This window comes from Sphingomonas sp. AC449 (assembly GCF_979253475.1).
This window is the reverse complement of sequence record NZ_CEEDCZ010000002.1, coordinates 273502-387933: the sequence shown is the minus strand read 5'-3', so window position 1 is coordinate 387933 and position 114432 is coordinate 273502. Positions and strand designations below refer to the sequence as shown.

Sequence of the window (114432 nt, the reverse complement as noted above, 5' to 3'; positions counted from 1 at the left end):
CGACCCCATCGTCGCCGAGAACTGCGCGATCAGCTTGTCGTTCTTGTCGAGCACGCGCAGCACGCTGTCCGACTTGTCGACGACGACGTGATCCGCCTGCGGCTGCGTCGCATCGACGTTGAGCATGGTGAGCGTGGCCCGCCATTCGGGCGTGAGCTTCTCGTCATAGGCGCGCGATGACGGCAGCGCATTGGGGAACACGACCTTGGTGCCCGGCGCCAGTCGCGTGCCCGGCGCATTCAGTGCCATGATGACGGCCGGCGTCGTGTGGAACATCTCTCCCAGCTTCTCCATCACCGTTCGATAGCCGAGCGACGGCAGTTCGGCCTGCTTCGCCGGATCCTTGGGGAGCGGATTGACGAACGGTCCGGCCAGCATGTCGGGCGTCAGTGCGATCGTCACCGTCGGCCGCGCGGCGCGATAGGGATAAAGCGCGCGCATCGTCTGCGGATCGGACTTGCCCGTGATCGGCAGCCCCTTCGCTTCCTGGAACCCCTTGAGCGCGGCGACCAGCGACTGTCCGCCGCGACCGTCGAGCACGCCCGGCCCAAAGCCGAGATGATCGAGAATCACCTGCACATGCAACACGTTGCGATCGATCGGCACGGGGGCCGTCGATGCCTGCTGTGCAAACGCGGGCGGTGCGGCGCCCAGCAGACAGGCGGCAAGAACCGAGGTCTTCGTCAGAAATGCTGTCGTCATGCCATGGTCCCAAACCGTTACGCCTGTGGACCAAACGGTCGGCGCGTCGGTTGTTTCCAACGGCTTGGCGCGGCATGCCGAAGGCCGGCGGCGCAGCGTCCGCACCGCCCGGCCCGCACCCGGCTCAAGCCTTGGCGAGCACCTCGCCAAACGCCTTGATCGCGGCGACTTCGTCACCGTTCCAGACCGCGCCCGACACGGCGATGAAGTCTGCGCCCGCTGCGGCAAGCGGCGCCGCGTTCTCGGGCGTGATGCCACCGATCGCGACGCACGGCATCTCGAACAACGTCGACCACCAGGACAGCGTCACCGGCTCCGCCATATGCTCGACCGTCTTGGTCGTCGTCGGATAGAAGGCGCCGAACGCGACATAGTCCGCTCCGGCCTCGCCCGCTTCCATCGCCAGATGGCGGCTGCCGTGGCAGGTCACGCCGATCTGCGCATTGGGGCCAAGCTGCGCGCGCGCCTCGCGCGGATCGCCGTCGCCCTGCCCCAGGTGAACGCCGTCTGCATCGAGCCGCTTGGCAAGGCCGATATCGTCGTTGACGATGAACGCGACGTCGCGCTCGGCGCAGATCGCGCGCAGCGGCGCACCCAGCGCCGCCGCGGCATGCTGGTCGATGTCCTTCACGCGGAACTGGAACGCGGCCACCGGCCCGGCATCGAGCGCGCGCGCCAGCCGGTCGGGAAAGTCACCCCCGACGTCGAGCGGCGAGACGAGATAGAGCTGGCACGGCGGCCGTCGCATGTCGCGCCGGAAGTTTTCGGCGAAATTTGGATCGAGCGGGCCCAGCGGATCTTCTTCGGTCATATCGGCCCCCTAGCCGCTCGCACCTGCCGCGTCACCCCGGCGCAGGACCGGAATGACGCGCAGGCCGGCTGCGACTTATTCCTCGTTCTTGTAGATGCGGATGATGCGGTCGAGCATCGCCAGCGCCTCGTCGCGCGGACGCTGGAAGGTGTTGCGGCCAATGATCGAGCCGTTGCCGCCGCCATCGCGAATATCGCGCGCGTCCTGGAACACCGCATCCTCGCCCTTCGACGCGCCGCCCGAGAAGACGTTGATGCGCCGCCCGGCAAAGCTCGACTGGACGACGTGCTTGACGCGATCCGCCTGCTTCGACCAGTCGGCCCCGGCGTAAAGCGACTTGCATTCCTTCTGCTCGATATGATCGGTCGGCAGCTTGGTCTTGATGATGTGCGCGCCGAGCAACGCCGCCATGTGCGCGGCATAGGCGCCGACGTCGAGCGCGAGCTCGCCGTCCTTGGTCAGCTCGCCGCCGCGCGGATAGGACCAGATCACCGTCGCGATGCCGACCGACTTGGCCTCTTCGCTCAGCTCGCGGATTTCCTCGACAAGGTCGAAGAACTGATCCGCACCCGGATAGATCGTGAAGCCGATCGCCGCCGAGCCGAGCCGTACCGCGTCGGACACGGTCGCGGTGACCGCCTGGTCGATCGAGGTTGCCCAGCTGTTCGAGCTGTTGCACTTCAGGATCGTCGGGATCTGCCCCGCGAACGTGTCCGCGCCCGCCTCGAGCATACCGAGCGGGGCCGCATAGGCGCTGAGCCCTGCGTCGATCGCGAGCTGATAATGGTAATGCGGGTCGTACGCCGCCGGGTTGACCGAGAAGCTGCGCGCAGGGCCATGCTCGAAGCCCTGGTCGACGGGCAGGATCACCAGCTTGCCGGTGCCGCCGAGCTTGCCCTGCATCAGGATGCGCGCAAGGTTCGCCTTCACCGCCGAACTGGTGGCTTCGTACTTGTCGAGGATGGTCTTGATCTGCGGTGTGATCGTCGTGGTCATGGTTGTTCCTTCAAAGCTCGAGCCAGCGGCGCAACGCATCGTCGACGCTGGTCATGGTGGTGATGGGAATGGTGCCGACAATCTTCACGATCTCGTCGCGGGCGAGACTATCCAGCTTGTCGACCTGGATTTCGGCGGCGTCGTGAAGCCCGGTGTCCGGGGATGCCTCAAGGGGCACGCGGAACAGATTCGTATCGCTGGTGACACAGGTCAGCGGGCAGACGGAAACCGTCGCATGTTCGGCGAACACATCCGACTGGACGACGAGAAAAGGCCGCGGTTTTCGGGGGGCGTCGCCCCGCCCCGACCCGACCACGATCATGCCACGCAAGATCCTCACGCGGAGGGCGCCGAGATCAGGAAATCCCAATTCTCGTCCTGTACCGCGCGGTCGCGCGCGGCAGCCTTCATCGACTGCCGCCGCGCCTCCGCGAGAAAAGCCTCGTCGTGGCGCTCGACATAGCGTCGCACGGCTTCACGCGCGATATCGCTCTTGCTGCGCCCCTGGGTACGCGCAACCGCCGCGAGGCGTTCTTCGAGTTCGCTATCGAGCCTGACGCCGAGCATCCGAGTCTCCGTTTAACATGTTAAACATAGCTCGGATGCCGGCGCATTTCAACCGTGGAGCGCGGCGACCCCGGGAAGAGTCTTGCCTTCCATCCATTCAAGGAACGCGCCACCCGCGGTCGACACGAACGTGAATGCCCCCGCCACTCCGGCGTGGTTGAGTGCGGCGACCGTATCGCCGCCGCCTGCGACCGAAACGAGCGAACCGCCCTCGGTCAACGCCGCCGCGGTGCGCGCGAGCGCCACGGTCGCGGTATCGAACGGCGGTGTCTCGAACGCGCCGAGCGGGCCGTTCCACACCAAGGTCCGGCAGTTCTTGAGCACGTCACCAAGCGACTCGACCGCCGCGGGGCCGACGTCGAGGATCATCTCGTCGGCGGCGACCTCGTGGACGTTGATCGTGCGCGTCGCGGGGTTGGGCTTGAACTCCTTCGCGACGACGACGTCGTAGGGCAGATGGACGGTGCAATTCGCCTTGTCGGCGGCGTCCATGATCTGTTCGCAGGTGCTCGCCAGCTCATGCTCGCACAGGCTCTTGCCGACATCGACACCGCGCGCGGCGAGGAAGGTGTTGGCCATCCCGCCGCCGATGATCAGGTGATCGACGCGCGTCACCAGATGCCGCAGCACGTCGAGCTTCGACGACACCTTCGCGCCGCCGACGACCGCTGCGACCGGATGCTCGGGCTCGCCCAGCGCCTTCTGGAGCGCGTCGAGTTCGGCCTCCATCGCGCGACCCGCAAAGGCGGGAAGGACGTGCGCCAGACCCTCGGTCGAGGCATGCGCACGGTGCGCGGCGGAGAAGGCGTCGTTGACGTACAGGTCACCGAGGCTCGCAAAACGCGCGACGACCGCCGGATCGTTGGTCTCCTCGCCGCCGAAGAAGCGCGTGTTCTCGAGCACCGCGATGTCGCCGGGCTCAAGCGTCGCGACCGAGTCCTCGGCACCTTCCCAATCGATGTAGCGGACTTCGCGACCCAGCACTTCGCTGTACGGTTTCACGACCTGCGACAGCGAGAAGTCGGGGCTGGGCTTGCCCTTGGGCCGCCCGAAATGCGCGAGGACGAGGACGATCGCGCCCTTGTCCGCCAGTTCGCCGACCGTCGCGACGGTTGCCCGAAGGCGCGTGTCGTCGGTGACGCGACCCTCGGCCATCGGCACGTTGAGGTCTTCGCGGACGAGCACGCGCTTGCCCTGGATGTCACCCATATCGTCGAGAGTCTTGAAAGGCTTGGTCATGGTTTCTCGATCCTGATCTCGTCACCGACGGCGATCCTGCCGCCCATCAATACGCGGGTACACGCCCCGCCCCGCCAGTCGGGCGTGAGCGCGGCGAACAATCCTGGCGCCAGAGCCTCCATCCGTTCGCATGGATCGGTGTGCCGCGTCACCTCCAGCACGACGTCCGTGCCGATGCGCAGGCGCGTGCCGGCTATCTGGGGAAGGTCGAAGCCGTCGACGAGCAGGTTCGCACGACGTTCGTACCAGGGAATATCGCAGCCGACCTCGGCCATCGCGGCATCCCAGTCGACACGCTCGAGCAGCGTGACCTGACGCCGCCCCTTGCCGCCGGGCTTCACATAGCCGCGAAAGTCGCCGTGCAGGCCGGCCTCGACGGTGATCTCGACATGGTCGATGACCTCCATCGGCGCTTTCGCACGGGCGTGCCGCGCGATGCCGGCGATCGTGCCCGTCACGGCTTCAGCCATGGTCCGTTGCCCAATGGACACCCTTACTCCGTCCCAATGCCGTCACCCCAGCGGACGCTGGGGTCTCCCCATGGGCGCACGCCGCGGCCCGAACCGGGAGATCCCAGCTTTCGCTGGGATGACGGCTTGGAGCGGGATGACGGACTAGTGGAATGGAACGCAGCGTCCGTCCGCCTCAGATGAACTTCGCCATTGCGGTCGCGGTGTCGACCATGCGGTTCGAGAAGCCCCATTCGTTGTCGTACCAGCTGACGACGCGGACGAGCTTGCCGTCGATCACCGCGGTCTCGAGGCTGTCGACCGTCGACGACGCTGGCGTATGCTGGAGATCGATCGAGACGAGCGGCTCGTCCGACCAGTCGAGCACGCCGACCAGCGGGCCGCTCTCGGACGCCGCTTTCAGCACCGCATTCACCTCTTCGCGCGTCGTGTCGCGCGACGGGGTGAAGGTCAGGTCGACCAGCGACACGTCGGGCACCGGCACGCGGATCGCCGACCCGTCGAGCTTGCCCTTCAGTTCGGGAAGCACTTCGGCGACCGCGCGGGCAGCGCCCGTCGTGGTCGGGATCATCGACATCGCCGCGGCGCGCGCGCGGCGCAGGTCGGGATGGATCTGGTCGAGGATCTTCTGGTCGTTGGTATAGGCATGGATGGTGGTCATCAGCCCGCGCTCGATACCGATCGCGTCGTTCAGCACCTTGGCGACGGGCGCAAGACAGTTGGTGGTGCACGACGCGTTCGAGACGATCGTGTGCTCGGCGGTCAGCTGGTCGTGGTTGACGCCGTACACGACGGTCAGGTCGACGCCCTTGCCCGGTGCCGAGATCAGCACCTTCTTCGCGCCCGCGTCGAGATGCTTCTGGCAGCTCGCCTTGTCGGTGAAGAAGCCGGTGCATTCGAGGACGATGTCGACGCCCAGTTCGGCGTGCGGCAGGTTGGCAGGGTCGCGCTCGGCGGTGACGCGGATGCGCTTGCCGTCGACCACCAGTTCGTTGCCCTCGGCCGATACCTCGCCCGGATACTTGCCGTGGACGCTGTCGCGCTTGAACAGCCACGCATTCGACTTCGCATCGCCGAGATCGTTGATCGCAACGAGCTCGAGCGCGCTGTCAGCCTGTTCGAGCACCGCACGCGCAACGAGACGGCCGATGCGCCCGAAACCGTTGATCGCAACCTTGACCGTCATGGCTTTATCTCCGCTACGCCCGTGAGTCCGTTCCGGGCGCGCTGCCTTTGCGGGGCGGCGGGCCGCCCTGTCAACACCGTGGGTTGGTCTAAACTGTTCCAATCCAGGCTTGTCGCGCCTCCCTGCCATGCTATCTCGCATGGCATGTCAGACACACTTCCCGACGCGCCGACGGCCGTCGACCGGATCGACGCCGCGATCGGGCGAATCGAAGCTGCGATCAACGCGCGTGCCGAGAGCGGCGCGGCGCTGGCGCGGCGCCACGCTGCGCTGAAGGCACGGATGGCCGAGGCCGTCGCCGCGCTGGACGACGTCATCACCCGCAGCAGCGCCAACTGATGGCGCAGGTCATGCTCGATATCGGCGGCCGTCCGCACGCGGTTGCCTGTCGCGACGGGGAGGAATCGCGTGTCAGGATGCTCGGCGCGATGCTCGCCGAGCGCTGGCCGGTGGCCGATCGTGCCGCAGGCGGGCTCAGCACCGAGCGCGCGATGCTGTTCGTCGCGCTCATGCTCGCCGACGATCTCGACGAGGCGGCGCATCGCCCGCCCGAAGGCGCCGCGGTGAGCGAGATCGCGCTGACCCGGATCGCCGATCGGCTCGAGGGCCTCGCGCAGGCGCTCGAGCAAAGCCCCCTTGAGCAAAGCCCCCCGAGCGCCTAGATTGAGCATGGCGGGTTCTGCCCGGTACGAGCCTTTATTATCCCTGAGGCTATTCATCATCCATAGGGGGCTGTCCCTGTTAGGATCCTGGTCCGAAGCACATGGTCCCCACCTGACGTACCGTGCGTCAGTGGATAACCCGGCACACGGCCATGGTGGGCCCGCCACACCACCCCCTTTCGACGGCTTGCGTGCATGACCGACAAGAGCGTGCTCAGAGCCTCGCTACGCGCCGCACGAGATGCGTGCGCCCCAGTCGCTATCCCCGTGCCCTCGGCGTTCCTCGCGCGGCTGAAGCCGGGAATGACCATCGCCTCCTACGTCCCGTTCGGGGGTGAGGCCGATCCGTCCCCGTTCGCGCGCGCCGCGGTCGACGCGGGCTGCGTCATCGCGCTCCCGCACGTGGTACGTCGGTCGCTACCGATGCGCTTTCTGGCATGGGAGACCGAAGCCGCGCTGATCGCCGGCCCGTTCGGCCTCCACCAGCCTGCCGAGGACGCGGCCGAACTGGCGCCGGACATCATCCTGGCCCCGCTTGTCGGCTTCGATCGCAGCGGCAACCGAATCGGCCAGGGCGCCGGCTATTACGACCGCGCGTTTCTTGCGCACCCCGATGCGTGGCGCGTCGGGGTTGCGTTGTCAGTGCAGGAGGTCGAAATGCTGACGCCCGATGCGTGGGACGTCCCGCTCCACGCCATCGCCACCGAACGCGAATGGATCATGCTATGACGCCGACCTGGCGCAAACCCGTCGGGATGCTCGGCATCCTGCTCTTGATCATGCTCTGGTGCGTGGCGATCGTGAGCCTGTCGACCATCGTCGGCAGCTGGCACTGGCTGGCGCAGCTGGTGTTCTATCTGTTTACCGGCCTGATCTGGATCGCACCGTTGAAGCCGGTGCTGCGCTGGATGGAGATCGGGCGGTAGCCAGGCACCCCGCCCGCCCCTTGCCCGTTCGTCCTGAGTAGCCGTCGAGTAGTCGCCGCAGGCGGCGTATCGAGAGGGCGTATCGAAGGACACGTTGGCGCGCGGCTACGTTGCTTCGATACGAGCCCTCGATACGCTTCTGACGAAGCTACTCGGTCTCTACTCAGCACGAACGGCATGTGGGGGGAATGCTCGCAGCACTCAAAAATCTGGAAGGGATCTCGGCCACCCTGTCGAGGGTGGCGCGAGTGACGGGACTCGAACCCGCGACCTCCGGCGTGACAGGCCGGCGCTCTAACCAACTGAGCTACACCCGCTGAAACAGCGTGGAGGCGGCAACTAGGCGAGGGTTCGGATACCGTCAACCCCCCGTTTCACGTTGTTGCTCGGATGCGTCGCCGCGACGTCGATTTCGCCCCGTCTTGTTCTGTACCAGCGTGCCGTGCTCGAACAGGAACCCCGCGATATCGGGCTTCCCCGCCGCCCCCAGCACCGTCTGCAGGATGATGAGAAGCGGCACCGCGAGCAACGCCCCGAGCGTGCCCCAGACCCATCCCCAGAAGCTCAGCGAGATGAGGATCAGCAACGGGGAAATCGTCAGGCGGTGACCGACGATGAACGGCGTGATCGCATTCGCCTCGACCAGATGGAGCCCGTACATCAGCGCGGGCGGCAGCATCGCCATCCAGATGTCCGAGAACGTCATCAACCCGCCCAGCCCCAGCAGGAACGCGCCAATCACCGGCCCGAAATACGGGATGTAGTTCAGCAACGCGACGATCCCGCCCCACATCGCCGGATAGGGCATGCCGATCGCCCACAACGCGACCCCAGTGACGATGCCGAGCGTGACGTTGATCAGCGTGATCGTCCCCAGATAGGCGGAGACGTCGTCGACGACGTCTTGGATCACGCGCGCCGTCGCCATCGCGCCGTCGAAGCTGGTCCGCCCGGTGATCGTCTGCCGCCGCATGCCGGTCCATCCCGACAGGAAGAAGAACACGATCAGGATACCGAACAGCAGCTGGACGATCACCGCCGGCGCCGAGGTCGCCGCGAATTCGAGGATCGAGCTTGGCGCGGCAACGCCCGCCGTCGCCGGTTGCTTGATCGGGGTCGATGCGACCTGACGCAGCGTCCGGTTCACATATTTTTCGAGACTCGAATACAGGTCGAGCAAAGGCGCAAGATTGCTCTGGATCCGGTCGAGCCGCGTCGGCAGCAGGCGGAAAAAGTCGGTCGCCGGGACCAGGATCGCCGCGATCGCGATGTTCGCCGCGACGAGGAACACCAGGATGCACGCCAGCGCCGCGATCGCCGAAGGAACGCCGCGCCGCTCGAGCCATTCGAGCACCGGGATCAACGCGACCGCAATCACCAATGCGGTCGTCAGCGGCAGGAAGAATTCGGCGCCAGCCTTGAGCGCGAACGGCATGGCGATGACCAGCCCGACGCCCGCGGTCAGCGTCAGCGCGGCGAGCAACCGGTCGCGTCGCTGTGCGATCCGCATCGCGTCCTCGACGCCGACGCCGATCGGCAATCCGAACGCACCATCCGCGCCGCTGCCCGGTGACGAACCGTCTGCCACATCCCGGTTCTGGCCAACATCGGCGGACAAGGCCGGCTCTCCGGAAGATTCGTCGTTCGTCATGTCGCCACCCTCTGCTTCCCCCTCTCCTTGTCGCAATCGCAGCGGGTTACAAGCAGGGATAGAGGCGGCGACCACAGGCGACGATCAGCGCGCGGCGGGCACGCGACGCTTCCCCGCGCCCGTCATCGTCGCCGGATGGTGACACGCCGTCTCAGGCGCTCGCCATCGCACGGTCGGCAAACAGCGACTGAAGATCCTTTTTGAGAATCTTGCCATTGGCGTTGCGCGGCAGCGTCTCGCCGACGAAATGGATCGCGACGGGTGTCTTGAACGCCGCGAGCCGGGCGCGCACCCATGCCTGAAGCTCCGCCTCGGTCGCGTGCGTCCCGGGCGCCAGATGCACCACCGCCGCGGGCTCCTCGCCGAGTGTACGGTGCGGGATGCCGATCAACGCGCAATCGGTCACCGCAGGATGCTCGTACAGGACGTTTTCGACCTCGGAGGAATAGATGTTCTCGCCGCCGCGGATGATCATGTCCTTGGCGCGGTCGACGATGTAGCAGAACCCCTCCTCATCCAGCCGGGCAAGATCGCCGGTTCGCACCCAGCCGTCGATGAACGTCGCCGCGGTCGCGTCGGGCTTGTTCCAATACCCCTTCACGATCATCGGCCCGCGCGCCCATAATTCGCCGACCTCGCCCACCGGCAACACGGTGGCGCCGTCCTCGGCGACGATCTTCAGGTCGACCACCGGCGCGGGCGGACCTGCGCTGGTCGGGCGGTTGAGATAATCCTCCGCGCCGTGATGCGTCACCGTCGCCATCGTCTCGGTCATGCCCCAGCCATTGCCGGGCAGCGCGCCGAGTTCGGCATGGATCCGCTTGACCAGTTCGGGTGCGGATGGTGCCCCGCCATAGGCGACCGATTCGAGCGACGACAGGTCGTAGCGATGGCGGTCGGGATGCTCGATCAGCTGCCACGCGATCGTCGGCACACCCCCGGTCACGTTCACCTTCTCGCGCTCGATGATCTCCATCGCACGCACGGTGTCCCATTTGCGCATGAAGATCATCGTGCTGCCCGTCGCGATCACCCCCATCATCCCCGCCGAACAGGCGGTGACGTGGAACATCGGGATTACCGTCAGGCTGACGCGGGGTGTCGGTTCGGGTGGCGTTTCGCCGCGGCGCAACGCCGACCGCGCCCCCGAATACCCGCCCGTCATGATGTTCGACATCATGTTGCGATGCGTCCCGAGCGCCCCCTTTGGCGCCCCCGTCGTGCCGCTGGTATAGAAGATCGTCGCGTCGTCGTCGGGCGCGATCGTCGCGTCGGGGAGCGGCTGCTCGGGCAGCGTCGCCCAGGCCTGTGGTGCGCCGATGATCTCCTCGAGCGGCGACGCGATTCCACCAAGCGGCTCGGCCGCACGGCTGACGAGCACATGCTCGAGCAACGGCAGCGTGGCATAGGCGGTCTCGAGCCGGTGATGCCGTTCGTCGTCGGCGATCAGCACCCGCGCACCGGAATCGGCAAGCCCGTATTCAAGCTCGGCGCCCGTCCACCACGCATTGAGCGGCACCATGATCGCGCCGATCGCGGTGGCAGCAAAGAACGCGACCGGCCATTCGGGCAGGTTGCGCATCGCCAGCGCGACGCGGTCCCCGGGCCCTACCCCGAGCGCGCGCAGATGCGCCGCGAGCGTCGTGACCGCGCGCCATGTCGCCTCATAGCTCACGCGCTCGTCCTCGTAGATCGTGAACAGACGCTCGCCATGTCCGCGGGCCGCCTCGATCAGATAGCGCAGTGACGGCGGTGCGTTCTTCCAGATCCGCGTCTCCACGCCGCCTATCGTCACGACGTCCATCTCGAACTTGCTTCCGGCCGCGGTCAGCAACCGCTCGGTCTCGGTCATGGACATGACGGGCCAGCGCGGGTCCAGGGCGATGATCGGTTCTTGTACCAAGGCCGGTCCACTCCAAATATGAATTTCGGGTTTGGCTTATCGCCCAACTGGCAGTGGGTTTAGAGTTGATTTACGCCGCGCTCAAGGCAATAGCATGAACAATGTTCGAACCGGGGGTATGGTACATCATGAGGCATGCGCGATGACCGGCACGATCCTCGGCGATCCCGAACGGCATGGCTTTGATCCTGCACGCCTTACCGCGATCGATACGCTCCTTCGCGACCGATATGTCGCGTCGGGCCGGCTTCCCAACGCGCAGCTGCTGATCGCGCGCGACGGCGAGATCGTTCATTTCTCGCATCAGGGGCTCGCCCGCGAGGGGGGCGCGCCGATCGACGAAAGCTCGCTGTTCCGGATCGCGTCGATGACCAAGCCGATCACCTCGATCGCGTTCATGATGCTGGTCGAGCAAGGGCTGGTCGCGCTCGATACGCCCGTCCACCACGTCCTGCCCGAATTTAAGGGGATCGGCGTCTACAATGGCGGCGGCGCAGGCGTGCCGTTCGCGGTGAAGCCAACCGCCGAACCGATGCGGATGATCGATCTGCTGCGCCATACCTCGGGGCTGACCTACGGGTTCCAGAACCGCTCGAACGTCGATGCCGCGTATCGCGAGGGCAAGATCGAGAACTGGCACGGCAACCTCGATCTCGACGGTTTCGTCGGCGCGCTGGGGGCGCTGCCGCTCGAATTCTCGCCCGGCACGTCGTGGAACTATTCGGTCGCGACCGACGTGCTGGGGGCGGTGATCGAACGGATCGCGGGCGTGAAGCTCGACACGTTCTTCACCACGCGAATCTTCGTCCCGCTCAAGATGGACGACACGTTCTTCCAGGTCCCCGCCGACAAGGTCGATCGTCTGACCGACTGTTACACCGTCGCGCCGGGCAAGGGACGGACGATGCTCGACCGCGGCGAGAAGAGCGCGTGGAGCCGTCCGCCGACATTGTTGTCGGGCGGCGGCGGGCTCGTGTCGACCGCGCTCGACTATCACCGCTTCTGCCGGATGTGCCTCAACGGCGGTACGCTCGACGGCGCGCGCATCATCGGCCGCAAGACCCTCGACCTCATGACGCAGAACCATCTGCCCGGCGGGGCGGATCTCGCGACAATGTCGCAGTCGCTGTTCAGCGAGGCGGCCAATGCCGGCACCGGCTTCGGTCTCGGCTTTGCCATCACGATCGATCCCGCCAGGTCGATGATCGCCGGTTCGAAGGGCGAATATTACTGGGGCGGGATGTTCTCGACGGCGTTCTTCATCGATCCGGTCGAGCGGCTGTCGATGGTGTTCATGACGCAGGTTTCGCCGAGCAGTCTCTACCCGATCCGCCGCGAACTCAAGACGATGATCTATGCGGCGATGACCTGATTTGCCGACATCCAGATATTCCGTCACCCCAGCGAACGCTGGGGTCTCCCCGTTACGAGGAGATACCAGCTTTCGCTGGCATGACGTTCAAACCGCAGGAGAGAAGAATGACCAGCCCGATCCGCACCGAACGCCATGACGACGTGCTCGTCATCATCTCGAACAACCCGCCGGTCAACGCACTCGGCGCAGCGGTCCGCCAGGGGCTCGAAGCAGCGATCAAGGAAGGTGTCGCCGATGCGAGCATCACTGCGATGGTGATCCGCTGCGACGGCCGGACCTTCTTCGCGGGCGCCGACATCACCGAATTCGGCAAGCCGATGATCGAGCCCGGCCTGCCGACCGTCGTCGACATGATCGAGGCGTCGTCGAAGCCCGTCGTCGCCGCGATCCACGGCACCGCGCTCGGCGGCGGGTGCGAAGTCACGCTCGGCTGTCATTACCGCGTCGCCGTCCCCTCGGCGAAGATCGGCACGCCCGAGGTGAAGCTCGGCCTGCTCCCCGGCGCGGGCGGCACGCAGCGCATCCCGCGCATCGCCGGCGTGAAGCTCGCACTCGAGATGACCGCGAAGGGCGATCCGATCTCGGCGAAGAAGGCGCTCGACGCCGGCCTGATCGACAAGATCGTCGGCGAGGACAGCCTGGAGGCGGACGCGATCGCGTTCGCGCGCGAGATCGCGACCAAGCGCCCCCTGCCCCGCGCCTCCGAGAAGACCGCGCAGGCCGATCCCGACGTCGTCGCCGCGTTCAAGAAGGAAAATGCCCGCCGCTTCCGCAACTTCGACGCGCCCGCCGCCAACATCGCCTGCGTCGAGAAGGCCGCCGACGGCTCCAGCTTCGCCGAGGGTATCGCGTTCGAACGCGAACAGTTCATGGCGCTCATGATGGGCGTCCAGTCCGCCGCGCAACGCCACATCTTCTTCGCCGAACGCCAGGCCGCCAAGATCGACGACGTCCCCGCCGACACCAAGCTGCGCGAGATCAAACGCGTCGGCGTGATCGGCGCGGGCACGATGGGCGGCGGCATCTCGATGAACTTCCTGTCCGCGGGCATTCCCGTCACGATCGTCGAGATGCAGCAGGACGCGCTCGACCGCGGCACCGGCGTCGTCCGCAAGAATTACGAGGCGACCGCCGCCAAGGGCCGGATGAAGCCCGAACAGGTTGAACAGGCGATGGGCGCGCTGAAGCCCACGCTCGACTTCGCCGACCTCGCCGAATGCGACCTGATCATCGAGGCGGTGTACGAGACGATGGAGGTGAAGAAGGACATCTTCACGCGTCTCGACGCGATCGCCAAGCCCGGCGCGATCCTCGCGTCGAACACCTCCTATCTCAACATCGACGAGATCGCGGCCTGCACTAAGCGTCCCGAGGACGTCGTGGGCATGCACTTCTTCTCGCCCGCCAACGTGATGAAGCTGCTCGAGGTCGTGCGCGGCGACAAGACCGCGGACGACGTGCTCGCGACCGTCATGGCGCTCGCCAAGAAGATCAAGAAGGTCGCGGTCGTGGCGGGCGTCACCTACGGCTTCATCGGCAACCGCATGTTGATGCCGCGCCAGGTCGAGGCGACCAAGCTGTTGCTCGAGGGCGCGAGCCCCGAGCAGATCGACAAGGTCCATGTCGCATTCGGCATGCCGATGGGCCCGTTCCAGATGAGCGACCTCGCCGGCGTCGATATCGGCTGGCACCGCGACCCGAGCCGGATCGAGAACATCCGCGACGCACTCGCCGCCGAGAACCGCTGGGGCCAGAAGACCAAGGCGGGCTTCTACGATTACGACGAGAAGCGCACGCCGTCCAACTCCCCCCGCGTCGCCGAGATCATCGACGATTTCCGCGCCAAGTCGGGCGTTACCCCGCGCGAGATCAGCGACGAGGAGATCGTCGCGCGCACGCTCTACACGATGGTCAACGAAGGCGCACTGATCCTCGAGGAGGGCAAGGCGCAGCGCGCGTCCGACGTCGATGTGGTGTGGATCTACGGCTATGGCTGGCCCGTTTATCGCGGCGGCCCGATGTTCTGGGCGCAGTCGGAAGGCTTGCCGAAGGTCGTCGCTGGGCTCGAGAAATACGGGTTCCCCGTCGCCAAGTCGCTCAAGGACGCCGCCGCCAGCGGTGGCAGGATCAAGTAACTTCTACTCTCTCTCCCCTCGGGGGAGAGGGCCGGGGTGAGGGGCGGCCAAGCAGTGCTCCGCCCCTGACAGCCCCTCACCCCACCCTCCCCCCGCAGGGGAGAGGGAGAAAGGATGACCCGATGACCGACCTCGACACCTTCCGCACCGAAACCCGCGCCTGGCTCGCGGAGAACTGCCCGCCCGAGATGCGCAAGCCGGTGCGATCGGAGGACGACGTCTGCTGGGGTGGTCGCCAGTTCAAGCCATCGAGCCCTGCGCAAAAACAGTGGCTGGACCTGATGGCGGCCAAGGGCTGGACCGTCCCCGACTGGCCCAAAGCCTATGGCGGCGGTGGCCTGTCGCCTGCCGAGACCAAGATCCTGCGCGAGGAAATGGCAGCCATCAAGGCGCGCAACCCGCTCAACAGCTTCGGCATCTCGATGCTCGGACCGGCACTGCTCAAATATGGCACCGAGGAGCAGAAGCTCGATCACCTGACCAAGATCGCGCGCGGCGAGATCCGCTGGTGCCAGGGCTATTCCGAACCCAATGCGGGCTCCGATCTTGCAGGGCTCGCCACCTCGGCGGAGGACAAGGGCGACCATTATCTCGTCAACGGCCAGAAGGTCTGGACCAGCTACGCCGACAAGGCGGACTGGATCTTCTGCCTCGTCCGCACCGACAAGACCTCGAAGCAGGGCGGGATCAGCTTCGTGCTGTTCGACATGGCCACCCCCGGCGTCTCGACCAAGCCGATCCTGCTGATCAGCGGCAATTCGCCGTTCTGCGAGACCTTCTTCGACAATGTCGAGGTTCCCAAGGTCAACCGCGTGTACGAGGAGAACAAGGGCTGGGACGTCGCCAAATATCTGCTCGGGCATGAGCGCGAGATGATCTCGGGGATGGGGCTCGCCTCGTCGGGCGGCAACCCGCTGATCGACGGGGCGATCGCCACGGTCGGGCTCGGCCATGACGGCCGCCTCGCCGACCCGCTGTTGCGTGCGTCGATCGCGCTGTTCGAGGTGCGCGCCAAGGCGTTCGGGGCGATGTCCGAGCGGTTCATCGACGAACTGAAGGCGGGCAAGGCGCATCCCGCGCAACCGAGCATGATGAAATATTACGGCACCGAGCTGAACAAGTCGCGCTACGAACTGATGATGGCGGCGGGCGGCTCGGATGCGCTCGAATGGGACAGCGACCGCTCGCGCGGCGGTGCGATCCCGCGCTCGTGGCTGCGCACCAAGGCGAACTCGATCGAGGGCGGGACGAGCGAAATCCAACTCAACATCATCGCCAAGCGGATCCTCGAACTGCCGGCGTAAATTCATTCCCTCTCCCCACCGGGGAGAGGGTGCCGCAGCGAAGCGAAGGCGGGTGAGGGGCAGTGAGGCTCGGACGATCCGCCCCACCACCCCTCACCCCGCCCCTCTCCCCGGCGGGGAGAGGGAGCAGAAGGAACAGAAATGCCACTCTATCTCGACGACGACCAGACCGTCCTTCAGGACACGATCCGCGACTTCGTGGCGGAACACGCCCCCGTCAGCCATATGCGCGCGCTCCGCGATGCCGAGGACGAGACCGGCTTCTCGCGCGACCTGTGGAAGCAGTTCGCGGAGATGGGCTTTACCGGCATCCTGATCGGCGAGGACCAGGGCGGGCTCGGGCTTGGCCATGTCGAGGCGGGCGTCGTGCTCGAACAGATCGGTCGCAACCTGTCGCCCTCCCCCTTCCTGACCACCGCCGTCGCCGCGGTCGAGGCGCTCAAGGGCACCGGCCAGGCCGAACGCTGGTTCCCCGGCATCATCGCCGGCGAGACCGTCGCCGCGCTCGCGATCGACGAGGCTGCCAAGCACCGCGACAGCATCGCGATGACCGCCGAACGCGCCGGCAACGGCTTCAGGCTGACCGGCGCCAAGCGCTTCGTCGCGCATGGCCACACCGCCGACCTGATCATCGTCGCCGCGCGTACCGCAGGCGGCGCGGACGATGCGGACGGCATCACTCTGTTCGCGGTGCCGAAGGACGCCGCCGGGCTCAGCGCGAACGCCGAACGCCTTGCCGATGCGAGCCTCGCCGCGCGCCTCGACTTCGACGGGGTCGAGGTCGATGCCGACGCGGTGATCGGCGAGGTCGATGCCGGCCGCGCGCCGCTCGACCGTCTGCTCCGCGCAGGCCGGACCGGCGCGTCTGCCGAACTGCTCGGCGTCGGCGGCGGCGCGATGGACATGACGATCGGTTACATGAAGCAGCGCAAGCAGTTCGGCACGCTGATCGGCAGCTTCCAGGCGCTCCAGCACCGCGCCGCGCATCTCTACTCCGAGATGGAGGTCGCGCGCGCCGCGGTACTCAAGGCGCAGCAGCTGCTCGACACGGGAAGCGACCGCGCGGACGAGGCTGTCTCGGTCGCCAAGGCGATGACCGCGCTCGCGACGACGCTCAGCGTACAGGAAAGCGTCCAGATGCACGGCGGCATCGGCATGACCGACGAATATGACATCGGCTTCTACATGAAGCGCGCCCGCGTACTGGCCGAGCTGTTCGGCGACGCCAACTTCCATGCCGACCGACTGGCCATCGCCGCGGGCTATTGACGCTACGTTGTACCCCCGCGAAGGCGGGGGCCCAGACTGGGCTCCCGCCTTCGCGGGAGAGCATGGAGGTCAGATACGCGTGGATACTGCCGATACGTCCCCCGAAGCCCTCGCCAAGGGCCTTGTCGACCTGCTCGAGATCGAGGAGGTCGATACCGACCTGTATGTCGGCAAGCGCCAGCCCGGCGGTGTCGGTCGCGTGTTCGGCGGTCAGGTGATCGCGCAGGCGCTGCAGGCCGCGCAGCGCTCGACCGAGGCGCCCAAGGCGGCGCATTCGCTCCACGCCTATTTCATGCGCCCGGGTAACGAGGATTATCCGATCGTCTACCGCGTCGTCCGCGACTTCGAGGGCCGCAGCTTCGCGACGCGCCGCGTGATCGCGATGCAGAAGGGGCAGCCGATCCTCAACATGGCGGCATCGTTCCAGACACCCGAGGACGGCCTGCACCACCAGGACGTGATGCCCGACGTCGCGCCACCCGAGACGCTTCGCTCCGATCGCGACCTGCGGCTGGAGAATCTCGACGGCATCCCCGAGAAATTCCGCGCGCACATGCTCCGCTGGCGCCCGATCGAGGTCCGCCCGGTCAACCCGCGCAGCTGGATCGATCCACCCGCGCAGGCGCCGAACCATGCCAACTGGTTTCGCATCGTCGCGCCGATCGGCGACGACCCGGCGATGCATCGCGCAGTCCTGTCCTATGCCTCGGACATGGCGTTGCTGGGGACCGCGTTGCTGCCGCACGGCGTCAACTGGATCACGCCGGGGCTACAGACCGCCAGCCTCGACCATTCGCTATGGCTGCACGAGGATTTCCGCGCCGACGACTGGCTGCTCTACACCTGCGATGCACCCTGGTCGGGCCACGCGCGGGGCTTCAACCGCGGCAAGATCTTCTCGCGCGACGGCCGGCTGGTCGCAAGCGTCGCACAGGAAGGACTGATCCGGATGCGGCGCTGAGCCGACAGCGCCCCGCCCGCCCCCGGGACCGCGTCAGACCGCGGTCTTGCCATAGTCCTGACGCGTCACCGGATGGCTCGACGACAGCCCGCCATCGACGGCGATCGCCTGGCCATTCACATAGCTGGCATCGTCCGACGCGAGGAACAGCGCGACCTTGGCGAGTTCGTCGGGCTGCGCGCCGCGGTGAAGCGGATTCAACCGACCGACGCGGTGCATCTTGTCGGATTCGCGGGCATAATCAAACACCGGTTTGGTCATCCCCGTCTCGGTCAGGCCCGGGCAGATCGCGTTGACCCGGACGTTGGACCCCGACAATTGCTGTGCCGACACCGCGGCAAGGTTGATCACGCCGGCCTTGGAGGCGGAATAGGCGGGCGAACCGGCACCCGACCGGATCCCCGCGACACTCGCGGTCAGGATGATCGCCCCCTTGCCGCGCTCGCCGATCCGCGGTGCGGCATGCTTCACCGCGAGGAACGGCCCGATGAGGTTGACGCGAAGCACCTCCGTGAACAGCGCCACGTCGGTATCGAACAGGTTCGCCATCCCGCCCGAGATCCCCGCATTGGCGAACATCACGTCGAGCCCGCCAAAGCTGTCGCACGCCAGCGTCACGGTGCGGACGACATCCTCCTCGGACCCCGCGTCCATCCGGATCGCGCTTGCCGTCCCCCCCGCATCGGTGATCATCCGCGCCGTCTCGTCGGCGCCCTCGGTGAGGTCCGCGACGACCACCCGGCCGCCCTCCGCAGCGAACAGCAATGCCGCGGCCCGACCGATGCCCGAGCCCGCGCCGGTGACGACGATCGACCTGTCCTGAAAACGCATGATGCCCTCCGTTAAATCGTGACCCCGCCATCGAGGACCATCGTCTGTCCCGTCATGAAGCTGCTCGCGGACGATGCGAGGAACACGACCGCGCCCGCTATCTCGTGCGGCTCGCCGATCCGGCGCAGCGGCACGCGCGTATTCGCGGCCTCGATCCGGTCGGGGTGTTCCCACAAGGCGCGCGCGAAATCGGTCTTGATGAGGCCGGGCGCGATGCAGTTGACGCGGACGCCCGACGGCCCGAATTCGACCGCGAGATTGCGCGCAAGCTGCATATCGGCGGCCTTGCTGATGCAATAGGCGCCGATCACCGGCGAGCCACGAAGACCGCCGATCGACGAGATGATGATGATGCTCCCGGCGCCGCGCTCGATCATCTCCGGCGCGACCATCTGGATCAGCCAGTGGTTCGAGACGATGTTGTTGTCGAGGATCTTGCGGAACTGGTCATCGGCGATACCCGCCTGCGGCCCGTAATAGGGGTTCGAGGCCGCGTTGCAGACGAGGATGTCGATCCTGCCGAACGCCGCCCGCGTCTGGTCGACCAGCGCCTGCAATCCCGCCTTGTCGGAGATGTTGGCCGCGATCGCGATCGCGGTGCCATCACCGTGCCGGGCATTGATCTCGCCCGCCACACTATTGCACGCGTCCTGCTTGCGGCTCGAAATGACGACCTTCGCGCCGTGCTCGGCGAGTTCGCGTGCCGACGCAAGGCCGATGCCCCGCGACGATCCGGTGACGATCGCGACCATTCCGGTCAGGTCGAATTGCGACATCTGCTTGCTCCCTCTTCCGTCGATTGACGGCGTGAACGCCTACCGCTTCTCCAAACCCGTCGTCAGCGAAGACTGAGTCTCGCCAAAGGACGGGACGTCATGTCGCGCGTCTCACGCCCCCGCCTTGACCGCGAAACCCCAGGCCGCGTCCGCGAGACCGTGGATCTTCGCCACCGTCTTCTCCGCCTGCGCGCTCGACGCCGTGCCGTCGATGATCCGCCGCTTGATCCCCTGGACGATCCCCGTCAGGCGGAAGAGATTGTACGCGAAATACCAGTTGAGATCGGGAACGCCGTCGCGCCCCGTTGCCGCGCAATAGCGTTCGACGACCTGCTCGATCGTCGGGATCCCCGTCTCGTCCCCGGTCATCCCGAGCACGCCGGAGCGTCCCTCGGGCTCGGTCACCCAGCTCATCAGCAAGTACGAAAAATCGGCCAGCGGGTCGCCGAGCGTCGACAATTCCCAGTCGAGCACCGCGATCACCCTGGGCTCGGCGGGTGCGAAGATCATGTTGTCGATACGATAGTCGCCGTGCACGATCGACGTCCGCGTCTGCTCGGGCAGCGTACGCGGCAGCCAGTCGATCAGCCGCTCGACCGAATCCATCCGCTCGGTCTCCGCCGCGCGATATTGTTTGGTCCACCGCCCGACCTGTCGCTCGAAATAATTGCCAGGCTTGCCATAGGCGCCGAGCCCGGCCGCGACGTGATCGGTATTGTGAAGCGCGGCGAGCGTGTCGACCATCGCGTCATAATGCGCCCGACGATCGGCACGCGTCGCGCCGGGCATCGAACCGTCCCAGATGGTCCGTCCTTCGACCATCTCCATCACGTAGAACGCCGCGCCGATGACGCCGGGATCCTCGCAGAGCCCATATGGCCGCGGCACCGGAAAGCCCGTCGGATGGAGGCCGGCGATCACCGTATATTCACGGTCGACCGCGTGCGCGGAGGGCAGGATCGGCCCGAACGGTTTACGTCGCAGGACGTACGCCCGCCCGGGCGTGTCGAGCCGGTAGGTGGGGTTCGACTGACCGCCGGCGAACTTGGCGTATGTCAGCGGCCCGGCAAATCCGTCGACGTTCGTGTCCATCCAGGCCGTCAGCCGGTCGAGATCGAGCCGGTCCTTCTCGCCGACCGCGATCGTACCGACCATCGTGCTGGCTGCGTCGCTGCTCATGCGAAGGTGATCACGCTGCGGGTCGTGTCGCCGCGCCGCAGTTCGTCGAACGCGTCATTGATCCGCTCGAGCGGCATCCGGTCGGCGATGATCGTGTCGAGATCGAGCAACCCGCGCATGTAGAAGTCGACGAGCCGCGGAATGTCGACGGGAAACCGGTTCGACCCCATGAACCCGCCCTGCAGCCGCTTGCCCGACAACAGGTCCATCGCCGAAAGCCCGACCTTCTCGCCGAGCGGCATCATCCCGAGGATCGTCGCGGTCCCGCCGCGGCGCAGCACCTTGACCGCGGTCGCGGCCGACTGCGCCCGGCCGACCGCCTCGATCGCGTGATGAACGCCGCCTTTGGTGATCGCGACGACCTCGTCGGCGGCGGTATCCGACAACGCGTCGATACTGTGCGTTGCGCCGAGCTTTTCCGCCATCGCCCGCTTTTCAGGGACGGGATCGAGCGCGATGATCTTGCCGGCGCCGGCGATCTTCGCCGCGTTCACCGCCGCGAGCCCGATGCCACCGCAGCCGACGACGCACACCGTCTCGCCCGGCGTCACGTCGGTGGTGTTGAACACCGCGCCTGCCCCGGTGGTGATCGCACACCCCAGCAACGCGGCGCGATCCATCGGCATGTCGCGGTCGATCGCGACGCACGCATGTTCGTGAACCAGCATCATCTCGGCATAGGCGGACAGGTTGAGCATCTGCGCGATCGGCCGGTCGCCAAGCATCAGCCGCGGCGCGGCGCCTTTGGGACGACGCACCGAAGCGTCGATGCAGAGCGCCATGCGCCCGGTGACGCAGAATTCGCAGTGGCCGCAGAACGCCGACAGACACGTCACGACATGGTCGCCGACCTTGACCATGCCGACCTCGTCACCGATCGCCTCGACCACGCCGCACGCTTCGTGGCCGGGGATCGTCGGCATCGCATGCGGATAGGCACCGTCGACGAAGTGCAGATCGGAGCGGCAGACGCCCACCGCCATCGTCCGGATCAGGACCTCGCGCGGGCCGGGCTTCGAGACGGTGACGTCCTCGATGCTGAGCGGGGTATTGGCTTCGAAAAGGACTGCGGCTTTCATGGGTCGATGCGCTCCGGATCAAGACCGTCATCCTGACGAAGGTCAGGACCCGGAGCCAAGGTCGTTGCGCTTTTGGCTCTGGGTCCTGGGTCGAACCCAGGATGACGAAGGCAGACTAAGTGAAGGCGTTGCGGGTTTACCGGCTCACCCCGATATCCCCGCTCGATACGCCACCCTTGCGGAAGTCGCCGTATTTCCCGAACTCGTTGCGCGCGATCGAGCGGTTGTGGACTTCGTCCGGACCATCGGCGAAGCGCAGCGTCCGCATCGCCGCCCAGTCGTGCGCCAACCGGAAATCGCCCGATACGCCGCCGCCGCCATGCGCCTGGATCGCGTCGTCGAGGATCCGGAGCGCCATGTTAGGCGCGGCGACCTTGATCATCGAGATCTCGATCTGCGCGGACTTGTTTCCCGCCTTGTCCATCATGTCCGCCGCCTTGAGGCACAGCAGCCGCGTCATCTCGATATCGATCCGCGCGGTGGCGATCCGCTCCTCCCACACCGAGAAGTCCGCGATCCGCTTGCCGAACGCGACGCGGGTCAGCAGACGCCGCGCCATCGCCTCAATCGCGGTCTCGGCCACACCGATCGTCCGCATGCAGTGGTGGATGCGCCCCGGTCCAAGTCGGCCCTGCGCGATCTCGAACCCGCGTCCCTCGCCGAGCAGCACGTTCTCGACGGGCACGCGGACATTCTCGAGCACGACCTCGCCATGCCCGTGCGGCGCATGATCATAGCCATAGACCGACAGCATCCGCTTGATCGTCACGCCGGGCGTGTCCATCGGCACGAGGATCTGGCTCTGCTGCTGGTGACGCGAACCCTCGAGGCTCGTCTTGCCCATCACGATTGCGATCTTGCACCGCGGATCGCCGACACCCGACGACCACCATTTGGTTCCGTTGATCACGTAATGATCGCCGTCGCGCACCATCGACGTCTCGATGTTCGTCGCATCCGACGACGCCACCGCGGGTTCGGTCATCAGGAACGCGGACCGGATCTCGCCGCGCATCAGCGGCCCCAGCCACGCCTCCTTCTGTTCGCGCGTGCCATAGCGGTGGAACACCTCCATGTTGCCCGTATCGGGTGCGGAACAGTTGAAGCATTCGCTCGCCCAGCTGACCTTGCCCATCTCTTCCGCGCATAACGCATATTCGAGATTGGTCAGCTGCGTCCCTTCGAACGCGAAGGAATCATCGACATGCGTCTGGCCCGAATGCGGCGGCATGAAGAAATTCCAGAGCCCTGCAGCCTTGGCCTTTTCCTTCATCTCCTCGATGACCGGAATCACCTTCCAGCGCTCGCCCTCATGCGCCTGCGCGTCATAATCGGACTGTCGCGGACGGATGTTCTGGTCGATGAAATCCCGCACCCGGTCGCGAAAATACGTCTCTCGTTCGCTCAAGGTGAAATCCACGTGCGGCCTCCTTCGCAATCCCGTTTCATGACCCGGGTAAACCATACCGCATCTTCGGTAAAGCATCGAACGAGGCGTCAGACACGCCTTTTACAAGCCACGGCGAAAGCACCTAAAAAGCACTGTATCTTCAAATTGAAACTGTTAGGGTGTTTCGATGAAGATTCCGGCAGCGGCAGGCGACGAGGGCGAACAGGGCACGAAGCGCTTCCGCGCGAAACGTGACGCCATACTTGCCGCAGCGGCAGAGGCGATCAACGAACAGAGCGCGAAAGGCATGACGTTTGCAGACGTTGCGCGCCGCGTCGGCCTCAACACGACGAGCGTTACCTATTATTTCAAACGCAAGGAAGACCTTGCCGCCGCAGCGTTCGAGAACACGCTCGACTATCTCCTGCGCATGCTCGACGAGGCGATGGAGGAAGCGACGCCGCGCGAACGCGTCGCGCGCTATCTCTCGCTCAACATGGCCCGGCTCGGGCGCGTGCAGCGCGGCGAGGAAAAGTCGTTCGCCGTGCTGTCCGACCTGCGCGCAACCGAGGATCCAATCCGCAGCCGGTTGATGGCGGGATGGCGCGAGGTGTTCCGTCGGACGCGGCTGCTATGGGGTCCATCGACGGGCCGCGCACAGACCGACATCCAGAGCGCGCGTGCGCACGTCCTGCTCGAAAACACGTTCTGGCTGCCGATCTGGCTGACGCGGTACGAGCCTGACCAATATGCGCGCGTCGAGACGCGGCTGATGGACGTGTTCGCGCACGGGATCGCGGGCCCCTCGGCGCGCTGGTCCCCCAAGCTGATCGACCTGAGCCACGACGATGCCGAACCGGGGCGCGAGGCCTTCCTGCTGGCGGCGACGCGGCTGATCAACGAGCTCGGCTATCGCGGCGCCTCGGTACAGAAGATCGCGTCCGAGCTGAACGTCACCAAGGGCAGCTTCTACCACCATCTCGATGCGAAGGACGACCTGGTCATCGCCTGCTACAAGCGGAGCTTCGACACGATCGCGGATGCGCAAGCGCGTGGCGAGGCGCAGGGCGGCACCTATTGGAACCGGCTGTCGAGCACGCTGGCGACGTTGCTCGACGTCCAGTTCGCCGAGAGCGGCCCGCTGCTTCGCACGACCGCGCTCAGCGGCCTCCCGCCCCGCGTGCGCGATGCGATGGTCGAACGGTCGAACGGGATCGCGCGGCGCTATGCCGGCATGATGATGGACGGCATCGGCGAGGGATCGATCCGTGCGGTCGACGCGCTGATCGCCGCGCAGGCGCTGATGGCCCTGCAGAATGCGGCGTTCGACATGCGCAAATGGGCAGCGACGATGCCGCGCGAAAAAGCAATCCAGCTCTATGCCTCGACCATCCTCTACGGCCTGTTCGACGAGCGCATGGGCCAGGACTGACACGGCACGTCCCCATGACCGGTGGTTTGACGCGGACCGGGCATCCGCCCGCCCCGCGCCAATCTGTCAGTGTCCTCGCGCGGCGGTCACGATGTCCTCGTCCCGCTTGAGCAGCACGCCTGCACGCCAATAGTGGAACAGCGCCCAGGGCGTCATCATGACGACGATGACCAGCGCATAGCGAAGCGAGTCTTCGCCAAAGCCGGGCTTCAGGATGTCGCTCAGCCAACCGACGATCGTCGGGCCGAGGCCCAGCCCGATCAGGTTGATGACGAGCAGCGTGATCGCCGCCCACATCGCCCGGATCCGCAAGGGGGCGAGATGCTGGATCAGCGCGAAGCTCGGTCCCAGATAGGAATTGGCGAAGATCAGGTAGATGAAATAGCTGCCGATCGCGATCGCGGGCACGTCGATCATGTAGAACGCCAGCGCAAACGGCAGCGCGAGCGCCTTCATCACCAGCACCACCCAGGACTGGACATGCAAGCCGTGACGCTTGGCGAGCACGTCCGCGATCTTGCCGCCTGCCAGCGCGGAGATGGCGCCGAACAGCGCCCCCGGCAGCGCGATATAGCGCGACACGTCGAGCATCGAGATCCCGAGCGAGCGTTGCATGAAGCTCGGCCCCCAGCCCGTCAGCGCATACCCGATCATCGACGTGAGCGTCACACCCATCACCAGATGGCGCGCCGGCGCGCTCGCCCACATCGATGCAAAGCCCTGCGCGATGCTCGGCATCGCCTGTTGCTCCGCCACGCGACTGACATCCGACAGGCCGCGCCGCGGCTCGACCATGAACAGCCGGACCACCACGGCAAGGACGATGCCGGGCAGCCCGACGGTCATCATCGCGATCCGCCAGCCATAGGCATGCGCGACGACACCGCCGATCAGCGTGCCGAACCCCGCCCCGAGGACGACGCCGAGCGAATAGACCGCCATCGCGCTGGCACGCTTTTCGGGTGGATAGAGATCCGCGATGATCGAGTGACTCGGCGGGCTCGACCCCGCCTCGCCGATCCCGACACCGATACGGAACAACATCAACTGTGTGAAATTCTGCGCTAACCCGCACAATGCGGTCATCGCGCTCCAGATCGTCAGGCTGACCGCGATGATGTTGCGACGACTGGTCCGGTCGGCAAGCCGAGCGACGGGAATGCCGAGCGTCGCATAGAAGATCGCAAAGACGAGCCCGGATAAAAGCCCCAGCTGCGTATCCGTAAGGACGAGATCCGCCTTGATCCGCTCGAGCAGGATCGCAAGGATCTGCCGGTCCATGTAACTGAAGAAATAGGTCAGCGTGAGTAGGGTGAGCGTCAATCCGCGACGCTTCATGGCCAATGCGTCTGCGATCTCGGGGTGCGTCTTGAACGCTGTCGCCATGATCATCCTCTCAACTCGTTACTGGCCTCGCGACCTGCTTGGACCATACCCGATGCAGGAAAGCGAGGCCAGTTGTCGAGAAAATCAAAATCGTTGCGACAAACCGACTTTTGCGGTGAAGCCCAGCGGCGATGCCGTGAACGGATCGTAATTCTGATCCAGTCGGGCAAAGGGCGGGGCACGATCGAAGATGTTGAGCGCGGACAGCGAGATCGTCGATCCCGTCGGCAACGCGATCCTGAGCGTTGCGTCCATCGTCTTGAACGCACCGATCTCCTTGCCCCCCGTGACCGAAGCACCGGCCAGCGCGCCGAAGTTCGGCCCGAAGATCGCCGCCCCGCGCTGGTCGGTGTAGCCATCGATATAATTGAACTGAAGCCGAAGGCTGGCGATGTCATAGTCGCCCTGGACGTACCAATTGCCCTTGATCTCGGGCACCGGATAGGCGGTCGTCTGGTAGTTGAGCAGTCCGACGCCGTTGAACGCCGGCTGCACGACGACCCCCTCGACCGTCACGTCCTTGGTCTTGTATTCGATGACATAGGTGCCCGTCGCGCCGACGGTGACGGTCGCGAGCCCGATGTCGCCGCGATAGGTCGCCTGGACGTCGAGACCCGAGGTCGTCACGTCCGCGCTGTTGACGTACACCGTCCGCAACCGCTGCACGTTGGCGACACCACAGCCCGCACCGGTGAAGGTGAACCGCTGCTGGAGCGCCGCAAACGCCGCATTGCCGCAGTTCGCGATGCCGCTCGCGCCGAACAGCGCATTGACGATGCCTTGCGTTGGCTCCTGCTCGATCGGCCCCTTCAGGTCATAGCGGAAATAGTCGACGCTTGCGTTGAAGCCGCCGATGTCGACGATCACGCCACCGCTGTACGTCGTCGCCTTCTCGGGCGACAGATTGGGGTTGCCGTTGATATCGACCGCGCGGAACGACGTACCGATGATCTGCAGCGCGGTCAGGTTGCCCTCAAGCTGCTGCGCAGGCGGGCCGCGGAACGTCGTGCCCGCACCGCCGCGCAGCGCGAGCCACGGCGCAACCTGGACACGCAGGCGCCCCTGCGGGTTGAACGTCGATCCGACCGCGCCGCCATAATCCTCATAGCGCGCCGAAAGCTGCGCGTTGACCGCCTGGAAGATCGGCAGCTGCAGTTCGGCGAACAGCGCCTTCACGTCGCCGACCGACGACGCATTCCGGTTGGTCCCGAGAAAGCCGAGCGCGCCCGTCTGCGGCGTGCAGGTCGCATTGGGGTTGAGCGGCGAGCCGGGGCAAGGGTTGGTCGCGAGGTTGCTGTCCGCGTTGTAGTTCACCGAATAATGATTGCGGCGATACTGGCCACCGATCGCGAAGCCGACATCGCCACCGGGAAGCCGCAGCCCGGTCCGCCCGCCAAGGACGAGGTCGCCGACGAACAGCTTGGTGTCGTAGACGGTGCGCGTCGTGCGGAAGAAATTGTCGACCGTCGCAACGTCGTTGACCAGCCCGGCGCCCGGAGTCGTGCTCAGGCCGTTGGTGCCGCGCGATCCGGCATAGGCGGGATTGGCCTGCCCGGTGACGGGGTTGACCGCGACCGCGGTCGAGAAGGGATTGAAGAAGGTACAGCCGTTGGTGCCCGCGAGCGCCGCGATCTGGGCAGCGCTGAGCCCCGCGCGCGAGGCGGTAGTCGCGAACGCGCAATTCGCGCCGCCAAAACCCGCGATCGCGTTCTGGAGCAGGTCGCCGAACGTGTCGGTCCCCTCATTCTCGCGATAATATTCCGAATAGGTGCCGCTGGCGGTCAGGTTGATGCGGTCCGTGACTTCCCAGGACAAGTCGGCGGTGAAGCGCATCGAGTCCGACTGACGCTTCGAAAACGCCGATCCGCGATCATTGTCGCCCCCCTGGAAGACGGGATTGCCACCGAGCAATGCGGGCCGGAACAGGACGGGGAACGCCAGCGCAGGCGCGAGTGGCGCTCCGTTCGCCGTGAGACACCCCGCCGCAGTTCCATAGGTCTGGCAATAATCACGCAGCGCGGGCGCGTAGGTCGGCACCTGGAAGAACCCTGAACCCCCGCCGGCGGCGTTGGCCGAAGGCGGCAAGGTCGGCAGATAGGTCGGCGACGTGGTGATCCGCGTCGAGGTCGACCCATACAGCGCGCTGGCGGTGAACTGCAGCGAGCTCGTCAGGTCGATCGCGAATTCGGCATAGGCCTGATAGCGATCCTCGGGCTCGACGAGATTGCCGAACTGCCCGTAATTGTTGAAGCACCGATCCGTCGGCACCGCGATCGTGCCGACCGCGGTCGGCGTCGGCGTGCTTGACCCGGGCGTGCTGCGGAATCCGCCGAGCGATTCGCACCCGAGATCGCGGATGAAGTTGACACCGTTCGACGCGCCGGTCGCGCCATAGCCGGTGAACAACCGGCCGGTTGCGGGGTCGACGAACGGCACCGTCGCGTTGAAGTCGAAATTGCCCGGGTTGCCGCCCCCCGTCCAGCCGCCCTGCGGATTGTTGGCATAGGGCTGGATCGTGAAATCGCGGTCGGTGGTCCGCAGTTCCGACCGGTGCTGATATCCGAACGAGGCGAGCATGCGAAAGCCGTTGCCGCTATGGCCATAGCTGATCGCGGTGCCGTAATCGCCCTTGGAGCCGTCGATATAGCGATAGTCGCCGGAGACGAGGAAGCCCTTCTGGTCGGTGCGCGTGATGAAGTTGACGACGCCGGCGATCGCATCCGAGCCATAGGTCGCGGCGGCCCCGTCCTTCAGCACCTCGACGCGCCCGATCGCACCCGACGGGATCAGGTTGATGTCGACGATCGGGATGCCGCCCCCGACCGGCACCAGCCGCTTGCCGTTGAGCAGCACGAGCGTGCGCTGCGGGCCGAGCCCGCGCAGATTGACCGACGCGACGCCCTCATTGCCCTGGCTGCGGCTGTCGAACTGGTTCGCGTCGCCCGTGACGCCGTTCGATGTCGGCAGATTCTTGAGCAGCTCGACCGCGGTGGGCGCGCCCTGTTTGGCGAGCTCGTCCCCCGAAATCACGTCGACCGGCGCGGCAGCATCCTCCGACGATCCGCGGATCAGCGATCCCGTGACGATGATGTCGGGGCTGCCGTTCTGCACGGCATTCGACGCCGCCGCATTCGACGAACTGCCGAGCGTCGCGTCGGCGCCCGTTTGCGCCCCGGACTGCCCCGCCGAGCCGACAGGTCGCGGATCGCCCCCGACCTGCGCCACAGCCGGCGAAACGAGTGCACATGCGAGTACGGAAAATGCGCACGCGACGAAATAGCGCTGCTTGGCCACATCTCTCTCCCTGTCCGGCCGGAGCACTGATGGCCCGTACCGCAACTTCGAATAGATGCCTCGCAGCGACGATCGTCAAGCGGTAAAAGCGTAGCAAATTGCTACGTAATATTACGGATCCAGGGCCGAACGACAGCCCGTGAAACGTCCGGGTCGGCCAAAACCGCTCTTCGAAATCCTCTGAGTGTCGATGGGTGGGACGCTGCGCCTGAACCGATCCGGGAATGACGTGCATTCCGCCTGGATGTGCGACTGATGTGTGCAGGACGTTGGGAAACAGAAGGACGGCGGAAGGTCCGGCCATGCCGGCCTTCCGCCTTATCCCCTCTCCAACCTCGTTACCGGGCGCGACCTGTTGGCCTGCATGCCCCTGGAATGGCCGGACATCGATCATGTCGACGGCACATTGCCTCCGTCACTTCGCTTCGCCTACGAAACTGAAGTTCGGGTATGCGGGCTTCATGGCAGCTTTGCAAACGTGTTGCAAAGGAAGTTTCGGCAATCTGGATCATCCCCGACCAAAGTCGTGGCCGCCGCCTCGATATTGCCCGTGCTGCACGCTGCTAGGCCTGCGCGCTGGGCCGCGCGGTGGCCCGGCGGTGCCAGTCCGTGAGATTGTCCAGCTCGCCCGGCACGGGGATGCCCACGAAGGTCGCGAAGTCGATCGTGGTCAGCAGCACGATGTCCGCGATCGTGTACCGCACGCCGTCGAGCCACGACCCGCCGCTCAGCGCGTGGTCGAACTCTGCCATCGCCGCCAGCACGCGCGGGCGCTGCGTCTCGCCGAACTCGGTATATTGCGGCTTCACGATCCGCGCGGTCCACGGATGCGTATGCTGCCAGACGAGCCCGAGCGGCGTCATCAACCGCATCTCGCCGCGGCGCGTCCACATGTCGACCTCGGCGATGTTGAGCGCCCCCTGCCCGAACAGCGGCGGGTCAGGATGCAGCGCCTCGAAATAGCGGCAGATCGCGACACTCTCGGTCAGCACGCGGCCATCGTCGAATGCGAGCGCCGGCGTCTGTCCATGCGGGTTCACCGCGAGATATGCCGCCGCCTTGTGCTCGGCCTTCGGAATCGAGACCTGCGCCATCGGCACCCGGACGTGCTTCTCGGCGAGGAATATCCGGACCCGGCGCGGATTGGGGGCCGGTGACGCGCTATCGTAGAACAGCATGGGCAAGAGCCTTCACGATTCGGGTTTTCGAACATGGCGTATGGCATTCGCGCGATAATTCGCATAGCCAGGGATCGATGACGACCGCCGCCGACATGCTCGCCACGGGCTTTGCCACGCTCCCCGATCTGATCCGCGCGCATCGCCGCGAACGCGGAAACTCGCTCGCACTCGCGGATTCCCGCCATGCGATCGACTATGCGACGCTCGACCGCCTGATGGACCGGGTCGCCAGCGCGTTGCGTCGCGACGGCGTTGCCAAGGGCATGGCGGTTGCGATCGTCGCTGCGCCGTCGGTCGAGTATATGGCGGTTTTCCTCGGTGCGGTACGCGCGGGCTGCGTCGCGACGCCGATCGCACCCTCCGCCACGCCCGAAGCGATCGGCGCGATGATCGCCGACAGCGGCGCGCCCATCGTCTTCGTCGATGCCGAGCAGGCGGACGTGCTTCGGCCGATGCATGTCCCCGCGCGGCCTATCTTGCTTCCGCCCCCCGGCCCGACCGATGCCGATCCGCAGGCCCCGTCCGGGCCGCAGCGGTTCGAGGCGTGGCTGGCCGCGGAGGATGCGGTCGCGCCAGACGTGTCGATCGTCCCGGAGGACGCGTTCAACATCATCTACTCGTCGGGCACCACGGGGACGCCGAAGGGGATCGTCCAGAGCCACGCGATGCGCTGGGCGCATATCGCGCGCAACGCCGCGGCCGGGTTCGACACCGCGGTCACGATGATCGCGACGCCGCTCTATTCGAACACGACGCTGGTCAGCGTGCTGCCGACGCTTGGCTGGGGCGGGACGGTCGTGCTGATGGGCAAGTTCGATGCGCGCACCTATCTCGTGCTTGCCGAGCGTCACCGTGCGACGCACACGATGCTCGTTCCCGTCCAGTATCAGCGGATCATGGCGCTGCCCGATTTCGACGATTTCGACCTGTGCGCATTCCGCTTCAAGACCAGCACCAGCGCGCCCTTCTCCGCCGCCCTCAAGGCCGATGTCGTCGCACGGTGGCCCGGCCTGCTCGTCGAATTCTACGGCATGACCGAAGGCGGCGCGAGCTGCGCGTTGAACGCAAGCGCGAACCCGACGAAGCTGCACACCGTCGGCCAGCCGATGCCGGGACACGAGATCAGGCTGATCGACGACGACGGCAACGAGGTCGCGCCGGGCGAGACCGGAGAGGTCGTCGGCCGGAGCCCTGCGATGATGAATGGCTATCATGGTCGGCGCGAGGCGACGCGCGAGGCGGAATGGTATGATGCGGCGGGCAACCGCTACATCCGCCACGGCGATGTCGGGCGGTTCGACGCGGACGGCTTCCTGACTTTGCTCGACCGCAAGAAGGACCTGGTCATTTCCGGCGGCTTCAACGTCTATCCGTCCGATCTCGAGGCGGTATTGGCCCGCCATCCCGACGTCGCCGACTGCGCGGTGGTGGGCATGCCGTCCGAGGCCTGGGGCGAGACGCCGGTGGCGATCATCGTTCCGCGGACGCGCGATGCCGACCCCGCCGCGATCCTCGCCTGGACCAACGCGCAGCTCGGCAAGACGCAGCGGCTGGCGGGCATCCACGCCGTCGCCGAGCTGCCGCGCAGCGCGATCGGCAAGGTGCTGAAGCGCGAGCTTCGTGACCGGTTGCTGGGCGCATGACCAGTCTCGGACAGGCCATCGCGGCGCTCGAACCCGTCGACGACGGCTGGCGCGGGAGCATTCCCGACAACTGGCTGCAGGGGCGGACCGCCTATGGGGGCTTTTCGGCCGCGCTGGCGCTGCACGTGGCGCAACGGTCCGACTCCGACCTGCCGCCGCTGCGTTCGGCACAGATCGCGTTCATCGGTCCCTTGTCGGGCGCGATCATGCTGCGCGCCAGCCGGTTGCGCCGCGGGCGGAATGCCGCGTTCATCCAGGTCGACGTGGAAAGCGCCGCAGGTCTCGGGCTGCGCGCGACGTTCGTGTTCATGCGTGCGATCGAATCGGTGATCGATCACCGGACGGGCGCGACCCCCGAGTTTCCCGCACCCGATTCCGAAACGGCAACCTATCGCGGGCATCGCGGCGTCGCCTTCTCGCAGAATTTCGACCTGGTGGACCGGCGCGACGATGGGGTCGGCGCGGCCGAATGGCTGCGCTGGGCGAGGCTTGCCGATCGTGACGGGCTCGACCCGATGGTGGAACTGATCGCGGTGGCGGATTGCCTGCCGCCCTCCGCGCTCAAGCTGCTCGGCGGCCCCGCCCCGCTCAGCTCGATGACCTGGCTGCTCAACATCCTCGGACCGCAGCCGACGACGCGTGACGGCTGGTGGCTGCTGCGTGCGACGACCGACTATGTCCATGCCGGGAGTTCGAGCCAGACCATGGCGATCTGGAACGCCGACGGGCTGCCGATCGCCGAACAGATGCAGAGCGTCGCGATCTTCGCCTGAATCGCGCACGGAGCCATCACTCCGGCGCGCACTGAACCTGCACTGGGACAAGTTGCGACACTTTGCCGACGGGGTGACATAGCCATGCGACAGCCAGCGCCCAGACGTCGGACATTCGATGGGGATCGCCCCCACCCGACCGGAGATCGCAGATGCGCAAGACCATTTTGACCCTGGCGTTTACCGCCGGCACCATCGCGGCCACCGCCTGCGCCGCGCAATCCGCCCCCACGGCACCGAACAGCCGCGCCGACACCGCCGCCGCCAATCGCGCCGCATTGTCGGCGACGCTCGCCACACAGACCCAGGAGACCACCGCCCCGGCTCGCCCGGAGATGATGAATCGCGGTCCGCAACGGCGCGGTGGCGCGATGCGCGCGGTAACGCGCGCCGAGGCGATTGCGGACGCCGATGCGCGGTTCGCCCGGATGGACTCGGACGGCGACGGCATCCTGACTGCGGCGGAGCGACGCAGCTTCCGCGAAGAACGGCGTGAGGCGATGCGCGAGCGCCGCGAACAGCGCATGGCGGCGCAGGGCGGGGCTGCGGGAGCGGATCACGCCAATGCTCGTCGCGACGCTGATCGGGGCGCACGGGGCGGCATGGGCCGCGCAGACCGCCAGCGCGCCGGCGCCGGCCGCGACGACGGCGTGGTGACCCGCGCCGAGTTCAGCGACCGCGCCGCGCAACGCTTCGACCGGATGGACGCCAACCGCGATGGCCGCCTCGACGCAAGCGAGCGCCCCAGTGGTCGCGCGATGCGTCGTGGTCCCGGCCGCGGTCGGCACCATGCGATGGGCGCGACCGCTTCGCCGACTCTGGACGAGGCCGATCGGGCGGATGCGGCCACGACCGGCGAGTGACACCCACGCGTCGGACGGATCGAATCCGTCCGACGCTTCACATGGACACGCACCATGCTAGACGTCGCCCCCATGGGAGACATGCCGCATCTGTTGCTCGTCGACGACGAGCGTTCGATCCGTGAGCCTTTGGCTGCCTATCTGAGCAAGCAGGGGTTCCGCGTCACGCAGGCGGGCGATGCGGAAAGCGCGCGGACGCGGCTGACCGCCTATGCGATCGATCTCGTCATCCTTGACATCATGATGCCGGGTGAGGACGGGCTGAGCCTGTGCCGGCACATCGCCGCGACCAGCGACGTCCCCGTCATCCTGCTGACCGCGCGTGCGGAGGAGACCGACCGGATCATCGGGCTCGAGATGGGCGCCGACGATTATGTCGTGAAGCCCTTCTCGCCACGCGAACTTGCGACGCGCGTGAAGGTCATTCTCCGCCGTGCGACGGCAGGCGGTGCACGGCAGCACGCCCCCGAGGCCAATTCCTACGCCTTTGCCGGCTGGGTGCTGAAATCGGGCGAACGCGCGCTCGTCGATCGCGAGGGCGTCTCGGTGCCGCTGTCGACCGGCGAATACAACCTCCTGCTCGCGCTCGTCACGCGACCGCGCCAGGTCCTGACGCGCGACCAGCTGCTCGACCTGACACAGGGGCGCGAGGCCGCGGCGTTCGACCGCGCGATCGACAACCAGGTCAGCCGCCTGCGCCGCAAGATCGAGGCGGATGCGAAGACGCCCGAACTGATCAAGACCGTCTGGGGCGGCGGCTATACGCTCGCCGCCGAGGTCATCCGCCTTTGAGCCGGTCCCCCGCGATCCGCACCCGCCCCTGGCCGCGCAGCCTCGCGGGCCAGATGGCGCTGCTCATCGCGATCGCGCTGTTCATCGCGCAGGCGATCAACTTCACGCTCATCTTGCGCGACCGTGCGGAGTTTCGCCTCGCGCAGGCGACGCGTCCGGTCGCGACGCGGATCGCCGATGCGCTCGACCGCGAGGCGCATGGCGGCCGCGTTCTCACCGCAGACCGCGGGCGGATCCGGCGCCTGCCCGCCAATCCGATCAGGCACGGCACGACCGAACGCCATCCGGAGGTCGCCGCGGAGCTTCGCCGTCAGCTTGCTGATCAAGGCGTGGTGGTGGGGCGGATCGATACCGGGCTGCGCCCCGAGGACGATGACTCCGACCGGTCGCGGCACCGGAACGGCCAGAAGGCATCCGATACCAGCTCGGCGGATCACCGGTCCGACCGGCAGGGCAGCACGTTGCTGATCGCGGTCGAGCAGCCTGGCCATGGCTGGCTGGCGATCACCGCGCCCTGGCCGCAACCGGGCTGGCGACTTCTGATCGCGGTGCTGACACAGACCGCGATCCTCTACGGCGTCGTGCTGCTTCCCGTGCTCTGGATCGTGCGGCGGATGTCCCGGCCGCTGCGCGACCTGCGCGAGGCAGCGGAGCGCTTCCGCCCGGGCGAGCCCGGCGTGCCGCTGTCGCCGCACGGGCCTGACGACGTCGCCGCGTTGATCGTCGCCTTCAATGCGCTGCGACTGCGCATCACGGCGATGCTCGACGAGAAGGATCGGATGCTCGGTGCGATCGGCCACGACCTCCGCACGCCGCTCGCGGCGTTGCGGGTCCGCATCGAATCGGTCGACGACGATACCGATCGCGCGCGGATGACCGAGACGATCGCCGAGATGAACCGCACGCTCGACGACATCCTGTCGCTCGCGCGGCTGGGTCGCCCGAGCGAGCCGCCGACCGATGTCGATCTGGCCGCACTGGTCGACGCGGTGGTCGAGGATTTCCGCGATATCGGCGACGAGGTGACGTTCGTCGAGGCGGACCGGCTGCGGATGCACCTGCGGCCGTCGCTGATCCGTCGCGCGGTCCGCAACCTGATCGAGAACGCGGTCAAATACGGTGGATCGGCAGAGGTCCGCGTCGAGGCGGACGCGCGTTCGGTCGCGATCGTCGTCGCCGATCAGGGACCCGGGATCCCCGAGGACCGGATGGGCGACGTGTTCGATGCGTTCACCCGGCTCGAGACGTCGCGCAATCGCGAAACCGGGGGGATCGGGCTGGGGCTAGCGCTCGCCCGCGCCATCATCCGCGAGGCCGGCGGCGAGATCCGCCTGGTAAACCGCGTGGGCGGCGGGCTCGACGCGATCATAGAATTACCGCGCTGAGGCTAGGCCGGGCGCGCACGCCTGCCCCGATCCGTCATCCTGGGCTCGGCCCAGGATCCAGAGCCACGACCGCTACGTCGTTGGGCTCTGGATCCTGACTTTCGTCAGGATGACGGAGTGGGTGTGCAGGCGTCAGTCCTCGACGATCTGGCTGTTCGTCCGCGTATCCTTCATCCGCAGATACACGACCAGCGAAACCGCGATCATCCCGGTCACATACCAGTAGAAACCGCGCTCGAAGCCGGCATCCTTGAACTTCAGCGCAACGACCTCGGCGGTCCCGCCGAACAGCGTGTTGGCGAGCGCATAAGGCAGAGCGACGCCCAGCGCGCGGATATGCGCGGGGAACAGCTCCGCCTTCACGACCGCGTTGATCGACGTATAACCCGTCACGATCACCAATGCCGCCATCACGAGCAACCCGGCATAGATCGGGTTGGACGCAGTCTCGAGCGCGGTGAAGATCGGATAGGTGAACAACACCCCGGCAATGCCGAACGCGATCATCAGCGGCTTGCGCCCGACCCGGTCCGACAGACCGCCCGCGACCGGCTGCAACAGCATGAACACGAACAGCGTGGCCGCGTTGATCTGGCTCGCCACTTCGCGGCTGAACCCGCTGGTGTTGACCAGGAACTTCTGCATGTAGATCGAGTAGGCATAGAAGGCGAGCGTACCGCCTGCGGTCAGCAGCATCACCGTCATCGTCTCGCGCGGATGCTTGGTGACGAGCTGGAGGAAGCCCGACTTCGGCTTGCCGTCGCCCGCCTCGGACTTGGCGTTCTCGAAACTCTGCGTCTCGGCGAGCCCGCGGCGAATGTAGAACACGACCACGGCCAGCACCGCACCGATCGCGAACGGAATGCGCCAGCCCCAGGAGTCGAGCGCCGCTTCGCTCATCGTCGACTGCAGCACCAGCAGCACGCAGATCGCGAGCAACTGGCCCGAGATGAGCGTGACATACTGGAACGACGAGAAGAAGCCGCGGCGATCCTTGCCCGCCATCTCGGTCAGATACGTCGCCGACGCGCCATATTCACCGCCGACCGACAGCCCCTGCATCAGGCGCGCGATCACCAGCATGATCGGCGCGAACACGCCGATCGTCTCGTATCCCGGCGTACACGCGATGATCAGCGAGCCTGCGCACATCAGCGTGACGGCGACCGTGAGCCCCGCCTTGCGGCCGTGGCGATCCGAATAGACCCCCATGATCCACGCGCCGATGGGCCGCATCAGGAAGCCCACCGCAAAGATCGCCGCCGCGCTCAGCAACTGAGCGGTGCGGTCCGTCGACGGGAAGAAATGCGGCGCGAAATACAGCGTGAACGCCGAATAGACATACCAGTCGAACCATTCGACGAGGTTGCCGGTCGATCCGCCGATGATCGCCTTGAGGCGCGTTTTCTGATCGGGTGCCATCAGTTTGCGCCCTTCCCGGCCTGCGTGGGATCAAAGCCCCGTTTCTTCAGCAGTGCGTTGACGTCCGGATCACGGCCGCGGAACGCGCGATACGCTTCGGCGCGATCGGTCTCGTTCCCCGTCGACAGCAGGATGCGCGCGAACTTGTCCGCGGTCGGCTTGTCCCACGGGCTGCCCGCTTCTTCGAACGCCGCGAACGTGTCGGCATCCATCGTCTCGGACCACAGATAGCTGTAATAGCCCGCTGAATAGCTGTCGGACGAGAACAGATGCTGGAACTGCGGCACGCGGTGACGCATCACCAGCTGCTTGGGCATGCCGATCTCGGCAAGCGTCGCCGCCTCGAACTTGTCCGGATCGATCACGCCGTCCGCGACGGTGTGGATCTTCATGTCGACGATCGCCGACGACAGATATTCGGCGGTCGCAAACCCCTGGTTGAACGTCCGCGACTTTTCGATCTTGTCGAGCAGGTCCTGCGGCATCGCCGCCTTGGTCTGGTAATGCCGCGCATATTTGTCGAGCACGTCGCGGGTCAGCAGCCAATGCTCGTTCACCTGGCTCGGATATTCGACGAAATCACGCGGCGTGCCGGCGAGCCCCGGATATTCGACGTTCTGCAGCATCGCGTGGATCGCGTGGCCGAATTCGTGGAACAGCGTCTGCGCATCGTCGAGGCTGATCAGGATCGGCTCGCCGGGTGCGCCCTTGGCGAAGTTGTTGTTGTTCGACGACAGCACGAGCTGTGCCGGGGCAAGGCCGCGCTGGCCGCGATAGGTGTTCGCCCAGGCGCCCGACCGCTTGCCCGTCCGCGCGAAGTCGTCGCGGTAGAACAGCCCGACATCCTTGCCGGCCTTGTCCGTCACACTCCACACGCGCATGTTCGGCTCGAACACCGGAACGGTCCCGGTGATTTCCTTGAAGGTCAGCCCGTAGAGCCGGTTGGCGGCATAGAGCGAACCCTGGATGATGTTGCCGAGCTCGAAATACGGCTTCAGCTGCGCCTGATCGAGATCGTAGCGGCTCTTACGCACCTTCTCCTGATAGAAGCGGTAATCCCACGGCTCGATCGTCAGCGACGCGCCGGCGATCTTCTGCATGTCGGCCACCTCCTCGGCGACGCGCCCCTTGGCGGCGGGCCAGACGCGCATCATCAGGTCCATCGCCGCGGCGGGCGTCTTGGCCATCGTGTCCTGCATCCGCCAGTCGGCATGCGTCTTGAACCCGAGCAGGTGCGCGCGGTCGGCGCGCAGCTTGACGATCTGCGCGATCGTCGCGTTCGTGTCGTTCGCGTCGCCATTGTCGCCGCGGTTGACGAACGCGCGCCACACCTTCTCACGCAGCGCGCGGTCGGTGGCGTAGGTCAGCACCGGATCGACCGCGGAGCGGGTGTTGACGATCGCGTAGCCCGGCAGCTTGCGCTCGGCCGCCGCCGCCTTGGCGACCGCCTTCACGCTGTCGGGAAGCCCGGCGAGCTGTGCCTCGTCGGTGACCGAGATCGCCTTGCTCTCGTCCGCGAGCAGCTTCTCGCCGAATGTCGAGAACTGCGTCGCGAGTTGCTGGTTGTACTGCGACAGCTGCGCCTTCTGCGCGTCGTTCAGCTTGGCGCCCTGACGGACATAGCTGTCGTAGATCCGCGTCACGAGCCGGATCTGCTGTGCGTTCAGCCCGCTCGAATTGCGCGCGTCGTAGATCGCCTGGATCCGCGCGAACAGCGGCTTGTCGAACGTGATCGCATCCGACGCGGCAGAGAATTTCGGCGACCATTCGCGGTCGAGCTTCTGATACGCGGGCGTGTTCATGTTGCTGGTCATCACGCCGAACAGCGTCATCACCTGGCCATAGCGCTTGCCGACCAGCTGCATCGGCACGATCGTGTTGGCGAAACTCGGCTTGGCCGGATTGTCCGCGATCTTGCGATATTGGGCCGTCCGCTCGGCGAGCGCGGTCTCGAACGCCTGTGGGAACAGCTCGGGTCGAACCTTGTCCCAGGGCGGCACGCCGCCGGTCGGGCCCGTCCAGTCGGCGAGCAGGGGGTTGGCGGCGGGCGCGACGGGCGCCGCACCGGTTTGCGCGATCGCGGACGTAGACGCCATCAGCGCAGCTGCACTGAAGACGAGAGGTAGAAAATGCACATGGTTCTCCCGGACGATGTTGGCCGCAGCATAGCAATAAAGTTGCGTGGCGAAACCCCGTGCACCGGCCGCGTCGAAAAGCGGGCGGTGCGCGAAGTCGTCGCGGCGCGGTTAATAGGGCGTCATCGAATAGGGACGCGCAGCCTTGCTCGTCGCCCATTTCACGTTGGGTTTGGCTTGCATGACGAACCGCAATTCGCCGCCGGCGAGGATTTGCGCGTGGGTGACAACGCTTTTCGCGAGCGGTTTTCCGTTCAGCGTGACGCGCCCGACATAGGCGTTGGCAGGCGTCAGTCCGTCCGCAACCATCGTGAACGTCTTGCCGCCGGGGACCGTCAACACCGCGCGATCGACGAACGGGCGGCCGATGACATATTCGCCGGTGCCCGGCGCCACCGGATAGAAGCCGAGCGCGGTAAAGACGAGCCACGCGGACATCTGGCCCAGATCGTCATTGCCCGACAGCCCGTCCGGCGTCGGCTTGTACTGGCTCTCGACGATCTGCTTCAACCGCTCCTGCGTCCGCCAGGGTTGTCCTGCAAAATCATAGAGATAGGCGACGTGATGACTGGGTTCGTTGCCATGGATATATTGGCCGATCAGCCCGGCGATATCCTCGGCATGGCTGTAGTCGATCTTTGAATTGTCGTAGTCGAACATCGCGTCGAGCTTGGCGACGACCTTCCTGTCGCCGCCGAGCAGGCGGAACAGCCCGCCCTGGTCGTGCGGCACGAACCAGGAATATTGCCAGGCATTGCCCTCGGTATAGTCCGATCCGTAATTGATCGCGGTCGGGTCGAACGGGACGCGAAAGCTGCCGTCGCTTTTGCGCGCGCGCAGGAACCCGGTCTTGACGTCGAAGCTGTTGCGCCAGTTGCCCGCGCGCTTCTCGAACCGCGCGGCGACGTCGTTCCGTCCCAGCGCGCGGGCCATCCGCGCGATCGTCCAGTCGTCATAGGCATATTCGACCGTCTTCGACGCCGCCTCCGGCTCCTTGTCGATCGGGACATAGCCCTGCGCGATATAGTCGCCGAGCCCGCCATAGGGGGCATAGTCCGCGCTCGCGACCATCGCGTCGAGCGCCGCATTGCCATCATAGCCCTGCACGCCCTTCAGATAGGCATCGGCGATGACGGGAACCGCATGATAGCCGATCATCGTCCACGTCTCGCGTCCGGCGAACTGCCATACCGGCAGGATCCCGTGCGGGCTGAACGTCCGGCTTGCGATTAGCGACCGGACGATATCGTCGCTGGTCCGTGCGGGCTGTACGAGCGTCAGCAGCGGATGCTCGGCGCGGAACGTGTCCCATAGCGAAAACGTCGATCGGACGGTGTAGCCGTCGGCCTTGTGCACCTGATCGTCCGGACCGCGGAACCGGCCATCCGCATCGCTCCAGACGCTGGGGGCGAGCAGGCTGTGGTACAGCGCGGTATAGACGTTCGTCCGCATCTTCGGCGCGGCGGCGATCGCGACCGCGTCGAGCGCCTGGGTCCAGGCGGACCGCGTCGCGGCGCGAACCGCGTCGAACCCGCCCGGTTCGCTGTCGAGATTGGCGATCGCGCCCGCCTCGTCGACCCCCGACACCGCGACGCGCACCTCGAGCGGCGCATCGAGCGGCCCGAAATCGAGCCGCGCCTCGAGCGCGCGACCGAGCAGCTCGGGAACCGCATCGGTGCCGCGCCCCGGTCCCTGGAAGCCCCTATACGGTACGTCCGTCTCTCGGTTGACGAACGCGTGCGCGGTGATCGGCTTGGAAAAGCGCATGGCGAAGAACAGCTTGCGCCCCGGCGCCCAGCCGCGGGTCTCGCGCATCCCGGTCAGCGTCCCGTCGGCGCGCAGCCGCAGCGACGACCAGAGGATCTTGCCGGGATATGCATAGAGCGAACTGCGCAGGTCGATGATCAGATGCGCGGCGGTTGCCGCGGGGAAGCGATAGCGATGCACGCCGATCCGCGTCCCCGCGGTCATCTCGGCACGCACCTTCGCGTCGTCGAGCGTGACCGCATAATAGCCCGGCTGCGCGATCTCGCTGGCATGGCTGAACCGCGACCGGTACCCCGTCCCCGGTTTTGCCGGATCCCCCGGCTCGAACGACGTCGTGTCGCCCGACATCGGCATCACCAGGATGTCACCCAGATCGGAATGCCCGGCGCCCGAGAAATGCGTGTGGCTGAAACCCTGGATGGTCGGGTCGTCGTAGCGATAGCCCGCGGCGTGCGCATAGCATTTGCGGATCTCGCACCCGGTATCGGTGTCCGGGCTCAGCTGCACCATGCCGAACGGCGCGCTGGCGCCCGGGAACGTATGCCCCTCGCCGCCGGTGCCGATCATCGGGTCGACGCTGTCGTACGCCGAAGACCGCGCCGCTGGTGCGGCAGCGGCCTCCTGTCCCGCCGCTGGTGCGGCCGCAGAGACGGCGACGGCGAGCGGCACCATGCTCGCCAGGCCGCGCCAGGAGAACCGCCGTGTTCGATCCGCCTGCCGGACCGTAGCCCTCAGGCTATTCGTCACCCTCGTCGTCATCGCCATCCCCCACATCGCCACCGGGGGCCATTGCAGCATCCCTGCGCTGCTTGTCGGCCATATCGGCCGCCTGGATCAAGCGCTGACCCGTTTCGCGCGCTGCCGCGGGGCTGAAGGTGATCGCCACGCCATCGGGGCCGTCCAGCGTCACTTCGCCGCTTTCCGCGGCGGCAACGCCCGGCGTGTCTTCGGATTTCATTCTATCGATCATGTGACGCTCCCGACTCGGTTTCGGCCTTGCCATACAGATAGTCCGGGACGAATTCGCCGATCTTGGCAAGCGCCGAGAAGTCGATGATGTGTCCAGCATTTGCCTTGAAAGTCAACAAGTTGCGCTCGCGCAGCATCCGCAGGACACGATTCACATGGACCCCGGTGATGCCGCAGGCCTCGGCTAGGTCCGGCTGCGTCATCGGCAGCGTGAACCGACCGTCGCTGGCCAGCCCGACCATCTGCAACCGCGTATAGATCTCGCAGAACAGGTGCGCGATGCGGCCTTCCGCGCCCAGTCGTCCGATCCGGAAGATCCATTCGCGATGCTGTGCGGCATCGAGCAACGTGCTGAACCACAGCATCCGCGTGAGATGCGGGTGGTTCTCGGTGATCGTCTGGAGCGTGGCATGTTCGAACAACGCGACCTTGACCGGTCCCAGCGTCGCGACGTCGTGATCGAGCCGCTTCATCGGGAAGGCGTGCAGGTCGACGAAATCGCCGGGGACGTGCACCGCGACGAGCTGCCGTAGCCCGTCGCGATCGTCCATGTAGCGGCAGATGAACCCCTCGAGCAGCAACGTGCTCGTTTCCACGGGTTCGCCCGCGCGGACGAGCCGGAACCGGCCGGGCATCGTCTTGACGTCATGGACGCTGTTTTCGAGGATCATGGCCTCGTTTTCGGTCAATTCATCCCGACCGCGACCTAGTAGAAACTTACCTGTCAGCATCCCCATCCCTTTGCGGTCGCCATCGCCCGTCCACCCCTGCCTGTAAGCCGCCGGCTGTCTACGCCTGCCTGTACGAATTGAAGTATGCCGGCTGCAAGTTTTCTGACTGATCGAGGTCAACGACTCCGCTCACAGATGAAACCTTGTGCGTCGTGGACTGTTCGGCGTCGGCATGTATCTCCCCCAGACACAAAATGACCACCCTCTCGCCCAGGCGTTCATCGCGACGGTTCAGGCTACCGCCTTTCCGTGCGTCGGCGCCAAATCCGCGCTCGGCCGCGGGCAGATGGACATCGTCGTCGCCCGCGATGTGCGCTCGGCCTGGGACGATCTGCGGATCCTCCCGATGCTCGCCGACACGGTACGAAAATACCAGAAGGATCGCGCCATCTTCCGCACGATGGTGGTGCTGTTCGAAGGCCCCGAGCAGCTGAGCGAAGAGGAATTCGAGGCGCATCTCTGGGCGCGCGCGCAATCGCTCAGCGACAAGGACGAATGGCTGGGCAACCGCCCCGATCCGTCGGTGAGCGCCGATCCGGATGATCCGCATTTCTCGCTGAGCTTTTCGGGCGAGGCGTTTTTCGTCGTCGGGCTTCACCCCAATGCGAGCCGCCCCGCGCGGCGGTTCCAGACGCCGGCGATGGTGTTCAACCTGCACGACCAGTTTGAGGTGCTGCGTACGCAGCAACGTTATGACAAGCTGCGGACGTCGATCCTCGATCGCGATCTGCAACTGGCGGGGACGATGAACCCGATGCTCGCGCGTCACGGCGAGTCGAGCGAAGCGCGCCAATATAGCGGCCGGGTCGTCGACGACTCGTGGAAATGTCCCTTCAAGCGGAGCAGCGCACATGGTTGATACGATCGCACCGCGCTCCGGCGCCGGGTTCACGCTCGATCGCGGCCAGACACTGACCGTGATCGATCCCGAAGGCCGTCAGGTCGCAGATCTCCTCGCGTACAGCCGTGCGGACATTCGCGAAGTGATCTCGTCGGGGCGTACGCTCGATTACGCCAGCCGACTGTACCTCACGACCGGTGACCGGCTCTATTCGAACCGCAGCAACGTGATGCTCGACATCATCGGCGACGACGTGGGGCGGCACGATTTCCTGTTGACGCCGTGCTCGCGCGAAACCTTCGCCATCATCTACGGCGATACCGATCCGCACCGCGGATGCTTCGGCAATCTCGCCGAAGCGCTGGCGCCTTATGGCGTGGAGCCCGACGCCATCCCCACCGCGTTCAACTGTTTCATGAACGTGCCGATCGACGGGTCTACGGGCGCGTTCACGGTAGAGCCGCCACTCAGCCGCGCCGGCGATACGATCACGTTCCGCGCCGAGATGGATCTGATCATCGGACTGACCGCGTGCTCGGCGCTGCAGTCGAACGGCGGATCATTCAAGCCGATCCAGTATTCGATCAGCTGACCGTATTTTTCGGTACAGCTATAGCAGCGCGTCCAGCAGGCCGATCAGCGGCTTGTCGGCAGGCGGCATCGGCAGGTCGTGCATGTCACGCGGATAGACCCACCGCAGCGCGTCCGCCTCGAGCGCGCGCGGAACGCCCGTCCACTTCCGCGTGACGAACAGCAGCAGCAGCAGATGCCGGTCGCCCAGCGGCGCGCTCGCGAAGACCGCCGGCGCGAGGCACGCGTGCGGCACCATGATCGCCAGCTCCTCCTCGAGTTCGCGGATCAGCGCGTCTTCGGGCGTCTCGCCCGGCTCGATCTTCCCCCCGGGAAATTCCCAGAGCCCGGCAAGCGATTTTCCCGCGGGTCGCTGCTGCAGCAGCACGCGGCCATCCGCGTCGACCAACGCCGCCGCGACGACGGGCAACAGCGCAGTATCATTGGCCATTCGTTAAGCTCCTGACTCTATTACGACGCGGCATGAGACCGAAACTCCGAAGCGTAAAGCCAGTCTGTGCCAGCGTCCTGCATGCGGCCACCACGCTGCTCTCGAACCTTCGTGGCGCGACGGCGGTCGAATACGGCCTGATCCTGGCTCTGGTCGTGCTCGGCATGATGACGGGGCTTGTGGTGCTCGCCGACAGCACCTCGTCCCTGTGGAACATGCTTCACACACGGGTCGCTGCCGCCCGCTAAGCATACGAAAGATTTGCGGTTTTAAGAATTTCTCAACCGCTCACGCCTAGGGATCGGATTGCTGTTCCGGTCGATCCGGGCCGGCCGGGTGACTGAAGCTTTTTAACGATGGAGACCGGAATGCAGATGATCCGCAAGCTTTTCAAGGACAACAAGGGCGCGACCGCAATCGAGTACGGCCTGATCGCCGCGCTGATCGCCGTCGCAGCCATCGCCGCGATGCAGGGTCTGGGCACGAGCCTGAACAAGACCTTCAACAACGTCAGCAGCAAGATGACGGCTGGTTGAGCCTCTGCGATCCTTTACCGGATTGCACAGCGAATGGGCGGCGGATCGCAGGATCCGCCGCCCATTTTCGTTTGGACGCCCTGCCCGGCCGGAACGCTCAGAGGCGTCCCATCTTGAGGAACTTCGCCTGACGCTCCTTGCGCAGGTCCCCCGCCGATAGCGGCACGAGCTCGTCGAGCGCGGCCGAGATTGCGGTTCCGAGCGCGTCGATCGCCGTTGCCGAATCGCGGTGGGCACCCCCGAGCGGTTCCGCGACGACCGTGTCGATCACGCCGAACGTCTTCAGGTCCTGCGCGGTGATCCGCATCGCCTCGGCCGCCTCGGGCGCCTTGTCCGCGGTCCGCCACAGGATCGAGGCGCAGCCCTCGGGGCTGATCACCGAATAGACCGCATGTTCGAACATCAGCACGCGATTACCCGCGGCCAGCGCGACCGCGCCGCCCGACCCGCCCTCGCCGACGATCGCCGAAACGATCGGGACGCCCGCATTGAGGCACGCTTCGGTCGAGCGCGCGATGGCCTCGGCCTGGCCGCGTTCTTCGGCCTGGATCCCGGGGAACGCGCCCGAGGTGTCGACCAGCGTCACGATCGGCAATCCGAAGCGGTTCGCCAGCTCGACCAGACGGATCGCCTTGCGATAGCCCTCGGGCTTGCCCATGCCGAAATTGTGACGGAGACGGCTGGCGGTATCGTCGCCCTTCTCGTGCCCCAGCACCATGATCCTGCGCCCGCGGAACGTCGCGAACCCGCCCAGGATCGCCTGGTCGTCACCGAACGCCCGGTCGCCCGCGAGCGGGATGAACTCGTCGAACAGCGCGGCGACGTAGTCCTTGAAGTGCGGACGCTCTGGATGACGCGCGACCTGAGTCTTCTGCCACGGCGTCAGCCGGGCGAACGTGTCCTTCAGGAGCTTGTCCGATTTGGCCTGCAGACGGGCGATGTCGGCGGACAGATCGACGCTGCCGTCGGTCGCGGTGTCACGGAGTTCGTCGATCCGCCCCTGCAGTTCGGCGATCGGTTTCTCGAAGTCGAGGAAGCTTGGCATCCGCGCCGGTTACGGCTCGCGGACTTGAACGTCAACGCGGGGCGGATTTGCGGCGTCGTTCAGCGGGTGGCGCGTATTGACCAGTTCGACCAGTTTGTTCGATTCGACATGCGTATAAATCTCGGTGGTGGCGATATCGGCATGCCCCAGCATCGCCTGCAGCGCGCGCAGATCGGCCCCGCCGGCAAGCAGGTGCGTGGCAAAGGCGTGGCGCAGCACGTGCGGGCTGACGCGATCGGGCGGCACCCCCGCCTCGGCGGCGAGCGCCTTGACCAGCTGGTACAGCCGGATCCGCGACAGATGCCGCTTACCCGAGGGGAACAGCCAGGGTGAGTCGACGGGGACATGCGCACGCCAGAGCGCGACGGCGGCGCGCGCGCGATCGGATATGGGCACCAGCCGCTCGCGCCCGCCCTTGCCGCGCAGGATGACGAACGGTCGATCGGGGTGAACCGCGTTGCGCGGCAGGCTGATCAGCTCGGTCGCGCGCAGGCCGGAGCCGTAGAGCAGCTCGATCAGCGACGACAGTCGCACGTCCCGCGGGTCGGGGGGATCGCGCCCGATTCGCGCGACGATCGCCGCGAACAGCCGATCGACGTCATCATGCCCCAGGATCTTGGGGAGCGACCGGGCCGTTCCGGGCCGGGGCAGCGCCTTGCCCGGATCGTCGTCCCGGTGCCCCTCGTCGGCAAGAAATCCGTAGAACCGCCGCAGCGCCGCCGATTTCCGGCTGATCGTCGCGCGTGACAGGTCACGCCACGTCGCCGAGAGCCGGATGAGCGCCTCGCCATCCGCGGTCGCCAGATCGCCATCGAGCATCCTGGACGCCAGCGACAGGTCGCTGCGATAGGCGGCGATCGTGTTCGCAGCCGACCCTGCCTGCGCCGCCATCATCTCGAGAAACCGGTCGATCAGCGCACGGTCGGCGAGGTCCGCGCTCCTCCCCGACGCAAGTGGGTCGGCGGAGACGCCGTCGTCGTCGCCGTCATGCATCGCGAGGCCCTCGCGCACGCGGTCGGGCCGGCGCCGCGGTCACGCGCGCGCGATCGCCTCGGCGGCCAGCATCCGCGCCTCGCCCTCGAGCCCCACGGCCCGCAGCGCGGCGACGATCCGGTACAGCGCCTCGGGCGGGACACCATGCCAGCGTGCCGTCTGCAGACCGGTTGCGGCCAGAAGCGCGACGGTTCCGGGCTGTCCCGCGCGCGCCGCGCGATCGAGCGCGCGCGTCCAGGCATTTTCCGTCCCGATCGGCACGCCGAGCGCGTGCGCCGCCCGCTCGATATCGCCCGCGCTCAGCCTGCCGAGCCCCGCGAGCCCCGCGAACAGCATCCGCTGCTTCAACGCCGAATCGCCGGGTCCGCCCGAATAGGAGGCGAGATCGCCATAGCTCAACCGGGTCCCCGGATTGGGGTCGGCGAGCACGAGCATCGCCCACGCGTCCCCGCCGCGATCGACGACGCCGAGCCAGCGTGACGCGCTGTGGTCCAGCCCCGCGGACAGCATCGACGCGACCAGCTGGTCGGCGTCCCCCTTGCCCAGCGCCGCCGGGATCCGCACCGCGGCCCGCGCCGTCAGCACCAGTCGCGCATAGGCGGGTGCTGCATCCGTGCTCGCCCCCCAGATCGATCGCAGCGCGGTCAGCCGTGCCTCTGCGTTGCGATCGGCATAGGCGGTGCGCAGGTCCTGCGCGGTCGCGGTGGCCGCGCTCTGGACGCTGTCGTCGCCATCGGCTGCCCCGTACAGGTCGACCAGTGCGGCATTCGACAGCACACCCTGCGCCGCTGCTGCCTCGGCCGCCGCCAACCGGTTGCCGATCGTAAGGCCGGGGGACAAGGCACGCCAATAGGTCGCCTGCGGTCCGACCGTGGCGAACAGCGGATCGGGGACGACCACCCCCGTCGCCATCGCGAGACCAAGCCGCCACGTCGTCAGCTGGTCGACGCCGTCCCACTCGATCGTCACCGCCTGGCGTCCCTGCCCGCCGGCGCCGACGACCTTCTGCGCCAGCAGCATGTCGACGCCGCTGGCGACGTTGCGCCGCCGCGCCGCGGTGATCAGCGTCCCCGCCCGCGACGGTTCGCCCGACAGGCCCGCGCACATCGCCTGCGCCAGCGTCCAGCTTCGCGCCGGCACCCGCTGTATCGCGCCGTCGACCAGCGGACACAGACCGCCGGGATCGCCCGTCGCCAGCGCGGTGTTCATCGCCACCTGATAAAGTTTGGGTGTGTAGTTGGCGGTGTCGACGCCCTGCACGACCGCGCGCGCCGCGACCGACTCGCCCATCCGCAGCAGCAGCCAGCCGCGCTCGGCGGCGAAATCCGCGCCGTTGACGCCGGCCGGTGTCTCGACGCGCGATACCAGCACGCGCCGTAGCAGGATCGACATCCACCGTGACGGCAGCGGCGCGGTCAGCCGGCGCATCAGCGTCTGGAGATACGGGCCATCGGCCGCACCGAAGGCGTCTGCCGCAACGCCGCCTTCGGTCTGTCCGATCGCGCCGACCCGATCGAGCGAGCGGCGCGCGAAGGTCGGCATTTCATATTGCGCGACGACCGCGGGATCGATCGGCGCGGGCGTGCCGACCGGGGGCACGATCGGCGCCCCGTCCGGCCCCGTCGGAGGCGACGAGGGCGGCAGCGGCTGGATCGTCGCCAGACCGCCTGGTGGCGCGGGAACGGGTGCCGCTGGTTGTGCGGGGGCTCCGGGCTGGCCGGACGGAGCCGGCCGGGCGGGCTGGGCCGGTGAGCCCGAGGACGGGGCCCGCGGGGTCGGCGCCGGCGTCGGCGTCGTGTCACCGAACCCGGGGGGCAGGATCGATTCGGGACGATCCTGCCCGATCGCCGGCGCCAGCGCCGCGAGCGCGCAGGTCGCGGCCAGCGCCGCCAGCGTGACCTTAGGAAAGGTTCGCAAGCGTCACGGCCTTCTCGACTTGCGTCTGGGGGCGTTCGGTGGCGCGCCCTGCGAGCAGGAACAGCCCGCCGATGACCACGACCAGAACGACGACGACCGAGACTATCAGGCGGGACATACGCAAAACCTTGTTGAGACGGATACGAAGAAGGCGAACAGAGCAATTACGCACGTGGTTGGCGTTTCCCCCCGCGCAGCGTCGCTGTATAGCGCGGCCCGCGATGTTGCAAAGCCACAACCCGATTGCCCCCTGGAGCGGCCGCCCCCTCGTCCTCGTCGGATTGATGGGCGTGGGCAAGACGACGGTCGGCCGCCGCCTCGCGCAACGCCTCCGCCTGCCGTTCGTCGATGCCGATCACGAGATCGAGGCGGCGTCGGGAATGACCGTCAGCGAGATCTTCGAAAAATACGGCGAAGCGTATTTTCGCGACGGCGAACGCCGCGTGATCGCGCGGCTGATCGACGGCAAGCCCAAGGTCATCGCGACCGGCGGGGGTGCGTTCATCAACGAGGAAACGCGCAGCCTGATCCTCGCGGAAGCGACCGCAATCTGGCTCAGCGCGCATCCCGACATTCTCGTCGAGCGGGTTGGCAGGCGCAATACGCGGCCGTTGCTGCGCAACCGGGACGCGGGCCAGGTGCTCGCCGAACTCGCGCGGGTCCGCAACCCGATCTACGCCAAGGCGCATATCCACATCGCGAGCAACAAGGCCCCGCATGAAGCGACCGTTGCATCCATCCTGAAAGCCATCGGACTATGACGACGATCACCGTGAACCTCGGCGCCCGGAGCTATCCGATCCATATCGAGGCCGGATCGCTCGCCGCCGCCGGCGCGCGTCTCGCGCCGCTCGCGCGCGGGCGGACGATGGCCATCGTCACCGATGCGAACCTGACCGGTCATCTCGCGACGCTCCAGGCCTCGCTGACGCAGAACGGCGTCGCGAGCGAGGCGATCGTCCTGTCGCCCGGCGAGGGATCGAAAAGCTGGGCGACGCTCGAGGCTCTGTGCGACCGGCTGCTCGACCTCGGCATCGAACGCGGCGATCACGTCGTCGCGCTGGGGGGCGGCGTGATCGGCGATCTCGTCGGATTCGCCTGTGCGATCCTCAAGCGCGGGTGTCAGTTCGTCCAGATTCCGACGTCGCTGCTGGCACAGGTCGACAGCTCGGTCGGCGGCAAGACCGCGATCAACACGCGCGCGGGCAAGAACCTGATCGGCGCCTTCCACCAGCCCGCGATGGTGCTGATCGATCCGCAGCTGCTCGACACCTTGCCGATACGCGAGCTGCGCGCGGGCTATGCCGAGGTCGTTAAATACGGCCTGATCGACGATTTCGCGTTCTTCGAATGGTGCGAGGCGAACGGCGCTGCCCTGCTCGCGGGCGATGTCGCGCTGCGCACCCACGCGATCGCGCACAGCGTCGCCGCCAAGGCGCGGATCGTGGCTGCTGACGAGCATGAGACGACCGGGACACGCGCATTGCTCAACCTCGGCCATACTTTCGGCCACGCGCTGGAGGCCGAGACGGGCTTTTCGCAGGCGCTGATACACGGCGAAGGCGTGGCCGCAGGATGCGCGCTCGCCTTCCGCTTTTCCGCGGCGCAGGGCATCTGCCCGGGCCAGGACGCGACGCGCGTCGCGGCGCATTGGCGTGCCGTCGGGCTCCCCGATGGCCTCGGCGCCGCCGGGATATCGGCGTCCGGTGCCCGGCTCGTCGACCATATGCGCCACGACAAGAAGATGGCGGCAGGCACGCTGCCGTTCCTGCTCGCGCGGGGCATCGGCCAGACCTATCTCGACAAGACCGTGAACCTGTCGACCGTCGCCGGTTTCCTTGACGCGGAGGCGCGATAATGCCCAACGGAATCGCCAAGCAGAACCTGCCGACCAAGATTTGTCCGGCCTGCGAGCGTCCGTTCACGTGGCGCAAGAAATGGGCGCGCGATTGGGACAACGTCACCTATTGCTCGGACGCCTGTCGCAAGAAGCGCTAGGCACGCCGGAGCGGAGCCCCTCAGCCCCGCGCGCTCCACGCCAGCCAGAGCCAGCCAGCGATGAGCAGGACGCCGCCGATCGGCGTGACCGCGCCCAGCCAGCGCGGCGCCCCAAGCGCCATCGCATAGAGAGTCACCGCGAAGATCGCCGCGCCGCCGACGAACAACCAGGCCGGGCCCCGCGCCTCCATCCGTATCGCCACCAGCGCAGCGACGACATGGATCAGCTGATATTGGGCGCCGGTCTTGAGCCATTCGACCGCCGCCCCGCTCGCACCATGCGCACCGAACGCCCCCGCCGCGACGGCGATCGCACCGGACAGCGCAGCGGCGATCACGAGGAATGAAACGGGTATCATCGCGGATCATTCCCCCATGGAAAGCGCTGCGCGGTCTCGGCCCGCGCCGCGCCGATATCGGACGCCGCGACCTGGATCCGCAACCGTTCCTTGTCGCGCGACCGGTACCGCTCTTCCGCCCGGTCGATCTCGGCGGGCGTGACACCCAGCCCGCGCAGCGCCAATCGCGCCATCTTCACCGCCGATTCGAGAACCTCGCGCACGACATAGTCGGCTGCCGACGTCTTGAGCTTGACCAGCGCGCGCCGGTCATAGGCGCGCACGTAAAGCGCCGCCTTCGGGAACGCCTGATGGATCGTATCGAGCATCTCGGCATCGAGCTGGTCGCCGTCCATGCAGAAGCAGATCAGTTCCGCCTCCGCCGCGCCCGCCTGTCGCAACAGGTCGAGCCGCGTGCCGTCGCCATAATAGACCTTCGCGCCGAACTCGCCGGCGATATCGATCATCTCGATATCGGTATCAATCAGCGTGACGGGGATGTCCTGCGCCAGCAGCATCTGCCCCACCGTCTGACCGAACCGGCCATAGCCGACGATGATCGCGTTCGATCCGTCCGCCGTCGGACCATCGCGGTCGCCACCCGCCGCGATCGGCTCGGCGCGGAACCGGCGCGTGATGCCCATCAGGAACGGCGTCGTCGCCATCGACAGGGTGATGATCGCGCCGAACAGGCTTGCCGCCTCGGGATCGATCAGCAGCCCGGCCTGCGCCTGCGCGAACAGCACGAACCCGAACTCGCCGCCCTGGCTGAGCAACAGGCCGAGCGCGAACGCCTGTCGCCAGGTCATCTTGAACGCAAGGCCGATCGCCATGATCACGCCGGTCTTGGTCGCGATCAACGCCATCGCCATCGCCAGCACGAAGAAGGGCCGCTCGGCGATCGCGCCGAGATCGAGCAGCATGCCGACCGCGAGGAAGAACAGCCCGAGCAGGATCGAACGGAACGGCTCGACATCGGCCTCCAGCTCGTGCCGGTACGGGCTGTCCGCCAGCATCACGCCCGCGATGAACGCGCCGAGCGCGGTCGACAGCCCGAGCCATTCCATCACCGCCGCGCTCGCGATCACCGTGAACAATCCGGCGAACACGAACATCTCGCGCTCGCCCAGATTGCCGATCAGCCGGAAGAACGGCCGCAGCAGGAAGCGCCCCGCGATGATCAGTCCGCCAACGGCCACGACGGTGTAGATCGCGAGCAGCCATCCCGGCGGCGCGTTGGCGTCGGCGGGATTGCGGCTCATCGCTGCGACGATCGTGATCAGCGGCACGATCGACAGATCCTGGAACAGCAGGATCGAGAAGGCGCGCTCGCCGAACGGCGTCCGCATCCGGCCGGACGACTGGAGCATCGGCAGCACCTGCGCGGTCGACGACAGCGCGAGCGGCAATCCCAGCGCGAGCGCGGCAGGCAGCGAGAAATGCGCGAAGATCCACACGATCGCGGTGATCGCCAAGCCGCACGCGACCACCTGCATCAGCCCGAGCCCGAAGATCTCGTGTTTCATCCGCCACAACCGCGTCGGGTTGAGCTCGAGGCCGACGATGAACAGCAGCAGCGTGATGCCGAGTTCGGCGATCCCGAGCTTGGCCTCCGCATCGCCGACCAGCCCAAGGACATGCGGCCCGACCACCGCGCCGGCGACGAGATATCCGAGCGTCGCGCCGAGCCCGATCCGCCGGAACAGCAGCACGAAGACCAGCCCGAATCCGAGCAGGACCACCCCGTCCCGCAGCAGTGACGGCGTCGTGCCGTCGTGCATCAGACGTCGACCCCGGCGGAGGCGGTCGCCGATCGCCGGTCGGCATCCTTGCCGTCACCGCGCTGCGTCGCAGCGGCGGCAGCGGCATCGGCAGCCGCTTCGAACGCGAGCCGGATCGAGGGATGGCGCGCGGTATAGTCGAGCGCGGGAACGAAGATGTCGAGCCCCGGCCATTCCGGCAGATCGCCCTCGCGCGCGAGCCATGCGGTCAGCGAATCGCGGATCGCGCCGAGTTCGGCGGCATCGCGCCCGACGATGTTCGCCGCCAGCAGCGACGACGACGCCTGCCCCAGCGCACAGGCGCGGACCAGCAACCCGACCGTGTCGACGCGGCCATCGGCGTCGACGGTCACGTCGACCGTCACCCGGCTCCCGCAGATTGGCGAGCGTCGCTCGGCGGTCGCCATCGGCGCGGACAGCCGCTCGTTGTGCGGGATCGACGCGGCGAGGCGCAGGATCTCGGCATTGTACAGCGTGGCACTCATGACGTTGGCTCACTTGCGTTTTCAGAGGGCGATGCCGGCGTTCGCGCGCCGAACACCGGTTTGCCGCGACGACGACGATCGACGAAGTCGGCGATGCTGGCGCTCGTCGCATTCAGCAGCGGATAGGTCCGCGACCCCGTCATCCACGACGGCCGCCGCGCGGGCCCGCCGCCCATCGTGTCGATGACCAGCGTCGCCAGCAGGAACACGAGGCTGGCGAGGATCAGGCCCTTGAGCGCCCCGAACCCGAACCCCAGCGCACGGTCGACAGGGCCCAGGATCGAGGTCCGCGTCCGCGCGCCGATCGCGTTGGCGACCAGCCGTCCGCCGATATAGGTCGGCCCGGTGATGATCGCGAACGCCAGCACGGCCGCCCCGCTCACCGTCCCCACCAGGGGGGTCAGCGCGGCGGCGACCGGGATGTGGAACAGCTTGAGCATCGCCACCATCGCGACCCACGCGAACATCGACAGCACTTCGGTGACGAACCCGCGCAACAGGCCGAGAACAGCCGAACCGGCAACGGCGAGCAGGACGATCACGTCGAGGGCGGACAGGTTCATGGCTCTGGAATAGGGACGTGCGCGGGCATCCGCTAGTGCGGCGATGCGGCTTGTCGCCGCCAGCGTCGTCAGCCGCGCCCGAGCATGTGGTCGACGAACGCGGCGAGCGTCTTGAATCCCGACAGCTTCATCCCGCTCTTCTCCCCCGTCATCGATGCCGGGACGAGCGCGCGGTCGAACCCGAGCTTGCTGGCCTCCTTCAGGCGCAGCGGACCATGCGCGACCGGGCGGATCTCCCCCGACAGCGCGACCTCACCGAACACGACCGCATCGACGGGCACCGGCCGCTCCGCCATCGCCGAGATCAGCGCCGCCGCGACCGCGAGATCCGCGGCAGGATCCTGGACGCGGTATCCCCCGGCAATGTTGAGATAGACTTCGGCGGTCGAGAAGCTCAGTCCGCACCGCGCCTCGAGCACCGCGAGGATCATCGCCAGTCGCCCCGAATCCCATCCGACCACCGCCCGCCGCGGCGTCGCGCCCGACGCCAGCCGCACCGTCAGCGCCTGGATCTCGACGAGCACCGGCCGCGTCCCCTCCAGCGCCGGGAACACCGTCGCGCCGGTCATCGCATCGTCGCGGTGCGTCAGGAACAGCGACGACGGGTTGCCGACCTCGGCTAGCCCCTCGGTCTGCATCGAGAAGACACCGATCTCGTCGGTCCCGCCAAAGCGGTTCTTGATCGCGCGCAGGATGCGGTACTGATGGCTGCGCTCGCCCTCGAAGCTCAGCACCGTGTCGACCATATGCTCGAGCACGCGGGGCCCCGCGATCGAGCCGTCCTTGGTGACGTGCCCGACCAGCACCACCGCGGTGCCGCGCTCCTTGGCGAACCGGATCAGCTCCTGCGCCGACGCGCGGACCTGGCTGACCGTGCCGGGCGCGCCCTCGATCAGGTCCGAATGCATCGTCTGGATCGAATCGATCACGAGCAGCGCGGGCGGTCGCGTCTGGAGCGTCGTCAGGATGTCGCGCGTCGAGGTCGCCGCCGCGAGCTGGACGGGCGCATTGCCGAGCCCCAGCCGTCGCGCGCGCAGCCGGACCTGATCGGCCGCCTCCTCGCCCGAGACATAGGCGACGGACTGCCCCGCGAGCGCCATCTTGGCCGCGGCCTGCAGCAGCAGCGTCGACTTGCCGATCCCGGGATCGCCGCCGATCAGCGTCGCCGACCCCTCGACGAACCCGCCGCCCAGCGCGCGGTCGAGTTCGGCGATGCCCGTCGCCATCCGGTCGGGCAGCTTGATCTCGGCATCGAGCCCGACGAGCTGGATCGCGCGGCCACCGCTCTGGAGGTTGTGCTTCGAATGGAACGGCGTCGCGGCGGTGTTCGCCTCCTCGACCAGCGTGTTCCACTCGCTGCAATCCGCGCACTGCCCCGCCCAGCGCGAGGCGACCGAACCGCAGGCCTGACACACGTAACGCTTCTGGATCTTTGCCATGCCGGCGGTCTAGCCCAACAGGAACGATAAGGGAACATCGTTCGCCCCGATGCGACCCGGCGGCGCTTCGCGGCCGGATTGTCTGGCGCTTGCGGGCGGGCGACGCTATCCGCCCGGGTGATGCAGCCGACCGATCTCCGCGTGGCCCTCTTCAGCGGCAATTACAATTACGTCCGCGATGGCGCGAACCAGTCGTTGAACCTGCTCGTCGGACATCTTCTCTCGCGCGGCGTCAAGGTCCGCGTCTATTCGCCGACCGTCGCCAAGCCCGCCTTCCCCGCGATCGGCGATCTGGTCGACGTCCCCGCGATCCCGCTCGTCGGCGGGCGCGGCGAATATCGCGCTGCGCTCGGGATCACGCCGCGCGTCCGCCGCGACATCGACGCGTTTGCGCCCAATATCGTCCATGTCTCCGCGCCCGAATTTCTCGGCCACGCCGCGGTCGCCTATGCACGCAAGCGCGACATCGCGACGGTCGCCTCGTTCCACACCCGGTTTGAGACCTATTTCCGCTATTACAAGATGGGGTTCCTCGAGCCGCTCGCGAAAAAGCGCCTGACCCGCTTCTACAATCTGGTCGACGAGGTCGTCGTGCCGGGGCCGAGCATGGCCGACCTGCTGCGGCACTGGGGCGTCAAGTCGTCGATCGGCATCTGGTCGCGCGGGATCAATCATGACCGGTTCAATCCTGAACGACGCGATCTGGCGTGGCGCCGCTCGCTCGGGATTGCCGATGACGAGATGGTCGTCGGGTTTCTTGGCCGGCTGGTGAAGGAAAAGGGGCTCGACGTCTTTGCCGACGTGCTGACCGAACTGCGTCGCCGCGACGTCCGCCACCGCGTCGTCGTGGTCGGCGAAGGCCCGGCGCGCGACTGGTTCGCAGGGCGTGTCCCGGACGCGGTGTTCACCGGGTTCCAGTCGGGTGACGCACTTGGCCGCGCGGTCGCGTCGATGGACGTGTTCTTCAACCCCAGCGTGACCGAGACGTTCGGCAACGTCACGCTCGAGGCGATGGCGGCGAGCGTTCCCGTCGTCGCGGCGCGTGCGACCGGCGCAGTCGACCTGATCGACGACGGCAGCACCGGGTTCCTGGTGCCGCCGACCGACATCGCCGGCTATGCCGACGCGATCGGCCGGATCGTCGCGGAACCGGGCCTGCGCCACGCGATGGGCGATGCCGGGCATGCCAAGGCGGCGGGCTATCGCTGGGACGTGATCAACCAGACCGTGCTCGACACCTATCTCGCGGTGATGGCGCGTCGCGAGCGCGACTGATCGACCGCGGTCGGCGGGCCCGTCAGCGTCAGACGGCCACCCAGTCGAACGTCAGCGGCGCCTCGCGAAAGGCGAAGCGGTCGAGGTGGCTCGACACCACGCCGCGCATCCGCTCGACATCCTCGCCGTCCGGCACCGTCAGCGCGACGTCGAGCGTTTCGCTGTCCGCGCGCATCTCGAGCACCGCGCCGTTCGGGAAGGCGATGCGGCCCTCCTCTTCCGACATCGTGACGTCCATCTTGTGGCTCCAGTGCTTGGCAAGCTGCTGGAGATACCTGCTCGCCGAATGCGTCGGCACGCGTGCGACCGAGACGTTCACTTCAGACGCTCGATCTTCTGCGCGACCTCGTCGATCAGAGCGGCCACGTCGTGCAGCGTATCCTCGTTGACGTCCTCGCGCATCAACCGGTGCTGGAGCACCTGCCGCAGATTGCCCATCGCCCGCCGGATCGGCGCGCCATCGGTCCGCTCCGATTCCGCGCCCACCGCCGCCAGCCGCGCGAACAGCGCATCGACGACCGCGCTGTTCTCGGCGAGATGCGTGCGACCCTCGTCGCTTGCCGCAAAGCGCTTCTTGGCGCCCTCCGATTGCTGCTCCTCGATCAGCCCCATCTCGTCGAGCATGCTGAGCGTCGGATAGACGACCCCCGGGCTCGGCGCATAGCCGCCGCCGGTCAGCCCCTCGATCTCGCGGATCAGGTCGTAGCCGTGGCGTGGTGCATCGGCGATCAGCTTCAGCATCACAAGCTTCAGCTCGCCGCCATCGAACAGCCGGCGCCGACCGCCGGGGCCTCCGCGATGGCCGTGCCGTCCGTGAGCGTCGTGACCGCCCCGACCGCGCGTTTCGCCGTCGCCACGCGGGCCACCGGTCCAGGCGCCATATCCCATACCAAAACGCATTTGAGTGTTCTCCGATATATCTTAGTTCATTGCATGAGATATATCGCAGACTATTTCCCATTCAAGGGGCCGGTCAAAAGTTATGCGCGCTTATGCGTCCGGCAACAAATAACGATCCGTAGAGGGAGAACGCGCATGGATGGGCAAACCGCCCCCCCGCCCCTATCTTTGCCGCATGGCCGACCTCTTCGCGGGCTTCGAACCCGCCGCCCCTACCGAAACGCCCCCCGAGAACGCGCCGCTCGCGGATCGCCTGCGCCCGCGCACGCTCGACGAGGTGGTCGGGCAGGACCACATTACCGGCCCCGAGGGTGCGATCGGCAGGATGGTGTCGGCAGGGCGGCTGTCCTCGATCATCCTGTGGGGCCCGCCCGGCACCGGCAAGACCACGATCGCGCGGCTGCTCGCGGATGCGGTCGACCTGCGGTTCGTCGCGATCTCGGCGGTGTTCTCAGGTGTAGCCGAGCTGAAGAAGTCGTTCGCCGAAGCACGCGAGCACGCCAGGATGGGCAAGCGCACCTTGTTGTTCGTGGACGAGATTCACCGCTTCAACCGTGCGCAGCAGGACGGCTTCCTGCCCTATGTCGAGGACGGCACGGTCACGCTGGTCGGCGCGACCACGGAGAATCCGTCGTTCGAACTCAACGCCGCGTTGCTCAGCCGCGCGCAGGTGCTGATCCTCGAACGGCTCGGCCGCGGCGCGCTCGAACAGCTGCTCGACCGGGCCGAGGTGGTGATGGAGCGCCCGCTGCCCGTCACCCCGCCCGCCAAGGACGCGCTGATCGCGAGCGCGGACGGCGATGGCCGGTTCCTGCTCAACCAGGCGGAGACGCTGTTCTCGGTCAACCTGCCCGAGCCGCTTGATCCGGCGGGGCTGTCGAACTTCCTGCAACGCCGCGTCGCGGTGTACGACAAGGATCGCGAGGGGCATTACAACCTCATCTCCGCGCTCCATAAATCGATCCGCGGCAGCGATCCGCAGGCGGCGCTCTATTATCTCGCGCGGATGCTGACCGCGGGCGAGGAACCGCTGTTCCTGCTGCGCCGTCTGACGCGCGCCGCGGTCGAGGATATCGGGCTCGCGGATCCGCAGGCGCTGGTCCAGTGCATCGCGGCGAAGGACACCTACGACTTTCTCGGCAGCCCGGAGGGCGAGCTCGCGATCGCGCAGGCCTGCGTGTATCTGGCGACCGCGCCCAAATCGAACGCGGTGTACAAGGCGCAGAAGGCGGCGTGGAAATCGGCGCGCGAGACGGGGTCGCTGATGCCCCCCGCCGCGATCCGCAACGCCCCGACCAAGCTGATGCGCGATATCGGCTACGGCAAGGGCTATGCGTACGACCATGATGCCGAGGACGCATTCTCGGGGTCGAATTACTGGCCCGACGAGATGACGCCGCAGAGCTTCTATGTGCCGACCGATCGCGGCTTCGAGAAACGTCTTGCCGAGCGGCTCGCCTGGTGGGACGACCGGCGCCATGCGAAAGACAGCTAGCCGCGCGCTCGTCCCCCTCCTCGTCCTGACAGCCCCGCTCGCGACGGCGACAGCGACGGCGACGGCGCAGCAGATCCCGGCCGCCGCCGCGACCACGCACGACCGGGCGATCGCGGCGGGGTACAAGGCGGCGATGTATTGTGCGGGGATGTTCAACGCAGGCCGGACCGCGGGCCAGATCGACCGGGACGAGCTTCGCGGCATCTACCCGCAATATGACGCGATCGTGCCGACGCTGACGGCGCAGGTCGACCGGGCGCGCGGCGTGGTGACGGTCGCCTATGATCCGGCGATGCCCCCGCGCAGGGTCAGCTGGACTGCCGCGAACGGCTGCACCGCCGCGCCGATCGGCAGCGTCGCGGGTCGCAGCGCGGCCCCGGCGGCGGCGCCCCGCCCCGCCGCCGCCGCCGACCCCCGCCGCTGGCCGCTCGGCGATGCCGGGATCACGCCCTCGACGAGTCCGACGCTCCACACGGCCGTCGCGACGGCGTTCGACCGTGCGACCTATGGCGCGGAGTCGGAAACGGTCGGCGTCGTCGTGGTCAAGGACGGCAGGGTCGTCGCCGAGCGCTACCGCGACGGGTTCGGGCCGTTCGTCTCGAATCGGACTTGGTCGGTCGGCAAGAGCATCGCCGGCACGCTGCTCGGGATCGCGCTCCACGACGCGAAGCTGACGCCCGGCGCGCGCACGACGAACTGGCCGCTTGCTGACGATCCGCGGGGCGCGATCACCTATGACCAGCTGCTGCGGATGGCGAGCGGGCTGCACAGCGACACTGCAGGCAACCGCACCGACGCGATCTATTTCGGCGGGACGACCGTGACCGAGCAGGCGACGGCCTGGCCGCTCGAGGCGAGGCCCGGCACGCGCTTCCGCTATGCGAACAACGACATCTTGCTCGCGGTGCACAGCCTGCGCGGCGTCATGCGCGACCGGTATCGCGGCTTCCCGCAGCGCGCGCTCTTTGCCCCGCTCGGCATGACGCACAGCGTCGCCGAGACCGACTGGCAGGGCAATTACGTCCTCTCCAGCCAGGTCTGGAGCACCGCGCGCGATCTGGCGCGGCTCGGCCAGCTGTGGCTCGACGATGGCGTCTGGAACGGCACGCGCCTGCTGCCGGCGGGGTGGATGACGTACATGACCACGCCGAGCGGCCCGCAACCTGCGACGGGCCCCGGCTATGGCGCGACCATGTGGCTGTTCGGCGAAAAGCAGGGCCTGCCCGCCGGCAGCTACGCTGCGCAGGGCAATCGCGGGCAATATGTCATGGTCGTCCCGTCCGAGCATCTCGTGGTGGTCCGGCGCGGCGAGGACCCCGGTGCGGCCCGGTTCGACGTTGCCGGGTTCACCGCCGCGATCCTTGCGGCAACGCTTGCGAGCAGCCGCTGAGGGTGATCGCTACACCCGCGCATTTCCGGCAGTTTGCGGTGATCGACTGGTCCGGCGCAAAGGGCAGACGCCACAAGGGGATCGCCGTCGCGCTGTGCGAGCAGGGATGCGCGGCACCCGTGCTGGTCCCAGCGCCCGACGGCGTCTGGTCGCGGACCGCCGTGCTCGACTGGCTGCTCGTACAGCGCGACGCACCGTTGCTCGTCGGGTTCGATTTCAGCTTTTCCGCACCGTTCGTCGAGCGGGGCGCACACCTTCCCGGCGACGCCGCGACTTCGGATGCGCGGGCATTGTGGGCGAACGTCGACGCAGAGAGCGACGACGCCGACCTGGGCGCCGCTTCGTTTATCGAACGGCGACGCGGCACGCATTTCTACCTGGGCGCAGCGGATGGTACCAAGGCCGACTTCCTGTACTGGCGACGCTGCGAGATCGCGAGCGACGGGGGACGCAAACCGTCGACGGTCTACGACGCGATCGGCGCCGCACAGGTAGCCAAGGCGAGCTTTGCGGGCATGCGCCTGCTCCACCGTCTCGATCGGGCAATACCCGTCTGGCCGTTCGATCCGCCGTCGGCGACCGGAGCGACCATCGTCGAAATCTATACGAGCATCGCCGCGCGTGCGGCAGGATTACCGACGGGACGCAGCAAGATTCGCGACCCCGGCGCGCTCGATGCCGCGCTCGCGGCGTTCGGTTCGGCGGCGCACGCCCCGCTTCGCCAGTATGACGATCACTCGACCGATGCGATCGTCGGCGCGGCATGGCTTCGTCGGCACGCGTGTACGGAAAAATTCGGGCACCCGCCCGCAATGACGGCGCATATTGCGGCCACCGAAGGCTGGACCTTCGGCGTCACCTGACGCATGAGGCGATTCAGGCCGGTTTAGCTCAGTTGGTAGAGCGCCAGTTTTGTAAACTGGATGTCGCGGGTTCGATTCCTGCAACCGGCACCATCACCGTGATCCAGGCACCCGCCGCCGCCGGAATTCCCGATGGCTTCGCGCGAAGACGGTGCCCGCGCCTGCACGGTCGATCCGGCTATTTCCGTGTCAGCCCCGATCCCTCGTCCTCCGCCAGCGGGTCGTCCTCGAGCCCTTCGAGCGGCGTGCGGGCGACATAGGTTGCGCGCCCGAGCAGCTGCGCCCCCAGCGGCAGCGTCACGAGCAGGAAGATGATCGTCAGCAACCCCGATTGCGGGCGTGCGACTTCACCCGTGAGCATCGCGCCAAGGATCACCAGCGCGGTGCCCAATGTCCCTGCCTTGGTCGCGCTGTGCATCCGCTGCAGCGCATCGGGCAGCCGCACCAGTCCGATCGCGGCGACCAGCAGGAACAGGACGCCCGCCCCCATGAGGATCAGCCCGAGCACCGTCATGAGCGCGTCTTTCGTTCGAGGAAGAGCGCAAACGCGGCGGTCGCGACGAAGTTGACCAGCGACAGCACGAGCGCGACGTCGAGAAACCCGCTCCTGCCCGACGCCACCGCGATCAGCGCGGAGAACGCGACCGCGACCGCGGTGAGCATGTCGAACGCGACGAACCGATCCGCGGACGTCGGACCGCGGAGCATGCGCCACGCCGCCAGGCCGGTGACCAGGCACAGCATTGCCATCATCCCCCAGACGATCGCGGAAAGGTCGAACGCCATCATGCCTCCAGTACCTTGACCCAGCGTTCGTAGAGGCGGCGGAACCGCGCGATCGTGGCGGCCGGGTCGCGCGCATCGAGGACGTGCAGATACAATGTGCGCCGGTCGTCGGAGACATGAAGGCATGTCGAACCGGGCGTCAGCGATGTCAGATAGGCGAGCAGCGCCACCGCCCATGGGCGTCGCAGGTCGGTGACCAGAACCAGGATCGCGGGGTGAGTCCGTACCGGTCTGCCGAGCACGATCGCGGCAACGCGGAACGACGAGACGACGAGATCCCAGAGAAAGACGAGCAGCAGCGCGGGCACGGCGACGAAAAGGCGGAGAGCCTTCATTGGCCGAGCTCCATCAGCGCGCGCGCGGACGCCTCCGCAACGATCCAGAGCGGTTGCGGGAACAGTCCGATCGCGATCGTCGCAATCGACAGCACCGCCATCCCCGCGCGCATCGCATGCGGTATCGCGCGCGCCTGGCGCTTGATAGGGCTGGCCTTCCAGCAGGCCTCCGCCCACAGATTGGCGACCGACACGATGGTCAGCATCGCGGCGATCAGCGCGACGAGTGCCATCCAGCCCATCCCACCGGCGACCGCCGCACGCAGAATGAAGAGCTTCGCCCAGAAACCGGACAGCGGGGGGATCCCTGCCAGCGACAGCATCGGAACCGCGAACAGGAACACGAACATCGGATCGGAGCGGACCATGCCGCCCGCGCGCTTCAGGTCCCAGCTGCCCGTCGCACGCCGGATCGCGCCGATGCCGAGGAACAGATTGGCCTGCACGATCATCGAATGCACCATGTAGAAGCTCGCCGCCGCCAGCCCGGCCGCCGAACCGATCGCAAGCCCGGCCGCCATATACCCGACCTGCGCCACCACATGGTAACCGATCAGGCGGCGCATGTCGGATTGCGCCAGCGTCGCGAGCGCGCACAGCAGCATCGTCGCCGCCGCGAGGATCGCGATGACGGGCGACAATTGCGCCGCCCCCGCGCCGAAAACGCCGGCCATGACCAGCAGCAGCGCGTAAAATCCCATCTTGGTCATCAACGCCGCGAACACCGCGGCCACCGTCAGCGGCGCGGATGCGTAGGATGCGGGCAGCCAGACGTGAAACGGCGCGAGGCCCGATTTCAGCGCGAAGCCGGACAGCAGAAGCGCCGCCGCGACGCTCGTCGCGACGCTTGGCGGTTGCGTCTTGAGGATCGCGGCGAGGCTCGCAAGGTCGAGCGTTCCGGTGGCGCCGTAGAGAAGCCCGATCCCCGCAAGGATCGCGGTCGCGCCGACCATGCCGAACACCGCGTACCGCGTCGCGCCGCCGACCTGGTGACGCCGCCGGTCGAGCAGGATCAGGCCCAGCGCCGCGACCAGCGCAAGCTCGAACCACACGTAGAGATTGAACAGGTCGGTGGTCAGAAGCGCACCGTTCACCGCGCCGACAAGCGCGAGCATCAGGGCGTCATAGCCCGCCCGCCGGCGACGCGCGCCGATATCGGCGATCGCGAAGATCGCCGCCGCGGTTGCGACCAGCGCGACGACGACGACGAGCACGGCGCCCGGAAGCCAGGCCGCAAAGCCGATGCCGATGCCTTGCGGCCAGCCGCCAAACACGACGATCGCGAGCGGCGCCGGATCGATCGCGCGCGCCAGCAGCGCTCCCGCTGCCAGCAGCGTGAGCACGGTCATCAGCCCCGACCAGGCCCTGCACAACGACGCGTGGTTCCGCAGCAGCGCTGCGATGGCGGCACCCGATAACGGCACGGCGACCGGCGCCAGCAGCGTGACGGCGTCGTTCATGACGCTGGCTCGATGGATTCGGCGTCGCGCTGTTGCTCGGTGGCTTCGAGATCGCGCGCGTCGAGCGACCCTGTCGAACGCCACCCGCGCAGCACGATCGTCGCCAGCACGATCGTCAGCGCAAAGCCGATGACGATCGCGGTGAGGATCAGCGCCTGGCTGGTCGGGTCCGCGGATGGCCCAAGGACCTGCTCGCCATCGCGTATCAGCGGCGGCTGTCGCACACCGTTTCCGCCGACGACGAACAGCATCACGTTCACCCCCGTCGCCATCAGCGCGAGGCCGAGCAGGATACGCACGAGGTTGCGCGACAGGATCATGTACAGCGCGCAGGCGATGATGACCGCCGCTGCCAGCGCATGGAGAAGGATCATCGCGCCGCCTCCCGCTGGAGCCCGAACAGATAGGTCAATACAGCCCCCAGAACGACGAGATAGACGCCGACATCGAACACGATGGTGGTACCCATCTTGGGCAGCCAGTTGTCCGGCTCCCACCACAGATGCGTGAGGTAGGCGTCGCCCGCCAACATCCCCGCCAGCCCGCTTCCGATCGTCAGCAGCAGCCCGACACCCACCAGCGTGATCGGCGAAACGCGCAACGTGCCCGCTGCCGCGACGGGACCGCGGGCGAGCGACAGCACGGCAAAGGCAAGCGACCCGACCAGGCCACCGATAAAGCCGCCGCCCGGCTGATCATGCCCGCGCCACAGGATCACGAGCGACGCGGCGATGAGCAGGATGAAGAGGGGTTTGGCGGTGGTCGAGAAACTGAAATGGACATCGTGCCGCGCATCGCCGTCATTGGCATCGTTGCCCCGGAGCAACGCCGCCCCCAATATCGCTGCGGCGGCGATGACCACGGTTTCGCCCAACGTATCGAACGCGCGGAAGTCGACGAGGATGACGTTGACGACGTTATGCCCACGCCCGGCGATATAGCTCATTTGGCCGAAGAAGTCGGACGCAAGCGCGGGATGGTCGATCGCCGCGGCGTCGAGCGTCGCGACGAACAGGATCGTCCCCAGTGCCGCCCCAAGAAGCGCGTCGACGCCGCGTTGCGACACCGTTCGCGTGCGCGATCCGACGAGCGGCAGAGTCGCGAGCATCGCGGTCAGCATGACGACCAGCAATGCCTCGACCGCAAACTGGGTGATCGCCAGGTCGGGTGCGCCGCCGGCCATGAATAGAATCGCGGCCGCAAAGCCCGTCAGGCCGACCCCCAGCATCGTCGTCAGCAGGTTTGCCGACCGCGCGGCCACGACCGCACCGGCAACCGCGAGGAGCGCGATGAGGATATCGGCGAGATGGGGCGCAGCACCCGGGGAGATTCGAAGCGGTCCCGCGCCGGCAACGATCGCCCACCCGGCGATCCCCGTGATCGTGGCGATGACCACTCCCAGGAGCACGCGGAGGTCGCCATGCTCGGTCCACGCCACCGTCCGGGCGCTGAATGCCATCATCGCGCGCTGACTGCGTTCCCAGAACTGCTCGATACCGAATTGCTCGAACCGGTCGCTGCCGCGCAGCATCGTATGGATCGGCGCCCAAAATACCGCGATGACGACGCCCACCAGCACGACGAGGCCGCTGAGCATGAGCATCGGCGTGATCCCGTGCCACACCGCGACATCGACATCGATCGGCCGGCGATACACGGCAGCGACGGCAGGCCGTATCACCACGCGCTCCATCCAGCTCGGATCGAGACTGAGCAGCAGCCCGAGCATCGCCAGCAGCAGCGGCGGCACGCCCAGCGAGATGCTCTCGCGGTGGCGCATCTCGACGGGTTCGGCGGATGCGAGGAAGAACGGTCGCAGCGTCACCACCGCCGCGACGCCCACCATCACGGCGTTGACCAGAACCGCGATCGCGATCGGGACGCTTTCCCAGCTGCTTTCGATCTGCGCCTGGAACAGGAATTCCTTGGTGATGAAGCCGAAGAAGGGCGGGATTCCTGCCATCGAAAGACTGGCCCCCGTGCACGCGATCGCGGTCATCGGCATCCGGCGCGCAAGCCCGCCGAGCGAGCGGAGCGACCCCTGCCCCGTCAGGTGAAGCACCGAGCCCGCACAGAAGAACAACGCGGCCTTGTAGAGCGCGTGCGCAATCAGGAAGCCGATCATCGCGACCGTCGCGGTCGGCCCGTCGAGCCCGATCAGCAAGACCAGGATGCCGAGCGAGGCAATCGTGGAATAGGCGAGCGCCGCCTTGAAGCTCTCCGCCCGCAGCGCCTGGACCGCGGCGATCACCATGGTCACGCATGCGACGACGATCATGACCGTCCGGCCCCATCCGGTCGCGGCGATCAGCGGCTCGAACCGCGCGAGAAGGTAGATGCCGAGCTTCACCATCGTCGCCGAATGCAGGAACGCGGATGCCGGCGTCGGCGCCTGCATCGCGTTGGGCAGCCAGAAGTGGAACGGAAACTGCGCCGACTTGGTGAAGCCTGCGATCAGCACCGCGATGACGATCGGCGTCGCCCAGGGCGAAGCGGCGAGTTCGCCGCTGCGATTGACCGCCTCGGCAAGCGAATAGCTTCCCAGGACATGGCCGATCATCACCACCGCCGCGACCAGCGCCAGCCCGCCACCCGCGGTCACCTGCAACGCCATCACCGCCGCACGACGCGCGCGGGCGGACCGGCTGTCGAACCCGATCAGCAGGAACGACAGGATGCTCGTCGCCTCCCACATCGTCGCCATCAACAGGAGGTTGTCGGCGAGCACGGTCCCGAGCATCGCGGTCATGAACAGCAGGATCAGCGTGAAGAACCGGGAACGCTGCCGCTGTGGCTTGCCCGTCAGATAGCCGCCCGAATAGGCCATCACCAACGTGCCGATCCCGGTGATCAGCAGGCAGAAGAGAAACGAGAAGCCGTCGAGGCGCAATGTCAGGTCGAAGCCGATCTCCGGCGACCAGCTGCGCTGCTCGGTGCGCACCCAGCCGCGTTCGACGATGTCGGACATCCGGACGAACGCGACGAACAGCCCGAGCGGAAACAGCGCGACGACAAGCCCCGCCCCGCGCGTCATCACCCGCGCGATGAGGGGAAGCAGGCAACTTCCGATAAGCGAGACGGCGAGAAGTACGAGCATGGGATTGCCATGCAGCACGCTGCCCCGGTGCGCAAATCAAACGCTTGATTACGACGCTGACCACCACCCCCGCCGGCGGATCGCGCGGTACACGAAGCAAGCATAGCCCGGAAGGTTGTTGGTCCCCGGGCGGCAAGTCTAAGAGTTGATTTGCGCCTGTCGACGAATTGCGCCGCGGCATCGCCGAGATCATCCATCGGCGACGAGCATTCACCTTGCGTAATACTGTGACGCTCCAAGGATTTGCGATGGCAGCGGTAGAGCCTGCACAATCTCCGACGCGCGCGGTCGTCCCGGATATTTTCCTATTGATCGATATCAACAACGCCTGCGATCATGGATGAGATGTGTCATCGGCGCGGTGAGTAGAACGCGCACCGAACGCGCCGCGTCGCCTCATCGCGCGTTGACCGCCTGACATTGTTACAGGAGATCGGGCATGGCATCCGCTGACGTCACAAAGGCCGCTCAGCATGGCGACGACGCGCCACCGACCACGTGGAAGCATGGCGGCGGCACCGAGGTCGCCGGCTTCGCCGCGGGAGAGGGTGAACCCTTTGTCGGACGCGCGGTGACGATCAACCGTCCGGTCAGTGACGTGTTTGCCTATTTCCGCGATTTCTCGAATCTCCCCAGTTTCATGGAAAATGTCGAGCGCGTCGATCTGCTTGACGACAAGCGCTCGCACTGGGTCGTCAAGGCGCCCGCCGGCAAGACGGTCGAGTGGACCTCGCAGATTACCGACGAGGCCCCGGACGGCTTCATCGCGTGGCGATCCGAAGACGGCGCCGATGTCGCAAACAGCGGCCGCGTCGAGTTCCGCGACGCCGGCGCGCGCGGCACCGTCGTCACCGTTTCGATCCTGTACGACCCACCCGCCGGTGTCGTGGGAAAGCTCATCGCCAAGATGTTCCAGCGCGAACCCGCGATCCAGGCACGCCGCGACCTGCGGCGGTTCAAGCAATTGATGGAAACCGGCGAGATCGCGACCGCCGCGATGAACCGCAAGCAGCATGAAGAGGAGACCGCCTGATGCGCGCGCTGGCCTGGCACGGCAAACACGACGTCCGCGTCGATACCGTCGACGATCCCGAAATCGTCAATCCGCGCGACTGCATCATCAAGGTCACCGCGACCGCGATCTGCGGATCCGACCTGCATCTCTACGACAACTACATTCCAACGATGCAGGCCGGCGACATCCTCGGCCACGAGTTCATGGGCGAGGTCGTCGAGGTCGGCGCGAAGTCGACGTTGAAGAAGGGCCAGAAGGTCGTCGTGCCGTTCACGATCGCGTGCGGCAGCTGCTATCACTGCGGCAAGCATCAATATTCGGCGTGCGACAACGGCCTGCCCGCCGACAACCAGGACATCGCGCAGGAACTGTACGGCCAGCCGATGGCGGGGCTGTTCGGCTACAGCCACATGACGGGCGGCTATGCGGGCGGTCAGGCGGAATATGTCCGCGTGCCGTTCAGCGACGTCGGCCCGATCGTGATCCCCGACGGCGTCGACGACGAGAAGGTGCTGTTCCTCTCGGACATCCTGCCGACCGGCTGGATGGCGGCGGAGAATGCGCAGATCGAGCCCGGCGACACGGTCGCGGTCTGGGGTTGCGGCCCGGTCGGGCTGTTCGCGGTCCAGTCGGCGTTCCTGATGGGCGCCGAGCGCGTCATCGCGATCGACCATTTTCCTCGCCGTCTCGAGCTCGCCAAGCGGTTCGGCGCGGAGACGATCAACTATGAGGAAAGCGCGGTTTACGAGGCGCTGATGGTGATGACCGGCGGGATCGGCCCCGACGCGGTGATCGACAGCGTCGGGCTGGAGGCGCACGGGTTCTTCGTCGACAACGTGCTCGACCAGATCAAGGCGTCGACGTTCCTCGGCACCGATCGCGCGCATTCGATCCGCCAGGCGATCATCGCCTGCCGCAAGGGCGGCCGCGTCTCGATGCCGGCGGTCTATGGCGGGTTCATCGACAAGTTCCCGCTCGGCGCGCTCATGGAAAAGGGTCTCACGCTCAAGACCGGCCAGACGCATGTCCAGCATTACATGCCCGCGCTGCTCAACGCGATCATGGAAGGCAAGATCGACACGACCTTCCTGATCTCGCACCGGATGGACCTCGAGGACGCGCCCAAGGGCTATGACATGTTTAAGAACAACCAGAACGAAGTGACAAAAGTCGTGCTCAAGCCCGGCTTCAATTGAGAGGATACGAGACCATGGCTGATAAATTCGCAATCATCACCGGTGCCTCGACGGGCATCGGCTTCGAACTCGCGACGCTTGCTGCAAAGGACGGTTACGACATCCTCGTCGTCGCCAACGAAGCGCTGATCCAGTCCGCCGCCGCCGACTTCAAGCAGTTCGGCACCGAGGTGACCGCGGTCGAAGCGGACCTTTCGACGATCGAGGGCGTCGACGCGCTGCTCGCCGCGACCAATGGCCGCAAGGTCGACGTGCTGTGCGCGAACGCCGGCCAAGGTCTCGGCCACGGCTTCCTCGACCAGACGCTCGCCGACTGGCGCAACGTGGTGGATACCAACATCACCGGCACGCTTTACCTCGTCCAGAAGGTGCTGCCCGCGATGGTCGCGCGCAACGACGGCAAGGTGCTCGTGACCGGGTCGGTCGCAGGCTATATCCCCGGCGCGTTCCAGGCGGTCTATAACGGCTCGAAGGCGTTCATCGACAGCTTCACCGAGGCGCTCCGCAACGAGATCAAGGAGGCGGACGGCGTCACGCTGACGACGCTGATGCCCGGCCCGGTCGATACCGAATTCTTCGACCGCGCCGACATGAACGATACCGACGTGGGCACCGATCCGAACAAGAGCGACCCCGCCGACGTGGCGAAGGACGGCTGGGACGCGCTGATGGGTGGCAAGCCGTCGATCTTCTCGGGCTGGAAGACGAAGATCCAGGGTGTGCTTGCCAATGTCACACCGGGTTCGGTGCTCGCGGAACAGCATCGCAAGATGGCGGAACCAGGCAGCGCCAAGGACTGAGGCGTTCGCCCGGATTACCAACGATACCGATTGGCCCCGCCATGCTTGACGGGGCCAATCCTGTTTTGAGCGGGCGTTCGCGCGGGAACGTCGGCGCCTCGCACAACACCGCCAACCGTTTCACATGTCTATGTCGTGATGCCGTAGGATGTCCGCTGATCGTTCGGTGAGCGCGTCACGGCACCACGAGGACGTCCTGCGTTCCCCTGTTCGACATGATCGGGCGACACGGCTGTGCCGCCCGATCGAGGCATCAACGACGCGGCGCCGCTGCGAATGCCGCCTTCAGCCGTGCCACGGCAAGGTCGTTGGCATCTTTGGCGCCGCGTACCACCTTGGCCATGCCGAAGAACTCGTGCGTCACACCCGGGAACGTCTTCTGCTCGACCTTCACGCCCGCAGTCCGCATCGCGGTCGCCAGAGTCTCGCCGTCGGACCGCAGCGGGTCGATCTGCGCGTTGATGATCGTCGTCGGCGGGAGCCCCCGCAGGTTTGCCGCAACGAGGTTCAGACGCGGATCCTGCGCATCCGCCGGGCTCGTCTGGTAGTAATGGCCGAACCAGTTCAGCATCGCACCGTTCAGCGGCTTGGCATTGGCCGAATCGCGGCGTGACGGAAGCGTCTTGCTGCTGTTCGCGATCGGATAGACTGAGACGATGTGCCGCGGCAGGGTCAACCGGTTGTCGCGCGCGTAGATCGCGGTGGCGACCGCGAGGTTACCGCCAGCGCTTTCCCCTGCGACCGCGATCTTCGCGGGATCGGCACCCCAGCTCGCGGCATTCTGCAGTGTCCAGCGATAGGCTGCCGCCGCATCGTCGTGCTGCGCCGGGAATTTGAACTCGGGTGCGTGGCGATACTCGACCGACACGACGACCGCATTCAGCGCCTGTGCCATCGCCCGCGGTGCCGCGTCATAGGTGTCGACGTCCGCGATCACCCAGCCGCCGCCGTGATAATAGACGATCACCGGCATCGGTGCGCCACCGGCGGGCGCCGCGGCAGGCTTGTAGATGCGGGCGAACTGCTTCGGGTCCGAGCCATAGGGCACGTCCTTCGTCGTCACGGCGGCATCGGGCGTCGTCGGCATGCCCTTCTTCGCCATCACCGCCTTCGCGCCGTCGGCAGCGGACGGCTGCATCCGGGCTTCGGCGGGGGTGAGCGTCTCGATCGGCTTGCCGCCCAGACCCGCCAGCGCGTCCAGCACCATCTGCATGTCGGGCGCCGCCTTGGGAGGCTGTGTCGCGGTTGCCGGCGGCGGCGGCGGTGGTGGTGCGCTGGGCTGGCGAGCGGACTGTGCGAGCACGCCCGCGGACGCGGTGAGCAGGCTTGCCAGGACGACCGCACGAGCGGACGAACGCTTCGAAATATTGAACATATCTTACTCCTGTTGTGCGACATGAACAAACGGGAGGTGTCCACGTTTCTGTACGGAACCGTGCCAATCAGTCGCGCCGGTAATCAACGGAGACGGCGTTGCCACCGATTGTCAGCCTTCAGCACACGATGTTTGCAGCGGGATCCCCGCGGCTCGAAGGCCGGTCGAACAACCGGCTTCTGGCCAGCCTGTCCGATGCCGACTTCGCGCTGTTGATGCCCCATCTCGAGCCGGTCTGCTTTGCCGCGGGCGATTTCGTCACGCGCGCGGGCGATCCGATCGAGAGCATCTACTTTCTGGGACAGGGCATTGCCGGGGTGCTCGAAACGCTCGACGGCGATCGAAACTATGCGATCGGCCTGGTCGGGGTCGAGGGGTTCATCGGCTGGCCACGCCTCCTCGGCACCGACCGGTCACCCTATGACGTCACGGTGCGGGCCGAGACCGGCCATGCGCTGTGCGTGTCGTCGAAAGCATTGATCGCGGCGGTCGATCACAGTGCGACGCTGCGCGCGGCGCTGCTCCGCTTCGTCCACGTGTTCATGCTGCAGATGGGGCGCACGATCGTATCGTCGCTCGCCCACTCGATCGAGCGGCGCATGGCGCGGTGGATATTGCTGTATCACGATCGCGTGCAGGGCGACGAGATCTGCATGACGCACGAGGAATTCCGGCTGATGCTCGGCGTTCGCCGCAGCAGCGTGACGGACGCGTTGCACCGGCTCGAGGAGGAACGCGCGATCCGCGCGATCCGCGCGCGAGTGGTCGTGCAGGACCGGGCAAAACTCATCGCGCTCGCGGGCGGGACCTATGGGCGCCCCGAGCAGGAATATTCACGGCTGTTCAGCGTGTAGCGATCGGTCATCTGGGTGCGGTGGACGCGCTCAGGTCACCGGCTTCGACGCGTTCGGCACCAAGGTCACGCGAGGCTGCGGCATGACCCTCGCCTCGCCCGACACCCGGTTACGCCCCGCCGCCTTGGCACGATACAGCGCGCGATCGGCGCGTTCGATCAGGTCGGTGGCGAGCAGATCGGTGGTCAGCCGCTCCGAGCCGAGCGACGCATAGCCCGCGCTCACCGTCAGCACCGCTTTCGACGGATCGGGATGCTCGACCTGCAGCGCCTCGATCGCGGCGCGGATATTCTCCGCGACGATCGCCGCCGTGCGCGTGGTCGCGTTGGGCAACAGCACGGCAAACTCCTCGCCGCCAAAGCGCGCGACCAGATCGCTGGCCCGCCGCACGACGCCGCGGATCGCATTAGCGACAGCCTTCAGGCACGCATCGCCCTGCTGATGGCCATAGCTGTCGTTGAAGGTCTTGAAATAGTCGATGTCGACGAGGATCAGCGACAGGTCATTGCCCGTCCTTGCCGCCCGGCGGATTTCGTCGACCAGCGTCATGTTGAACCGCCGCCGATTGGCAACCGCGGTCAGCGCGTCCGAAAACGCATGGCGCGTGGTCTCGTTGTGAAGCTCGACGGATTCGGTGATGTCGGTCGCGATCTTGACGATCCGGGTGGGCTTGCCGTTCGCGTCCAAGATCGGGTTATAGCTTGCCTGCAGCCAGATCGGGCGGCCGTCGCTGCCGATCCGGCGAAATTCCGAACGGATGAATTCGCCACGGCGAAGCCGCTCCCAGAACCGGTCGTAGCTCGGATCATGCGCGTCTTCGGGGGTGAGGAACATGCGGTGGTGACGGCCGCGGATGGCGAACTCGGTATAGCCCGTGATCGCCAGATAATGTGCGTTGGCGGACAATATCGTGCCATCGAGCGCGAACTCAATGATCGCCGTCGACCGCGAAATCGCCTCGAGCATGCTCTGATGATCGGCAGCATGTTCGCGCGCGTTCGTCACGTCCTGCGCGATCTTCAGGATCTCGCGCGGCTCACCGACGGGGTCGCCGATCGTCATGTACGTCGCCTGGAGCCAGACCTCCCGACCGTCCTTTCCGACCCGGCAGAACTCTGACTGCATCGACCGCCCGGTTCGCAACGTATTCCAGAACATCGCATATCCGGCGCTCGCCGCTTCGTGCGGACGGATGAAGACGCTGTGATGCCGACCGATGACATCGACCGCGTCCATACCGAATATGTTCAGATAGCGATCGTTCGCGAACAGCACGGTCCCGTCCAGCCCGAACCGGATGATCGGCATCGTTCGCGCGATGGCGTCGACGACGTGTCGGGACTCGGTCATGTCCCAGCAAGTCTCTGTACCGGTAAGGTTATCGATCGCGCTCATGCCGACACTCATGGAAATGGGCTTCAAGACCCCCGCCCCACCTCCTTTATAGACTGCACGCGCACCAACCCGACGTCATCGCCATCTTTCAATGCTCGTGGCGCTGCAAGCGCGTGGCGAATGCGTATGCCGCAAGCATGCACAGAATCGCGCCGCAACCAATGAGCGCCCCCGGCAGAAAGATCATCGCCGCTGCAATATGCGGCATGTTCTTGTACAAAAGATAATAGGGTCTGTCGGATATGTACAAATACAGGCCGCTCAGAATAAGCGCCGCAGACAAACATATGATAGATGCCGGCATCGCGACATCCCATCTTCTCTGCATGGCAACCGCCTCATCGCCCTCGCCTTCGGAAATGACGGATAGCGCATATGTCGCTGAGAATCCGAATACTATTCCTACAATAAGTATGACGACAGGCATGTCCAGAATAAGCGAGCAGGCAAGTACAAAGCCGGTCGGAACCATGATTCCTAGTGCAGTGCACAATATAATTGTGAGAAACCTCATTTTCATGGCTCGTCATGTAGCATGCGCCTGATCCATCAGACTGCTCATGTAGATATACGTACGGCAAATAGTCGCAACTGTTAGTTTGTAATGACTTTCATTTTCAGGAAGCCTGCCAGGCAGCTTGCGCGCCCGACGCCGCGATCGCCCCGTCTGTGCAAACCCACGCAGCGCCACTGCGCGTCCTGTTGGGCGTGCACCCCATGGGGCGGTCGCAAGCGCGACGAACGGCCCGGCCGCGGCCTTGCACTTGCCGGGTTCGTCGGCTATGCGCGCCAGCTTCCAACATCCGATGGTGGAACCTGCGGGAGGCGCGCGTCGTACGCGAGCCGTCATTACCGCTAGACTCGAAACCGGGCGGAACGCGATTGTGTTCGCAGCCCCTATCAAGAGAGTGACATGGCTAAAAAGATTACCGGATACATCAAGCTGCAGGTCCCTGCAGGCGAGGCAAAGCCCGCGCCGCCGATCGGGCCTGCGCTGGGTCAGCGCGGCGTGAACATCATGGAGTTCTGCAAGGCGTTCAACGCCGGCACGAGCGAACTGAAGAAGGGCATGCCGATCCCGACCGTCATCACGGTCTATGCGGATCGCTCGTTCTCGTTCGAGACGAAGACCCCGCCGGCATCGTACCTGATCAAGGAGGCCGCCGGTCTCAAGTCGGGTTCGAAGGAGCCGGGCAAGGTCGTCGCAGGCAAGATCAAGCGCAGCCAGCTGAGCGAGATCGCCACGACGAAGATGAAGGACCTCAACGCCAACGATATCGACGCTGCGACGAAGATCATCGAAGGCAGCGCCCGCGCAATGGGCCTCGAAGTGGTGGAGGGCTGATATCATGGCAAAGCTGACCAAGAAGCAGAAGGCCGTCACGGTCGACACCGTCAAGCTGCACGCCATCGACGAGGCGATCGCGCTCGCACGTTCGGGCGCCACGTCGAAGTTCGACGAGACGATCGAAGTCGCGCTGAACCTCGGCGTCGATCCGCGTCACGCCGACCAGATGGTCCGCGGCGTGGTGACGCTGCCCAAGGGCACCGGCAAGACCGTCCGCGTCGGCGTGTTCGCCCGCGGCGCGAAGGCTGAAGAGGCTCTCGCAGCAGGCGCAGACGTCGTCGGTGCCGAAGACCTGATGGAGACCATCCAGGGTGGCACGATCGATTTCGATCGCTGCATCGCGACCCCGGACATGATGGGCATCGTCGGTCGTCTCGGTAAGGTGCTGGGTCCCAAGGGCCTGATGCCGAACCCGAAGCTCGGCACGGTGACGATGAACGTCGCGCAGGCGGTCAAGGACGCCAAGGGCGGCCAGATCGAATACCGCGTCGAGAAGGCCGGCATCATCCATTCGGGCATCGGCAAGGCGTCGTTCCCGGCCGAAGACCTGCGCGCGAACTTCGACGCGCTGGTCGACGCCGTGGTCAAGGCCAAGCCGTCGGGCGCCAAGGGCAAGTACGTCCGCAAGGTCGCGATCTCGTCGACCATGGGTGCAGGCATCAAGGTCGACACGACCGAAGTGGCTGGCGCCTGAGCCTGAGCCGCACGTGGCTGGCCTGAGCCAGCGACGTGCGGTGAAAGGCCGGCCGGCGCGGTTCCACCGCGACCGACGAGGACGGGATTTACGCCCGTCCTGCCTCAGACATGAGAAAGGGCCGGGAGCGATCCCGGCCCTTTTCTTTGTCTGGAGCTATTGGCCCCGCGCAGCGAGCAGCGCTTATTCCGGGAAGTCGGCACCGAGACTCACGTCTCGCGCGCCCTCGATCGCCTCGAGCCGCTCCTTCAGCTTGGCGGTGATCGCGTCATAGCCCCATTTGCCCAGCACCAGATGCCGCGGCGGGTTCGCCTGCTCGACCGCCGCGATGATCGCCTCGCCCGCGCGCACGGGGTCGCCCGCCTGCGTGCCGCTGACCTGCCTGGTCCCCTCCATCCGCGCCTTAGCGGTATCGGCATAGTCGGCGATCCGGCTTGGCGTCTGACGCAGCGATCGCCCTGCCCAGTCGGTGCGGAACGGCCCCGGCTCGACGCAGGTCACGCCGATCCCGAGCGGGCCGACCTCGGCGAGCAGCGCGTCGGACCAGCCTTCGACCGCGTGCTTCGATGCCGCATAATAGCCCGATCCCGGAAACCCGACCAGCCCGGCGACCGAGGTGAAGTTGACGATGTTGCCGCTGCCCTGCGCGCGCATGATCGGCAGGACCGCGCGCGTGATCGCGAACAGCCCGAACACGTTGGTGTCGAACTGGGCGCGGATCTCGGCCTCGTCGCCCTCTTCGGCGGTCGCCTGATAGCCATAGCCTGCATTGTTCACGAGCACGTCGATCTGCCCGAACTTCGCGTTGGCCGCGGCAACCGCTTCGTCGACCTGCGCCTGGTCGTTGACGTCGAGCGCGAGCGCGAGCGCGGTCTCGTCATGCCCCTCGACGAGGTCGGCGACCCGGTCGGCGTCACGCGCGGTGACGACGGCACGCCAGCCGCGATCGAGCACCAGCCTGGCGAGATCGCGGCCGAAGCCGGTGGAGCAACCCGTGATGAACCAGACGGGCGATGCGGGGAGAGTCATGGACGAACCTTTCCGGAGACGCAGGATGCGCGTTCGGGACAGGTAACGCCGGACGCGGGGGACGGGTCCGTGACATGACCCGCCCCCTGCCCGGCTTACAGCCCGACGATACCGCCATCGTTCTTGGTGATGACGATCGTCGACGAGCGCGGACGCGACGGGGTCGCGACTGCACCGGCCTGGTTCGCGGGCCAGCTGCTGGTGATGTTGGTGGGACCACCATTCTCGCCGGGATGCTGGATGTTGACGAACAGCGAGCGGCCATCCGGGGTCGAATGGATGCCCGTGATCTCGCACTCCTTCGGCCCGACCAGAAAGCGGCGCAGCGTCGTGGCCGGCGCCTTGCCGATCCGCGTCGTCACGGTGTTGCTGGTCCCGCCGAGCGTGCTCGTCACGGCGCGCGTGCCGCCGTCGCCGACACGGCCGGGTATTGCCGCGAGCAGCATGCAGTTGGTGACGTCGGTATAGGCGCCGTCATCGGTCTCGATCCACATCACCGGGGTGACGTTGCCGGTCGGATTGCTCGGCAGACCGAACCACAGGCCATCGGGCGACGAGAAGTCGTTGGTCGCATCGAGCCCCGACAGGTTGATGTTGGTCGCATCGAGATCGCTGCCCGCACCGAATGCGTAGATGTCCCAGGTGAAGGCGGTCGCCTCCGACGTGTCGCCGGTCTCGCGCAGGCGGATGACATGGCCGTTGGCGTTGCCGGTGGTCTGGCCGCCGGTGGTCTTGGGGTCGGTATAGGCGCGTGGGTTGGACGCATCGACATTGCCCGCGGTGCGCGACGAGTTGTTGGTCAGCGTGCAGTACATCTCGCCCGTCGCCGGGTTCACCGCGGTCCATTCGGGACGATCCATCTTGGTCGCCCCCAGAACATCGCCCGCCAGACGCGCGTTGATCAGCACATCGGCCTGATCCGCAAACGGATAGGTCGTGTTGGCGCTGGTCAGCGCGCCCTGCCCGAACACCAGCGGCAGCCACTGGCCCGACCCGTCGGCGTTGAGCTTGGCGACATAGAGCGTGCCCGAGTCGAGATATTTGTCGCCGATCGCGAGCCGGTTGGTCGCGCTCGCATCTGCCGCCGACCAAGGCGTCGCGGACACGAACTTGTAGATATATTCGTTCTGCGCATCGTCGCCCATGTAGAAGGCGGGCTTGATGCCCGCGATCGTCCGGCCGATCTCGCAGCCCTCATGGTTCATGCGGCCGAGCGCGGTGCGTTTGCGCGGGGTCGAGGCGGGATCGAACGGATCAATCTCGACCACCCAGCCATATTGGAACGCCTCGTTGCGGAAATCGCCGGTGGCATCGGTCGCGGCGGTCGTGGTGACGTTCCAGCGCGCATAGAGCGTGTTGGCGGGATCCGCCGGCACGACCGACGCCCAGCCGTAATTGCCGTTGAACGTCGTGGCATTGGCGGTTTCGCGGATGCCGTAGCGCGCGAGCGAGATATTCTGCTTGGCGGTCGACCCGCCGCGTGCGGCAACGTCACCGAACTGGCGGCGGAAATAGCCCGCCCAGTTCTCCTCGTTGGTCAAATAGGTGTGCCACGGCATCGTGCCGTTCGCGCAGTTGTTGATCGTGCCGCGACCCGCGGTACCGTCGGCCGAATAGCGCGTCCGGAGCAGCGCGTTGCCGCGGACCGGACCGCTGAAGCTCATCGGCGTCAGTGGGGTGATCCGGCGATTGAGCGCCGAGGCGGGGACATAGCTCCACGCGGTGGCGGACCGGCTGATCTCGATCACCGAAACGCCGTGGCATTCCATTTCCTTGAGCGCTTCGGCCTCTGGGCGGACACCGCCGACGCCGATCGCGCCGCCGGTGGTCGTTGCGCCGTTGACGTGCAGATAGGGCTGGCTGATATTCTCGTGGTTGAGCACCAGCAGGCCGCGCGAATTGCTGTTGGCGTCGGGGGTGCTCCCGGTCGCGGCGAGACCGAAATAGCTCATGCCGTCGTGATGGTCGCCCGCGCGACGCGCGAAGTTCGTGTCGCTGCCGTCATTGGCATAGGCGCCGACGCCGCTCGCGATCGGATCGCCGAGGCGGTAGAGCACGGTGACGCTGTAGCCGGCAGGCACGGAGACGACATCCGCGAGGCTTTTGGGAACCGCGGTGAAGTCGAGCCGCGCGGGGCTGACCGTGACGCTGGTCGTCGTTTCGCTGCGGATATTGTCGCTGCTCGTGCCCGTGAAGGTGAAGCTGAGGACCGTGTCGCTCGCAACGCTCGGCGCGGTGAAGGTCGCCGTGGCCGCATTGGCATTGGCGAGCGTCACCGTGGGGCCGCTGACCTGCGCCCAGCCGACGCCCGTCGCGGTACCCGAGGACACCGTACCCGTCAGCGTCACGGTCTTGCCCGCCGATGTCGCGCCGCTTGATCCCGCCTCGATCGTCACCGCGCGCGCGGAGGAATCCTCGTCGCAGCCCGCGAGCAGCATGCCACCGAACACGGCCGCAGTCGCCGCCGACAGCCCGCCCATCAACGTCTGGCGCCGCGAATAGCGCACCGCGATCAGGTCGTTGAGGTGCGGATTGGCGCTGGTGTTCGTGTCGATGTCGCCATCGTGATAGGCCATGGTTGCGTTCGTCGGAATCTTCATACGTCCCCCCGGAGCGGCCAGACTGGCCTCTGCGCCGACCTTGTGGCGCGTGAAAAAGGCAGCGCGGTTAAGGTACGAAGACGTCACGACGTCGGTTCGGTTACGGTTTTGCGTCGCGCCGCGATGGTGCGGTCCTTACGGGGAATAAGTCGGCGCGTGGGGAAAGCGCGCTTCGTCCCGGAACGCGATCGGCGAAACGTTGACTTTGCCCGTGATTCGTCTATGCGGCGGCTTCGTTCGGCGGGCCTGCCCGTCGAACTCCGTCCGAGACAGTGGGTGCACCGGGTTTGCCGGCGCTTAATCTCCCACCTAGACGGGGAATGAGATTTTGTCGGCCCATCTGCGCGCCGCCCCTCTCCCATGCCCCATCTGGGATCCCATCAAAGTATTACTTTGATGGGTGCCCTGTCGAGACACCCGGAAGCGCGGGCTTGTCTGCGCCTCCGGTTAGTAACCGGGTCCACCATGCAAATGGTGAACCTGAAAACGTGGAGAATGGCATGGATCGTGATCAAAAGACCGCGGCCGTAGCCGAGCTGAACCGCACCTTCTCCGAGGTCGGCGTCGTCGTTGTGACGCGCAACCTCGGCCTGACCGTCGCACAGTCCACTGTGCTGCGGAACAAGATGCGCGACGCCGGCGCGACCTACAAGGTCTCGAAGAACAAGCTTGCCAAGATCGCAATGGACGGCACCGACTACAGCTCGCTGGGCGACATGCTCACGGGTCCGGTCGGTCTGGCCAGCTCCATCGATCCCGTCGCGGCCGCCAAGGTGGCCGTGGAATTCGCGAAGACGAACGACAAGTTCGAAATCGTGGGTGGGGCGATGGGCGCGACGACCCTCGACGTCGACGGTGTGAAGGCGCTCGCAACGCTGCCCTCGCTGGATGAACTGCGTGCCAAGATCCTCGGCCTCATCGTGGCACCTGCCACGAAGCTGGCGACGATCACGCAGGCTCCGGCAGCGCAGCTTGCGCGCGTGCTTTCCGCCTACGCGGAGAAGGAAGCCGCCTGATCTTGCAGGCTCTTTCGTTACTTTTTGAACTGATGGGGCATGTGCCCCGAGATGGAGATTTATCATGGCAGACCTGAACGCGCTCGTTGAGAGCCTGAGCGAACTGACCGTTCTCGAAGCAGCTGAGCTTTCGAAGCTGCTCGAAGAGAAGTGGGGCGTTTCGGCCGCAGCAGCGGTTGCAGCACCGGCAGCAGGCGGCGGCGCAGCTGCTCCTGCAGCAGAAGAGCAGACCGAATTCGACGTCATCCTGACCGGCGACGGTGGCAAGAAGATCAACGTCATCAAGGAAGTCCGCGCGATCACGTCGCTCGGCCTGACCGAAGCAAAGACGCTGGTCGAGTCGGCTCCCAAGGCCGTCAAGGAAGGCGTGTCGAAGGACGAAGCCGCCAAGATCAAGGCACAGCTCGAAGCAGCTGGCGCGACCGTCGAGGTCAAGTAAGCCGCAGCGGGAGAGACGCTTCAGCCACGCTGAAGCGCACTCCCCGCAAGGCCGGCCGGCGGTGCCTGCACCGACCGACGAAGCAGGGGCTCTGCCCCTGCTGGCCGCAGCTACAGAAAAAGGGCGGCCCCAGCGATGGGGTCGCCCTTTTTCTATTGCGGCCATGACGAGCCGCGCGGGAGCCGCCTGGCTGGCCCGAAGCCCGACGGCGCAGCCGACCTCAGCGGTCGACGGCAACCGCATGCGGACGTGCGGCGATGTTATCGTACATCCGCGCGGGCGCATCGAGCCAGAACGGCGCGAGCTTGGCGGAGTCGACGCGCTCGACCCCGATCGCCCAGGCCCGCGCGGTCTGCGCCGGACCGTCGCCACTGTCGTACAGGATGTTGACCGCGACGATCGGCACGAACATGGGCCGGTTCGCCGCGGTCATGCCGTGGATGGCATCGCGCGGTATCGCCGAAACCGTGCGCACCATGCGGCTCTCGCCCGCGGCGAGCGCGAAGGGCGCGGTCGCGGGCCGGGTCACCGGCGCCGCATTGATCGCTGCGAGATCCGCATCCTGCCCGGCATGCGCGGTCAGCAGGCTGGCGTGAATGCGAATGCCGCCTGCGGGCTCGGTCCCCGTGTTGGTGACGACGATCTGGCATTCGGCCGTCGCGCTGAGCAGGTTGAGACCGGCCCGGAGCGGGCGAAGCTCGACCGAAAGACGCGCGCGTGCCCGCGTCGGTGCACGCGGCTCGAGAAAGCGTGGCGCGGCCGGCTCGGCTGCGGCTGCGGCTGCGGCTGCGGCTGCGGCTGCGGCTGGTGGAATCGCGACAGCGGCTGGCATCGCAGGCGTGACGGGCCGGGGCGGCGACGGCGTCTCAGCGACGTCCCCGCCGGTTTCTGCAGGCGGCTGGACGATCGAAGCGTCCGGCGCTGGATCAGCCGTTTCCCGCACGTCCGCCCGATGATCTTCGAGCTTTGCGGTCCGGGGGCGCCGCTGCAGCAGCCAGACGACGCCGCACACCAGCGGGATCACCGCGAGCCATAGCCAGAACGGCATCGACCGCCCGGTTTCGGGGGCCGCGATGGAGGTCTGCGAGGGAGCCGCAAACTCTGCGGCGGGCGCCGGCGACGGTGCAACCTGAGTCTGCGGTTCCGATGCAGAGCCGGCTGGCGGCGCGGTCGCAGGCACTGACGCGGGCACGCGCGCTTCATCGGGCTGCCGGACGTCCTGCTCGACCCGCGCTGGCTGTGGCTCAGGCCGTGCGGCGGGCGCAGGACTGGCGCGGTCGCTACCCGTGCCGGGACGCGGTTCGCGAGCCGCTGTCGCCGGTTCGGACCCGCGCTGCTGCCGATCGGTCGGCGACGCCGGCGCGGCCTGCCGTGGCTGGCGCTGGGTCGCGGGATCGCGCGCGGGCCGCGCCGCACTGGGCAGCACAAGTGTCGGCGTATCGGGGACCGGGATCGGCGTGTTGCCATTCGCCTGCAGCGCTTCGAGGCCCCGCACGGGTTCGGTCGTGGTCGGCGACGTGGTCTGTGCGCTGCTTGCGCTCGCCAAGGTCAGCAGAAGCATGGCCGGCGGGATCAGCCCTGCCCCACCCGGTTTGGTCAACATCGTCGGAATTCCCTCACGCAAGACTGCGCGGGGACCCGGAACCCGGGACGACGGCAAGCCGGCATGCGATGAGTTGCACGGCACGAACGACCAGACGATCCGCCTCTCCGCCGCTCAATAGGGCCGGATATGCGCGAACGTCCCTGCCGGCATCGGCCGCCCCCAGTAAAAGCCCTGCGCGAGCGTTGCGCCCAGCCGTCTGGCGACGACGAGATGCTCTTCGGTCTCGATCCCTTCGATCACGGTCTGGACACCGCGTTGCCGACACGACCGGATCACCTGCTCGAGAATGCCAAGACGATCGGGATGTTCGAGACATTGCCGGAAAAAGCCCCGGTCGATCTTCACTTCCGAGATCGGCAGGTTGAAGACACGATCGAAGTTCGTCGCGCCCTTGCCGAAGTCGTCGAGCGAAAACCGGATCCCGGCCTCGCGCAGCGTCGTCATGTCGGTGACCAGGGCGGCGATCGGCACGGGCCGGGCGTCTTCGGTGATCTCGATGAGCAATACGCCGACCGGCATCGCGCGGTCGCGGACCTCGCGCTGCAGCGCCTCCTGGAATCCCGGATCGGCGAGGACCGCCTGGCTGCAGTTCACGGCGACCGCCGCCGATCGCTGTTCGATGGCGAGCGCACGCCACAGGGTCAGCGCGGCCCGTACCGCGCAAAGCGTCGCCGCGATCTCGAGCGGCAGGTCCATGACCGCGGTGAACAGGATCTCCGGGTTGATCGACGGGAGGTTGCGCAGCCTTGCCAGCGCCTCATAGCCGGCGATCGTGTCGCGGCGGAGATCGATCTTGGGCAGGAAGTCGTAATAGAGATTGTCGAGCAGGCAGCGTCCGTCAGCCAGCGCATCGAGCATCGCGCGCTCGAGCACCGCAGCGTCGCGCCGCTGCGGCGTGACGGCCGTCAGCATCTCCGTCAACGCATCCATCTTGTAGGCCTGGTCGAGCACGCCGAGCACGAGATGCGATCCGCCCGCGGGGCGTCGATCGGGCGCTCGCCCGGCAGGCCCAGCCGGCTTGATGACGACCATCGGGCACGTGCCACCCAGGGCGGCGAGGAGCTCGTCTAGACGCCCGCCGAGCGCGGCACGATCACCGACGACCACGTCCGGTCCAAAGGCAACGCCCGCCGCGATCTCCTCGCCGCGGCCAATCCACGCGACTGGATAGCCGATGCCGCGAAGCTCCACCTGGGTCTGACGCGACACGGGATCGTAATCATGGACGAACAGGATGCGCGGCAGGCCGCTCGCATACGGCACGACGTATCCCGGCGCCGTCCGGGCATCGCTCGGGAGTGGCGAGAGCCGGGCGGGGATCGGCGGCAAGGGCTTCGGGAATTTCTCGTGGATCACCGGCATGCCCCCTGCTGCGCGAGTATCGCTGTCGCGCTGGAGCGCATGGTTTTGGGAGAGGTCACAAACGTCGTGCTCGTCGCGGCAACGGGCCAGTCCCGGTACACCCTTCCCACCTACTGATCCGAATTAGTACTGTCATCCCTTCTCCTCAGTTGCGAGGCGGATGTCTGCGCGCGCGATGAGCAAAACGTTGCCGAATAACCCTTTTTATTTTTACAATTCGGCCGCGCGGTCCCGGTGGCCGGGATGCGTCCGCGCCGCACCGTCGACGGGAGCCGCCCGCGGCACAGCAGCACGAGGCTTTTGACAGCGCGGTTCGCATCACCTATATGGGTCTCTCACCACAGCATCCGGGAAATGACACGCCGTCGCGCAGCATGTCGATCGTATTGGATGCCGGGGTTTCATACGCCGAAAGCCGCCGCACCTGATGCGCGCGGCCTTTTGTCGTTAATGCACGTCCCGTCCGGGGGTTCCCGGGCACGAAATTACGGCTGACCCGTCAGTTTATTGAGGGCAAATAACCTATGGCTTCCAAGGCGATCAACGAAGGCGGCACGGCCAAGCGCCGCATCCGCAAGGTTTTCGGCAACATCCACGAAGTCGTGCAGATGCCGAACCTGATCGAGGTCCAGCGCGAGAGCTACGAGCAGTTCCTGCGTTCGGACAAGTCGATCGGCCATGTCTCGGGTCTTGAGAAGACGCTGCGCAGCGTGTTCCCGATCCAGGATTTCGCCGGCACCGCCTATCTCGATTTCGACGATTACGTCCTTGAGCCGCCGAAGTTCGACGTCGAGGAATGCCGCCAGCGCGGTATCACCTACGCGGCGCCGATGCGCGTCACGCTGCGTCTGACCGCGTTCGAGGTCGATCCGGATACCGAGGCCAAGTCGGTCATCGATATCAAGGAACAGGACGTGTACATGGGCGACATGCCGCTCATGACCGAGAACGGCACGTTCTTCATCAACGGCACCGAGCGCGTCATCGTCAGCCAGATGCACCGTTCGCCGGGCGTGCTGTTCGATCACGATCGCGGCAAGACGCACGCGTCGGGCAAGTATCTTTTTGCTGCGCGCGTCATTCCGTATCGCGGTTCGTGGCTCGATTTCGAGTTCGACGCCAAGGACATCGTCAACGTCCGCATCGATCGCAAGCGCAAGCTGCCCGTGACGGCTTTGCTCTACGCGCTCGGCATGACGTCGGAAGAGATCCTCAACTATTTCTACAACCGCGTGACGTTCGTCCGCGGCCAGGGTGGCTGGATCGTTCCGTTCCAGGCCGAGAACTGGCGTGGCCAGAAGCCGATGTTCGACATCGTCGATTCGAAGACCGGCGAAGTCGTGTTCCCGAACGGCCAGAAGATTTCGCCCCGCGCGGCGAACAAGGCGTTCAAGGACGGCCTGACCGACCTGCTGATCCCGACCGAGGAAATCTTCGGCCGCTATTCGGCATACGACCTGATCGACGAGTCGACCGGCCGCATCTACATCGAAGCCGGTGACGAAGTGACCGCCGAGAACCTCGAACTGCTCGACCAGGCAGGTATCGAGCGCCTCGAGCTGCTCGACATCGATCACGTCGCGACCGGCCCGTGGATCCGCAACACGCTCAAGGTCGACAAGGCTGAAGAGCGCGAGCAGGCGCTGTCCGACATCTACCGCGTGATGCGCCCCGGCGAGCCGCCGACGCTCGAGACCGCCGAGGCATTGTTCTCGGGTCTGTTCTTCGATCCGGATCGCTACGACCTGTCGGCCGTCGGCCGCGTGAAGCTCAACATGCGTCTCGACCTCGACGTCGAGGACACGGTCACGACGCTGCGCACGGAGGACATTCTCGAGGTCATCAAGACGCTCGTGAACCTCAAGGACGGCAAGGGCGAGATCGACGATATCGACAACCTCGGTAACCGTCGTGTCCGTTCGGTCGGCGAGCTGCTCGAGAACCAGTACCGCGTCGGCCTGCTCCGCATGGAGCGCGCCGTGAAGGAGCGCATGTCGTCGGTCGACGTCTCGACCGTCATGCCGAACGACCTGATCAACGCGAAGCCCGCGGTTGCCGCGGTCCGCGAATTCTTCGGCTCGTCGCAGCTGTCGCAGTTCATGGATCAGACCAACCCGCTGTCGGAAGTCACCCACAAGCGTCGCGTGTCGGCTCTTGGACCAGGTGGTCTGACGCGTGAACGTGCTGGCTTCGAAGTCCGCGACGTTCACCCGACGCATTACGGCCGCATCTGCCCGATCGAGACGCCGGAAGGCCCGAACATCGGTCTGATCAACAGCCTCGCGTCGTTCAGCCGCGTCAACAAGTACGGCTTCATCGAGACTCCGTACCGCAAGGTCGTCGACCACAAGGTGACCGACGACGTCGTGTACCTGTCGGCGATGGAAGAGGCCAAGCACACGATCGCGCAGGCCAACGCCGAGCTGACGTCGGACGGCGGCTTCACCGAGGAGCTCGTCTCGTCGCGTCAGGCTGGCGAATTCCTGATGGCGCTGCCCGACAACATCACGCTGATGGACGTCAGCCCCAAGCAGCTCGTCTCGGTCGCCGCATCGCTCATTCCGTTCCTGGAAAACGATGACGCCAACCGCGCGCTGATGGGCTCTAACATGCAGCGTCAGGCCGTGCCGCTCGTCCAGGCCGAGGCGCCGTTCGTCGGCACCGGCATGGAAGAGACGGTGGCACGTGACTCTGGCGCCGCCATCTCGGCCAAGCGTGCGGGCATCGTCGACCAGGTCGACGCGGCGCGTATCGTGATCCGCGCGACCGGCGAGATCGATGCCGGCAAGTCGGGCGTCGACATCTACACGCTGATGAAGTTCCAGCGCTCGAACCAGTCGACCTGCATCAACCAGCGTCCGCTGGTGAAGGTGGGCGACGTGGTGAAGGCCGGCGACGTGCTCGCCGACGGTCCGTCGACCGAGTTCGGCGAGCTGGCGCTGGGTCGCAACAGCCTCGTCGCGTTCATGCCGTGGAACGGCTACAACTACGAGGATTCGATCCTGATCTCCGAGCGGATCGTGAAGGACGACGTGTTCACGTCGATCCATATCGACGAGTTCGAAGTGATGGCGCGCGACACGAAGCTCGGGCCCGAGGACATCACGCGCGACATCCCGAACGTCGGCGAGGAAGCGCTCCGCAACCTCGACGAGGCGGGCATCGTGTACATCGGCGCAGAGGTCGAGCCGGGCGATATTCTCGCGGGCAAGATCACGCCGAAGGGTGAATCGCCGATGACGCCGGAGGAGAAGCTTCTCCGGGCGATCTTCGGCGAGAAGGCCAGCGACGTGCGCGATACGTCGCTTCGCCTGCCGCCGGGCGTGTCGGGTACGGTCGTCGACGTTCGCGTCTTCAACCGTCACGGCATCGACAAGGACGAGCGCGCGATGGCGATCGAGCGCGAGGAGATCGAGCGGCTGAAGAAGGATTCGGACGACGAGCGTTCGATCCTGAACCGTGCGACCTGGTCGCGTCTCCGCGAGATGCTGCTCGACCAGACGGCCACCTCGGCGCCCAAGGGCGTCAAGAAGGGCGTCGTGATCGACATGGATCTGCTCGACAGCGTCGACCGCCACGAATGGTGGAAGTTCGCGGTCGCCGACGACAAGATCCAGAGCGATCTGGAAGCGGTCAAGATCCAGTATGACGATGCCGCCAAGCTGATCACGGACAAGTTCCACGATCGTCGCGAGAAGCTGGAGCGTGGTGACGAGCTGTCGCCGGGCGTGCTCAAGATGGTCAAGGTGTTCGTCGCGGTGAAGCGCAAGCTGCAGCCGGGCGACAAGATGGCTGGCCGTCACGGGAACAAGGGCGTCATCAGCCGCATCCTGCCGGCGGAGGACATGCCGTTCCTCGCCGACGGGACGCCGGTCGATATCGTGCTCAACCCGCTGGGCGTGCCGAGCCGCATGAACGTCGGGCAGATCTTCGAGACGCATCTGGGCTGGGCCGCACGCGGCCTGGGTCAGTCGATCACTGCGGCGCTCGAGACGTGGCGCGAGGAGAATCCCGAGGCCAAGGCCGGCGCGATGCCGGAAGCGGTCCGCGATCGCCTCAAGACCGTTTACGGCGAGCAGTATCACGCCGAGATCGACGCCCGTTCGGGTGACGAGATCGTCGAGCTGGCCAAGAACCTGAAGGGCGGCGTGCCGATGGCGACGCCGGTGTTCGACGGTGCGCGCGAGGCGGACGTGTCGGCGATGCTGGAACTGGCGGGTCTCGATCCGTCGGGCCAGTCGGACCTGTTCGACGGACGTACCGGCGACAAGTTCGATCGCAAGGTGACGGTTGGGTATATCTACATGCTCAAGCTCCACCATCTGGTCGACGACAAGATCCACGCACGCTCGATCGGGCCGTACTCGTTGGTCACGCAGCAGCCGCTGGGTGGTAAGGCGCAGTTCGGTGGTCAGCGCTTCGGCGAGATGGAGGTCTGGGCACTCCAGGCCTACGGCGCGGCGTATACCTTGCAGGAAATGCTGACGGTGAAGTCGGACGACGTGGTCGGCCGCACCAAGGTCTATGAGGCGATCGTCAAGGGCGACGACACGTTCGAGGCCGGCATCCCGGAGAGCTTCAACGTGCTCGTCAAGGAAATGCGCTCGCTCGGCCTGAATGTGGACCTGAAGCAGTCGGAACCCGGCTTCGACAGCGACGGCATCCAGATCGCGGCGGAGTAACGTCCGAGGCCCTTCTCCTCCCGGGGAGAAGGGTTTGGATGCGGGGGCGCTGGCGCAGGCCGCCCGCCCCTTCATCCTCCCCGCCCGCTTCGCGGGTGGGTCCCTTCCTTCTCCCACAAGGGGAGAAGGCCAAGAATTCTACAAGGACAGCTCATGAACGAGATGACCCCCTTCGCCAATCCGGTCGCCAAGACCGAGACGTTCGACCAGATCCAGATCGGCATCGCGTCCCCGGACAAGATCCGCTCGTGGTCGTTCGGCGAGATCAAGAAGCCCGAGACCATCAACTATCGCACGTTCAAGCCCGAGCGTGACGGCCTGTTCTGCGCGCGCATCTTCGGTCCGATCAAGGATTACGAGTGCCTGTGCGGCAAGTACAAGCGCATGAAGTACAAGGGCATCGTCTGCGAGAAGTGCGGCGTCGAGGTTACCGTCTCGAAGGTCCGCCGCGAGCGGATGGGCCATATCGAGCTCGCCGCCCCGGTCGCGCACATCTGGTTCCTGAAGTCGCTGCCGTCGCGCATCGGCCTGCTGCTCGACATGCAGTTGAAGCAGCTCGAGCGCGTGCTGTACTTCGAGGCGTACATCGTCATCGAGCCGGGCCTGACCCCGCTCGAGAAGTACCAGCTGATGACCGAGGACGAGCTCCTCGACGCGCAGGACCAGTATGGCGAGGACGCGTTCTCGGCCGGTATCGGTGCCGAAGCGGTCCGCATCATGCTCGAGTCGCTCGATCTCGAGGGTGAGCGTACCACGCTGCTCGAAGAGCTCGCGGTCACCAAGTCCGAGCTGAAGCCCAAGAAGATCATCAAGCGCCTGAAGGTCGTCGAGAGCTTCATCGATTCGGGCAACCGCCCCGAGTGGATGATCCTCGAGGTCGTTCCGGTCATTCCGCCCGAGCTGCGCCCGCTGGTGCCGCTGGACGGTGGTCGTTTCGCGACGTCGGATCTCAACGATCTGTATCGCCGCGTGATCAACCGCAACAATCGCCTGAAGCGCCTGATGGAGCTCCGCGCGCCGGACATCATCGTCCGCAACGAGAAGCGCATGCTCCAGGAGGCCGTCGACGCGCTGTTCGATAACGGTCGCCGCGGTCGCACGATCACGGGCGCCAACAAGCGTCCGCTCAAGTCGCTGTCCGACATGCTCAAGGGCAAGCAGGGCCGCTTCCGCCAGAATCTTCTGGGCAAGCGCGTCGATTACTCGGGTCGTTCGGTCATCGTGACCGGGCCTGAGCTCAAGCTGCACCAGTGCGGCCTGCCGAAGAAGATGGCGCTCGAGCTGTTCAAGCCGTTCATCTACGCACGCCTCGATGCCAAGGGTCTGTCGATGACCCTGAAGCAGGCGAAGAAGTGGGTCGAGAAGGAGCGCAAGGAAGTCTGGGACATCCTGGACGAGGTGATCCGCGAGCATCCGGTCATGCTGAACCGTGCGCCGACGCTTCACCGTCTGGGCATCCAGGCGTTCGAGCCCGTTCTGATCGAGGGCAAGGCGATCCAGCTTCACCCGCTGGTCTGCTCCGCGTTCAACGCCGATTTCGACGGCGATCAGATGGCCGTGCACGTCCCGCTGAGCCTCGAGGCCCAACTCGAAGCGCGCGTCCTGATGATGTCGACGAACAACATCCTGTCGCCTGCAAACGGCAAGCCGATCATCGTTCCGTCGCAGGACATGGTCCTCGGTCTCTATTATCTGTCGATGATGAAGGAGAACGAGCCGGGTCAGGGCATGATGATTTCCGACATGTCGGAAGTCCATCAGGCACTGAACGCGCAGTCGGTCACGCTGCACACCAAGATCATCAGCCGCGTTCCGCAGACCGATGAGAAGGGCAAGCAGTACCTCAAGCGCTACGAGACGACCCCGGGCCGCATGCTGCTGGGCGAGTGCCTGCCGCACAGCCACAAGGTGCCGTTCGACACCGTCAACCGCCTGCTCACCAAGAAGGACGTGGGCGACGTGATCGACGAGGTCTATCGTCACACCGGCCAGAAGGAGACCGTGCTGTTCGCCGATGCGATCATGACGCTCGGCTTCCGCCACGCCTTCCGCGCCGGCATCTCGTTCGGCAAGGACGACATGATCATTCCGGACGCCAAGGTTGGTCTGGTCGACGACACCAAGGCGCTCGTGAAGGATTTCGAGCAGCAGTATCAGGATGGTCTGATCACGCAGCAGGAGAAGTACAACAAGGTGATCGACGCCTGGAGCCGTTGCGGCGACCAGGTCGCGAACGCCATGATGGACGAGATCCGTGCGGTGAAGGTCGACAAGGAGACCGGCCGTGAAAAGCCGATCAACTCGATCTACATGATGGCCCACTCGGGTGCGCGTGGTTCGCAGGCGCAGATCAAGCAGCTCGCGGGTATGCGCGGCCTGATGGCCAAGCCGTCGGGCGAGATCATCGAGACGCCGATCATCTCGAACTTCAAGGAGGGCCTGACCGTCCTTGAGTACTTCAACTCGACCCACGGCGCGCGTAAGGGCCTCGCGGATACGGCGTTGAAGACGGCGAACTCGGGGTATCTCACGCGTCGTCTGGTCGACGTGTCGCAGGATTGCGTCATCATCGAACCCGATTGCGGCACCACGCGCGCACTCGAGATGAAGGCGATCCTTCAGGGTGGTTCGACGATCGCAAGCCTCGGCGAGCGCATCCTCGGTCGTACGACCGCGGAAGACATCGTCGATCCGAAGACCGGCAAGGTCATCATCCCGTCGGGCACGCTGCTCGACGAGCCGATGATCACGACGATCGAAGGCCTCGGCACGCAGTCGTGCAAGATCCGCAGCCCGCTGGTCTGCGAGTCGAAGATCGGCGTCTGCGGCAAGTGCTACGGGCGCGATCTCGCCCGCGGTACGCCGGTGAACATCGGTGAAGCTGTCGGCGTCATCGCCGCGCAGTCGATCGGTGAGCCGGGCACGCAGCTGACGATGCGTACGTTCCACATCGGTGGTGCAGCGCAGCTCAACGAAACCTCGAACCTCGAGGCGCATGCCGACGGTACGGTGCAGTTCCGCGATCTGCGTATCATCGTCGACCAGCGTGGCCGTCGCGTGGTGCTCAGCCGCTCGGGTGAAATCGCGATCGTCGACATGGACGGCCGCGAGCTCTCGGTCGATCGTATCCCGTACGGCGCGTACGTGCTGTTCGACGATGGCCACATCGTGTCGCGCGGCGACCGGATGGCCGAGTGGGATCCGTTCACCATGCCGGTGATCACGGAGAACCCGGGCACGATCAAGTATGTCGACCTGATCGAGGGCAAGACGCTCACCGAGCAGACCGACGAAGCCACGGGTATCGCCCAGCGCGTCGTGATCGAATATCGTGCGGCGACCAAGTCGAAGGAGGATCTGCGTCCGCGCATGACCCTGCTCGACGAGACGTCGGGCGAGACCGGCCGCTACATGCTGGCGATCGGTGCGACCTTGTCGGTCGAGGATGGCGCACAGGTGTTCGGCGGCGACGTCGTGGCCCGCGTCAGCCGCGAGAGCGCCAAGACGCGCGACATCACCGGTGGTCTGCCGCGCGTCGCCGAGCTGTTCGAGGCGCGTATCCCCAAGGACTCGGCGATCATCGCCAAGATCTCGGGCCGCGTCGTGTTCGGCAAGGATTACAAGGCGAAGCGCAAGATCGGCATCCAGCCCGAGGATGGCGGTGACGTCGTCGAGTATCTGGTGCCGAAGTCGAAGGTCATCGACGTGCAGGAAGGCGATTACGTCAAGCGCGGCGACAACCTGATCGGCGGCTCGCCCGATCCGCACGACATCCTCGAGACGATGGGTATCGAGCCCCTCGCCGAGTATCTCGTGTCGGAAATCCAGGAGGTCTATCGTCTCCAGGGCGTGAAGATCAACGACAAGCACATCGAGACGATCGTTCGTCAGATGCTGCAGAAGGTCGAGATCACCGACGGCGGCGACACTACGCTGCTCAAGGGCGAGCAGGTCGATCGCGAGGAAATGGACGCGACGAACGACAAGCTCGACAAGAAGCAGGCGCGTGCACAGGGCAAGCCCATCCTGCTCGGTATTACCAAGGCGTCGCTGCAGACCCGCAGCTTCATCTCGGCGGCATCGTTCCAGGAAACCACGCGCGTCCTCACCGAAGCGGCTGTCCAGGGTAAGCAGGACATGCTGATGGGCCTGAAGGAAAACGTCATCGTCGGCCGGCTCATCCCGGCAGGCACCGGCGCTGGCCTCAACCGTCTGCGGGTCGTGGCGAACAGCCGCGATGCGTCGATGCGCGTCGCGCAGCGCAAGATGGCCGAAGCCTCGATCATCGCGCCGAAGTCGGCGAAGGAAGAGCATGACGCCGAGCTGGCCCGCTCGCCGCGCGACTCCGGCGGCGCGGGTGAAGACCCGCTCGCAACCGTCGTCACGTCGGGCACCGGCACCGATGCGGATGCCGGCGACTATCTGAACACGCCCGAGTAATCGGGCGCGTCAGACACTGACGGCAAAAAGGCCGCCGTCCGGGAAACCGGGCGGCGGCCTTTTTCATGGTCCCGGTCGCGGCGGACGCGGACTAGGCGGGGATAGTGTCCAGCGTCCGCGGGATCGTTTCGAACGCACCGCCGGTGACGCGGATTTCGTTGAACGCCGCGGGGCTGCCGCGAGTCCGCTTCGACAACGTCCCGGCACCGATCATACGGACGGTCCGACCGCTCCGCTCGACGGGCACGTCGAACGGATCATGGACGTGTCCCGACAGCACCGCATGCGCGCCCGCATCGGCCAGCGCAGTCAGCGCGACGTCGCCGTTGCGCGTCTTGCCCGTGGCGCTGGTCCCGCCCTCGATCAGTGGATGATGCGCGGCGACGAAGATCAGATTGCCCGCGGGCACCTGTCCCATCAGCGCGAGCGCGCGCGACAGGGATCCCGAGCCGACGCGCCCCTTCGACCAGTTCCACCGCCACTGTGCGCGCGCAGTCGTCTTGAGCGGGACGATGGTTATCCCGGGCAGTTCGAGGGGCCGCTCGATCATCGTCTCGACTGCCGCATAACGCTGATAGGGGGCGAACAGGCGACGGAACGGGTCCCAGTAATATGGGATGTCGTGGTTGCCGACTTCGAGCGTCACGGGCACGCCGAGGCTCCGCAGCCAGTCGCCGCCCTGCTGGAACTCCGCCTTGGTCGCGCGCATCGTCAGGTCGCCCGTCATGATCACCGCATCGGGACGCTCCGCCTTCACGCAGGTGGAGAACCACGCGATCGCCGCGGGGTCTTCCGCACCGAAATGCACGTCGCTGACGTGAAACAGCGTCAGGCCGCGACCACCTTGCCCCGCCTGGTCAGGCAATGTCGGACATCCGCGACGGCTCATGGATCGGGCAGCCGTTGAACGAGCCCCGGAAATCCGCCGACAATTCGTAGGTTTCCTTGCGCGCACGGTTTATGCCGCCGAGCGGCTGGTGATCGGCGACACCGTGCCAGACGCTGAACGACAGCGAGTCCTCGGTCTTTTCGCTCGCGCCGTTCTCCCACGACACCTGCGGTTCGACGGTGAGTTTGCCGACCGTCACGAACGGACTTTGCGCCTGGTCCCATTCCACCGACGCATCCTCGATCGGCATCGTCTCGAGATCGGTGTTGAGCTGGACACGCAATTCCCACGTGCCGCCATGCTCGATCAGTTCCTCGCGCACGACTTCGCGCAGCGCATCGGGACGCGCGGTGATGTCGACGATGTCACCCGTCAGCCGCGTCAGTTCCGGGGCGACGGGGAACAGCGCGAACTTGGCGATATATGCGCCGTAGCGGAACGGCGTCTGCGAGAAATAGGTCTCACCAAGCGGATGGACGGGCTTGGCGCCCCCCATCGTCTTCAGCGTCGCCGACTCGGTGCCGACGGCTTCCAGCGCGGATTCGACGACGCGCAGCGTTGCCGACATCGCCTTCTTCAGACCGTCGAGCCGATCCGTCGTCTTCGACAGCAGCTTGAGGTTCTTCGAGAATGCCTTGGCATCGGGTGCTGCAAACGCCGGTCCGTTGACCATGATGAAATCCTGCGTGGTCGCGTTCTCCGCACCCGGCAGCCGGCTTCCCTCGACGTCGAGGATCTTCAGCGCGATGCCACGCGGCAGGCTCACGCTGTCGTCGAGGATATCGCCCGCGTTGGTCGAAATGCGCAGGATCGCGTCGTGCGTGCCCGGCGTCGCGAAGATTCCCTGCGCGAGGACCGGGGGCAATCCCTCGGCGACGGTGAACACGCCCCGGACGATGCCGTGCGCCTTGGCATGCACGGCGCGGACCGCATGGCCATAATCCTTCGACGTCGTGTCGAGAATCTCGCGGAAGCTGTCCTTGAGCGATGCAAGCGTCTCCGCCTCGTCGTCGGCGATCGTCTCGACCGAGGGGTCAAAACGTACGGGCTGTGTGGCCATGGCGAATCTCCTATCGTTACCTAGCCGTAACCCTCCGCCCCATCACGGCGTTCCCGTTCAACACGTTGCGTACGGTCGCGCACCGTCGCCGTCCCACCGGGCAATGCCCTGCCGGACGGGCCTGCCACAGCGTTGCAATGCCGGGCCGCGCGGTCCAACGCGCTCCGACCCGAGCCCGGGCTATCGGAGGAGAACCAGATGCAGTGTCCCGTCGTCACCGCCCCCACGATCGGAATCGCCGGCGCGACCGATCGCTTTCCCGTCCGCAGGATCTTCTGCGTGGGTCAGAACTATGCCGATCACGCGCGCGAGATGGGCTCCGATCCGGAGCGGCAGGAGCCGTTCTTCTTCTCCAAGCCCGCGGATGCGGTCGTGCCGGGCGGCGGCACGCTGCCCTATCCCAGCATGACGCAGGACCTGCATCACGAGGTCGAGCTCGTCGTCGCGCTCGGTGCCGGCGGAAAGGACATCGCTGTCGATGACGCGCTCGCGACGATCTTCGGCCATGCCGTCGGCATCGACCTGACGCGGCGCGACCTGCAGGGCGCTGCGAAAAAGGCAGGGCGCCCGTGGGACATGGCAAAGGGGTTCGACCGGTCCGCCCCGATCGCGGCACTGACGCGCGGTACGCCGCCCGCGGCAGGACCGATCGCGCTGACGATCGACGGCGAGCCCCGGCAGGCCGGCGATCTGTCGATGATGATCTGGTCGGTAGCCGAGGTGATCGCCGCGCTGTCGCGCTTCGTCGAGCTCGCGCCGGGCGACCTGATCTTCACCGGGACCCCCGCCGGCGTCGGCCCGATCACGCCCGGCCAGCACGTTCGCGCAACCATCGCCGACCTCGAACCACTCGAGATCCGGTTCGCGGACTGATCGTCGCGGCGCATGCGATTGTCCCGGGCCGAGACCTAAGTCGGGTTTCTTTTCGTACAATCCGCCCGCATGGGTGATCGCAATAACTAAAGGATGATGATCATGGCGGATGGATTGACCGGGGGCCTGCTCGACCGGGCACGCACGGTGGCGAGGCCAGGCTTCAATCGCTGGCTGGTCCCGCCCTGTGCGCTCGCCATCCATCTGTGCATCGGCATGGCCTATGGCTTCAGCGTCTTCTGGCTGCCGCTGTCGCGCGCGATCGGGATGACCGATCCCGTCGTCTGCGAGAACATGACGCTCGTGCAGGCGCTGACGACGACGACATGCGACTGGCGGGTCAGCGATCTTGTCTGGACCTATACGCTGTTCTTCGTCGTGCTCGGCGCGGCCGCCGCGATCTGGGGTGGCTGGCTCGAGCGCGCGGGTCCGCGCAAGGCGGGCGTGGTCGCGGCCTTTTGCTGGTGCGGCGGCATGGGGATCGGCGCGATCGGCGTGTCGATGCACCAATTGTGGCTGATCTGGCTCGGCTCGGGCGTGATCGGCGGCATCGGCCTCGGTCTCGGCTATATCTCGCCCGTCTCGACGCTCATCAAATGGTTTCCCGATCGCCGCGGGATGGCGACGGGCATGGCGATCATGGGCTTTGGCGGCGGCGCGATGATCGGCAGCCCGCTCGCCAACGCGCTGATGAAGTATTTCGCCAGCCCAACGGGCGTCGGCGTCTGGCAGACGTTCCTCGTCCTCGCGGTCATCTATTTCGTGTTCATGATGGCCGGTGCGCTCGGATATCGTGTGCCCGCCGATGGGTGGAAGCCCGCAGGCTGGACGGCGCCAACCGACGCGAAGGCCGCGATCAGCCGCTTCAATGTCCATCTGAAGGACGCGCACAAGACGCCGCAATTCTGGCTCATCTGGGTCGTGCTGCTGCTCAACGTCTCGGCGTCGATCGGTATCATCGGCGTTGCCTCGCCGATGCTGCAGGAGATATTCGGCGGGCGGCTGATCGATGCACCCGGCGTCATCTTCACCGCGTTTTCGGAAAGCCAGAAGGTCGCGGCCGCCGCAGTCGGCGCGGGTTTCGTCGGTGCGATCAGCCTGTTCAACATCGGTGGCCGCTTCTTCTGGGCATGGTTCTCCGACCGGCTGGGGCGCAAGCCGCTCTACGCGGTCATCCTCGCGATCGGTGCCGTGCTCTACGGTATCGCGGCACCCGCACTGGCGGGCAGCAGCCTCGGCCTGTTCATCCTCGTCTTCTGCATCCTCGCCTCGACCTATGGGGGCGGCTTTGCGACGGTGCCCGCCTATCTCGCGGACATATTCGGGACCAAGTTCGTCGGCGCGATCCATGGCCGCCTGCTGACCGCATGGTCGACGGCCGGCGTGGTCGGGCCGCTGCTAGTCGCCAACATGCGGGACGGCCGGATCGCCGCGGGGATTCCGCGCGATCAGGTCTATCAGCCGATCTTCCTGATGCTCGCCGCGATGCTCGTCGTGGGCTTCGTCGCGAACCTGTTCGTCAAGCCAGTCGCCGACCGTTTCCACATGCCGGCGGACGAGACCCCCGCTCCCATCACCGTTGACGGGTCGACGTCCGCGGCCGAGGCGCTCGAGGCGAAGACCGGATCGAGTCCCATGGTCGTGTTTGCCTGGGTCGCGGTCGGGATCCCCATCCTGTGGGGCATCTACATGACCGTGTCGAAGGCGGTCATCCTGTTCGAATAAGCTATCCCGGGCGCCGTCTCACAGAGGCGGCGCCCGTCTTTCGCAGACGCGTTTAGAGAACGCCCTGCGGCTCAACGTTCCAGATCTCGGGGTTTTCGTAGCGGCGACTGGAGCGGGTGAAGGGAATCCGATCCACAATATAAGCACGCCGGATCCCACAGAAATCCGCAGTTCTAGGTTCGTCCGGTAGCCTGTGTGCTACAGGTAGGTGCACAGTTCAATGCACATTCCCGAGCTGGCATCGGTAGCGTGGAGGTTTGCGCCCTGAGCCGCTTACTTGGGGCTCAGCGGCAGTAAGTCGTGTGCGAGCAGGAGAAACGACCGCGCTGATGCGAGCGACGGAAGGAGCCACGGTGCGAAGTCACCTAATAGATCGATGGCCGCCAACAGGTTCCTCACTTCCGCACCTGGGCTGGCCCCATACGCGAAGCTCGCCATGTATTCGCCGGTCTTGCGGGCGCAAAGGTCGATGTCCGCGTTGCTCGCGCCGCCCAGCATCGCCAGCCTTGCGGGAGCGCTGACGTCCGTCAAACCTCCGGCCGCCTTTCGCGCGAGCGCGAGGTCTACAATCCGCTCGCCGAGATCGGCGGCCTTCCATCGCGCGGCCAGCTGAAGGGTCGTGTCAGCCGCAAGCGTGAACGTGTCGTCCGGGAGCCTCGCAAGGAGTTTTGGGACGGCTTCGCAGAACTCGGACCTCCATTCGGGCGTGAGCTCGAACGCGACCGCTAGGTTGAAGAGATCGCTCAGTCCCCGCTCGTCCTCCTCGCCCGATTCCATTCGCCCGATCGTCTCTCGGGCCATCTCGTTGGTTAGCTCGATCTGCCCGGCCCAATCGTCCTCGAACGGGTCGGTCGGGCCCGGCGCGAGCAGAAAGAACGCGTCGGGACGGTCCGCCGCAGCCGCGGTCGCAGCGGCCACCGCTTCGATCCATTCCCCAGGGCGGGCATCCTCCGCCAAGTCGGCGACGAATCGAGTAACCCGGGCAAGGATCACCGCCCGTAGGCGCGCCGGCGAGATAGCGCCCCACAGGCCGAACGGCGCTGTCCGCGCGTCGCACAGCTCGACTAGGCGGTAGTTCCCCTCGAGCGGGATACCGATTGCCCGACGCATGCCTTCGGCATCGATCGCGCCGCCGCCGAACGACCGCACGAGCATGCTCGCATGCAGATACCACGCCAGGCGCCGCGCGTATTCCGGCCATCGCCCCATCGCGCCTTGCCTCGCGGAAACGGTGGCCGTGAGGACCACGGCCGAGGACAGCAGTGAGAGGCCGGCGGCGGCCCGCTCGTCGGGCTCGGTGATCAAGGCCAGAAGGACGCGGTCCGCGACGGCCCTGAACTCCGCATCGCTGGCCCCAGCCGCCGCGATCTCAAACCCGGCAAGCTGGCAAAGCGGATCCGGCGCCTCGGCCAGGAAGCGGGCGAGGCGCAGGCGAACATCGCGATCGAGGTCGTCTGCCGCACGCGCGACCATGTCGCCGCGGAGTATCGCCAGCGGCGCGGTTAACGCAATCCAACGCGCGCGCCGGACCGGGTCGAGCGCGGCGGTCCTCGCGAGCCACGCAGAGCGGAATTCGCCCAGCGTCGCGCGCGGCGCGCCGCCCAGCAGCTGCTCGAACAGCCGGACCTCCGTCGGCACAAGTGCGTCGTATGTGACACCCTCGGCTGCCTCGGCGGCTAGACGCCGGTAGACCGCCTTCGGGGTCGCCTCGACGATCGTCTCGAGCTCGACGAACAGCTCCTCGCCAATGGGACCCTTCTCGACCGCGGCTTGTAGGCGTGCCTCGTCCCCAAGTTCAAGGTCCTCGGCGACCAGCACCGTCTCGAGGGTCCGGCGCCGCACCTCGCGATCGTCCGACAGCAGGCCGACGGCGGCGAACCTCGCGCCCTGGTCGCCAGCGACCATGACGGCGGCACCGTCCGGCTCAAGGCGACCTTCCACGATGCGCACCGCGCCGTTCACCGAACTCAGATCCGGTGCGGCGCCGTTCGCGATGGCGCGCAGCGCGTGCATGACCGCGTTCCCGTCGAACCGGGCTTCGAATATTCCCAAGGTGCCAGCCGCAGGCAAGCTCAACTGGGCCCTGGTGATTTCTTCGGCCAGCATCGCCCGGGACAACGCCTCCGGCATCCTCTGCAGCATCACGACCACGAAGGCTCGTCGCTCCTCGTCGAGCGGTTCCGCCTCAGCCGACATCATCGCCGTCTAGGTCTATTGGCTCGATCATCGATGCGTAGAGGGTCGCGGCCACCGCCGCAATGGCGCCCGGATCGCGGACCGAGGCGAGGGACTCGACCCGGGTCTCGAACCACCTGCGGTGCCGCTCTATTCGGGGCTCGCGCAGCTCGTATACGACCGCGAACGCCCAAATTGAGAAGCGGGTGACTTCCGCGATCCAGTCCTGACGGTCCGGGGACTGGTCGTGCGCGCTCAGCGCCGCCGGATCCGGCAGCAGGTCAAGGAGGTAGTTGGCGGCCCGCTCGGCCTCGTCGTCGTCCTCGATCTCGATCCACGCACTACGAATCGAATACGCGATCGCGAGCGACACCGCCCGAAGCCACGGCCGCTCCTCCGGCAACTGAAGGACCTTACGTGCGATAGGCAGGTGAATGGAGTCCCGGATGGCGCGAAGTTCGGCGTTTGGGCCGACTCTCCAGTCGGACGCTAGCGTCGCCTGCTTGAGCTCCAGCGGATCGATCGGCACCATGCCCGCGCCCGACCGGCGGAGACGCTCGCGCGCGGACTCCACGGCATCCTCGTCGATGACGTCGATGCCCCGTAATATTCCGAGAAGGTCCGCCGTCGTTATGAATGCGACCTTGTGACCCGTGCGGTCCGCCGTCTCCAGATATTTGTTCATCGCCCGGTCGTCGCACACGAAGGCGTCTACGCCGGCGGCGTCGCGCAAGACGCTCATCACCGGGCTCATGCGGACCAGGCTCTCGCGCCGCCCCGGCTCGCGCGAGTCTTCGTCCTCCAGCCTACGAGCGGGACCGACGCGCGCCCGGCCGTCGGCGATCGCACGCGCGAGCGTGGCGCGGACGCGCTCGATCCCGGCCCTGATCACGTCGGCTACGGCGCCACCGGCGATTTCCCGATCGGCGTGCTCGATGGTCGCTTTCGAGGTGCGCAACTCGCGCGCATAGGCCTTGAGATCGGGCAGGAGCCCCGCGTCCGAGAGATACTGCACGGCGAGGCCCGACATGAACAGTGGCCGACCCCGGTCGAGAACGGGTTCGGCGTCGAACGGGCCACCGCTTCCCGCGACGGCGCTCAACGCGACGCTTGCCGCGGACCGGCTGATCGTGCCGGTCGCGGACAGGGCGGCTACGACCCCGGCGGGGCTGAGAAGCCGGTCGGCATAGGGCGACGGGTCGACCGTCACGTCCAGCCGGCCAGTGGGATAGAGCGGCGCCGTGTCTACCACGTATCCGTCCCGCCCGACCGCCGCGGCGTGGAGGGCCGCGAACTCCTTGTCCACCCCCTCCGCGTCCGTACCGCCAGACCAATTGCTGGGCTGCGCGTCCTCGACGATGATCAAGCCGCCCGAGACCGCGTCGCGAATGGCTTGTGCCTGTACGACCCTGCTCGGTTGCGAATGCGCCGCTTTGGCGAGATCCTCGAAGAAGCTGTGGAGCGTTCCCGAGGGAAGCACCACCTCGTCGAACGCGTTGATCGCGATGTCGAGCAGGCCAAGTTGATCCAGGACCAGAATCGAGAGGGGATCGAACGAGATCGACGTTGGCCGCAGATCGTAGCGCAGGGCGCGGTTCCCCGCGAAAAGCGGGACCACCGACCTACGACGGCTATCCGTCTCCGCCGCGTTGCTTGGCATCTGTCGGATAACGAGGGCGCTCTGCGTGCCGCCCATCGCGCCGATGCCCATAAACATCGGCACCGCGGCGGTGTTTATCAGGCCGCTGATCCGGTCGGCCTCGGAACGAGAACTCGACATCATCTCGATGACTTGGTCAAGGCCCGCCGACTGCACAAGCCCGCTACGTTCCTTGTCGGCGAGGGCAGTCCCAAACCAGCCGCCCACCTCAGCCGAGCGCTCGATACCCGCCTCCGTCGCGATCCAATAGGCGTGGACGGCGATGCGCCCGTTCGTGGGGTCCTTCGCGACCGCGGCGCGCAGCAAATCGACGGTCGCGGGGCTTCCGATCGCCCTCGCGATTCGCGCCGCGACCAGCAGCTCGTCGGGCTCCCGATCGGCGCGCGCGGCCAGCTGTGCTTGGACGTGCGGCTCGAGCTCGCGCCATCGACCCGTCTCGATCGCGATCATGACACTCAGATGGCGCGTGTTAGCATCGTCCACGCCCATATCATCCAAAGCCTTGAGCTCCGCTTCGGCCTCGCCGAGCAGCCCCTGACGATACCGGGCCCAGGCAAGGTGAGTCCGCAATCGCGGATCGGCCACCGCCTCGTCGTCGATTTCCTCGAGGAAGGCCTCGGCCTCGCGCTCCATCCCGGTTTGGATGAAGGCATCGCACGCGCGACGCGCGTCGTCGACCTGCCGCCGCACTCGCCACAGCTTGGCGAGATAATTGCCGAGTCGCGAGTCCTCGCTGCGGCCCATCGTTCCAACGAGCACCTCGAGATCATGCGTCGAGCCAGACCGCTCGAACTGGTCTAGGCGTGCCTGCACCGTGTCGGCGCCCGCCAGCTCCGCGAAGGTGGTCTCGAGGAACGTCGCGGTCTCTTCACCCAACGTGGCCCGCTCGGCCTTGAGCAGAGCGATCGCCTCCGCCTGACGCCCCGCCTTGGCCAGCGCCTCGACCTCGATGGCTACGACGGTGCCATGCGTCGAATAGGGCTCGAGCCGCTCGCGATGGCGGTGGACGAAGTCGGCGACCTCCGCCGGCTCGGCTTCGTCCATGATCATTGTGAAAGCAGCGCGGAGCTGTGCGTCATCGAGACCGCCCAGCTTCTCAGCTTCGGCGAGCGTAGCCCGGATAGGCGCCCAGTCGAGTTCCACGCCATACATCCTCGCGACCGGCGCGAGGTGCATGGCCTCGGTAGGATCGGCCATCCGGGCGACGAACTCTGCCCTGGCGACCTCGCGTTCGGCGGAGTCAGCCGCATTCAGCCGAAGGGCGATGAGGTTCACATCGACGAACGCGCCGAAGTCGGGCGCGCCCAAGGCCGGAAGGAGAGGCGCGAGGCGCTTGAGGTCGCCCACCACCTCGGCGAGCAGACGCCTGCCTTCGACATCATCGCGCAGGTCGGTGCGGCGCGGCAGCATGCCCTCGTGTTCCATCAGCCTGCGGCCGATGTCAGATGGAACCGCGCGCGAGAGCCGGTGCCGCGCGCGGATGTATAGGAGGACCGGGTTCTCGTCGATCTGCGCGTCGGTGGCGCCGTCAAGCAGCTCGGCCGAACCCGTCGCGTCTCCGGTGAGCAGCATGCGGGTGGCGGTGGCCTGCAAGGCGTGCCCGGTCAGGTCCTGCCCGCGGAAGTTGTCGTTAAAATGAGCCAGCGCCGCCGCGTCACCGTCACGCTTGGCGATCGCGTCAAGAAGGAGGCCGCGCGAGAGCGGATCCCTGCGGTCGCGCAGCAATCGGAGTGCGTCGTCCACGCGATCTTCAGACATCGCCACCCGGGCGCGCTCGTTGGTGACATCCGCCCCGACGGACTCGGCGTCCGCGAGCCACGCCAACGCCTCCTCGGCCCGCCCCGCGCGGATTAGCAGTGCCGCCACCTCGCGGAAGGCCTCGCCGCGCACCTCGGAGGACGCCAGGCGCAAGCCGGTCCTGACACGCTGGCCGAATGCGACGGCCTCGTCCGGCAAATCCGTGATTGAAAGCATACGCCGCCGCCTCAGCCCCATCGTCCCAGCCGTGACGACATCGTCAAACGCCCCCCCCTCGACCGGCGCGGCGAAAGGCGATGCCTTGAGGGCGTCAATACCCTCGATCACCTGCGCGAAGCCGCCCCGCATTTCGCCCCCAAGATCGACGATCAGTTCCATCGCCTGTCGGTCGGCGGGCGTGAGATGGGCGAGGAGGGACATCGCCGCGAACGCAATCGCGTCCTCGACCAGGCTCTTGCCGTAAATCCCGTCGCCTCCGAAGATCTCGGCGTGCAGTTCCCGCGCGCGCTCCCGTTCTTTGTCGATCTCGCGTCCACGAAGGAGACCGCGCGCTCCAGACTTTACCAGTTTAACGACCCGCCCATCGCCGATGAACACCCTGGATTCATGGTCGGCGAAGCTGTCGGGACGGTCGGAAATCCACCCCTTCAGCTTGGCGACGATCGCTGTGGGCAGGCTCGATGAGCCGCCGCGCAAGATGGCGAGCGCCTCGTCCAATTCCGGATCCGCGGTTCCGAGGGGCGTGAGTTCGGCGAACGCGGCCCCCCTGCGCGCGATCTGCTTGCGCAAGAATCCAACCGTCGGCTTGATAGCGGCGCTGCTCGCGGATTTCGCGATGCCTGTCGTCAATGGGTCGAGGGCCATTCCGTTACGGTCGTTGCTCCCTAAGAGACCTACATAGAAAACGTGCCGTCGTGCGGCAAGGTAAAGCAGGGGACGTTCCAGGGATAACGGTTCACCGGGACCGGTGATACAGCGGGTCGCCAGTCGATTATCTTTGAAAGTCTTGGGGCGGTGCCGACGCACGTCGCCGCTATGCTCTGACAGGCCATCCTACCAGCCGGACCGAGCCAAGCAAGGCGAACCCAGAAAACCGCGTCTAGCAAGGCCGCGGTAACGCCGTTCGTCCAGCCGAGACCGTCCTGAAGTGGTATTCGCCATCACCCTCAGGCCGCTCCCTCTCTACGTCATACTTCTCCATCATGCGGCCGGTCTCGGCGTAGATACGGGACGTCTCGCAAACTTCACCTTATATCGGCCTTCCTGCCGACGAGATGACGAGGAAAAGCACGTGGCCTACGTAAGCCTTATGATCGATCGCTGTCGCAGCATGATCGCCGCGCAGGCCGGTTACACGTTCGACCAGACGCTGCTCGACGTCGACCAGCACGCCCAGAACTGACCTGCGTGATGGACGCGGACTGGAACTCTTCTGACGATGTTAAGAGCAAAACGACCGTCAGGCTGGCCCCGCAGCGCAAGCGCCACCACTTCGTCCCCGTGACCTACCTGCGGAGCTGGACGGACTGCAGGTCGAAGCTGCACGCGTATCGCGAGATCGGCCCAGAAGCCGAACCGCTTCACCTTAAGCCCGCGGAGATCGGATTCGAAAAATACTATTACAGCCAGAAGCGGCCCGACGGAACGCACGACAACGACAGCTTCGAACTACTGTTCGGGCGGGCGGAAACGCACTGGCCATCCGTGCTCGCCGCCCTGCGCGATGAATCCCTGGGACCGACAGACCTGCATTGGCTCTACACGATGATGACGATGATGCGAACGCGCGTCCCGGCCGCCCGCGACTACAACGAGGCCTTGATGGCGCTAGAAACAAGGGAGGGCCTGAAGACGCTCAACGCCATCGGCAAGCTACCGGCCAAACTCCGACGTTACGAGGACGAGCTCGACACGGTCGAGGTCACGGTCAACCGGCAGCGGACGTTGGGCACGATGAGCGACGACATGCGGAGGTTCTGCGACATGACGCGCCGCCTCGGGTTCGAGATACTCCGCGATAAGACGGGCACGGGGTTCCTGACCTCGGACAATCCCGTCGCCTTCTTTGACCCGCGCGACCGGGGGATCCGGGCGCCATACATCGAGAACGAGAAGGTCGAACTCTACTTCCCGCTCACGGCAGAGCTGGCGCTCCATGGAGCGAATAGGCTGCGGAAGCACGGGCCGGTCCCGCGTTTCCGCAGCCTGACTGATGCGCGAGACGTCCGCGCGATCAACCGCATCTCGGCCCGCTTCGCATATCGCCTCGCCTTCGCGCGCGACCGGACCCACGACGCCCTCATTCGCCAGCATGCCGCCACGTCGCCGGTGTTGGAGGCACGCGTCGTGAACCGGCCCGGCGAGTTGCAGTTTCACATCGGCCACAAGTTCGGTCCCCGGCCCTCCCTGCCCAAGTTCCGCCCCGCGATGTGCGAGGATGGCCTCTATCCCGAGGATATGGTCCCATGATGCCGCAGCGTCCGCCGGATGCACTTCAACGTCGGCGCATGCCCCGCCGTCGGCTCTGAAGGTCGCGGTCCCGCACCGGATCGGCGTCGATACCCTCGTCGCCGATTCCGATCTTGGTGAACTCGATCCCCTCGCGCTCGCACACCATGTGGAGCGTCTGGAACAGGGCTTGGTTCATGCGGTGGCCGGCTATTACTCGCCGGATAGGGCGTTCGAGGTCGTAATACTGCTCGGGATTTAGGATGCGAATCTCCTGCTCGTAACGCCACTCGTCGTTCTTTGAGAACAGGACCGTCCGCGCCGCCGCCTCCTCGTCCTGCAGGTCGTTCCGGTCGAGGAACGCAAACACGCCGCGGTATTGCACCTCGCGCACCCGCGGGTCGTCGTCGGGCAGGTCCACCTCGATCGCAAGCCCGTCGAATCCGCCAGCGTAATGGGCCCAGAGCAAATGCGACTGGAAGTCACGCGACAGCGAGCAGACCCGGTAGCGCGACTTGGCGCCGCCGATACCCTTGACCGCCCGTTCCGCCCAGCTCTCTTGACCGTTGGTTGCGTATACGAAGAGACCTTCCATCGGATCGTTCAGGGCGCGCCAGTCAGCACAGTGCAGACGGCGGTTAATCAGGATGTCGAGCGCGAACTCGATCTTACTCGAAGATCTGAACTTGAAAGCACGCATCCGATTCCCCTGCCAGTCCGTCGCACGTTCGCAGATCGCCGCCCCGATGCCCAGTCCGGCAATGACGGGTTCGCACTCGCCGTTCCGGACGCCAAGGATATCGACGACGGATCGCTCGTCGCCCTCCTGCAGCCCTTTTGCGCCGTCTACGATCCGCTCCGTATCTACTATCCCGCCGACGACTCATGCCGCCGAAGCTGAGGGCGTTCATCGAGTTAGCACGCGACCGGACGCTGTGGCGCTAGCGTTCGGCTAAGTTCCGTCGACCTGTGTCCCCGCGTCGCTTACGTCGCCGAGTGGCGCCACGACCAGGCCGTCGACCCCGGTGATGGCGCGATCCCCGATACGCTCCCGAGTCCGGGGCGTCAGCTGTCGACCTTGGCGGTAGTCGTCGAACAGTCCCTGCTCGATGCCGATAAAACGCACCATGTCGGGATCCGGCAGGACCGAGCTCAGGGCCTTCGCCTGGCCGACGTCCAGATCGAGGAGCCCGAACGGGGTTATGACGGCTCCCGCAAACAACCGTTTCTTCTGGTCGCCGTTCACGCGGACGGTGCGGCGCGGCGCGGACAGCAGCGTCTCGTCGACACGCTTCAGCAGGCCAAGTCCCAGCGACGTCTGCTCTACGTAGGTGCGAGCGACGGCCTGAACGAGATCTTCGCGCTCCTCCTCCGTCAGTTCCTTGCCTTCCGTTTTGGGATCGAGAGCGTAGAGAAACGGTGCTCGCGACGGATTGGCCACGCCCCACCTCGACATAACCGCCCATCCCTTCACTGAGCGGTTGTGCCACTGGAGCCCCCGGATGGTGCGCGTCCGCTTCTGGACCCTGACGCCGCGTATCTGTCCCTCCGCGGTCCTGATTGGACCAGGCCGGGTCGTGCCCGTGGCGTTGCCCTTCTGGTGCGATCCCTTGGCTTCCGCGATCGCAAGTTGGCCCGGCTTCGCGCAGATCCAGTCGGGCATCTCGGCCTTGGTCGCGCGCTTTACGCGCCAGTGCGGCGACAGCGGGAAGTTGTCGCCGTCGATGGCCACGAACCAGGCGAAGTCGTGATGTACCTCGAGGTAGGCGCGCGCGAAGAAGCGTCCGAACAGGCCCGAGAACGACCGGCGCATCTCCGTGCCCTGGCCTGGACCGCTCCCACGCCAGACCAGTTCAGAACTCGGTTCGAGGAGGTCCTCGAGAAAAGCGAAAATTGAGCTGGACGCCGGCGCGGTCTGAAGTATCTCGCCCCATGCAGCCCGGGCGACGTCGTCCATGTCTAGATCGACCTTGTGAGGCGGGAGGCCGCCGACGCGCAGATGGGACGGACAAGCGCGGGCCGGCGAGATGATGTAGCGTTGCGAGCGGACGGTCATTGCCTCTCCCAGCTAGAGGAACCGATGGATCGTCATCGCGCCTGCGGCGCCTGAGCCGATCCAGCGTTCAGAATCGTCTGCGGTCAACTCGAGCGCATCCTGCTCGGAATTGACGCAGACCAGGGTCTGAACCTCGGGGTCGTCGAGTGACGCGAGCCCGGTCACGAGGCGACGCTTGTTCGCCGCGTCGAGCCCCAGGAACAGGCTCGAATCGACGAGCAGCATCCACGGTGTCGGCCGCGGATCCGCACGGATCATCCGCAGCACGACATCAAAGATCGCGAATGTCAGTTCGGACCCGGCCAGGCCGTTCGTGCCGCAGAAATAGTCGCTGCCGGTAGCCCGGACCTCCGCGCGGTATTCGCCGATCCGCCTGATGCGCGAACCGAAGGTCGAGCTGCAGAACAGCTCCTCGCGCAGCGAGTCCCACACTTGGTCCTCGCTCATGCCGAGCTGCGGCGCGAGCGCGCGCAACTCTCGCCGGAACGGATCCTTCACCTGGTTGGGCCCGAATTGACGGCTTTTTAGATAGACGACGTTGAACAATGACCGCGGCCAGTTCGACGCGATGTTTCCGTCAACCTCGACATGAAGCCGCGTATGATGCGCCGCCGGCACGTGCTTGAGCAGGGTCGCCTCCTCGGCGAGCCTGACCGTCGTCCTCACGCCCTGCACCGACACGGCGGCCTCGATCGACATGTTGGGCGACTTAGGACCGAAAAGCCGCCAGCGCTTGCGGAAGTCCTCGAACGCCGCGCCACCCGTGAATGCGGCTATGCTCTCGCACAGGCTCGATTTCCCCGCGTTGTTGCTGCCGAATACGACGTTGTGCCTCGCGAGCGGGACAATGGTGCGTTCGCGCAGAGGGCCGACGTTTCTAACGGTCACGCTGGTCAGTCCGTGTTTCAGGACGCTGTCGGCCGAGGCGACGCGCCGGAAAACCCATTCGCCGTGCTGCTTCTTCCAGCGCCGCAGCACTGCGACGGTGTGGCGGCTTGCAGTGTCGTCGATCAGCTTGCCATGCCTCTGGCACAACCAGATGCCGTTTTCCTCGCTGGACCGGTCCTGCGGGGTCAGGCTCGCGTCGTAGCGCGGGCCGCCTGGTGACGCGGCGGTAATATGCGCGGCGACACCCACCATCGTGATGCGGCCGACCCGGTCCTCAGAGGGGCCGACCGTCAACTGCCTGCAATCTGGCTGGGCGCACATATAACCGGCGCGCTGCGCTAACGTCCTCGTGGTCGCCGCTGAGAAGTCGTCGCGCGTTCCAGCCAATCCTCACCACTTTCTGATCCTGCCCGGCCCCTGCGGCTCGCTGAACGAAGCGCTACCCCTAGCCCGTCACGTGTCAAGCGGTACCCGTTACCAACGCCGCCGTCTCCGGGTCATAGGTCATCCCGGCAAGTGTGCCGTTTGCGACCCGACCAACAATCTGGTCGATGATGGATAATGGCACGAGAAACCATTCGCGTGGGCGAACCAGCTTGCCGAAGCGGTCGGGGATTTCGGCATCGAAGCGCACGGCGTCAAGGACGCGGTGGATCAAGGCTTCCAGGCGGGGACGATTGACGTCAAACAGCTTGTAGGTGGCCACCACGTCCACGCCGGCGAGGAGATAGGTCGCGTCGTCGGCCGCCCCAGCGATCCGCGCCTCGACCGATCCGCCGGTGATGCCGATCTTATGGATCAGATCGCGGTGAGCAGCGATCGTCGGATGTGACGAGCGACTGCGCAGGACATAGAGTGTGCCTGTTGGTAGCTGATCCGGCTCCACTGGTTCCGGAGCTGCGTCGGCGAAGAGCGGGCCGGCGGTGGGTTCGGTGATCCGGCGGCCGCCATCGTCCTTGTACAGCGCGCGCTGAAGCGAGCGAAGCAGCAGGTCGCTCTCGGTGCCGTTGGAATATATGACACGCAGGCGGGCATCGGTCTCGCCGTTAGGCGCCACGATCGGATGGCCCATGTTCGCCACATAGGCGACCTGACCGCCGACAATGAAAAACTCGCCGAGCTTGATGTCGGCCTTTGACATGCCAAGGTCACGCACGAACGGCCGGGTGGTACGGGTGCCCGCCTCAAGATCGGCTTGAACCTGATCTAACAGCGGTTTGAAGGTCGAAAAATCTTCGCAACGTTTGGCGCTGGCTATGTCCTCGGCCGCCTTGCGGTCGGCGTTGGAGCGGACGTTGCGCAGCTGCGTGACATCATCCGCCGTCTCTACCTCGATACCCAGTTCGGCCAGGAGCGCGCCGTCTTCGAGAGCTTCGATCGGCGATGCCGCGTCTGCGGCGTCGAGCAGGCCATGCGTATCCATCTTCGCCAGCAACTCGCGGCATTCCGGTTGCGCGCGCAGCCGGTCGAGGCGCACCGCATAAAGGCGCTCGAAAATGTCGCGGTCATCGCCGTGCTGCGGCACGCGGCCGTGCTCATCGCGAAACCTGACGATATCCTCGAAGCCGGCGATTATCCGTTCTTCGCGGGGCGTGCGGGCGCGGGCTTTCTTGGGTGTCAGGTCGACGCCCAGTTCGGCGAGGATGTCGTCGTCAGTCATGTCAGCCATTTGCGACGGTCCCCGCAGCCTGGGCCTTGGCACGGTAGCGGGCGAAGGCAGCGACGCCCTCAGCCAGCTGGCGCTCCCACGGGTCTTGGGACGTCACCTCCGGTGCCCGCCCACGCTCGCGTTTCCACTGAACGGCCCGAACGGCGAAGGCCCGCGCTTCTTCCTCTGTCAGCGTCGTCTTGCGTGCTCCGATCGCCGCCTGCACTTGGCGCAGGGTCGTCTCGTTCATCGCCTTGGCGAGGATTGCATAAGCGGCGTCGAACGGGTTGATGCGATCGATAAGGTCGATGTCCAGCTCTCGCACGTTCATGAACTTGCGGACGCCGTCGACGAACGACGTGTTGATTTTTAACTCGCCATCACCATCGTCGGTCGCCGTCTCGGTGACGATCTTGGCCGCCTGTTGGGTGATGTTCAGTGCGGCGATCGCGTGCTGGCGGATCGCCTCCTGGTCCGTATCGCTAAGGTCGGGATAGCGGTCGCGCACGATCTTGCCCATTCGGACCTGCGTGAGCTCTTCGGGCACGACTTCGGGGTCGAACAGGCCGCGCTCGATCGCCTGTTTGTCCTGGATGAAGCTGGTGATGACCTCGTTGATGTCCTCGGCGCAGATACGCTTGCCCTCGGCCGAGCTCGGCAGCACCAGATCCTTCAGTTCGAAGTGGAACTGGCCGCGGTCCTCATTGAACCCGACATTGCAGCGACCTTCCTGATACCCGTCGGGACCATAATTGAACCCGTCCTTCGGGCCGACGTTCTTGGGCGTGAAATCGAACCGCGGGGCTAGCACCTGCTCCATCAGCAGGCTGGCGGCGATCGCCTTCAGCGTGTCGTTGACCGCTTCCGCAACCACGTCGTCGGCGGCGGCCGGCTCGGCGATGAGGTTCGTGAACCGGGCAACGGTCTTGCCGGGCGCATCGCGGGTGGCGCGGCCGATGATCTGGATGATCTCGGTCAGGCTGGAGCGATAGCCGACGGTCAGCGCATGTTCGCACCAGATCCAGTCGAACCCTTCCTTTGCCATGCCCAGCGCGATGATGACGTCGACATGGTCACGGTTGCTCCGCGCCTCCGGGCTTTTCAAGGCCGACGCCACGCGATCGCGCTTGGCGGGATCGTCGTCGACCAGATCGGCCACCTTGATCGTGGCGCCCCCCACCGTCTCGATCAGGTGAAAGCCGGTGACCGGATCGGTGCCCTTCCAGCTGCCGAGGTGATCCATGATCTCCTCGACCTCGCGATGCTTGTCCTTGGTGCTCTCGCGCGCGTTGACGCTGGGGATGTGGACGATCGTCTTAATCGCTGGGTCGAGCACAGCGTTGATCTTGTCGATGTAGCGGCCCGTGTAGAAGCTGTACGCGATGTCGAGCGTCTTCAAATAGCGATAGCCGTTGAGTTGCTCGTAATAGGTGTAGGTGACGGTGGTGAACTTCGTCTCGTCCTCAGGCGACAGCACCGCGACGGCGTCGCCGCGGAAATAGCTGCCGGTCATCGCGACCAGATGCACCTTGTCGCGCGCGATCAGCAGGCCAAGCTGCGCGCCCAGCCGGTTGTCCGGGTTAGCGGACACGTGGTGGAATTCGTCGACCGCGATCAGCCGTCCGTCGAACGCCGCGATCCCCAGCTCGTCGATCGCGAAGCGGAAGGTGGCGTGGGTGCAGACCAGTACCGTGTCGTCGCTGGCGAGGAATTCGCCGACGGCCTTCACCTTGGACTTGGCGACCTTCACATCGTCGGCGCCGGGCGTGTTGCACAGGTTCCAGTGCGGCTTCACGGTCCAATCCGCCCAGAACCCATGCGCGGACAACTGCTCGTCGGCGAAGCTGCCGCCGATCGAGCGTTCCGGCACGACGATGATCGCCTGTTTCACGTCTTGGTTGGCGAGCTTGTCGAGCGCGATGAACATTAGCGCACGCGATTTTCCCGACGCCGGCGGTGACTTGATCAACAGATATTGCTCGCCGCGATGCGCATAGGCACGCGCCTGCATCGGGCGCATTCCGAGCTCGTTGGCGCTCGACGAGGCGCCGTTCTGTGCGGTCACAAGGCGCACGGCGGGGATGGATCGGTTCTCGGTCATTGGTCAGCCTTGTCGTGATGGTCGGCGAAGGCGGCAATGGAGGCGTAATGCGCCTTCACCCTCGTCTGTACCTTTCGCATCATGTCGGACCCGCGCTCCGCCCAGCCATGCGTCTCGAACAGTCTTGCGAAGCCGCCGTAATGTGCGGATGCAATCCGCGCTATCGCCTTGGCGTCGCCGCCGGGTTCGAAGTCGCTCATGCCGTCTTGTCGTCTACCGCGAAATTGAACTGTTCACGCAAAAAGTCAGCGGTTTCTTGGTCGTATATTTTGCAGACGACGTTCTGATTTGCGAATATCCCTGAAAAGGTCTTGGGTTCGTCTCTCGCGAACGTTTTGACCCAGTCAACGCCGACGACGTAGGAAGCTAGATCTGGGTCATCGGCGTGTTCAGTGACATACCAGGCCTGCACCTTATCCGGAAGCCGCTCTCCAGACTGTAAAGTAAAGTCACTAGCCAGCATCTTGGGGGTCGTAACTCGACCATAGCCAAGATAGCCCTTGTGCTTCTGATAGTAAAAAATAGGTGCACCCACTTCGAGACGATCGAGTGCATTACTGTATCGCCGCCCACCGGACGCGGTGAAGAAACCATAGGTTCGCAAATCCTCCCAGGGCCGGTCGTCCTCCGCCCCACCGGTGACGTAGTACAGACCCGACCACGGCGCCCGAGCCTTCTTGACCGCGCGGTCCTTTACCTCCTCCTGATCGAGCAGGCTGTCGGTGGTCAGCCATTCATGGCCGGAATCGCCGAAGATGTTGAAGAAGCTTGCGTTGATCCCGACGTCATGCTCCTCCGATAAATATTCGATGATCCGCTTGGTCGCCTCATCGACCTCGCTCGCCACCACGATCATTTGGTGCGAGGCGTTGAGTGTCTCCGGCACCGCCTTGCCGTAGCGGTCGCGGTACAGGTCCGGCAGCGACTGGCCGGTGGCGGCGCGAACGAGTTCGTGAACGTCCTTGGTGGTCAGGTGTCGCACCCAGGACGCATAATCGAGCACTTGCCCCACGATGTCGCGGGGGGAGCGATCCCGCTTCAGCTCGATGACAATGAGGTTGCCATCCTCGTCCATCGCTAACAGATCAATGCGCCCCCCATGATCGGTGACGACCTGACGGCCGATGACGATCCCGTCGACGCCGACCAGGCTGAGGTCGTGCGCCACCCAATCCTCGATCCGGCTTTCAAGGTCGAGCGGCTTGCGGCGGCTCTCGGCCAGCCCTGTTTCAGTGATTCGGAACAGGCGCGTCATGCGACTTTCTTACCCTTCTTGGACCCTGGCTGGTTGGCCGTCATCTTTGTGTAGAGGTCGAACAGCTTTTCCAGCCGCTCGGTATCGTTGCGGAAGCGGCGGCCGATATAGATGCGCTCCAGCACTTCGTCATTCTCGTCGTGCGCGCGGCGCAGGTCGTCCGGCATCGTCTGCGGATCGTAGAGATCGGCGATCGTCCCGGGGAAATGGGCCTCGCGTGCGAGCAGGATGTTCTCGGCGGTGCGGGTGAGGTCGGCTTTGTCTTGTTCGGTGAGCTTGGGGACGGGGAAGGTGTTCCACCC

99 protein-coding genes and 2 tRNA genes (2 of these 101 cut by a window edge) are annotated in these 114432 nt (G+C 66.1%); 40 read left to right on the top strand and 61 right to left on the bottom strand.

Going from position 1 to position 114432, the window contains the following annotated elements:
- From AC0CH3_RS05385 to gap, 8 genes are all read right to left on the bottom strand, one after another.
- Positions 1 to 702 carry the 5' portion of a L,D-transpeptidase family protein gene (locus AC0CH3_RS05385; protein WP_465237684.1) on the bottom strand. 315 nt of this gene lie to the left of the window's left edge, so 702 of the gene's 1017 nt are visible here — the first part of the coding sequence; the start codon lies at positions 700 to 702; the stop codon falls past the left edge of the window.
- A 124-nt stretch (positions 703 to 826) separates the two neighbouring features.
- Complete coding sequence (thiE, locus tag AC0CH3_RS05380; RefSeq protein WP_354302476.1) at positions 827 to 1513, bottom strand: thiamine phosphate synthase; 687 nt, start codon at positions 1511 to 1513, stop codon at positions 827 to 829.
- 75 nt (positions 1514 to 1588) lie between these two features.
- Entirely contained in the window at positions 1589 to 2509 is a 921-nt protein-coding gene (locus AC0CH3_RS05375; RefSeq protein ID WP_465237683.1) for a class I fructose-bisphosphate aldolase, read from the bottom strand.
- 10 nt (positions 2510 to 2519) lie between these two features.
- The gene (locus AC0CH3_RS05370) at positions 2520 to 2831 is read right to left on the bottom strand and encodes a type II toxin-antitoxin system PemK/MazF family toxin (RefSeq protein WP_354302472.1); all 312 of its coding nucleotides are present in this window, start codon (positions 2829 to 2831) and stop codon (positions 2520 to 2522) included.
- A 14-nt stretch (positions 2832 to 2845) separates the two neighbouring features.
- Positions 2846 to 3076: a type II toxin-antitoxin system RelB family antitoxin gene (gene relB, locus AC0CH3_RS05365; protein ID WP_056021367.1), complete on the bottom strand. Its 231-nt coding sequence runs from the start codon at positions 3074 to 3076 to the stop codon at positions 2846 to 2848.
- 48 nt (positions 3077 to 3124) lie between these two features.
- A complete protein-coding gene (locus AC0CH3_RS05360; protein ID WP_354302470.1) occupies positions 3125 to 4315 on the bottom strand; it encodes a phosphoglycerate kinase in 1191 nt (396 codons plus the stop codon).
- Entirely contained in the window at positions 4312 to 4785 is a 474-nt protein-coding gene (locus AC0CH3_RS05355) for an MOSC domain-containing protein (protein ID WP_354302468.1), read from the bottom strand. Before AC0CH3_RS05355 ends, AC0CH3_RS05360 begins: the two co-directional genes overlap by 4 nt.
- 175 nt (positions 4786 to 4960) lie before the next feature.
- Complete coding sequence (gene gap / locus AC0CH3_RS05350) at positions 4961 to 5971, bottom strand: type I glyceraldehyde-3-phosphate dehydrogenase (protein ID WP_333996376.1); 1011 nt, start codon at positions 5969 to 5971, stop codon at positions 4961 to 4963.
- Positions 5972 to 6115: 144 nt separating this feature from the next.
- Here gap and AC0CH3_RS05345 point away from each other — a divergent pair, with 144 nt between their 5' ends.
- From AC0CH3_RS05345 to AC0CH3_RS05330, 4 genes are all read left to right on the top strand, one after another.
- The gene (locus AC0CH3_RS05345; RefSeq protein ID WP_200916243.1) at positions 6116 to 6310 is read left to right on the top strand and encodes a hypothetical protein; all 195 of its coding nucleotides are present in this window, start codon (positions 6116 to 6118) and stop codon (positions 6308 to 6310) included.
- Complete coding sequence (locus tag AC0CH3_RS05340; protein ID WP_354302466.1) at positions 6310 to 6633, top strand: cell division protein ZapA; 324 nt, start codon at positions 6310 to 6312, stop codon at positions 6631 to 6633. The genes AC0CH3_RS05345 and AC0CH3_RS05340 overlap by 1 nt, the downstream gene beginning before the upstream one ends.
- A 195-nt stretch (positions 6634 to 6828) precedes the next feature.
- Positions 6829 to 7362 carry a 5-formyltetrahydrofolate cyclo-ligase gene (locus AC0CH3_RS05335; protein WP_354302464.1) on the top strand — a complete coding sequence of 178 codons (534 nt, stop codon included), beginning with the start codon at positions 6829 to 6831 and terminating at the stop codon, positions 7360 to 7362.
- Entirely contained in the window at positions 7359 to 7559 is a 201-nt protein-coding gene (locus tag AC0CH3_RS05330) for a DUF2842 domain-containing protein (RefSeq protein ID WP_354302462.1), read from the top strand. The genes AC0CH3_RS05335 and AC0CH3_RS05330 overlap by 4 nt, the downstream gene beginning before the upstream one ends.
- Positions 7560 to 7799: 240 nt before the next feature.
- Here AC0CH3_RS05330 and AC0CH3_RS05325 read toward each other — a convergent pair.
- The 3 genes from AC0CH3_RS05325 to AC0CH3_RS05315 form a co-directional block, all read right to left on the bottom strand.
- Positions 7800 to 7876, bottom strand: a tRNA-Asp gene (locus AC0CH3_RS05325).
- Between the two features lie 44 nt (positions 7877 to 7920).
- Positions 7921 to 9069: an AI-2E family transporter gene (locus AC0CH3_RS05320; protein ID WP_156350475.1), complete on the bottom strand. Its 1149-nt coding sequence runs from the start codon at positions 9067 to 9069 to the stop codon at positions 7921 to 7923.
- Between the two features lie 292 nt (positions 9070 to 9361).
- A complete protein-coding gene (locus AC0CH3_RS05315; protein WP_457325588.1) occupies positions 9362 to 11068 on the bottom strand; it encodes a class I adenylate-forming enzyme family protein in 1707 nt (568 codons plus the stop codon).
- 187 nt (positions 11069 to 11255) lie between these two features.
- On the opposite strand from AC0CH3_RS05315, the gene AC0CH3_RS05310 reads away from it, so the two are divergent.
- The 5 genes from AC0CH3_RS05310 (at position 11256) to AC0CH3_RS05290 (ending at position 18157) form a co-directional block, all read left to right on the top strand.
- Positions 11256 to 12485 carry a serine hydrolase domain-containing protein gene (locus AC0CH3_RS05310; protein ID WP_354302458.1) on the top strand — a complete coding sequence of 410 codons (1230 nt, stop codon included), beginning with the start codon at positions 11256 to 11258 and terminating at the stop codon, positions 12483 to 12485.
- Between the two features lie 107 nt (positions 12486 to 12592).
- Positions 12593 to 14623: a 3-hydroxyacyl-CoA dehydrogenase NAD-binding domain-containing protein gene (locus tag AC0CH3_RS05305; protein WP_465237682.1), complete on the top strand. Its 2031-nt coding sequence runs from the start codon at positions 12593 to 12595 to the stop codon at positions 14621 to 14623.
- A 122-nt stretch (positions 14624 to 14745) separates the two neighbouring features.
- Entirely contained in the window at positions 14746 to 15927 is a 1182-nt protein-coding gene (locus tag AC0CH3_RS05300; RefSeq protein WP_354302454.1) for an acyl-CoA dehydrogenase family protein, read from the top strand.
- 141 nt (positions 15928 to 16068) lie between these two features.
- Positions 16069 to 17196 (top strand): acyl-CoA dehydrogenase family protein, encoded by a 1128-nt coding sequence (locus tag AC0CH3_RS05295; RefSeq protein ID WP_354302452.1) that lies wholly within the window; start codon positions 16069 to 16071, stop codon positions 17194 to 17196.
- Between the two features lie 79 nt (positions 17197 to 17275).
- Positions 17276 to 18157 (top strand): acyl-CoA thioesterase, encoded by an 882-nt coding sequence (locus AC0CH3_RS05290; protein ID WP_333996370.1) that lies wholly within the window; start codon positions 17276 to 17278, stop codon positions 18155 to 18157.
- Positions 18158 to 18190: 33 nt separating this feature from the next.
- On the opposite strand, the gene AC0CH3_RS05285 is transcribed toward AC0CH3_RS05290, so the two are convergent.
- From AC0CH3_RS05285 to AC0CH3_RS05265, 5 genes are all read right to left on the bottom strand, one after another.
- The gene (locus AC0CH3_RS05285) at positions 18191 to 18988 is read right to left on the bottom strand and encodes an SDR family NAD(P)-dependent oxidoreductase (protein WP_457325584.1); all 798 of its coding nucleotides are present in this window, start codon (positions 18986 to 18988) and stop codon (positions 18191 to 18193) included.
- 11 nt (positions 18989 to 18999) lie between these two features.
- Positions 19000 to 19764 carry an SDR family oxidoreductase gene (locus AC0CH3_RS05280; RefSeq protein ID WP_354302450.1) on the bottom strand — a complete coding sequence of 255 codons (765 nt, stop codon included), beginning with the start codon at positions 19762 to 19764 and terminating at the stop codon, positions 19000 to 19002.
- A gap of 111 nt (positions 19765 to 19875) precedes the next feature.
- Positions 19876 to 20943: a phosphotransferase family protein gene (locus AC0CH3_RS05275; RefSeq protein ID WP_465237681.1), complete on the bottom strand. Its 1068-nt coding sequence runs from the start codon at positions 20941 to 20943 to the stop codon at positions 19876 to 19878.
- Complete coding sequence (locus tag AC0CH3_RS05270) at positions 20940 to 22022, bottom strand: Zn-dependent alcohol dehydrogenase (RefSeq protein ID WP_333996367.1); 1083 nt, start codon at positions 22020 to 22022, stop codon at positions 20940 to 20942. Before AC0CH3_RS05270 ends, AC0CH3_RS05275 begins: the two co-directional genes overlap by 4 nt.
- Positions 22023 to 22158: 136 nt before the next feature.
- The gene (locus tag AC0CH3_RS05265; RefSeq protein ID WP_354302446.1) at positions 22159 to 23442 is read right to left on the bottom strand and encodes an acyl-CoA dehydrogenase family protein; all 1284 of its coding nucleotides are present in this window, start codon (positions 23440 to 23442) and stop codon (positions 22159 to 22161) included.
- A gap of 157 nt (positions 23443 to 23599) precedes the next feature.
- Here AC0CH3_RS05265 and AC0CH3_RS05260 point away from each other — a divergent pair, with 157 nt between their 5' ends.
- On the top strand, positions 23600 to 24844 hold the full coding sequence (locus AC0CH3_RS05260; protein ID WP_354302444.1) for a TetR/AcrR family transcriptional regulator: 1245 nt from the start codon (positions 23600 to 23602) through the stop codon (positions 24842 to 24844).
- 66 nt (positions 24845 to 24910) lie between these two features.
- On the opposite strand, the gene AC0CH3_RS05255 is transcribed toward AC0CH3_RS05260, so the two are convergent.
- The 3 genes from AC0CH3_RS05255 to AC0CH3_RS05245 form a co-directional block, all read right to left on the bottom strand.
- Entirely contained in the window at positions 24911 to 26230 is a 1320-nt protein-coding gene (locus tag AC0CH3_RS05255; RefSeq protein ID WP_354302442.1) for a spinster family MFS transporter, read from the bottom strand.
- 84 nt (positions 26231 to 26314) lie between these two features.
- Positions 26315 to 29524, bottom strand: a complete 3210-nt coding sequence (locus AC0CH3_RS05250; protein WP_354302440.1) for a TonB-dependent receptor domain-containing protein — start codon at positions 29522 to 29524, stop codon at positions 26315 to 26317.
- Between the two features lie 563 nt (positions 29525 to 30087).
- On the bottom strand, positions 30088 to 30702 hold the full coding sequence (locus AC0CH3_RS05245; protein ID WP_465237680.1) for a glutathione S-transferase family protein: 615 nt from the start codon (positions 30700 to 30702) through the stop codon (positions 30088 to 30090).
- 77 nt (positions 30703 to 30779) lie between these two features.
- On the opposite strand from AC0CH3_RS05245, the gene AC0CH3_RS05240 reads away from it, so the two are divergent.
- The 5 genes from AC0CH3_RS05240 to AC0CH3_RS05220 all read left to right on the top strand — a co-directional run bounded on the left by AC0CH3_RS05240 (position 30780) and on the right by AC0CH3_RS05220 (position 36161).
- Positions 30780 to 32348, top strand: a complete 1569-nt coding sequence (locus AC0CH3_RS05240) for a class I adenylate-forming enzyme family protein (protein WP_354302436.1) — start codon at positions 30780 to 30782, stop codon at positions 32346 to 32348.
- Positions 32345 to 33121 (top strand): thioesterase family protein, encoded by a 777-nt coding sequence (locus AC0CH3_RS05235; RefSeq protein ID WP_354302434.1) that lies wholly within the window; start codon positions 32345 to 32347, stop codon positions 33119 to 33121. The genes AC0CH3_RS05240 and AC0CH3_RS05235 overlap by 4 nt, the downstream gene beginning before the upstream one ends.
- A gap of 152 nt (positions 33122 to 33273) precedes the next feature.
- The gene (locus tag AC0CH3_RS05230) at positions 33274 to 33984 is read left to right on the top strand and encodes an EF-hand domain-containing protein (RefSeq protein WP_354302432.1); all 711 of its coding nucleotides are present in this window, start codon (positions 33274 to 33276) and stop codon (positions 33982 to 33984) included.
- Between the two features lie 72 nt (positions 33985 to 34056).
- Positions 34057 to 34776, top strand: coding sequence for a response regulator (locus AC0CH3_RS05225; RefSeq protein WP_056021299.1), 720 nt, complete (start codon positions 34057 to 34059; stop codon positions 34774 to 34776).
- Between the two features lie 53 nt (positions 34777 to 34829).
- Positions 34830 to 36161 carry a sensor histidine kinase gene (locus tag AC0CH3_RS05220; protein WP_354302843.1) on the top strand — a complete coding sequence of 444 codons (1332 nt, stop codon included), beginning with the start codon at positions 34830 to 34832 and terminating at the stop codon, positions 36159 to 36161.
- A gap of 132 nt (positions 36162 to 36293) precedes the next feature.
- Here the strand turns inward: AC0CH3_RS05220 and AC0CH3_RS05215 are convergent, their stop codons facing one another.
- The 5 genes from AC0CH3_RS05215 to AC0CH3_RS05195 form a co-directional block, all read right to left on the bottom strand.
- Positions 36294 to 37583: an MFS transporter gene (locus AC0CH3_RS05215; protein ID WP_354302430.1), complete on the bottom strand. Its 1290-nt coding sequence runs from the start codon at positions 37581 to 37583 to the stop codon at positions 36294 to 36296.
- A complete protein-coding gene (locus tag AC0CH3_RS05210; protein WP_354302428.1) occupies positions 37583 to 39679 on the bottom strand; it encodes a M3 family metallopeptidase in 2097 nt (698 codons plus the stop codon). The genes AC0CH3_RS05215 and AC0CH3_RS05210 overlap by 1 nt, the downstream gene beginning before the upstream one ends.
- Positions 39680 to 39829: 150 nt before the next feature.
- Positions 39830 to 42157 (bottom strand): GH92 family glycosyl hydrolase, encoded by a 2328-nt coding sequence (locus AC0CH3_RS05205; RefSeq protein ID WP_465237679.1) that lies wholly within the window; start codon positions 42155 to 42157, stop codon positions 39830 to 39832.
- Between the two features lie 64 nt (positions 42158 to 42221).
- Positions 42222 to 42443: a hypothetical protein gene (locus AC0CH3_RS05200; protein ID WP_056021287.1), complete on the bottom strand. Its 222-nt coding sequence runs from the start codon at positions 42441 to 42443 to the stop codon at positions 42222 to 42224.
- A gap of 1 nt (position 42444) precedes the next feature.
- Complete coding sequence (locus tag AC0CH3_RS05195) at positions 42445 to 43185, bottom strand: Crp/Fnr family transcriptional regulator (RefSeq protein ID WP_354302425.1); 741 nt, start codon at positions 43183 to 43185, stop codon at positions 42445 to 42447.
- Between the two features lie 172 nt (positions 43186 to 43357).
- Here AC0CH3_RS05195 and gntA point away from each other — a divergent pair, with 172 nt between their 5' ends.
- Together gntA and AC0CH3_RS05185 are read left to right on the top strand one after the other, a co-directional pair.
- Complete coding sequence (gene gntA / locus AC0CH3_RS05190) at positions 43358 to 44044, top strand: guanitoxin biosynthesis heme-dependent pre-guanitoxin N-hydroxylase GntA (protein WP_056022271.1); 687 nt, start codon at positions 43358 to 43360, stop codon at positions 44042 to 44044.
- Positions 44037 to 44618: an urea carboxylase-associated family protein gene (locus AC0CH3_RS05185; protein ID WP_354302423.1), complete on the top strand. Its 582-nt coding sequence runs from the start codon at positions 44037 to 44039 to the stop codon at positions 44616 to 44618. The genes gntA and AC0CH3_RS05185 overlap by 8 nt, the downstream gene beginning before the upstream one ends.
- 18 nt (positions 44619 to 44636) lie before the next feature.
- On the opposite strand, the gene AC0CH3_RS05180 is transcribed toward AC0CH3_RS05185, so the two are convergent.
- Positions 44637 to 45047: a (deoxy)nucleoside triphosphate pyrophosphohydrolase gene (locus AC0CH3_RS05180; protein ID WP_056021281.1), complete on the bottom strand. Its 411-nt coding sequence runs from the start codon at positions 45045 to 45047 to the stop codon at positions 44637 to 44639.
- Between the two features lie 32 nt (positions 45048 to 45079).
- Here AC0CH3_RS05180 and AC0CH3_RS05175 point away from each other — a divergent pair, with 32 nt between their 5' ends.
- Positions 45080 to 45295 carry a Flp family type IVb pilin gene (locus AC0CH3_RS05175; RefSeq protein WP_354302420.1) on the top strand — a complete coding sequence of 72 codons (216 nt, stop codon included), beginning with the start codon at positions 45080 to 45082 and terminating at the stop codon, positions 45293 to 45295.
- A gap of 120 nt (positions 45296 to 45415) precedes the next feature.
- A complete protein-coding gene (locus AC0CH3_RS05170) occupies positions 45416 to 45583 on the top strand; it encodes a Flp family type IVb pilin (RefSeq protein ID WP_056022269.1) in 168 nt (55 codons plus the stop codon).
- A gap of 97 nt (positions 45584 to 45680) precedes the next feature.
- Here AC0CH3_RS05170 and AC0CH3_RS05165 read toward each other — a convergent pair whose 3' ends face one another.
- Genes AC0CH3_RS05165 through AC0CH3_RS05150 form a run of 4 tightly spaced genes read right to left on the bottom strand, consistent with a single transcriptional unit; the run spans position 45681 to position 49656 of the window.
- Positions 45681 to 46628, bottom strand: coding sequence for an acetyl-CoA carboxylase carboxyltransferase subunit alpha (locus AC0CH3_RS05165; RefSeq protein WP_056021275.1), 948 nt, complete (start codon positions 46626 to 46628; stop codon positions 45681 to 45683).
- A 9-nt stretch (positions 46629 to 46637) separates the two neighbouring features.
- The gene (locus tag AC0CH3_RS05160; protein ID WP_465237678.1) at positions 46638 to 47621 is read right to left on the bottom strand and encodes a tyrosine-type recombinase/integrase; all 984 of its coding nucleotides are present in this window, start codon (positions 47619 to 47621) and stop codon (positions 46638 to 46640) included.
- A gap of 39 nt (positions 47622 to 47660) precedes the next feature.
- Complete coding sequence (locus AC0CH3_RS05155) at positions 47661 to 49538, bottom strand: hypothetical protein (RefSeq protein WP_354302416.1); 1878 nt, start codon at positions 49536 to 49538, stop codon at positions 47661 to 47663.
- Positions 49522 to 49656: a hypothetical protein gene (locus tag AC0CH3_RS05150; protein WP_268795896.1), complete on the bottom strand. Its 135-nt coding sequence runs from the start codon at positions 49654 to 49656 to the stop codon at positions 49522 to 49524. The genes AC0CH3_RS05155 and AC0CH3_RS05150 overlap by 17 nt, the downstream gene beginning before the upstream one ends.
- A gap of 103 nt (positions 49657 to 49759) precedes the next feature.
- Here AC0CH3_RS05150 and AC0CH3_RS05145 point away from each other — a divergent pair, with 103 nt between their 5' ends.
- The 3 genes from AC0CH3_RS05145 to AC0CH3_RS05135 are packed head-to-tail and all read left to right on the top strand — an operon-like array spanning position 49760 to position 51536.
- On the top strand, positions 49760 to 50299 hold the full coding sequence (locus tag AC0CH3_RS05145; protein WP_056021269.1) for a shikimate kinase: 540 nt from the start codon (positions 49760 to 49762) through the stop codon (positions 50297 to 50299).
- Complete coding sequence (aroB, locus tag AC0CH3_RS05140) at positions 50296 to 51396, top strand: 3-dehydroquinate synthase (protein WP_354302413.1); 1101 nt, start codon at positions 50296 to 50298, stop codon at positions 51394 to 51396. Before AC0CH3_RS05145 ends, aroB begins: the two co-directional genes overlap by 4 nt.
- On the top strand, positions 51396 to 51536 hold the full coding sequence (locus AC0CH3_RS05135; protein WP_082445957.1) for a DUF2256 domain-containing protein: 141 nt from the start codon (positions 51396 to 51398) through the stop codon (positions 51534 to 51536). Before aroB ends, AC0CH3_RS05135 begins: the two co-directional genes overlap by 1 nt.
- A 20-nt stretch (positions 51537 to 51556) precedes the next feature.
- Here AC0CH3_RS05135 and AC0CH3_RS05130 read toward each other — a convergent pair whose 3' ends face one another.
- The 5 genes from AC0CH3_RS05130 to radA form a co-directional block, all read right to left on the bottom strand.
- The gene (locus tag AC0CH3_RS05130) at positions 51557 to 51895 is read right to left on the bottom strand and encodes a DUF423 domain-containing protein (protein WP_333996349.1); all 339 of its coding nucleotides are present in this window, start codon (positions 51893 to 51895) and stop codon (positions 51557 to 51559) included.
- Positions 51892 to 53655: a cation:proton antiporter domain-containing protein gene (locus tag AC0CH3_RS05125; protein ID WP_354302411.1), complete on the bottom strand. Its 1764-nt coding sequence runs from the start codon at positions 53653 to 53655 to the stop codon at positions 51892 to 51894. The genes AC0CH3_RS05130 and AC0CH3_RS05125 overlap by 4 nt, the downstream gene beginning before the upstream one ends.
- On the bottom strand, positions 53655 to 54140 hold the full coding sequence (locus AC0CH3_RS05120; protein WP_354302409.1) for an iron-sulfur cluster assembly scaffold protein: 486 nt from the start codon (positions 54138 to 54140) through the stop codon (positions 53655 to 53657). The genes AC0CH3_RS05125 and AC0CH3_RS05120 overlap by 1 nt, the downstream gene beginning before the upstream one ends.
- A complete protein-coding gene (locus AC0CH3_RS05115) occupies positions 54137 to 54703 on the bottom strand; it encodes a CvpA family protein (protein ID WP_354302407.1) in 567 nt (188 codons plus the stop codon). Before AC0CH3_RS05115 ends, AC0CH3_RS05120 begins: the two co-directional genes overlap by 4 nt.
- A gap of 68 nt (positions 54704 to 54771) precedes the next feature.
- Positions 54772 to 56142 (bottom strand): DNA repair protein RadA, encoded by a 1371-nt coding sequence (gene radA, locus AC0CH3_RS05110; RefSeq protein WP_056021252.1) that lies wholly within the window; start codon positions 56140 to 56142, stop codon positions 54772 to 54774.
- Between the two features lie 120 nt (positions 56143 to 56262).
- Here radA and AC0CH3_RS05105 point away from each other — a divergent pair, with 120 nt between their 5' ends.
- Positions 56263 to 57417, top strand: coding sequence for a glycosyltransferase family 4 protein (locus tag AC0CH3_RS05105; protein WP_354302405.1), 1155 nt, complete (start codon positions 56263 to 56265; stop codon positions 57415 to 57417).
- Positions 57418 to 57445: 28 nt separating this feature from the next.
- Here AC0CH3_RS05105 and AC0CH3_RS05100 read toward each other — a convergent pair whose 3' ends face one another.
- Both AC0CH3_RS05100 and AC0CH3_RS05095 read right to left on the bottom strand, forming a co-directional pair.
- Entirely contained in the window at positions 57446 to 57736 is a 291-nt protein-coding gene (locus tag AC0CH3_RS05100) for a DUF2218 domain-containing protein (RefSeq protein WP_354302403.1), read from the bottom strand.
- Complete coding sequence (locus AC0CH3_RS05095) at positions 57733 to 58317, bottom strand: PadR family transcriptional regulator (protein WP_354302401.1); 585 nt, start codon at positions 58315 to 58317, stop codon at positions 57733 to 57735. The genes AC0CH3_RS05100 and AC0CH3_RS05095 overlap by 4 nt, the downstream gene beginning before the upstream one ends.
- Positions 58318 to 58492: 175 nt before the next feature.
- On the opposite strand from AC0CH3_RS05095, the gene AC0CH3_RS05090 reads away from it, so the two are divergent.
- The 4 genes from AC0CH3_RS05090 (at position 58493) to AC0CH3_RS05075 (ending at position 62158) form a co-directional block, all read left to right on the top strand.
- Entirely contained in the window at positions 58493 to 59812 is a 1320-nt protein-coding gene (locus tag AC0CH3_RS05090) for a replication-associated recombination protein A (RefSeq protein ID WP_354302399.1), read from the top strand.
- The gene (locus AC0CH3_RS05085) at positions 59796 to 61202 is read left to right on the top strand and encodes a serine hydrolase domain-containing protein (protein WP_354302397.1); all 1407 of its coding nucleotides are present in this window, start codon (positions 59796 to 59798) and stop codon (positions 61200 to 61202) included. The genes AC0CH3_RS05090 and AC0CH3_RS05085 overlap by 17 nt, the downstream gene beginning before the upstream one ends.
- A 2-nt stretch (positions 61203 to 61204) precedes the next feature.
- Complete coding sequence (locus tag AC0CH3_RS05080; RefSeq protein WP_465237677.1) at positions 61205 to 62065, top strand: hypothetical protein; 861 nt, start codon at positions 61205 to 61207, stop codon at positions 62063 to 62065.
- Between the two features lie 17 nt (positions 62066 to 62082).
- A tRNA-Thr gene (locus AC0CH3_RS05075) sits at positions 62083 to 62158 on the top strand.
- 85 nt (positions 62159 to 62243) lie between these two features.
- On the opposite strand, the gene mnhG is transcribed toward AC0CH3_RS05075, so the two are convergent.
- From mnhG to mbhE, 6 genes are read right to left on the bottom strand one after another with little or no spacing between them, the layout of a single operon-like run.
- Positions 62244 to 62579 (bottom strand): monovalent cation/H(+) antiporter subunit G, encoded by a 336-nt coding sequence (mnhG, locus tag AC0CH3_RS05070; protein WP_056021239.1) that lies wholly within the window; start codon positions 62577 to 62579, stop codon positions 62244 to 62246.
- The gene (locus tag AC0CH3_RS05065; protein ID WP_056021236.1) at positions 62576 to 62851 is read right to left on the bottom strand and encodes an MrpF/PhaF family protein; all 276 of its coding nucleotides are present in this window, start codon (positions 62849 to 62851) and stop codon (positions 62576 to 62578) included. Before AC0CH3_RS05065 ends, mnhG begins: the two co-directional genes overlap by 4 nt.
- Complete coding sequence (locus tag AC0CH3_RS05060; RefSeq protein ID WP_465237676.1) at positions 62851 to 63186, bottom strand: Na+/H+ antiporter subunit E; 336 nt, start codon at positions 63184 to 63186, stop codon at positions 62851 to 62853. Before AC0CH3_RS05060 ends, AC0CH3_RS05065 begins: the two co-directional genes overlap by 1 nt.
- Positions 63183 to 64646: a proton-conducting transporter transmembrane domain-containing protein gene (locus AC0CH3_RS05055; protein ID WP_056021230.1), complete on the bottom strand. Its 1464-nt coding sequence runs from the start codon at positions 64644 to 64646 to the stop codon at positions 63183 to 63185. The genes AC0CH3_RS05060 and AC0CH3_RS05055 overlap by 4 nt, the downstream gene beginning before the upstream one ends.
- On the bottom strand, positions 64643 to 65020 hold the full coding sequence (locus tag AC0CH3_RS05050) for a sodium:proton antiporter (protein ID WP_056021227.1): 378 nt from the start codon (positions 65018 to 65020) through the stop codon (positions 64643 to 64645). The genes AC0CH3_RS05055 and AC0CH3_RS05050 overlap by 4 nt, the downstream gene beginning before the upstream one ends.
- Positions 65017 to 67743: a hydrogen gas-evolving membrane-bound hydrogenase subunit E gene (mbhE, locus tag AC0CH3_RS05045; protein ID WP_354302376.1), complete on the bottom strand. Its 2727-nt coding sequence runs from the start codon at positions 67741 to 67743 to the stop codon at positions 65017 to 65019. Before mbhE ends, AC0CH3_RS05050 begins: the two co-directional genes overlap by 4 nt.
- 439 nt (positions 67744 to 68182) lie before the next feature.
- On the opposite strand from mbhE, the gene AC0CH3_RS05040 reads away from it, so the two are divergent.
- Genes AC0CH3_RS05040 through AC0CH3_RS05030 form a run of 3 tightly spaced genes read left to right on the top strand, consistent with a single transcriptional unit; the run spans position 68183 to position 70754 of the window.
- Positions 68183 to 68776 carry an SRPBCC family protein gene (locus tag AC0CH3_RS05040; RefSeq protein WP_354302374.1) on the top strand — a complete coding sequence of 198 codons (594 nt, stop codon included), beginning with the start codon at positions 68183 to 68185 and terminating at the stop codon, positions 68774 to 68776.
- Positions 68776 to 69954 carry a zinc-dependent alcohol dehydrogenase gene (locus AC0CH3_RS05035; RefSeq protein WP_333996336.1) on the top strand — a complete coding sequence of 393 codons (1179 nt, stop codon included), beginning with the start codon at positions 68776 to 68778 and terminating at the stop codon, positions 69952 to 69954. Before AC0CH3_RS05040 ends, AC0CH3_RS05035 begins: the two co-directional genes overlap by 1 nt.
- A gap of 14 nt (positions 69955 to 69968) precedes the next feature.
- Positions 69969 to 70754, top strand: coding sequence for an SDR family NAD(P)-dependent oxidoreductase (locus tag AC0CH3_RS05030; protein WP_354302371.1), 786 nt, complete (start codon positions 69969 to 69971; stop codon positions 70752 to 70754).
- Positions 70755 to 71007: 253 nt separating this feature from the next.
- Here the strand turns inward: AC0CH3_RS05030 and AC0CH3_RS05025 are convergent, their stop codons facing one another.
- Positions 71008 to 72129, bottom strand: coding sequence for an alpha/beta hydrolase (locus AC0CH3_RS05025; protein ID WP_354302369.1), 1122 nt, complete (start codon positions 72127 to 72129; stop codon positions 71008 to 71010).
- Positions 72130 to 72227: 98 nt separating this feature from the next.
- Here AC0CH3_RS05025 and AC0CH3_RS05020 point away from each other — a divergent pair, with 98 nt between their 5' ends.
- A complete protein-coding gene (locus tag AC0CH3_RS05020; protein WP_354302368.1) occupies positions 72228 to 72983 on the top strand; it encodes a Crp/Fnr family transcriptional regulator in 756 nt (251 codons plus the stop codon).
- A 30-nt stretch (positions 72984 to 73013) separates the two neighbouring features.
- Here the strand turns inward: AC0CH3_RS05020 and AC0CH3_RS05015 are convergent, their stop codons facing one another.
- Both AC0CH3_RS05015 and AC0CH3_RS05010 read right to left on the bottom strand, forming a co-directional pair.
- Complete coding sequence (locus AC0CH3_RS05015; protein WP_354302366.1) at positions 73014 to 74378, bottom strand: sensor domain-containing diguanylate cyclase; 1365 nt, start codon at positions 74376 to 74378, stop codon at positions 73014 to 73016.
- Between the two features lie 88 nt (positions 74379 to 74466).
- Positions 74467 to 74850 carry a hypothetical protein gene (locus AC0CH3_RS05010; protein WP_354302364.1) on the bottom strand — a complete coding sequence of 128 codons (384 nt, stop codon included), beginning with the start codon at positions 74848 to 74850 and terminating at the stop codon, positions 74467 to 74469.
- A 441-nt stretch (positions 74851 to 75291) separates the two neighbouring features.
- Between AC0CH3_RS05010 and rplK the strand changes: the two genes are divergently transcribed.
- Positions 75292 to 75723, top strand: a complete 432-nt coding sequence (rplK, locus tag AC0CH3_RS05005) for a 50S ribosomal protein L11 (RefSeq protein WP_031392847.1) — start codon at positions 75292 to 75294, stop codon at positions 75721 to 75723.
- 4 nt (positions 75724 to 75727) lie between these two features.
- Positions 75728 to 76420, top strand: a complete 693-nt coding sequence (gene rplA, locus AC0CH3_RS05000) for a 50S ribosomal protein L1 (protein ID WP_056021193.1) — start codon at positions 75728 to 75730, stop codon at positions 76418 to 76420.
- A gap of 183 nt (positions 76421 to 76603) precedes the next feature.
- Here rplA and AC0CH3_RS04995 read toward each other — a convergent pair whose 3' ends face one another.
- Together AC0CH3_RS04995 and AC0CH3_RS04990 are read right to left on the bottom strand one after the other, a co-directional pair.
- On the bottom strand, positions 76604 to 77449 hold the full coding sequence (locus AC0CH3_RS04995) for an oxidoreductase (protein ID WP_354302362.1): 846 nt from the start codon (positions 77447 to 77449) through the stop codon (positions 76604 to 76606).
- Positions 77450 to 77544: 95 nt separating this feature from the next.
- Complete coding sequence (locus AC0CH3_RS04990; protein ID WP_465237675.1) at positions 77545 to 80049, bottom strand: PhoX family protein; 2505 nt, start codon at positions 80047 to 80049, stop codon at positions 77545 to 77547.
- A gap of 500 nt (positions 80050 to 80549) precedes the next feature.
- On the opposite strand from AC0CH3_RS04990, the gene rplJ reads away from it, so the two are divergent.
- Both rplJ and rplL read left to right on the top strand, forming a co-directional pair.
- Positions 80550 to 81065, top strand: coding sequence for a 50S ribosomal protein L10 (gene rplJ / locus AC0CH3_RS04985; RefSeq protein ID WP_031392843.1), 516 nt, complete (start codon positions 80550 to 80552; stop codon positions 81063 to 81065).
- 64 nt (positions 81066 to 81129) lie between these two features.
- Positions 81130 to 81504 (top strand): 50S ribosomal protein L7/L12, encoded by a 375-nt coding sequence (gene rplL, locus AC0CH3_RS04980; protein ID WP_031392842.1) that lies wholly within the window; start codon positions 81130 to 81132, stop codon positions 81502 to 81504.
- A 220-nt stretch (positions 81505 to 81724) separates the two neighbouring features.
- On the opposite strand, the gene AC0CH3_RS04975 is transcribed toward rplL, so the two are convergent.
- Positions 81725 to 83107: a hypothetical protein gene (locus AC0CH3_RS04975; RefSeq protein WP_465237674.1), complete on the bottom strand. Its 1383-nt coding sequence runs from the start codon at positions 83105 to 83107 to the stop codon at positions 81725 to 81727.
- Between the two features lie 114 nt (positions 83108 to 83221).
- Positions 83222 to 84472: an EAL domain-containing protein gene (locus tag AC0CH3_RS04970; protein ID WP_465237673.1), complete on the bottom strand. Its 1251-nt coding sequence runs from the start codon at positions 84470 to 84472 to the stop codon at positions 83222 to 83224.
- Between the two features lie 524 nt (positions 84473 to 84996).
- On the opposite strand from AC0CH3_RS04970, the gene rpoB reads away from it, so the two are divergent.
- Both rpoB and rpoC read left to right on the top strand, forming a co-directional pair.
- Positions 84997 to 89154, top strand: coding sequence for a DNA-directed RNA polymerase subunit beta (gene rpoB, locus AC0CH3_RS04965; RefSeq protein ID WP_056021183.1), 4158 nt, complete (start codon positions 84997 to 84999; stop codon positions 89152 to 89154).
- A 153-nt stretch (positions 89155 to 89307) separates the two neighbouring features.
- Positions 89308 to 93594, top strand: a complete 4287-nt coding sequence (gene rpoC, locus AC0CH3_RS04960) for a DNA-directed RNA polymerase subunit beta' (RefSeq protein ID WP_465237672.1) — start codon at positions 89308 to 89310, stop codon at positions 93592 to 93594.
- Between the two features lie 91 nt (positions 93595 to 93685).
- Here the strand turns inward: rpoC and AC0CH3_RS04955 are convergent, their stop codons facing one another.
- The gene (locus tag AC0CH3_RS04955) at positions 93686 to 94459 is read right to left on the bottom strand and encodes a metallophosphoesterase family protein (RefSeq protein ID WP_457325550.1); all 774 of its coding nucleotides are present in this window, start codon (positions 94457 to 94459) and stop codon (positions 93686 to 93688) included.
- Positions 94452 to 95543 carry a catalase family protein gene (locus tag AC0CH3_RS04950; protein WP_354302353.1) on the bottom strand — a complete coding sequence of 364 codons (1092 nt, stop codon included), beginning with the start codon at positions 95541 to 95543 and terminating at the stop codon, positions 94452 to 94454. The genes AC0CH3_RS04955 and AC0CH3_RS04950 overlap by 8 nt, the downstream gene beginning before the upstream one ends.
- 198 nt (positions 95544 to 95741) lie before the next feature.
- Here AC0CH3_RS04950 and AC0CH3_RS04945 point away from each other — a divergent pair, with 198 nt between their 5' ends.
- Positions 95742 to 96416 carry a fumarylacetoacetate hydrolase family protein gene (locus tag AC0CH3_RS04945; protein ID WP_354302351.1) on the top strand — a complete coding sequence of 225 codons (675 nt, stop codon included), beginning with the start codon at positions 95742 to 95744 and terminating at the stop codon, positions 96414 to 96416.
- Between the two features lie 102 nt (positions 96417 to 96518).
- Positions 96519 to 98141, top strand: coding sequence for an OFA family MFS transporter (locus AC0CH3_RS04940; protein WP_354302349.1), 1623 nt, complete (start codon positions 96519 to 96521; stop codon positions 98139 to 98141).
- Positions 98142 to 98414: 273 nt separating this feature from the next.
- On the opposite strand, the gene AC0CH3_RS04935 is transcribed toward AC0CH3_RS04940, so the two are convergent.
- Both AC0CH3_RS04935 and AC0CH3_RS04930 read right to left on the bottom strand, forming a co-directional pair.
- Positions 98415 to 100337 (bottom strand): hypothetical protein, encoded by a 1923-nt coding sequence (locus AC0CH3_RS04935; RefSeq protein ID WP_465237671.1) that lies wholly within the window; start codon positions 100335 to 100337, stop codon positions 98415 to 98417.
- Complete coding sequence (locus AC0CH3_RS04930; protein WP_465237670.1) at positions 100327 to 104598, bottom strand: tetratricopeptide repeat protein; 4272 nt, start codon at positions 104596 to 104598, stop codon at positions 100327 to 100329. The genes AC0CH3_RS04935 and AC0CH3_RS04930 overlap by 11 nt, the downstream gene beginning before the upstream one ends.
- 546 nt (positions 104599 to 105144) lie before the next feature.
- On the opposite strand from AC0CH3_RS04930, the gene AC0CH3_RS04925 reads away from it, so the two are divergent.
- Positions 105145 to 106203, top strand: coding sequence for a DUF4238 domain-containing protein (locus AC0CH3_RS04925; RefSeq protein ID WP_465237669.1), 1059 nt, complete (start codon positions 105145 to 105147; stop codon positions 106201 to 106203).
- 25 nt (positions 106204 to 106228) lie between these two features.
- On the opposite strand, the gene AC0CH3_RS04920 is transcribed toward AC0CH3_RS04925, so the two are convergent.
- The 8 genes from AC0CH3_RS04920 to AC0CH3_RS04885 form a co-directional block, all read right to left on the bottom strand.
- A complete protein-coding gene (locus tag AC0CH3_RS04920; RefSeq protein WP_465237668.1) occupies positions 106229 to 106882 on the bottom strand; it encodes a hypothetical protein in 654 nt (217 codons plus the stop codon).
- A gap of 252 nt (positions 106883 to 107134) precedes the next feature.
- Entirely contained in the window at positions 107135 to 108238 is a 1104-nt protein-coding gene (locus tag AC0CH3_RS04915) for a hypothetical protein (protein WP_465237667.1), read from the bottom strand.
- A gap of 12 nt (positions 108239 to 108250) precedes the next feature.
- The gene (locus AC0CH3_RS04910; RefSeq protein WP_465237666.1) at positions 108251 to 109513 is read right to left on the bottom strand and encodes an AAA family ATPase; all 1263 of its coding nucleotides are present in this window, start codon (positions 109511 to 109513) and stop codon (positions 108251 to 108253) included.
- 73 nt (positions 109514 to 109586) lie between these two features.
- Positions 109587 to 110795 carry a GIY-YIG nuclease family protein gene (locus AC0CH3_RS04905; protein ID WP_465237665.1) on the bottom strand — a complete coding sequence of 403 codons (1209 nt, stop codon included), beginning with the start codon at positions 110793 to 110795 and terminating at the stop codon, positions 109587 to 109589.
- A complete protein-coding gene (locus tag AC0CH3_RS04900) occupies positions 110788 to 112875 on the bottom strand; it encodes a DEAD/DEAH box helicase (RefSeq protein ID WP_465237664.1) in 2088 nt (695 codons plus the stop codon). The genes AC0CH3_RS04905 and AC0CH3_RS04900 overlap by 8 nt, the downstream gene beginning before the upstream one ends.
- Positions 112872 to 113075 carry a hypothetical protein gene (locus tag AC0CH3_RS04895; RefSeq protein ID WP_465237663.1) on the bottom strand — a complete coding sequence of 68 codons (204 nt, stop codon included), beginning with the start codon at positions 113073 to 113075 and terminating at the stop codon, positions 112872 to 112874. The genes AC0CH3_RS04900 and AC0CH3_RS04895 overlap by 4 nt, the downstream gene beginning before the upstream one ends.
- Positions 113072 to 114130 (bottom strand): hypothetical protein, encoded by a 1059-nt coding sequence (locus AC0CH3_RS04890; protein ID WP_465237662.1) that lies wholly within the window; start codon positions 114128 to 114130, stop codon positions 113072 to 113074. The genes AC0CH3_RS04895 and AC0CH3_RS04890 overlap by 4 nt, the downstream gene beginning before the upstream one ends.
- Positions 114127 to 114432 carry the end of a class I SAM-dependent DNA methyltransferase gene (locus AC0CH3_RS04885; RefSeq protein ID WP_465237661.1) on the bottom strand. Its footprint extends 2559 nt past the window's final position, so 306 of the gene's 2865 nt are visible here — the last part of the coding sequence; its start codon lies off the right edge, out of view — the gene reads right to left on this strand; its stop codon occupies positions 114127 to 114129. Before AC0CH3_RS04885 ends, AC0CH3_RS04890 begins: the two co-directional genes overlap by 4 nt.

Excerpts from the sequence above, each read along its gene's own strand:
- AC0CH3_RS05010 (WP_354302364.1), bottom strand. The coding sequence starts at position 74,850 with ATGGTTCCGACCGGCTTTGTACTTGCCTGCTCGCTTATTCTGGACATG.
- AC0CH3_RS05225 (WP_056021299.1), top strand. The coding sequence starts at position 34,057 with ATGGGAGACATGCCGCATCTGTTGCTCGTCGACGACGAGCGTTCGATC.
- mnhG (WP_056021239.1), bottom strand. The coding sequence starts at position 62,579 with ATGACGGTGCTCGGGCTGATCCTCATGGGGGCGGGCGTCCTGTTCCTG.
- AC0CH3_RS05145 (WP_056021269.1), top strand. The coding sequence starts at position 49,760 with ATGTTGCAAAGCCACAACCCGATTGCCCCCTGGAGCGGCCGCCCCCTC.
- AC0CH3_RS04925 (WP_465237669.1), top strand. The coding sequence starts at position 105,145 with ATGGACGCGGACTGGAACTCTTCTGACGATGTTAAGAGCAAAACGACC.
- AC0CH3_RS05030 (WP_354302371.1), top strand. The coding sequence starts at position 69,969 with ATGGCTGATAAATTCGCAATCATCACCGGTGCCTCGACGGGCATCGGC.
- AC0CH3_RS05305 (WP_465237682.1), top strand. The coding sequence starts at position 12,593 with ATGACCAGCCCGATCCGCACCGAACGCCATGACGACGTGCTCGTCATC.
- AC0CH3_RS04970 (WP_465237673.1), bottom strand. The coding sequence starts at position 84,472 with ATGCCGGTGATCCACGAGAAATTCCCGAAGCCCTTGCCGCCGATCCCC.
- AC0CH3_RS04915 (WP_465237667.1), bottom strand. The coding sequence starts at position 108,238 with ATGACCGTCCGCTCGCAACGCTACATCATCTCGCCGGCCCGCGCTTGT.
- AC0CH3_RS05095 (WP_354302401.1), bottom strand. The coding sequence starts at position 58,317 with ATGCGTTTTGGTATGGGATATGGCGCCTGGACCGGTGGCCCGCGTGGC.
- rplJ (WP_031392843.1), top strand. The coding sequence starts at position 80,550 with ATGGATCGTGATCAAAAGACCGCGGCCGTAGCCGAGCTGAACCGCACC.
- AC0CH3_RS05060 (WP_465237676.1), bottom strand. The coding sequence starts at position 63,186 with ATGAAGGCTCTCCGCCTTTTCGTCGCCGTGCCCGCGCTGCTGCTCGTC.
- AC0CH3_RS04930 (WP_465237670.1), bottom strand. The coding sequence starts at position 104,598 with ATGGCCCTCGACCCATTGACGACAGGCATCGCGAAATCCGCGAGCAGC.
- AC0CH3_RS04935 (WP_465237671.1), bottom strand. The coding sequence starts at position 100,337 with ATGTCGGCTGAGGCGGAACCGCTCGACGAGGAGCGACGAGCCTTCGTG.
- AC0CH3_RS05235 (WP_354302434.1), top strand. The coding sequence starts at position 32,345 with ATGACCAGTCTCGGACAGGCCATCGCGGCGCTCGAACCCGTCGACGAC.
- AC0CH3_RS05270 (WP_333996367.1), bottom strand. The coding sequence starts at position 22,022 with ATGAAAGCCGCAGTCCTTTTCGAAGCCAATACCCCGCTCAGCATCGAG.
- AC0CH3_RS05135 (WP_082445957.1), top strand. The coding sequence starts at position 51,396 with ATGCCCAACGGAATCGCCAAGCAGAACCTGCCGACCAAGATTTGTCCG.
- AC0CH3_RS05210 (WP_354302428.1), bottom strand. The coding sequence starts at position 39,679 with ATGGCGTCTACGTCCGCGATCGCGCAAACCGGTGCGGCGCCCGTCGCG.
- AC0CH3_RS04945 (WP_354302351.1), top strand. The coding sequence starts at position 95,742 with ATGCAGTGTCCCGTCGTCACCGCCCCCACGATCGGAATCGCCGGCGCG.
- AC0CH3_RS05295 (WP_354302452.1), top strand. The coding sequence starts at position 16,069 with ATGCCACTCTATCTCGACGACGACCAGACCGTCCTTCAGGACACGATC.
- AC0CH3_RS05355 (WP_354302468.1), bottom strand. The coding sequence starts at position 4,785 with ATGGCTGAAGCCGTGACGGGCACGATCGCCGGCATCGCGCGGCACGCC.
- AC0CH3_RS05200 (WP_056021287.1), bottom strand. The coding sequence starts at position 42,443 with ATGAAATCCGAAGACACGCCGGGCGTTGCCGCCGCGGAAAGCGGCGAA.
- AC0CH3_RS04895 (WP_465237663.1), bottom strand. The coding sequence starts at position 113,075 with ATGAGCGACTTCGAACCCGGCGGCGACGCCAAGGCGATAGCGCGGATT.
- AC0CH3_RS05090 (WP_354302399.1), top strand. The coding sequence starts at position 58,493 with ATGGCCGACCTCTTCGCGGGCTTCGAACCCGCCGCCCCTACCGAAACG.
- AC0CH3_RS05040 (WP_354302374.1), top strand. The coding sequence starts at position 68,183 with ATGGCATCCGCTGACGTCACAAAGGCCGCTCAGCATGGCGACGACGCG.
- AC0CH3_RS04995 (WP_354302362.1), bottom strand. The coding sequence starts at position 77,449 with ATGACTCTCCCCGCATCGCCCGTCTGGTTCATCACGGGTTGCTCCACC.
- rplA (WP_056021193.1), top strand. The coding sequence starts at position 75,728 with ATGGCAAAGCTGACCAAGAAGCAGAAGGCCGTCACGGTCGACACCGTC.
- AC0CH3_RS05125 (WP_354302411.1), bottom strand. The coding sequence starts at position 53,655 with ATGCACGACGGCACGACGCCGTCACTGCTGCGGGACGGGGTGGTCCTG.
- AC0CH3_RS05120 (WP_354302409.1), bottom strand. The coding sequence starts at position 54,140 with ATGAGTGCCACGCTGTACAATGCCGAGATCCTGCGCCTCGCCGCGTCG.
- AC0CH3_RS05165 (WP_056021275.1), bottom strand. The coding sequence starts at position 46,628 with ATGCCAAGCTTCCTCGACTTCGAGAAACCGATCGCCGAACTGCAGGGG.
- AC0CH3_RS04905 (WP_465237665.1), bottom strand. The coding sequence starts at position 110,795 with ATGGCTGACATGACTGACGACGACATCCTCGCCGAACTGGGCGTCGAC.
- AC0CH3_RS05280 (WP_354302450.1), bottom strand. The coding sequence starts at position 19,764 with ATGTCGCAATTCGACCTGACCGGAATGGTCGCGATCGTCACCGGATCG.
- AC0CH3_RS05320 (WP_156350475.1), bottom strand. The coding sequence starts at position 9,069 with ATGCGGATCGCACAGCGACGCGACCGGTTGCTCGCCGCGCTGACGCTG.
- AC0CH3_RS05240 (WP_354302436.1), top strand. The coding sequence starts at position 30,780 with ATGACGACCGCCGCCGACATGCTCGCCACGGGCTTTGCCACGCTCCCC.
- AC0CH3_RS05255 (WP_354302442.1), bottom strand. The coding sequence starts at position 26,230 with ATGGCGACAGCGTTCAAGACGCACCCCGAGATCGCAGACGCATTGGCC.
- AC0CH3_RS05130 (WP_333996349.1), bottom strand. The coding sequence starts at position 51,895 with ATGATACCCGTTTCATTCCTCGTGATCGCCGCTGCGCTGTCCGGTGCG.
- AC0CH3_RS05185 (WP_354302423.1), top strand. The coding sequence starts at position 44,037 with ATGGTTGATACGATCGCACCGCGCTCCGGCGCCGGGTTCACGCTCGAT.
- AC0CH3_RS05345 (WP_200916243.1), top strand. The coding sequence starts at position 6,116 with ATGTCAGACACACTTCCCGACGCGCCGACGGCCGTCGACCGGATCGAC.
- AC0CH3_RS05025 (WP_354302369.1), bottom strand. The coding sequence starts at position 72,129 with ATGTTCAATATTTCGAAGCGTTCGTCCGCTCGTGCGGTCGTCCTGGCA.
- AC0CH3_RS05150 (WP_268795896.1), bottom strand. The coding sequence starts at position 49,656 with ATGTCCCGCCTGATAGTCTCGGTCGTCGTCGTTCTGGTCGTGGTCATC.
- AC0CH3_RS05360 (WP_354302470.1), bottom strand. The coding sequence starts at position 4,315 with ATGACCAAGCCTTTCAAGACTCTCGACGATATGGGTGACATCCAGGGC.
- AC0CH3_RS05015 (WP_354302366.1), bottom strand. The coding sequence starts at position 74,378 with ATGAGCGCGATCGATAACCTTACCGGTACAGAGACTTGCTGGGACATG.
- AC0CH3_RS05230 (WP_354302432.1), top strand. The coding sequence starts at position 33,274 with ATGCGCAAGACCATTTTGACCCTGGCGTTTACCGCCGGCACCATCGCG.
- thiE (WP_354302476.1), bottom strand. The coding sequence starts at position 1,513 with ATGACCGAAGAAGATCCGCTGGGCCCGCTCGATCCAAATTTCGCCGAA.
- AC0CH3_RS05195 (WP_354302425.1), bottom strand. The coding sequence starts at position 43,185 with ATGCTGACAGGTAAGTTTCTACTAGGTCGCGGTCGGGATGAATTGACC.
- AC0CH3_RS05245 (WP_465237680.1), bottom strand. The coding sequence starts at position 30,702 with ATGCTGTTCTACGATAGCGCGTCACCGGCCCCCAATCCGCGCCGGGTC.
- AC0CH3_RS05260 (WP_354302444.1), top strand. The coding sequence starts at position 23,600 with ATGAAGATTCCGGCAGCGGCAGGCGACGAGGGCGAACAGGGCACGAAG.
- AC0CH3_RS05035 (WP_333996336.1), top strand. The coding sequence starts at position 68,776 with ATGCGCGCGCTGGCCTGGCACGGCAAACACGACGTCCGCGTCGATACC.
- rplK (WP_031392847.1), top strand. The coding sequence starts at position 75,292 with ATGGCTAAAAAGATTACCGGATACATCAAGCTGCAGGTCCCTGCAGGC.
- AC0CH3_RS05105 (WP_354302405.1), top strand. The coding sequence starts at position 56,263 with ATGCAGCCGACCGATCTCCGCGTGGCCCTCTTCAGCGGCAATTACAAT.
- AC0CH3_RS05340 (WP_354302466.1), top strand. The coding sequence starts at position 6,310 with ATGGCGCAGGTCATGCTCGATATCGGCGGCCGTCCGCACGCGGTTGCC.
- AC0CH3_RS05370 (WP_354302472.1), bottom strand. The coding sequence starts at position 2,831 with ATGATCGTGGTCGGGTCGGGGCGGGGCGACGCCCCCCGAAAACCGCGG.
- AC0CH3_RS05175 (WP_354302420.1), top strand. The coding sequence starts at position 45,080 with ATGAGACCGAAACTCCGAAGCGTAAAGCCAGTCTGTGCCAGCGTCCTG.
- AC0CH3_RS05085 (WP_354302397.1), top strand. The coding sequence starts at position 59,796 with ATGCGAAAGACAGCTAGCCGCGCGCTCGTCCCCCTCCTCGTCCTGACA.
- rpoB (WP_056021183.1), top strand. The coding sequence starts at position 84,997 with ATGGCTTCCAAGGCGATCAACGAAGGCGGCACGGCCAAGCGCCGCATC.
- AC0CH3_RS04900 (WP_465237664.1), bottom strand. The coding sequence starts at position 112,875 with ATGACCGAGAACCGATCCATCCCCGCCGTGCGCCTTGTGACCGCACAG.
- AC0CH3_RS05050 (WP_056021227.1), bottom strand. The coding sequence starts at position 65,020 with ATGATCCTTCTCCATGCGCTGGCAGCGGCGGTCATCATCGCCTGCGCG.
- rplL (WP_031392842.1), top strand. The coding sequence starts at position 81,130 with ATGGCAGACCTGAACGCGCTCGTTGAGAGCCTGAGCGAACTGACCGTT.
- AC0CH3_RS04940 (WP_354302349.1), top strand. The coding sequence starts at position 96,519 with ATGGCGGATGGATTGACCGGGGGCCTGCTCGACCGGGCACGCACGGTG.
- AC0CH3_RS04890 (WP_465237662.1), bottom strand. The coding sequence starts at position 114,130 with ATGACGCGCCTGTTCCGAATCACTGAAACAGGGCTGGCCGAGAGCCGC.
- relB (WP_056021367.1), bottom strand. The coding sequence starts at position 3,076 with ATGCTCGGCGTCAGGCTCGATAGCGAACTCGAAGAACGCCTCGCGGCG.
- gntA (WP_056022271.1), top strand. The coding sequence starts at position 43,358 with ATGTATCTCCCCCAGACACAAAATGACCACCCTCTCGCCCAGGCGTTC.
- AC0CH3_RS05285 (WP_457325584.1), bottom strand. The coding sequence starts at position 18,988 with ATGCGTTTTCAGGACAGGTCGATCGTCGTCACCGGCGCGGGCTCGGGC.
- AC0CH3_RS05115 (WP_354302407.1), bottom strand. The coding sequence starts at position 54,703 with ATGAACCTGTCCGCCCTCGACGTGATCGTCCTGCTCGCCGTTGCCGGT.
- AC0CH3_RS04975 (WP_465237674.1), bottom strand. The coding sequence starts at position 83,107 with ATGTTGACCAAACCGGGTGGGGCAGGGCTGATCCCGCCGGCCATGCTT.
- AC0CH3_RS05205 (WP_465237679.1), bottom strand. The coding sequence starts at position 42,157 with ATGGTGCCGCTCGCCGTCGCCGTCTCTGCGGCCGCACCAGCGGCGGGA.
- AC0CH3_RS05375 (WP_465237683.1), bottom strand. The coding sequence starts at position 2,509 with ATGACCACGACGATCACACCGCAGATCAAGACCATCCTCGACAAGTAC.
- AC0CH3_RS05180 (WP_056021281.1), bottom strand. The coding sequence starts at position 45,047 with ATGGCCAATGATACTGCGCTGTTGCCCGTCGTCGCGGCGGCGTTGGTC.
- AC0CH3_RS04990 (WP_465237675.1), bottom strand. The coding sequence starts at position 80,049 with ATGAAGATTCCGACGAACGCAACCATGGCCTATCACGATGGCGACATC.
- AC0CH3_RS05160 (WP_465237678.1), bottom strand. The coding sequence starts at position 47,621 with ATGCATGACGGCGACGACGACGGCGTCTCCGCCGACCCACTTGCGTCG.
- AC0CH3_RS05275 (WP_465237681.1), bottom strand. The coding sequence starts at position 20,943 with ATGAGCAGCGACGCAGCCAGCACGATGGTCGGTACGATCGCGGTCGGC.
- aroB (WP_354302413.1), top strand. The coding sequence starts at position 50,296 with ATGACGACGATCACCGTGAACCTCGGCGCCCGGAGCTATCCGATCCAT.
- AC0CH3_RS05170 (WP_056022269.1), top strand. The coding sequence starts at position 45,416 with ATGCAGATGATCCGCAAGCTTTTCAAGGACAACAAGGGCGCGACCGCA.
- AC0CH3_RS05310 (WP_354302458.1), top strand. The coding sequence starts at position 11,256 with ATGACCGGCACGATCCTCGGCGATCCCGAACGGCATGGCTTTGATCCT.
- AC0CH3_RS04950 (WP_354302353.1), bottom strand. The coding sequence starts at position 95,543 with ATGGCCACACAGCCCGTACGTTTTGACCCCTCGGTCGAGACGATCGCC.
- AC0CH3_RS05300 (WP_354302454.1), top strand. The coding sequence starts at position 14,746 with ATGACCGACCTCGACACCTTCCGCACCGAAACCCGCGCCTGGCTCGCG.
- AC0CH3_RS05220 (WP_354302843.1), top strand. The coding sequence starts at position 34,830 with ATGGCGCTGCTCATCGCGATCGCGCTGTTCATCGCGCAGGCGATCAAC.
- AC0CH3_RS05315 (WP_457325588.1), bottom strand. The coding sequence starts at position 11,068 with ATGTCCATGACCGAGACCGAGCGGTTGCTGACCGCGGCCGGAAGCAAG.
- radA (WP_056021252.1), bottom strand. The coding sequence starts at position 56,142 with ATGGCAAAGATCCAGAAGCGTTACGTGTGTCAGGCCTGCGGTTCGGTC.
- gap (WP_333996376.1), bottom strand. The coding sequence starts at position 5,971 with ATGACGGTCAAGGTTGCGATCAACGGTTTCGGGCGCATCGGCCGTCTC.
- AC0CH3_RS05055 (WP_056021230.1), bottom strand. The coding sequence starts at position 64,646 with ATGAACGACGCCGTCACGCTGCTGGCGCCGGTCGCCGTGCCGTTATCG.
- mbhE (WP_354302376.1), bottom strand. The coding sequence starts at position 67,743 with ATGCTCGTACTTCTCGCCGTCTCGCTTATCGGAAGTTGCCTGCTTCCC.
- rpoC (WP_465237672.1), top strand. The coding sequence starts at position 89,308 with ATGAACGAGATGACCCCCTTCGCCAATCCGGTCGCCAAGACCGAGACG.
- AC0CH3_RS05330 (WP_354302462.1), top strand. The coding sequence starts at position 7,359 with ATGACGCCGACCTGGCGCAAACCCGTCGGGATGCTCGGCATCCTGCTC.
- AC0CH3_RS05065 (WP_056021236.1), bottom strand. The coding sequence starts at position 62,851 with ATGGCGTTCGACCTTTCCGCGATCGTCTGGGGGATGATGGCAATGCTG.
- AC0CH3_RS05335 (WP_354302464.1), top strand. The coding sequence starts at position 6,829 with ATGACCGACAAGAGCGTGCTCAGAGCCTCGCTACGCGCCGCACGAGAT.
- AC0CH3_RS04920 (WP_465237668.1), bottom strand. The coding sequence starts at position 106,882 with ATGCGTGCTTTCAAGTTCAGATCTTCGAGTAAGATCGAGTTCGCGCTC.
- AC0CH3_RS05215 (WP_354302430.1), bottom strand. The coding sequence starts at position 37,583 with ATGGCACCCGATCAGAAAACGCGCCTCAAGGCGATCATCGGCGGATCG.